The organism is Bacillus sp. JZ39, assembly GCF_053903145.1.
In genome coordinates this window covers 3,881,562-3,996,904 of record NZ_CP096389.1, presented here as the reverse complement: position 1 = coordinate 3,996,904, position 115,343 = coordinate 3,881,562, and the positions used below count along the sequence as shown (strand labels likewise).

The 115,343-nt window shown below is 42.7% G+C and carries 118 protein-coding genes, 4 tRNA genes and 5 pseudogenes (2 of these 127 cut by a window edge); 83 read left to right on the top strand and 44 right to left on the bottom strand.

From position 1 onward, the window contains the following. A protein-coding gene (gene spo0J, locus M1D65_RS20525; protein ID WP_003226832.1) for a stage 0 sporulation protein Spo0J crosses the window boundary here: on the top strand, positions 1–673 show its 3' portion. 176 nt of this gene lie to the left of the window's left edge; only the last 673 of its 849 coding nucleotides appear in the window; its start codon lies off the left edge, out of view; its stop codon occupies positions 671–673. Positions 674–711: 38 nt separating this feature from the next. Here spo0J and yyaC read toward each other — a convergent pair whose 3' ends face one another. Continuing rightward, on the bottom strand, positions 712–1,329 hold the full coding sequence (gene yyaC, locus M1D65_RS20520; protein ID WP_003226834.1) for a spore protease YyaC: 618 nt from the start codon (positions 1,327–1,329) through the stop codon (positions 712–714). Positions 1,330–1,791: 462 nt separating this feature from the next. Here yyaC and M1D65_RS20515 point away from each other — a divergent pair, with 462 nt between their 5' ends. From M1D65_RS20515 to M1D65_RS20465, 11 genes are all read left to right on the top strand, one after another. Next, complete coding sequence (locus M1D65_RS20515; protein ID WP_010886647.1) at positions 1,792–2,808, top strand: YkvI family membrane protein; 1,017 nt, start codon at positions 1,792–1,794, stop codon at positions 2,806–2,808. Positions 2,809–2,901: 93 nt separating this feature from the next. After that, positions 2,902–3,108, top strand: coding sequence for a DUF951 domain-containing protein (locus M1D65_RS20510; protein WP_003226838.1), 207 nt, complete (start codon positions 2,902–2,904; stop codon positions 3,106–3,108). 50 nt (positions 3,109–3,158) lie between these two features. Beyond that, a complete protein-coding gene (locus M1D65_RS20505) occupies positions 3,159–5,162 on the top strand; it encodes a molybdopterin-dependent oxidoreductase (protein WP_070548336.1) in 2,004 nt (667 codons plus the stop codon). A 126-nt stretch (positions 5,163–5,288) separates the two neighbouring features. After that, positions 5,289–6,389 carry a redox-regulated ATPase YchF gene (gene ychF, locus M1D65_RS20500; protein ID WP_003242727.1) on the top strand — a complete coding sequence of 367 codons (1,101 nt, stop codon included), beginning with the start codon at positions 5,289–5,291 and terminating at the stop codon, positions 6,387–6,389. 110 nt (positions 6,390–6,499) lie between these two features. Then, the gene (gene rpsF, locus M1D65_RS20495) at positions 6,500–6,787 is read left to right on the top strand and encodes a 30S ribosomal protein S6 (RefSeq protein WP_003244064.1); all 288 of its coding nucleotides are present in this window, start codon (positions 6,500–6,502) and stop codon (positions 6,785–6,787) included. Between the two features lie 40 nt (positions 6,788–6,827). Continuing rightward, positions 6,828–7,346 carry a single-stranded DNA-binding protein SsbA gene (gene ssbA, locus M1D65_RS20490; RefSeq protein WP_003219228.1) on the top strand — a complete coding sequence of 173 codons (519 nt, stop codon included), beginning with the start codon at positions 6,828–6,830 and terminating at the stop codon, positions 7,344–7,346. A 43-nt stretch (positions 7,347–7,389) separates the two neighbouring features. Continuing rightward, positions 7,390–7,629 carry a 30S ribosomal protein S18 gene (gene rpsR, locus M1D65_RS20485; protein WP_003219224.1) on the top strand — a complete coding sequence of 80 codons (240 nt, stop codon included), beginning with the start codon at positions 7,390–7,392 and terminating at the stop codon, positions 7,627–7,629. Between the two features lie 64 nt (positions 7,630–7,693). Further along, a complete protein-coding gene (xth, locus tag M1D65_RS20480) occupies positions 7,694–8,452 on the top strand; it encodes an exodeoxyribonuclease III (RefSeq protein WP_064671669.1) in 759 nt (252 codons plus the stop codon). Positions 8,453–8,510: 58 nt separating this feature from the next. Beyond that, positions 8,511–9,446 (top strand): transcriptional regulator CcpB, encoded by a 936-nt coding sequence (gene ccpB / locus M1D65_RS20475; RefSeq protein WP_064671670.1) that lies wholly within the window; start codon positions 8,511–8,513, stop codon positions 9,444–9,446. Positions 9,447–9,501: 55 nt separating this feature from the next. Continuing rightward, complete coding sequence (locus tag M1D65_RS20470; RefSeq protein ID WP_032724962.1) at positions 9,502–9,882, top strand: VOC family protein; 381 nt, start codon at positions 9,502–9,504, stop codon at positions 9,880–9,882. A 17-nt stretch (positions 9,883–9,899) separates the two neighbouring features. Then, positions 9,900–10,454 (top strand): sugar O-acetyltransferase, encoded by a 555-nt coding sequence (locus M1D65_RS20465; RefSeq protein WP_032722825.1) that lies wholly within the window; start codon positions 9,900–9,902, stop codon positions 10,452–10,454. A gap of 33 nt (positions 10,455–10,487) precedes the next feature. Here M1D65_RS20465 and M1D65_RS20460 read toward each other — a convergent pair whose 3' ends face one another. Next, on the bottom strand, positions 10,488–11,843 hold the full coding sequence (locus M1D65_RS20460; protein WP_021481103.1) for an MFS transporter: 1,356 nt from the start codon (positions 11,841–11,843) through the stop codon (positions 10,488–10,490). Positions 11,844–12,069: 226 nt separating this feature from the next. Here M1D65_RS20460 and M1D65_RS20455 point away from each other — a divergent pair, with 226 nt between their 5' ends. Continuing rightward, the gene (locus M1D65_RS20455) at positions 12,070–12,969 is read left to right on the top strand and encodes a CPBP family intramembrane glutamic endopeptidase (protein WP_032724963.1); all 900 of its coding nucleotides are present in this window, start codon (positions 12,070–12,072) and stop codon (positions 12,967–12,969) included. Here M1D65_RS20455 and M1D65_RS20450 read toward each other — a convergent pair. The 3 genes from M1D65_RS20450 to M1D65_RS20440 all read right to left on the bottom strand — a co-directional run bounded on the left by M1D65_RS20450 (position 12,966) and on the right by M1D65_RS20440 (position 16,437). Further along, complete coding sequence (locus M1D65_RS20450) at positions 12,966–15,035, bottom strand: thioredoxin domain-containing protein (RefSeq protein WP_456270713.1); 2,070 nt, start codon at positions 15,033–15,035, stop codon at positions 12,966–12,968. The genes M1D65_RS20455 and M1D65_RS20450 overlap by 4 nt on opposite strands. A gap of 71 nt (positions 15,036–15,106) precedes the next feature. After that, positions 15,107–16,024, bottom strand: coding sequence for a DMT family transporter (locus tag M1D65_RS20445; protein ID WP_064671672.1), 918 nt, complete (start codon positions 16,022–16,024; stop codon positions 15,107–15,109). Continuing rightward, complete coding sequence (locus M1D65_RS20440) at positions 16,021–16,437, bottom strand: MerR family transcriptional regulator (RefSeq protein ID WP_010886646.1); 417 nt, start codon at positions 16,435–16,437, stop codon at positions 16,021–16,023. The genes M1D65_RS20445 and M1D65_RS20440 overlap by 4 nt, the downstream gene beginning before the upstream one ends. Positions 16,438–16,776: 339 nt before the next feature. Between M1D65_RS20440 and M1D65_RS20435 the strand changes: the two genes are divergently transcribed. Further along, positions 16,777–16,977, top strand: coding sequence for a hypothetical protein (locus M1D65_RS20435; protein WP_021481098.1), 201 nt, complete (start codon positions 16,777–16,779; stop codon positions 16,975–16,977). 113 nt (positions 16,978–17,090) lie between these two features. Here M1D65_RS20435 and M1D65_RS20430 read toward each other — a convergent pair. From M1D65_RS20430 to M1D65_RS20420, 3 genes and pseudogenes are all read right to left on the bottom strand, one after another. Then, positions 17,091–17,271 (bottom strand): annotated as a pseudogene (locus M1D65_RS20430) (DUF255 domain-containing protein); the annotation flags it as partial. A gap of 241 nt (positions 17,272–17,512) precedes the next feature. Then, positions 17,513–18,079, bottom strand: coding sequence for a dihydrofolate reductase family protein (locus M1D65_RS20425; RefSeq protein WP_021481097.1), 567 nt, complete (start codon positions 18,077–18,079; stop codon positions 17,513–17,515). Between the two features lie 159 nt (positions 18,080–18,238). Then, the gene (locus M1D65_RS20420; protein ID WP_021481096.1) at positions 18,239–18,595 is read right to left on the bottom strand and encodes an MmcQ/YjbR family DNA-binding protein; all 357 of its coding nucleotides are present in this window, start codon (positions 18,593–18,595) and stop codon (positions 18,239–18,241) included. 379 nt (positions 18,596–18,974) lie between these two features. Here M1D65_RS20420 and satA point away from each other — a divergent pair, with 379 nt between their 5' ends. Continuing rightward, positions 18,975–19,496, top strand: a complete 522-nt coding sequence (gene satA / locus M1D65_RS20415) for a streptothricin N-acetyltransferase SatA (protein ID WP_064671674.1) — start codon at positions 18,975–18,977, stop codon at positions 19,494–19,496. 67 nt (positions 19,497–19,563) lie between these two features. On the opposite strand, the gene M1D65_RS20410 is transcribed toward satA, so the two are convergent. Both M1D65_RS20410 and M1D65_RS20405 read right to left on the bottom strand, forming a co-directional pair. After that, positions 19,564–20,166 carry a YczE/YyaS/YitT family protein gene (locus M1D65_RS20410; RefSeq protein WP_064671675.1) on the bottom strand — a complete coding sequence of 201 codons (603 nt, stop codon included), beginning with the start codon at positions 20,164–20,166 and terminating at the stop codon, positions 19,564–19,566. Further along, a complete protein-coding gene (locus tag M1D65_RS20405) occupies positions 20,163–20,609 on the bottom strand; it encodes a GNAT family N-acetyltransferase (protein WP_064671676.1) in 447 nt (148 codons plus the stop codon). The genes M1D65_RS20410 and M1D65_RS20405 overlap by 4 nt, the downstream gene beginning before the upstream one ends. Positions 20,610–20,728: 119 nt before the next feature. Here M1D65_RS20405 and M1D65_RS20400 point away from each other — a divergent pair, with 119 nt between their 5' ends. From M1D65_RS20400 to M1D65_RS20390, 3 genes and pseudogenes are all read left to right on the top strand, one after another. Then, a complete protein-coding gene (locus M1D65_RS20400) occupies positions 20,729–21,181 on the top strand; it encodes a MarR family transcriptional regulator (protein ID WP_003226875.1) in 453 nt (150 codons plus the stop codon). Positions 21,182–21,310: 129 nt separating this feature from the next. Then, positions 21,311–21,973: an MBL fold metallo-hydrolase gene (locus M1D65_RS20395; protein WP_064671677.1), complete on the top strand. Its 663-nt coding sequence runs from the start codon at positions 21,311–21,313 to the stop codon at positions 21,971–21,973. Positions 21,974–21,980: 7 nt separating this feature from the next. Further along, positions 21,981–22,130 (top strand): annotated as a pseudogene (locus M1D65_RS20390) (LysR family transcriptional regulator); the annotation flags it as partial. Between the two features lie 24 nt (positions 22,131–22,154). On the opposite strand, the gene M1D65_RS20385 reads toward M1D65_RS20390, so the two are convergent. The 3 genes from M1D65_RS20385 to M1D65_RS20375 all read right to left on the bottom strand — a co-directional run bounded on the left by M1D65_RS20385 (position 22,155) and on the right by M1D65_RS20375 (position 24,049). Next, positions 22,155–22,634, bottom strand: a complete 480-nt coding sequence (locus M1D65_RS20385; RefSeq protein ID WP_426842227.1) for a DUF2798 domain-containing protein — start codon at positions 22,632–22,634, stop codon at positions 22,155–22,157. 82 nt (positions 22,635–22,716) lie between these two features. After that, positions 22,717–23,160: a GNAT family N-acetyltransferase gene (locus M1D65_RS20380; protein WP_456270712.1), complete on the bottom strand. Its 444-nt coding sequence runs from the start codon at positions 23,158–23,160 to the stop codon at positions 22,717–22,719. Positions 23,161–23,170: 10 nt separating this feature from the next. Next, complete coding sequence (locus M1D65_RS20375; protein ID WP_456270711.1) at positions 23,171–24,049, bottom strand: LysR family transcriptional regulator; 879 nt, start codon at positions 24,047–24,049, stop codon at positions 23,171–23,173. Positions 24,050–24,236: 187 nt separating this feature from the next. Between M1D65_RS20375 and M1D65_RS20370 the strand changes: the two genes are divergently transcribed. Beyond that, the gene (locus tag M1D65_RS20370) at positions 24,237–25,451 is read left to right on the top strand and encodes an MFS transporter (protein ID WP_064671680.1); all 1,215 of its coding nucleotides are present in this window, start codon (positions 24,237–24,239) and stop codon (positions 25,449–25,451) included. A gap of 32 nt (positions 25,452–25,483) precedes the next feature. Here M1D65_RS20370 and M1D65_RS20365 read toward each other — a convergent pair whose 3' ends face one another. Then, a complete protein-coding gene (locus M1D65_RS20365) occupies positions 25,484–26,323 on the bottom strand; it encodes a pentapeptide repeat-containing protein (protein WP_064671681.1) in 840 nt (279 codons plus the stop codon). 145 nt (positions 26,324–26,468) lie between these two features. On the opposite strand from M1D65_RS20365, the gene M1D65_RS20360 reads away from it, so the two are divergent. Both M1D65_RS20360 and M1D65_RS20355 read left to right on the top strand, forming a co-directional pair. After that, complete coding sequence (locus tag M1D65_RS20360; RefSeq protein WP_064671682.1) at positions 26,469–26,858, top strand: YybH family protein; 390 nt, start codon at positions 26,469–26,471, stop codon at positions 26,856–26,858. A gap of 67 nt (positions 26,859–26,925) precedes the next feature. Next, positions 26,926–27,714: a hypothetical protein gene (locus M1D65_RS20355; protein WP_064671683.1), complete on the top strand. Its 789-nt coding sequence runs from the start codon at positions 26,926–26,928 to the stop codon at positions 27,712–27,714. Between the two features lie 37 nt (positions 27,715–27,751). Here the strand turns inward: M1D65_RS20355 and M1D65_RS20350 are convergent, their stop codons facing one another. Next, positions 27,752–28,489, bottom strand: coding sequence for a MerR family transcriptional regulator (locus M1D65_RS20350; RefSeq protein WP_411262870.1), 738 nt, complete (start codon positions 28,487–28,489; stop codon positions 27,752–27,754). 159 nt (positions 28,490–28,648) lie between these two features. After that, positions 28,649–29,959, bottom strand: a complete 1,311-nt coding sequence (locus M1D65_RS20345; protein ID WP_064671685.1) for an MFS transporter — start codon at positions 29,957–29,959, stop codon at positions 28,649–28,651. 100 nt (positions 29,960–30,059) lie between these two features. Between M1D65_RS20345 and M1D65_RS20340 the strand changes: the two genes are divergently transcribed. Next, the gene (locus tag M1D65_RS20340) at positions 30,060–30,380 is read left to right on the top strand and encodes a hypothetical protein (RefSeq protein ID WP_003226899.1); all 321 of its coding nucleotides are present in this window, start codon (positions 30,060–30,062) and stop codon (positions 30,378–30,380) included. 11 nt (positions 30,381–30,391) lie between these two features. Next, positions 30,392–30,838 (top strand): DUF6376 family protein, encoded by a 447-nt coding sequence (locus tag M1D65_RS20335; protein ID WP_003226901.1) that lies wholly within the window; start codon positions 30,392–30,394, stop codon positions 30,836–30,838. Positions 30,839–30,870: 32 nt separating this feature from the next. Here the strand turns inward: M1D65_RS20335 and M1D65_RS20330 are convergent, their stop codons facing one another. Further along, entirely contained in the window at positions 30,871–31,800 is a 930-nt protein-coding gene (locus M1D65_RS20330; RefSeq protein ID WP_003226902.1) for a manganese-dependent inorganic pyrophosphatase, read from the bottom strand. Positions 31,801–32,004: 204 nt separating this feature from the next. Between M1D65_RS20330 and hypR the strand changes: the two genes are divergently transcribed. Further along, positions 32,005–32,382, top strand: a complete 378-nt coding sequence (hypR, locus tag M1D65_RS20325; RefSeq protein ID WP_003242487.1) for a transcriptional regulator HypR — start codon at positions 32,005–32,007, stop codon at positions 32,380–32,382. 29 nt (positions 32,383–32,411) lie between these two features. Here hypR and cotF read toward each other — a convergent pair whose 3' ends face one another. Next, the gene (gene cotF, locus M1D65_RS20320; protein WP_003243364.1) at positions 32,412–32,894 is read right to left on the bottom strand and encodes a spore coat protein CotF; all 483 of its coding nucleotides are present in this window, start codon (positions 32,892–32,894) and stop codon (positions 32,412–32,414) included. 145 nt (positions 32,895–33,039) lie between these two features. Here cotF and M1D65_RS20315 point away from each other — a divergent pair, with 145 nt between their 5' ends. The 4 genes from M1D65_RS20315 to rplI all read left to right on the top strand — a co-directional run bounded on the left by M1D65_RS20315 (position 33,040) and on the right by rplI (position 36,807). After that, the gene (locus M1D65_RS20315; RefSeq protein ID WP_003226909.1) at positions 33,040–33,189 is read left to right on the top strand and encodes a hypothetical protein; all 150 of its coding nucleotides are present in this window, start codon (positions 33,040–33,042) and stop codon (positions 33,187–33,189) included. Positions 33,190–33,415: 226 nt separating this feature from the next. Continuing rightward, positions 33,416–34,345, top strand: a complete 930-nt coding sequence (locus tag M1D65_RS20310; RefSeq protein WP_003243969.1) for a YybS family protein — start codon at positions 33,416–33,418, stop codon at positions 34,343–34,345. A gap of 36 nt (positions 34,346–34,381) precedes the next feature. Continuing rightward, positions 34,382–36,361, top strand: coding sequence for a cyclic-di-AMP phosphodiesterase GdpP (gdpP, locus tag M1D65_RS20305; RefSeq protein WP_003242517.1), 1,980 nt, complete (start codon positions 34,382–34,384; stop codon positions 36,359–36,361). Beyond that, positions 36,358–36,807: a 50S ribosomal protein L9 gene (gene rplI / locus M1D65_RS20300; protein ID WP_003226915.1), complete on the top strand. Its 450-nt coding sequence runs from the start codon at positions 36,358–36,360 to the stop codon at positions 36,805–36,807. Before gdpP ends, rplI begins: the two co-directional genes overlap by 4 nt. A gap of 36 nt (positions 36,808–36,843) precedes the next feature. On the opposite strand, the gene M1D65_RS20295 is transcribed toward rplI, so the two are convergent. From M1D65_RS20295 to M1D65_RS20285, 3 genes are all read right to left on the bottom strand, one after another. Then, a complete protein-coding gene (locus M1D65_RS20295) occupies positions 36,844–38,901 on the bottom strand; it encodes a glycosyltransferase family 39 protein (RefSeq protein ID WP_456270710.1) in 2,058 nt (685 codons plus the stop codon). Positions 38,902–39,005: 104 nt separating this feature from the next. Then, positions 39,006–40,214, bottom strand: a complete 1,209-nt coding sequence (locus tag M1D65_RS20290) for a CynX/NimT family MFS transporter (RefSeq protein ID WP_003226917.1) — start codon at positions 40,212–40,214, stop codon at positions 39,006–39,008. A 72-nt stretch (positions 40,215–40,286) separates the two neighbouring features. Then, on the bottom strand, positions 40,287–40,427 hold the full coding sequence (locus tag M1D65_RS20285) for a YycC family protein (protein ID WP_003242786.1): 141 nt from the start codon (positions 40,425–40,427) through the stop codon (positions 40,287–40,289). Positions 40,428–40,547: 120 nt separating this feature from the next. On the opposite strand from M1D65_RS20285, the gene M1D65_RS20280 reads away from it, so the two are divergent. Further along, positions 40,548–40,751 (top strand): hypothetical protein, encoded by a 204-nt coding sequence (locus tag M1D65_RS20280; protein WP_003244312.1) that lies wholly within the window; start codon positions 40,548–40,550, stop codon positions 40,749–40,751. 47 nt (positions 40,752–40,798) lie between these two features. Here the strand turns inward: M1D65_RS20280 and M1D65_RS20275 are convergent, their stop codons facing one another. Further along, complete coding sequence (locus M1D65_RS20275) at positions 40,799–40,999, bottom strand: DUF2188 domain-containing protein (RefSeq protein WP_003226922.1); 201 nt, start codon at positions 40,997–40,999, stop codon at positions 40,799–40,801. A gap of 169 nt (positions 41,000–41,168) precedes the next feature. Between M1D65_RS20275 and dnaB the strand changes: the two genes are divergently transcribed. From dnaB to M1D65_RS20200, 15 genes and pseudogenes are all read left to right on the top strand, one after another. Next, entirely contained in the window at positions 41,169–42,533 is a 1,365-nt protein-coding gene (gene dnaB / locus M1D65_RS20270) for a replicative DNA helicase (RefSeq protein ID WP_003226923.1), read from the top strand. Between the two features lie 120 nt (positions 42,534–42,653). Beyond that, complete coding sequence (locus tag M1D65_RS20265; protein WP_032724983.1) at positions 42,654–43,073, top strand: VOC family protein; 420 nt, start codon at positions 42,654–42,656, stop codon at positions 43,071–43,073. Between the two features lie 205 nt (positions 43,074–43,278). Continuing rightward, the gene (gene purA, locus M1D65_RS20260; protein WP_003226929.1) at positions 43,279–44,571 is read left to right on the top strand and encodes an adenylosuccinate synthase; all 1,293 of its coding nucleotides are present in this window, start codon (positions 43,279–43,281) and stop codon (positions 44,569–44,571) included. Between the two features lie 224 nt (positions 44,572–44,795). Then, positions 44,796–44,871: transfer RNA gene (locus M1D65_RS20255), tRNA-Lys, on the top strand. Between the two features lie 9 nt (positions 44,872–44,880). After that, positions 44,881–44,952: transfer RNA gene (locus tag M1D65_RS20250), tRNA-Glu, on the top strand. Positions 44,953–45,033: 81 nt separating this feature from the next. After that, positions 45,034–45,110: transfer RNA gene (locus M1D65_RS20245), tRNA-Asp, on the top strand. Positions 45,111–45,145: 35 nt separating this feature from the next. Continuing rightward, positions 45,146–45,218 (top strand) — tRNA-Phe (locus M1D65_RS20240). Positions 45,219–45,601: 383 nt separating this feature from the next. Next, positions 45,602–46,309, top strand: a complete 708-nt coding sequence (walR, locus tag M1D65_RS20235) for a cell wall metabolism DNA-binding response regulator WalR (protein ID WP_003244363.1) — start codon at positions 45,602–45,604, stop codon at positions 46,307–46,309. Between the two features lie 7 nt (positions 46,310–46,316). Beyond that, positions 46,317–48,152: a cell wall metabolism sensor histidine kinase WalK gene (gene walK / locus M1D65_RS20230; protein WP_456270709.1), complete on the top strand. Its 1,836-nt coding sequence runs from the start codon at positions 46,317–46,319 to the stop codon at positions 48,150–48,152. Further along, positions 48,142–49,509 carry a WalRK two-component regulatory system regulator WalH gene (gene walH, locus M1D65_RS20225; protein ID WP_029318541.1) on the top strand — a complete coding sequence of 456 codons (1,368 nt, stop codon included), beginning with the start codon at positions 48,142–48,144 and terminating at the stop codon, positions 49,507–49,509. Before walK ends, walH begins: the two co-directional genes overlap by 11 nt. Beyond that, entirely contained in the window at positions 49,496–50,338 is an 843-nt protein-coding gene (walI, locus tag M1D65_RS20220; protein ID WP_064671690.1) for a WalRK two-component regulatory system regulator WalI, read from the top strand. The genes walH and walI overlap by 14 nt, the downstream gene beginning before the upstream one ends. Positions 50,339–50,359: 21 nt before the next feature. Next, positions 50,360–51,154: an MBL fold metallo-hydrolase gene (locus tag M1D65_RS20215; protein ID WP_003242676.1), complete on the top strand. Its 795-nt coding sequence runs from the start codon at positions 50,360–50,362 to the stop codon at positions 51,152–51,154. 81 nt (positions 51,155–51,235) lie between these two features. Continuing rightward, positions 51,236–52,438, top strand: coding sequence for a serine protease HtrC (htrC, locus tag M1D65_RS20210; protein WP_446014473.1), 1,203 nt, complete (start codon positions 51,236–51,238; stop codon positions 52,436–52,438). A gap of 19 nt (positions 52,439–52,457) precedes the next feature. Then, positions 52,458–52,586: a hypothetical protein gene (locus tag M1D65_RS20205; RefSeq protein WP_003242634.1), complete on the top strand. Its 129-nt coding sequence runs from the start codon at positions 52,458–52,460 to the stop codon at positions 52,584–52,586. Positions 52,587–52,702: 116 nt separating this feature from the next. Beyond that, positions 52,703–52,885: pseudogene (locus M1D65_RS20200) on the top strand (ATP-binding protein); the annotation flags it as partial. Here M1D65_RS20200 and rocR read toward each other — a convergent pair. Then, positions 52,867–54,252, bottom strand: coding sequence for an arginine utilization regulatory protein RocR (gene rocR, locus M1D65_RS20195; RefSeq protein ID WP_041850282.1), 1,386 nt, complete (start codon positions 54,250–54,252; stop codon positions 52,867–52,869). The pseudogene M1D65_RS20200 and the gene rocR overlap by 19 nt on opposite strands. Positions 54,253–54,492: 240 nt before the next feature. Here rocR and rocD point away from each other — a divergent pair, with 240 nt between their 5' ends. From rocD to rocF, 3 genes are all read left to right on the top strand, one after another. Continuing rightward, a complete protein-coding gene (gene rocD / locus M1D65_RS20190; RefSeq protein ID WP_456270708.1) occupies positions 54,493–55,698 on the top strand; it encodes an ornithine aminotransferase in 1,206 nt (401 codons plus the stop codon). 222 nt (positions 55,699–55,920) lie between these two features. Then, entirely contained in the window at positions 55,921–57,324 is a 1,404-nt protein-coding gene (locus M1D65_RS20185; RefSeq protein ID WP_014481465.1) for an amino acid permease, read from the top strand. A 72-nt stretch (positions 57,325–57,396) separates the two neighbouring features. Beyond that, positions 57,397–58,287, top strand: coding sequence for an arginase (rocF, locus tag M1D65_RS20180; protein ID WP_003226959.1), 891 nt, complete (start codon positions 57,397–57,399; stop codon positions 58,285–58,287). A 235-nt stretch (positions 58,288–58,522) separates the two neighbouring features. Here rocF and M1D65_RS20175 read toward each other — a convergent pair whose 3' ends face one another. Both M1D65_RS20175 and rapG read right to left on the bottom strand, forming a co-directional pair. Next, positions 58,523–58,639: a Phr family secreted Rap phosphatase inhibitor gene (locus M1D65_RS20175; RefSeq protein ID WP_003226961.1), complete on the bottom strand. Its 117-nt coding sequence runs from the start codon at positions 58,637–58,639 to the stop codon at positions 58,523–58,525. After that, a complete protein-coding gene (rapG, locus tag M1D65_RS20170) occupies positions 58,640–59,737 on the bottom strand; it encodes a response regulator aspartate phosphatase RapG (protein ID WP_017695778.1) in 1,098 nt (365 codons plus the stop codon). It abuts the gene before it with no gap. 110 nt (positions 59,738–59,847) lie between these two features. Here rapG and M1D65_RS20165 point away from each other — a divergent pair, with 110 nt between their 5' ends. From M1D65_RS20165 to fdhA, 6 genes are all read left to right on the top strand, one after another. Continuing rightward, a complete protein-coding gene (locus M1D65_RS20165) occupies positions 59,848–60,318 on the top strand; it encodes a GNAT family N-acetyltransferase (protein WP_032724991.1) in 471 nt (156 codons plus the stop codon). 140 nt (positions 60,319–60,458) lie between these two features. Further along, on the top strand, positions 60,459–61,196 hold the full coding sequence (locus M1D65_RS20160) for a YiiX/YebB-like N1pC/P60 family cysteine hydrolase (RefSeq protein WP_015250821.1): 738 nt from the start codon (positions 60,459–60,461) through the stop codon (positions 61,194–61,196). Between the two features lie 10 nt (positions 61,197–61,206). Further along, complete coding sequence (locus M1D65_RS20155; protein WP_032724993.1) at positions 61,207–62,370, top strand: hypothetical protein; 1,164 nt, start codon at positions 61,207–61,209, stop codon at positions 62,368–62,370. A 15-nt stretch (positions 62,371–62,385) separates the two neighbouring features. After that, complete coding sequence (locus M1D65_RS20150) at positions 62,386–62,634, top strand: DUF2651 family protein (RefSeq protein ID WP_015715044.1); 249 nt, start codon at positions 62,386–62,388, stop codon at positions 62,632–62,634. Positions 62,635–62,737: 103 nt separating this feature from the next. Beyond that, a complete protein-coding gene (locus tag M1D65_RS20145; RefSeq protein ID WP_017695773.1) occupies positions 62,738–62,908 on the top strand; it encodes a hypothetical protein in 171 nt (56 codons plus the stop codon). Between the two features lie 62 nt (positions 62,909–62,970). Continuing rightward, the gene (fdhA, locus tag M1D65_RS20140; RefSeq protein WP_080286157.1) at positions 62,971–64,197 is read left to right on the top strand and encodes a formaldehyde dehydrogenase, glutathione-independent; all 1,227 of its coding nucleotides are present in this window, start codon (positions 62,971–62,973) and stop codon (positions 64,195–64,197) included. Between the two features lie 33 nt (positions 64,198–64,230). On the opposite strand, the gene M1D65_RS20135 is transcribed toward fdhA, so the two are convergent. Further along, positions 64,231–64,644, bottom strand: coding sequence for a hypothetical protein (locus M1D65_RS20135; protein ID WP_124072562.1), 414 nt, complete (start codon positions 64,642–64,644; stop codon positions 64,231–64,233). Positions 64,645–64,828: 184 nt separating this feature from the next. Between M1D65_RS20135 and M1D65_RS20130 the strand changes: the two genes are divergently transcribed. The 16 genes and pseudogenes from M1D65_RS20130 (at position 64,829) to M1D65_RS20055 (ending at position 82,312) form a co-directional block, all read left to right on the top strand. Continuing rightward, positions 64,829–64,999, top strand: a complete 171-nt coding sequence (locus M1D65_RS20130; RefSeq protein ID WP_003219122.1) for a CxxH/CxxC protein — start codon at positions 64,829–64,831, stop codon at positions 64,997–64,999. An 80-nt stretch (positions 65,000–65,079) separates the two neighbouring features. Then, positions 65,080–65,559, top strand: coding sequence for a 23S rRNA (pseudouridine(1915)-N(3))-methyltransferase RlmH (rlmH, locus tag M1D65_RS20125; protein ID WP_003226975.1), 480 nt, complete (start codon positions 65,080–65,082; stop codon positions 65,557–65,559). 950 nt (positions 65,560–66,509) lie between these two features. Continuing rightward, complete coding sequence (locus tag M1D65_RS20120) at positions 66,510–66,743, top strand: helix-turn-helix transcriptional regulator (protein ID WP_064671699.1); 234 nt, start codon at positions 66,510–66,512, stop codon at positions 66,741–66,743. Beyond that, positions 66,740–67,096, top strand: coding sequence for a DUF2178 domain-containing protein (locus tag M1D65_RS20115; RefSeq protein WP_124072563.1), 357 nt, complete (start codon positions 66,740–66,742; stop codon positions 67,094–67,096). The genes M1D65_RS20120 and M1D65_RS20115 overlap by 4 nt, the downstream gene beginning before the upstream one ends. Positions 67,097–67,119: 23 nt before the next feature. After that, positions 67,120–68,001, top strand: coding sequence for an ABC transporter ATP-binding protein (locus tag M1D65_RS20110; protein WP_064671701.1), 882 nt, complete (start codon positions 67,120–67,122; stop codon positions 67,999–68,001). Next, a complete protein-coding gene (locus M1D65_RS20105; RefSeq protein WP_064671702.1) occupies positions 67,973–68,698 on the top strand; it encodes a hypothetical protein in 726 nt (241 codons plus the stop codon). Before M1D65_RS20110 ends, M1D65_RS20105 begins: the two co-directional genes overlap by 29 nt. A gap of 896 nt (positions 68,699–69,594) precedes the next feature. Then, positions 69,595–69,756, top strand: a pseudogene (locus M1D65_RS20100) (abhydrolase domain-containing 18); the annotation flags it as partial. A 144-nt stretch (positions 69,757–69,900) separates the two neighbouring features. Beyond that, complete coding sequence (locus M1D65_RS20095) at positions 69,901–70,566, top strand: alpha/beta hydrolase (RefSeq protein ID WP_124072819.1); 666 nt, start codon at positions 69,901–69,903, stop codon at positions 70,564–70,566. Between the two features lie 7 nt (positions 70,567–70,573). Continuing rightward, entirely contained in the window at positions 70,574–71,941 is a 1,368-nt protein-coding gene (locus M1D65_RS20090) for a sensor histidine kinase (protein ID WP_064671704.1), read from the top strand. After that, positions 71,934–72,509 carry a response regulator transcription factor gene (locus tag M1D65_RS20085; protein WP_064671705.1) on the top strand — a complete coding sequence of 192 codons (576 nt, stop codon included), beginning with the start codon at positions 71,934–71,936 and terminating at the stop codon, positions 72,507–72,509. The genes M1D65_RS20090 and M1D65_RS20085 overlap by 8 nt, the downstream gene beginning before the upstream one ends. A 366-nt stretch (positions 72,510–72,875) precedes the next feature. Next, entirely contained in the window at positions 72,876–73,070 is a 195-nt protein-coding gene (locus M1D65_RS20080; RefSeq protein ID WP_064671706.1) for a plantaricin C family lantibiotic, read from the top strand. Between the two features lie 61 nt (positions 73,071–73,131). Continuing rightward, positions 73,132–73,323 carry a class II lanthipeptide, LchA2/BrtA2 family gene (locus tag M1D65_RS20075; RefSeq protein ID WP_064671707.1) on the top strand — a complete coding sequence of 64 codons (192 nt, stop codon included), beginning with the start codon at positions 73,132–73,134 and terminating at the stop codon, positions 73,321–73,323. Positions 73,324–73,340: 17 nt separating this feature from the next. Beyond that, positions 73,341–76,268 carry a type 2 lanthipeptide synthetase LanM gene (gene lanM / locus M1D65_RS20070; RefSeq protein ID WP_064671708.1) on the top strand — a complete coding sequence of 976 codons (2,928 nt, stop codon included), beginning with the start codon at positions 73,341–73,343 and terminating at the stop codon, positions 76,266–76,268. 32 nt (positions 76,269–76,300) lie between these two features. Continuing rightward, a complete protein-coding gene (locus M1D65_RS20065) occupies positions 76,301–78,445 on the top strand; it encodes a peptidase domain-containing ABC transporter (RefSeq protein WP_250541113.1) in 2,145 nt (714 codons plus the stop codon). Next, positions 78,426–81,218 (top strand): type 2 lanthipeptide synthetase LanM, encoded by a 2,793-nt coding sequence (gene lanM, locus M1D65_RS20060; RefSeq protein WP_185198681.1) that lies wholly within the window; start codon positions 78,426–78,428, stop codon positions 81,216–81,218. The genes M1D65_RS20065 and lanM (M1D65_RS20060) overlap by 20 nt, the downstream gene beginning before the upstream one ends. Then, positions 81,206–82,312, top strand: a complete 1,107-nt coding sequence (locus tag M1D65_RS20055) for an MDR/zinc-dependent alcohol dehydrogenase-like family protein (RefSeq protein WP_064671711.1) — start codon at positions 81,206–81,208, stop codon at positions 82,310–82,312. The genes lanM (M1D65_RS20060) and M1D65_RS20055 overlap by 13 nt, the downstream gene beginning before the upstream one ends. 757 nt (positions 82,313–83,069) lie before the next feature. On the opposite strand, the gene fbp is transcribed toward M1D65_RS20055, so the two are convergent. The 3 genes from fbp to M1D65_RS20040 all read right to left on the bottom strand — a co-directional run bounded on the left by fbp (position 83,070) and on the right by M1D65_RS20040 (position 86,099). Then, on the bottom strand, positions 83,070–84,995 hold the full coding sequence (gene fbp, locus M1D65_RS20050) for a fructose-1,6-bisphosphatase (RefSeq protein ID WP_064671712.1): 1,926 nt from the start codon (positions 84,993–84,995) through the stop codon (positions 83,070–83,072). A gap of 203 nt (positions 84,996–85,198) precedes the next feature. Beyond that, positions 85,199–85,360, bottom strand: coding sequence for a hypothetical protein (locus M1D65_RS20045; RefSeq protein ID WP_041850297.1), 162 nt, complete (start codon positions 85,358–85,360; stop codon positions 85,199–85,201). 28 nt (positions 85,361–85,388) lie between these two features. Beyond that, positions 85,389–86,099: a GntR family transcriptional regulator gene (locus tag M1D65_RS20040; RefSeq protein ID WP_033882776.1), complete on the bottom strand. Its 711-nt coding sequence runs from the start codon at positions 86,097–86,099 to the stop codon at positions 85,389–85,391. 156 nt (positions 86,100–86,255) lie between these two features. On the opposite strand from M1D65_RS20040, the gene M1D65_RS20035 reads away from it, so the two are divergent. The 3 genes from M1D65_RS20035 to bglA all read left to right on the top strand — a co-directional run bounded on the left by M1D65_RS20035 (position 86,256) and on the right by bglA (position 88,130). Then, on the top strand, positions 86,256–86,411 hold the full coding sequence (locus M1D65_RS20035) for a PTS transporter subunit EIIB (protein ID WP_077670844.1): 156 nt from the start codon (positions 86,256–86,258) through the stop codon (positions 86,409–86,411). Positions 86,412–86,501: 90 nt separating this feature from the next. Further along, positions 86,502–86,672, top strand: coding sequence for a PTS glucose transporter subunit IIA (locus M1D65_RS20030; protein WP_284675459.1), 171 nt, complete (start codon positions 86,502–86,504; stop codon positions 86,670–86,672). Positions 86,673–86,690: 18 nt separating this feature from the next. Further along, positions 86,691–88,130: a 6-phospho-beta-glucosidase BglA gene (gene bglA / locus M1D65_RS20025; RefSeq protein WP_064671713.1), complete on the top strand. Its 1,440-nt coding sequence runs from the start codon at positions 86,691–86,693 to the stop codon at positions 88,128–88,130. Positions 88,131–88,241: 111 nt separating this feature from the next. Here bglA and ahpF read toward each other — a convergent pair whose 3' ends face one another. From ahpF to gntR, 6 genes are all read right to left on the bottom strand, one after another. Beyond that, a complete protein-coding gene (gene ahpF / locus M1D65_RS20020) occupies positions 88,242–89,771 on the bottom strand; it encodes an alkyl hydroperoxide reductase subunit F (RefSeq protein WP_003243077.1) in 1,530 nt (509 codons plus the stop codon). Between the two features lie 13 nt (positions 89,772–89,784). After that, complete coding sequence (ahpC, locus tag M1D65_RS20015) at positions 89,785–90,348, bottom strand: alkyl hydroperoxide reductase subunit C (RefSeq protein WP_003243686.1); 564 nt, start codon at positions 90,346–90,348, stop codon at positions 89,785–89,787. A 465-nt stretch (positions 90,349–90,813) separates the two neighbouring features. After that, the gene (gene gnd, locus M1D65_RS20010; protein WP_064671714.1) at positions 90,814–92,220 is read right to left on the bottom strand and encodes a decarboxylating NADP(+)-dependent phosphogluconate dehydrogenase; all 1,407 of its coding nucleotides are present in this window, start codon (positions 92,218–92,220) and stop codon (positions 90,814–90,816) included. A 22-nt stretch (positions 92,221–92,242) separates the two neighbouring features. Beyond that, positions 92,243–93,589 (bottom strand): gluconate permease GntP, encoded by a 1,347-nt coding sequence (gene gntP / locus M1D65_RS20005; RefSeq protein WP_003243139.1) that lies wholly within the window; start codon positions 93,587–93,589, stop codon positions 92,243–92,245. 28 nt (positions 93,590–93,617) lie between these two features. Beyond that, positions 93,618–95,159, bottom strand: a complete 1,542-nt coding sequence (gene gntK, locus M1D65_RS20000) for a gluconokinase (protein ID WP_283857076.1) — start codon at positions 95,157–95,159, stop codon at positions 93,618–93,620. Continuing rightward, complete coding sequence (gntR, locus tag M1D65_RS19995) at positions 95,152–95,883, bottom strand: gluconate operon transcriptional repressor GntR (protein ID WP_003243132.1); 732 nt, start codon at positions 95,881–95,883, stop codon at positions 95,152–95,154. Before gntR ends, gntK begins: the two co-directional genes overlap by 8 nt. Before the next feature lie 195 nt (positions 95,884–96,078). Between gntR and M1D65_RS19990 the strand changes: the two genes are divergently transcribed. Together M1D65_RS19990 and M1D65_RS19985 are read left to right on the top strand one after the other, a co-directional pair. Continuing rightward, positions 96,079–97,227, top strand: coding sequence for a glycerate kinase (locus M1D65_RS19990; protein ID WP_120027662.1), 1,149 nt, complete (start codon positions 96,079–96,081; stop codon positions 97,225–97,227). A 92-nt stretch (positions 97,228–97,319) separates the two neighbouring features. Next, positions 97,320–98,351, top strand: coding sequence for a polysaccharide pyruvyl transferase family protein (locus M1D65_RS19985; RefSeq protein WP_014481442.1), 1,032 nt, complete (start codon positions 97,320–97,322; stop codon positions 98,349–98,351). 39 nt (positions 98,352–98,390) lie between these two features. On the opposite strand, the gene M1D65_RS19980 is transcribed toward M1D65_RS19985, so the two are convergent. Together M1D65_RS19980 and M1D65_RS19975 are read right to left on the bottom strand one after the other, a co-directional pair. Next, positions 98,391–99,083, bottom strand: coding sequence for an LrgB family protein (locus M1D65_RS19980; protein WP_003227015.1), 693 nt, complete (start codon positions 99,081–99,083; stop codon positions 98,391–98,393). Continuing rightward, complete coding sequence (locus M1D65_RS19975; RefSeq protein ID WP_108029240.1) at positions 99,053–99,457, bottom strand: CidA/LrgA family holin-like protein; 405 nt, start codon at positions 99,455–99,457, stop codon at positions 99,053–99,055. Before M1D65_RS19975 ends, M1D65_RS19980 begins: the two co-directional genes overlap by 31 nt. Positions 99,458–99,683: 226 nt before the next feature. Here M1D65_RS19975 and M1D65_RS19970 point away from each other — a divergent pair, with 226 nt between their 5' ends. Further along, a complete protein-coding gene (locus tag M1D65_RS19970; RefSeq protein WP_003243994.1) occupies positions 99,684–100,115 on the top strand; it encodes a MarR family winged helix-turn-helix transcriptional regulator in 432 nt (143 codons plus the stop codon). Between the two features lie 56 nt (positions 100,116–100,171). Here M1D65_RS19970 and M1D65_RS19965 read toward each other — a convergent pair whose 3' ends face one another. Beyond that, on the bottom strand, positions 100,172–101,242 hold the full coding sequence (locus M1D65_RS19965; protein ID WP_077670852.1) for an SDR family oxidoreductase: 1,071 nt from the start codon (positions 101,240–101,242) through the stop codon (positions 100,172–100,174). A gap of 130 nt (positions 101,243–101,372) precedes the next feature. Between M1D65_RS19965 and yxaF the strand changes: the two genes are divergently transcribed. From yxaF to M1D65_RS19950, 3 genes are all read left to right on the top strand, one after another. Then, on the top strand, positions 101,373–101,948 hold the full coding sequence (gene yxaF / locus M1D65_RS19960; protein WP_029726137.1) for a transcriptional regulator YxaF: 576 nt from the start codon (positions 101,373–101,375) through the stop codon (positions 101,946–101,948). 93 nt (positions 101,949–102,041) lie between these two features. Further along, complete coding sequence (gene qdoI / locus M1D65_RS19955) at positions 102,042–103,055, top strand: quercetin 2,3-dioxygenase (RefSeq protein WP_116315664.1); 1,014 nt, start codon at positions 102,042–102,044, stop codon at positions 103,053–103,055. A gap of 107 nt (positions 103,056–103,162) precedes the next feature. Beyond that, a complete protein-coding gene (locus M1D65_RS19950; RefSeq protein WP_187001987.1) occupies positions 103,163–104,371 on the top strand; it encodes a DUF418 domain-containing protein in 1,209 nt (402 codons plus the stop codon). A gap of 29 nt (positions 104,372–104,400) precedes the next feature. Here the strand turns inward: M1D65_RS19950 and M1D65_RS19945 are convergent, their stop codons facing one another. Further along, positions 104,401–104,856 carry an RDD family protein gene (locus tag M1D65_RS19945; RefSeq protein WP_015250840.1) on the bottom strand — a complete coding sequence of 152 codons (456 nt, stop codon included), beginning with the start codon at positions 104,854–104,856 and terminating at the stop codon, positions 104,401–104,403. 254 nt (positions 104,857–105,110) lie between these two features. Here M1D65_RS19945 and M1D65_RS19940 point away from each other — a divergent pair, with 254 nt between their 5' ends. Together M1D65_RS19940 and M1D65_RS19935 are read left to right on the top strand one after the other, a co-directional pair. After that, positions 105,111–105,536 (top strand): DUF5391 family protein, encoded by a 426-nt coding sequence (locus tag M1D65_RS19940; RefSeq protein WP_021481044.1) that lies wholly within the window; start codon positions 105,111–105,113, stop codon positions 105,534–105,536. 100 nt (positions 105,537–105,636) lie between these two features. After that, positions 105,637–106,869: an outer membrane protein assembly factor BamB family protein gene (locus M1D65_RS19935; protein WP_042976896.1), complete on the top strand. Its 1,233-nt coding sequence runs from the start codon at positions 105,637–105,639 to the stop codon at positions 106,867–106,869. A gap of 43 nt (positions 106,870–106,912) precedes the next feature. Here M1D65_RS19935 and M1D65_RS19930 read toward each other — a convergent pair. Both M1D65_RS19930 and M1D65_RS19925 read right to left on the bottom strand, forming a co-directional pair. Then, positions 106,913–107,379 (bottom strand): annotated as a pseudogene (locus M1D65_RS19930) (RDD family protein). A 187-nt stretch (positions 107,380–107,566) separates the two neighbouring features. Continuing rightward, positions 107,567–108,898 (bottom strand): aldehyde dehydrogenase family protein, encoded by a 1,332-nt coding sequence (locus M1D65_RS19925; protein WP_456270707.1) that lies wholly within the window; start codon positions 108,896–108,898, stop codon positions 107,567–107,569. Between the two features lie 142 nt (positions 108,899–109,040). Between M1D65_RS19925 and M1D65_RS19920 the strand changes: the two genes are divergently transcribed. After that, on the top strand, positions 109,041–110,183 hold the full coding sequence (locus tag M1D65_RS19920) for a TetR/AcrR family transcriptional regulator (protein WP_021481041.1): 1,143 nt from the start codon (positions 109,041–109,043) through the stop codon (positions 110,181–110,183). A 29-nt stretch (positions 110,184–110,212) separates the two neighbouring features. On the opposite strand, the gene M1D65_RS19915 is transcribed toward M1D65_RS19920, so the two are convergent. Then, entirely contained in the window at positions 110,213–111,034 is an 822-nt protein-coding gene (locus M1D65_RS19915) for an SDR family oxidoreductase (protein WP_015385126.1), read from the bottom strand. 115 nt (positions 111,035–111,149) lie between these two features. On the opposite strand from M1D65_RS19915, the gene M1D65_RS19910 reads away from it, so the two are divergent. Then, entirely contained in the window at positions 111,150–111,401 is a 252-nt protein-coding gene (locus tag M1D65_RS19910) for a hypothetical protein (RefSeq protein ID WP_003244458.1), read from the top strand. Between the two features lie 167 nt (positions 111,402–111,568). After that, positions 111,569–113,449: a molecular chaperone HtpG gene (gene htpG / locus M1D65_RS19905; protein ID WP_021481039.1), complete on the top strand. Its 1,881-nt coding sequence runs from the start codon at positions 111,569–111,571 to the stop codon at positions 113,447–113,449. Between the two features lie 42 nt (positions 113,450–113,491). Here htpG and M1D65_RS19900 read toward each other — a convergent pair whose 3' ends face one another. Together M1D65_RS19900 and M1D65_RS19895 are read right to left on the bottom strand one after the other, a co-directional pair. Further along, the gene (locus M1D65_RS19900; protein WP_064671725.1) at positions 113,492–114,877 is read right to left on the bottom strand and encodes a sugar porter family MFS transporter; all 1,386 of its coding nucleotides are present in this window, start codon (positions 114,875–114,877) and stop codon (positions 113,492–113,494) included. A 236-nt stretch (positions 114,878–115,113) separates the two neighbouring features. After that, positions 115,114–115,343, bottom strand: partial view of a YxcD family protein gene (locus M1D65_RS19895; protein ID WP_003227046.1) — the 3' portion only. Its footprint extends 79 nt past the window's final position; the window shows 230 of its 309 coding nt (coding positions 80–309); its start codon lies off the right edge, out of view; it ends in the stop codon at positions 115,114–115,116.

The window sequence follows — 115,343 nt, the reverse complement described above, 5'->3', positions numbered from 1 at the left end:
TCTTCAGCCGCTTATCGTCAGAAAATCTTTAAAAGGCTATGATATTGTTGCGGGTGAACGGCGTTTTCGAGCGGCAAAGCTGGCAGGTTTAGATACAGTTCCGGCCATTGTCCGTGAATTATCAGAGGCGTTAATGAGGGAAATTGCTTTATTAGAAAACCTTCAGCGTGAAGATCTATCTCCGCTTGAAGAGGCTCAGGCATATGACTCCTTGCTGAAACACTTAGATCTCACGCAAGAGCAGCTTGCCAAACGTCTTGGAAAAAGCAGACCGCATATTGCGAATCATTTAAGACTGCTGACACTGCCAGAAAATATTCAGCAGCTTATTGCCGAAGGTACGCTTTCTATGGGACATGGACGCACGCTTCTTGGCTTAAAAAACAAAAATAAGCTTGAACCGCTGGTACAAAAAGTGATTGCGGAGCAGCTCAATGTTCGCCAGCTTGAGCAGCTGATTCAGCAGTTGAATCAGAATGTTCCACGTGAAACAAAGAAAAAAGAACCTGTGAAAGATGCGGTTCTAAAAGAACGGGAATCCTATCTCCAAAATTATTTTGGAACAACAGTTAATATTAAAAGACAGAAGAAAAAAGGCAAAATCGAAATTGAATTTTTCTCTAATGAAGACCTTGACCGGATTTTAGAGCTTTTGTCTGAACGAGAATCATAAATGAAAAAACCATCTTTCAAACGAAGATGGTTTTTGTTTTATATGCGCCCAGTGAGCCTTTGCAGCGGGTTAATGCGTTCTTGCCTCCACTCTGTCCGATCTGTTAAACTCAAACCTTCCGCTAGAACATTTGCCATATTCATGACCAAGTTGAGTCTAGTATTTTGCAATACAAAATATTCCATAAAACCGCTAACATTCACGATTCCGTTAATATGAAGATCTCCCACTTCAGGAAGGTCTTTTTGTACACCGGCTCCGGGCTTTAATGGCCCGTCCCCGATTTGAAATGAACCCACACTCTTAACGCGGCCTAAGCATGCATCCACTGCTATAACAAATGGGTTTTTATGTAATTTATGAATATCATTGATTTTATCCTTCATGTTCACAGCATGGACGGGGTCAGATAAGGTTCCGTAGACATGGAATCTGGTGAGCTGCATCTGTTTGAGTTTCATTCCTACGAGCGGGCCCAATGAATCACCGGTTGAACGGTCTGTTCCGATACAAACCACAACAATTGGTTTGCCGGCAGCTTTACGTAAGGATGAAGAAAGAATGGTTTGGATTTGTTTTGCTGCAGCTGCATCTGTATGTGAAACATATTGTTTTACTCGTTCCTGAGAGGAAAAAAGCCCGCCTTTTCGATTCATGGGTTTCACTTCCTTGTTATAGTAGGTAACAGAATTGCTATGGTGTGTGTTTCGTTATGTAAGGTTGTTTACAGTATATCCAGCAGTACGGTTTTTTATGCTTTGTGTATGACACCGGAGATTTTAAAAAAGTAGAGGGCATGATATGAATGGTTAGTGGGCGATTACAAGTATTGTCCCCCATTGCCTCGATCATGATCAAGCAATGGTCTGCTTATGAAACACTTGAATAGGTAGGAATGGTTAGAAAAAAGTGAAGAGTGAAGTTCACTTCTTCATTCCGCGGACAAACAAATAAATATCTCTTTTTAGACTGCCGTATTAGCAGTCTTTTTTTATATGTATTTCGTATGATAATTTCATCTTGTGTTCAAATGTCTATGAAAATATGGCATTTTTGCTTTCCTTTATTTATATAGTAAAAATAACGGGAACAAGCTGAACTTTGTCTATGAGGTGATAGTGTTGTGGAGAGCCGGAATGAAGTGGATGCTGCTCATATTAGGGAGCCTGATCGGGGCCGGATATGCGAGCGGTCAGGAGATATGGCAGTTTTTTGGGGCGGAAAGCGGACTTGCTATTGTGCTGTTTACAATCATGTTCATTTTCTCGTCTTATATTGTGATGAAAATCAGTTTTAAGGTTCAATCCACTCATTTTCTGCCGGTTCTGGAGCATTTAATGGGGCCATGGCTGGCGAAAATTTATGATGTCCTCATCATTTTTTATTTGTTTTCGACGACTATGGTGATGATTGCCGGAGGCGGTGTGACCCTGCAAATGTACAAGCTTCCTTTCTGGTGGGGAATCACGCTGATTTGCATCGTGACAGTGTGTTTGTTTTTGTGGGATGTGAAAGGAATATTATCTATAAATAGTATTTTGATTCCTGTGTTAGTAGCGGGGCTTTTATATGCGCTGATCTCCTTTCAGAGCACACATCACCATACGTGGACGATTGATTTGTCCCAGCAGTATAACTGGCCTGCGAGCATTACGTTTACCTCTTTAAACATCCTTTCAGTTGTTGCGATTTTATCCTCTGTTGGGAAAGAGATGAAAGGGCTCGGAGAAGCAAAAATCGCAAGTGTGGCAAGCGGTCTTATTTTTGGCGTGATCTCATTTGTTTATAATGAAACGTTGGTGGAGCTGGCGGGCTCCCTTTCTCAGTTTGAAATACCGCTGTTTGCCGTTCTGGAGGGTGCGCCTTATTTCCTTTTTTTATGTATGACGGCGGTGCTGTGCCTGGCGATTTACACGACGACGGTAGCTGGTTTGCTGGGTTTGTCCAGCCGGCTGATGGCGTTTATTCATATGCCGAGATGGATGATTGTGTTGATTTTGTTAGTGTTAATGGTACCTTTTACTTCTTTCGGATTTTCTGATTTGATCGCGTTCTTGTATCCGATATATGGGATGCTCAATTTGTATTTGTTAGTTTGTCTGCTCTTATATCCTATTTTGAGTAAATGGAAATAAGAGGATGTATTTCTTTTCGGGTATCTTGATTGCTCTTATGATCAGTTTTTTTGTACAATAGATACAGCAGTTTAGGAAAAGAGGTGAAGGGTCTTGGCGGATAAAGACTTTGGCCTGAATGATATCGTAGAAATGAAAAAACCGCATCCATGCGGAGCGAACAGCTGGAAAATTATACGCATGGGAATGGATATTCGAATTAAGTGTGAGGGATGCTCTCACAGTGTTATGATTCCGAGAAGAGAATTTGAAAGAAAACTAAAAAAAGTACTAGTCAAGCATGAGGAGCCTACTTCATAAATAGGCCGACACTCATGCTTTTTCATATAGAAGGTAAGGAGAAGACGGCGATGAGCAAAGTGCATCAGTCGGCATGTCCGCTGAATTGTTGGGACAGCTGCGGCTTTTTGGTGACTGTTGATGATGGAAAGGTAACAAAAGTGGACGGAGATCCAAACCATCCGATTACGGAAGGTAAAATCTGCGGCCGCGGCAGAATGCTTGAGACAAAAACAAATTCGCCTGATCGGCTTCGCTATCCAATGAAAAAACAAAATGGCGAGTTTGTGCGGATTTCTTGGGAGCAGGCACTTGATGAAATTGCCGATAAACTTCGGGAAATCAAGGAAACGTCGGAGACGACTGCTGTTTTGCACAGCCATGATTATGCGAATAACGGTCTGTTAAAAGCGCTTGATCAGCGTTTTTTTAATGGATATGGCGGCGTGACCGAAATCGTCGGAAGCATATGCTGGGGCTCCGGTATCGAGGCGCAAAGCTGGGATTTTGGCCGTTCGTACGGTCACGGACCGCTTGATATTTACAACAGCAAGCATGTTGTTGTGTGGGGAAGAAATGTATCAAGAACAAATATGCACTTATACCATCACTTGCAGCAGGTGAAAAAGAAGGGCGCCACGATTACGGTGATTGATCCGATCTTCAACCCGACTGCTAAGCTTGCCGACCGCTATATCTCTGTAAAGCCTGGAATGGACGGCTGGCTTGCGGCAGCCGTTTTGAAGGTTCTGATTGAGATGGGAAGAACGGATGAAACGTTTATTTCTGAGCATTCTGTCGGTTTTGATGATGTGAAAGAGCTTTTGAAGACCGTTTCTCTGGAAGAGTTTATTGTGAAAACAGAAACTTCTATGGAGGAGCTGGAGTATTTGGCAGGTTTGTATGCTGATGGTCCGGTGTCTACTTTTATGGGGCTTGGCATGCAGCGATATAAAAACGGCGGGGGAACGATTCGTTGGATTGATGCACTTGTGGCGGCAAGCGGAAATGTCGGAATTAAGGGCGGCGGCGCGAATTTCGGAAATGTCCAGATTGGTGAGAGCTTTGCAAAAACAAAGCTGACGCTGCCGGAATTAAAAACAACATCCCGTTCTTTTTCAATGATGACACAGGCTGAAGAAGTGTTGACCGCTGCTGATCCTGCGATTGAGATGATTATTGTGACGTGCGGAAATCCGCTGACTCAGGTGCCGAATACAAATAAGGTGAGACAAGCATTTGAAAAGGTTCCAATGACGGTCGCGATTGATTCCATTATGACGGATACCGCAGAGCTGTGTGATTATGTTTTGCCGACTGCCACTGTTTTTGAAGAAGAAGATATCTACTATTCCAGTATGTATCATCATTATGTTCAGTACGGGAAGAAGCTTGTGGAGCCGCAGGGTGAAGCGAAATCGGACAGCTGGATCTGGTCAGAGCTTGCAAAACGTCTTGGGTTTGGCGAGCTGTTTGAATACAGCACTCAAGAATTTTTAGAGATGGGGCTTTCTTCATTGGAAGCAGAGGATGTGACACTTGAGCGTTTAAAAGAAAAAGGCCACCTCCCTCTTCCAGTAAAACAGGTGCCGTGGGATGATTATCAGTTTTTGACGCCGAGTGGAAAATTTGAATTTACTTCGTCGCTTGCTGAGCAAAAAGGATTTAGCGGCTCGCTTCAATTAAATGTGCCCGAAGAATCTGTTTTCCATAATGAGGAGTTAGCTGGAAAGTACCCTTATACGCTCTTATCCATTCATCCGCAGCGTTCCAATCATTCACAGCATGTGCCGTTTATTGAAAAGCTTCAGCACGTTCAGGTCGATATTTCTCCAGATATAGCGGCTGAGCAGGATCTTCAGGATGGAGACGAGGTTGTCATCTTTAATGACCGCGGACGCTTGAAGGGCAAGGTGAAAGTGATGAAACAGGCTCATGCGAAGACGATTAATATAGATGAAGGCATGTGGGCGGCTTTTGGAGGGTCAGTCAATGCACTGACAAATGATACAAATTCTGATAATGGAATGGGAAGTACGCTTTTTGACTGTTTAGTAGGCTTGAAAAAAGCATAATCAAAGGGATTGGCAGGCTGAAAATGCTTTTTTGTCAGCTTGTCTTTTCCAGTGAACCTCCTTATAATTGCTCTAGGTTCAAAATACGCTCATACAATGACGGTTTTATATAGAGGAGATGAAAGAATGGCTTTAACAGCTGGAATTGTTGGTTTGCCGAACGTCGGAAAATCAACACTATTTAACGCAATTACACAGGCCGGTGCCGAATCAGCCAACTACCCGTTCTGTACAATTGATCCGAACGTGGGAATTGTAGAGGTGCCGGATGATCGTCTGCAAAAGCTGACTGAGCTGGTCAACCCGAAGAAGACTGTGCCGACTGCTTTTGAATTCACTGATATTGCAGGGATTGTAAAGGGCGCATCTAAAGGAGAAGGACTCGGCAACAAGTTCCTATCTCATATTCGCCAAGTTGACGCGATTTGCCACGTTGTCCGTGCTTTTTCCGATGACAACATTACACACGTTTCCGGAAAGGTTGATCCGATTGATGACATTGAAACGATCAACCTTGAGCTGATCCTCGCTGATATGGAAACGGTTGAAAAGCGGATTACACGCGTCAGCAAGCTTGCGAAGCAAAAAGATAAAGACGCTGTATTTGAGTTTGAGATTTTATCTAAACTGAAAGAAGCGTTTGAGAGTGAAAAGCCTGCTCGATCTGTAGAATTCACTGAGGAGCAGCAAAAGCTTGTGAAGCAGCTCCATTTACTGACTTCGAAGCCTATTTTGTACGTGGCCAACGTAAGTGAAGATGAAGTTGCTGATCCATCTGGCAATGAAAATGTAGCGAAGATTCGCGAGTACGCTGCCGGCGAAAATGCAGAAGTTATCGTTGTATGTGCAAAAATCGAATCTGAAATCGCTGAGCTTGAAGGCGAAGAAAAGCAAATGTTCTTGGAAGAGCTGGGCATTCAAGAATCAGGTCTTGATCAGCTGATCAAAGCGTCTTACTCTCTTCTCGGCCTCGCAACATATTTCACAGCCGGAGAACAGGAAGTCAGAGCTTGGACATTCAAAAAAGGCATGAAAGCCCCTGAGTGTGCAGGAATTATTCATAGTGACTTTGAGCGGGGCTTCATTCGTGCTGAGACAGTTGCTTATGAGGATCTTCTTGCGGGCGGCGGTATGGCAGGAGCTAAAGAGGCAGGAAAAGTCCGCCTTGAAGGGAAAGAATATGTGGTCCAAGACGGAGATGTTATTCATTTCCGATTTAATGTATAGGATGCAGTTGTAAAGGGACAAGAGCTTTGGTATAATATAAAATTGTGAGTAATAGAATTATTGCTCCTTGCCCATTATGGGCCGCTTAGTCCAAAAGGAGGTGCAAACAGATGAGAAAGTACGAAGTTATGTACATTATCCGCCCAAACATTGACGAAGAGTCTAAAAAAGCAGTTATCGAGCGTTTCAACAACGTTCTGACTTCTAACGGTGCGGAGATCACTGGAACAAAGGATTGGGGTAAACGTCGTCTTGCTTACGAAATCAACGATTTCCGCGACGGTTTCTACCAAATCGTAAACGTTCAATCTGACGCTGCGGCAGTTCAAGAATTTGACCGTCTAGCTAAGATCAGTGACGATATCATTCGCCACATTGTTGTTAAAGAAGAAGAATAAGCAATTTTGAAATATATAATGGTAAAAGGTGGTCTTTCTTATGCTTAACCGAGTTGTATTAGTCGGAAGACTGACAAAAGACCCAGAGCTTCGTTATACGCCAAACGGTGCGGCTGTTGCTACGTTTACTCTTGCTGTGAATCGTACATTTACGAACCAGTCCGGAGAACGTGAGGCCGATTTCATTAATTGTGTCACTTGGAGAAGACAAGCCGAAAACGTTGCAAACTTCTTGAAAAAAGGAAGCCTTGCAGGCGTAGATGGCCGTTTACAAACAAGAAACTATGAAAACCAGCAAGGACAGCGTGTCTTCGTGACAGAGGTCCAAGCTGAAAGTGTTCAATTTCTTGAGCCGAAAAACGGCGGCGGTTCTGGTTCAGGTGGATACAACGAAGGAAACAGCGGCGGAGGCCAGTACTTTGGCGGAGGCCAAAATGATAATCCATTTGGGGGAAATCAAAACAACCAGAGACGCAATCAGGGGAACAGCTTTAATGATGACCCATTTGCCAACGACGGCAAACCGATTGACATCTCGGATGATGATCTTCCATTCTAATGTGATTATCGCCTAAAATGAAAAAGAAAGGAGGGAAATGACAATGGCAGGAGGACGCAGAGGCGGTCGTGCGAAACGCCGTAAAGTGTGTTATTTCACTTCTAACGGTATCACGCACATCGACTACAAAGATGTAGATCTTCTTAAAAAGTTTGTTTCTGAGCGCGGTAAAATTTTACCACGTCGTGTAACTGGAACAAACGCTAAATACCAACGTAAATTGACTGCAGCGATCAAACGCGCACGTCAAATGGCTTTACTTCCATACGTAAGCGGTGAGTAAGCTGATATGTAAAGAGCAAGGACCTTCGGGTTCTTGCTCTTTTTTATAGGGGGGAGGATGAAACATGAAGTTGATTTCATGGAATGTAAACGGCCTGCGGGCTGTGATGAGAAAAATGGATTTCCTCTCTTATTTGAAAGAAGAGGATGCAGATATTATATGTCTTCAGGAAACGAAGATACAGGACGGCCAGGTTGATCTCCAGCCTGAAGGCTATCATGTGTACTGGAATTATGCAGTGAAAAAAGGATATTCCGGCACAGCTGTTTTTTCTAAGCAAGAACCGCTGCAGGTCATCTACGGTATCGGAGTAGAAGAGCATGACCAAGAAGGCAGAGTGATTACGCTGGAATTTGAAAACGTGTTTGTGATGACTGTTTACACGCCCAATTCCAGAAGGGGATTAGAGCGGATTGATTACCGCATGCAATGGGAAGAGGCTTTATTGTCTTATATTCTTGAATTGGATCAGAAAAAACCAGTGATTTTATGCGGTGATTTGAATGTAGCCCATCAGGAGATTGATTTGAAAAATCCAAAGGCGAACCGGAATAACGCTGGATTTTCAGATCAAGAAAGAGGGGCATTCACTCGTTTCTTAGAAGCTGGCTTTGTTGATTCTTTTCGTCATGTTTATCCTGATCTTGAAGGCGCTTATTCCTGGTGGTCGTATCGTGCCGGCGCCCGGGACAGAAATATTGGATGGCGGATTGATTATTTTGTTGTTTCTGAAAGCCTTAAGGAACAGATTGAAGATGCCAGCATATCAGCGGACGTCATGGGTTCCGACCATTGTCCTGTTGAACTTATCATCAATATATGATGAGATAGCAGTAAGGATTTTACACTTACTGCTTTTTTTATATGAAAAGGAGAAAGAGATGGCAAATATAAAAGAGATCGCAAGACTGGCAAATGTATCTGTTTCGACTGTCTCGCGTGTATTGAATCATCATCCGTATGTATCTGAAGAAAAGAGAAAGCTTGTTCATCAAGTCATGAAGGAATTGGATTATACACCAAATCGAACCGCAATCGATCTCATTCGCGGGAAAACCCATACGGTCGGTGTGATTCTGCCTTATAGCGATCATCCCTGCTTTGATAAAATCGTTAACGGAATCACCAAGGCGGCTTTTCAGCATGAGTATGCAACGACCCTTCTCCCCACCAATTATAACCCCGATATTGAAATCAAATATTTAGAGCTGTTAAGAACGAAGAAAATAGACGGTCTCATCATTACTTCCCGCGCCAATCATTGGGACAGCATTTTAGCTTATCAGGAATATGGGCCAGTCATCGCTTGTGAGGATACCGGAGACATTGATGTCCCTTGTGCTTCTAATGACAGAAAAGCTGCTTATGCAGAGAGCTTTCGCTATTTAAAGAGCCGCGGGCATGAGAATATTGCTTTTACGTGTGTCAGAGAAGCTGATAGGAGCCCGAGCACGGCTGATAAAGCTGCGGCCTATAAAGCTGTCTGCGGAAGGTTGGAAGACCACCATATGCTGTCCGGATGCAACGATATGAATGATGGTGAGCTGGCAGCTGAACATTTTTATATGAGCGGGCGAGTTCCGACTGCTATTTATGCAAATAGTGATGAAGTGGCAGCTGGAATTCATCTATTTGCCAAAAAGAATAATTGGGATGTTGAAATCATAGGCGAGGGAAATACTTCTATCAGCCGTGTTCTTGGTTTTCCGTCGCTTGATTTGAATCTTGAGCAGCTCGGCATCGCAGCATTTTCTCTATTTTTGCAGGATGAACCCGCTGATATCAAAATTCAGCATAAATTTAAGAAAAAAGCTTGAACTGAAATGCATTTCATACCTTATAACTTCATTGAAGGCGAAGGAGGAGGAAGAAATGCAGATTGAACATACAGCGGTCTGGGTCAATGATTTAGAGCGAATGAAGTCTTTTTATGAATCGTATTTTAATGGCGAAGCGAATGATTTGTATCATAATGAGAAAAAAGATTTTAAGTCTTATTTTATTACGTTTGATTCCGGAGCAAGGCTGGAGATTATGAAAAAAGGGAATGTGATCGATCCGCCCTCACAAACAATGACAGGCTGGGCACATATTGCCTTTTCCGTTGGGAGCCGGGAGAAAGTTGACGAACTGACTGATCGATTGAAGGCGGATGGTTTCGCAGTAGTAAACGGCCCGAGGACAACAGGAGACGGCTACTATGAAAGTGTGATTGAGGATGATGAAGGAAATTTGATCGAGATTACAATCTGACATCTGGAGTGACTTACATGCTGAGGACAGAAAAAGAAAAAATGGCAGCCGGAGAATTATACAATTCGGAAGATCAACAACTATTACTAGAACGCAAGCATGCGAGACAGCTGATTAGACAATATAACGAAACACCGGAAGATGATGCAGTGCGGACGGAGCTTTTGAAGGAGCTGCTCGGTTCGGTTGGGGATCAAGTCACGATTTTGCCGACATTCCGCTGTGATTATGGCTATCACATTCATATCGGAGATCATACATTTGTTAATTTTGACTGTGTCATTTTAGATGTGTGTGAGGTGCGTATCGGCCGTCATTGTTTGATTGCGCCAGGTGTACATATCTACACGGCCGGTCATCCTCTTGATCCGATCGAAAGGAAATCCGGGAAGGAGTTCGGTAAGCCTGTGACAATTGGAGATCAAGTTTGGATTGGAGGCCGGGCGGTGATTAACCCGGGAGTGACAATCGGTGATAACGCAGTGATTGCTTCTGGATCTGTTGTCACTAAGGATGTACCCGCTAATACTGTTGTAGGCGGAAACCCCGCAAGGATTTTGAAGCAATTGTAATGAGATCAGTGCGGCAGATCCGCACTGACTTTTTTAAATCTGTTTTGCATTCGTATTAGGGCCGAAGAAGATTAACAGCAAGGAGCATGCGAGCCAGCAGCCCCCAATAAATAAGAAGACGCTGATATAGCCGAGCTGAACGGCAATAAATCCGACAAGCAATGAGCCAAAAATGTTTGAAAAACGGCCAAGACCATAGGCTAAACCGCTGCCAGACGAGCGGTATTCAGTCGGATAAGGTTCAGATGTATAGGCGTATAAGTTCGAGGTAAAGACCCGTTCTGTGATATTCACGATAAAACCAAATACAATGATCATGATGGGAATAAAAGTCATACCATATAAGAGCCCGGCGATGGCCGTCAGAAACGCACTCGCAGCTAAAATCCATTTTCTTTGAAATCTTTCGGAAATCATGGAGCCGAGCAGTGCGCCAAGTGGAGCGCCGACGGAATGCAATACGTTATACCATAATGTATTTTCCATGGTTACGCCATTGCTTTTTAGCAGGCTTGGAACCCATGAAGCAAATCCGTAAAACCCAAACGTTTCAAAAATCCATACAGCAGATAATACGATGGTGATTTTGAGGTTTCTGCCTTTCAATAAGCCGGCGTAACCTGCATTCTGCTTAACAGTTTCGCTTACTTTAGGCTGGGATGCTGCCGGAAGCGGGCCTTTCTCCTTTTCAACCTGTTCCTCAATTCGGTTGAGGATCGCATCGGCTTTCGCATATTCCCCGCGATTTTCGTGCCAGCGAGGTGACTCTTCCAGACGGCGGATGAAGAAAAAATAAATAAGGCCGACGGCACCCCATACAAATACTAGCCTCCATCCCCATGAACCAAGAGGAATGACAAAGGCAGACACAATGTTGGTGATCGGAACCCCAATCAATCCAATCATGGCACAAAAAGAAATATATTTTCCACGTACACTTGAAGGGAAAAATTCCGCCAAATAGCTATTCGTAATGACCATGGCGGCTGCAACGCCAAATCCGGTGAGGAAACGGAATGTCATTAAAGATGGAATGTCCCATGCCGCAGCATTGCATAGCGATGCGATTGAGAAAACAAAGACAAATAGATTTAAGGCTTTTTTGCGGCCGATTCGATCGGACAGCCGTCCGCCCAGTGAAGCGCCTAAAAACATGCCTAAAAACGAAGCAGCCGTTACGTTAGCAATAGTTGAAAGCGGGATGCCCCAATGTTCAATCAGTGCCGGCGCTACATTGCTGAGGGTAAATAAATCTGCGAGATCAAAGAAATAAACAATGCCGAGAGCGGTTAACACTTGGAAATGAACGCGTGAAATCGGAAGGCGGTCTAAACGATTCGCTGCGTTTGAGAAAGGATGTGTATTCTTTTGTTTGAAGATCGTATTCATAAAAAACCCCCTTTTAAGTAGTAAGAAAAGACTGAAAATTCCCCTCTTGGGACTATTATAAGTATCTTGGTTCATTGGCAACAGAGTTCAAATCACTAGATGGAAGAACTAAATTCACACTTTATATTTTAATTTTGCTTAAAAGATTTCCAAAACAGTAGATTCATAGACCAATTTATGCAAATATATAGTAATATTCTCATTGAAAGGAAGAGACATAGAAGGAATGAATTCATTTATCCGTCCTATAGAAGGAAACAATACATTGTGGAGATATTTTTTCGCTTTTTTGGTGATGGTAGGGTTATATGTATTCGGGAATATAGCTTACCTTTTCGCTATACTGTTCACGGTTATTGTGAATCCCAATATCACGTTTGATTTGGATGAAGCTGTGTTGAGTGATCCTCTCGTAGATCTTTATTTGTCCCATGTGATTTATTTATTCGCCATTCCGGGAGTTTGGCTGGCTGTGCGCTTTATTTTGAAGCGGCCTTTCCGAACGGTGATAACACCAAATTCAAAGATGAATTGGCGGAGAATTTCCTTTGGTTTTATTGCTTATTTCTTGCTAATGATCGCCGTACAATTGATTGATTTTGTGATTCATCCTGATAGCTATTCAATGCAAGAGTTTAATGCATCACGATTTATCTGGCTGCTAGCGGCTGCCCTCATTTTGGTTCCGATTCAGACATCAGCTGAGGAACTATTTTTCAGGGGATTTTTGCTTCAAGCTTTCGGGAGATTGACGAAAAATCCTCTATTTTTGACACTGATTGTCGGAGGATTGTTTGGCGTATTGCATTTTGCGAATCCAGAAATGAACAATGGCGCTGTCTGGGCAGGAATTGAGTACTTAACATTTGGGTTTGTGTGGACGTATTACACGATTAAAACTGGGAGCATCGAAATATCACTTGGCGCCCATGCCGCGAATAATATGTTTTTGTGTATGTTTATTACAGAAAAAAACAGTGTGTATGGAGGAATTCCTTCTCTGTTTACCGTTACGCGGGGGAACCCGATGTGGGAGGCTTTCTTTACGATAGCGGTCAACCTTGTGTTTGCGGGGATCGCTTTATGGTACCATAAGAAATCAAAAAGTAAGCAGCAAGGGTCTTAATCCCTGCTGCTTATTAATGTGTGGATCGCTTCTTCAATATTTGTTGTCGGCTGCTGGCAGGCGAAGTTTTCACAAATATAAACGGTTGTTTTGCCGTCTATGATGCGGTAGTCTGCTGCAAATGGCGCAATGTCTTTGCATTGCTCGGGCTGCTCTGCCGCCAGAATGGAGTCGTTAGGCTTAAAGGCTTTTTGAAGCTCTGTTATGATTTGTTTTCTGGCTGGATCATCTGCGCTGCCAAAAATAACGATTTCTTTCTTAGGCATCAGATGCCTTAACACACTTTGCATAAAGAAAGCATGGCCGCTCGGATACGCGTCGATGTCTGGCTTGAACACGGAAAACATCGTTTCCGCTTTTTCGATCAGTGATAAGTCGCCTGTGACTTGCCCGAGACGCAGCAGCTGAACAGCTGCCACACTGTTTCCGGAAGGCACGGCGCCGTCGTACACTTCTTTTTCCCGTACGATTAAGGCTTCTGCATCGTGTCCGGTGAAGTAGAATCCGCCATGCTCCTCATCCCAAAATAAGCTGATCATATCGTCTGTCAGTTTCTTCGCTTTTTGTAAATAAGAAAGATCAAACGAAGCTTCATAGAGATCCAGATAAGCCCATAGGAGAAAAGCGTAATCGTCGATAAAGCCTTTGTTTTTCACTTCGCCATCACGATATCGGACCATCACACGGCCGTCGATGATTAATTTGTTTTCAATAAATGTGATGGCGTCTTTCGCTAGGCTGAGATATTTCGGCTCCTGGTATACCTTTGCCGCTTTCGCAAGACCCGCAATCATCAGCGCGTTCCATGAGGTCAGCACTTTATCGTCGACATGCGGATAGGTTCTTTCCTCGCGTGCCTTCAAGAGCTGCTGTCTTGCGTCTTCGAGTTTGAGACTGAGCTCTTTTTCGGTTAACCCGGCATCGGCTATGATTTGTTCCCACTTTGTGTGAATGAGGTTAGGAATATTTTTGCCTTCAAAGTTTCCTTCTTCAGTGATGTCATACACTTGGCAATACAGCGTTCCGAGATCGTCCCCGAGCGTTTTCAGAATTTCTTCCTTTGACCACACGTAGTACTTTCCTTCTTCTCCTTCTGTATCTGCGTCTAAAGCAGAGAAAAAGCTTCCGTCTTCATGAGTCATTTCCCTCTGAATGAACGTAATGATCTGCTCACAAATCTCTTTATAACGGCTGTTTTGCGTGACCTGATAGGCTTCTGTATAAGCAGTCAGCAGCAGCGCATTGTCGTACAGCATTTTTTCAAAGTGGGGAACGAGCCACTCGTCATCGGTCGAATAGCGGGCGAACCCATAGCCGATATGATCGTAAATGCCGCCATTCGCCATGCTGTCCAGCGTTTTCGTCACGTTGTATAAAGCGTTATCCTGCCCCGTATTGTGATGATAACGAAGCAAATACATCAGCATATGGGGCATCGGAAATTTCGGTGCCTGCCCGAAACCGCCGTAGATCGTATCAAACCCGCTGGCAAGCTGCTGGAATGTCCGGGAAATCGCTGACTCGCTAAGGCCTTCGCCTGATTTGGCGGCTGTTTTGGTCTGCAAATGTTTAGCGGCGTTCTCCGCAATATCCTCGACATGCTCACGGTCGTTCGCAAACGTCTCAGACAGATGCTCAAGCACATCAACAAAACCGGGACGATTGAATTTGCTCGTCTTTGGAAAATATGTACCCGCGTAAAACGGCTTCTGATCAGGCGTGATAAACACATTCAGCGGCCAGCCGCCCTGCCCGGTCATCAGCTGGCAGATTCTCATATAAACAGAATCCACATCCGGCCGCTCTTCCCGGTCGACTTTAATCGCCACAAACCGTTCATTGAGAAGACGCGCGATTTCTTCGTCTTCAAAGCTTTCGTGGGCCATCACGTGGCACCAATGACAAGTCGAATAACCGATGCTGACCAGAACCGGCTTGTTTTCGCGTGTTGCTTTTTCAAATGCTTCTTCTCCCCAAGGGTACCAGTCCACAGGGTTGTGGGCGTGTTGGAGTAAGTATGGTGATTTCTCATTGATTAATCTATTGGGTTTACTTTTGTTTGGCATGGGATCACCTTCTTCCTATAATTAGTGTATATTTAACTTAACACATTTTCTCAAAAATACTCCCTATTTCTTTATATAGCTGACTGTTCTTTAGTATTGTACTTAGGAATATGTATTACCCCCGAAGCGGTTAAAACGCCTAATATAACTAACACAGCCCCAATAACTTGAAATACCTTTATTGGTGTTCCAAAGGCAAATGAAATAATCATCGTTACAACGGGAACAAGGTTGAAAAATAAAGATGTTTTACTAGCCCCAATCTCTTTAATCCCCTGATTCCACCATAGGTAACCCAAAACACTTGTAAAGAAAGCCATAAAAGCAATTGCCCCCCAAACTCCAATCGGGATGTTCGATAAAGAAACAGGTTTGGATGTAAATAAGGAAACTACTATTAAACTAACAGCACCGATAACCATCGTATAAGTGGTTGTAGATAGCGGTGTACCATCCTTTACAAACCGACGTCCAAGTACGCCATAAAGTGCCCAACAAACGTTACCTGTAAAGATTATTAAGTCTCCTCCTGAAATTGATAAGGTTTTAATGGTTTCGATAGAACCTTGTGTAATGACTAACAATACACCGATGAATGCAAAGAATATGCCGAGTACTTGTTTTTTTGTCATTTTGTCCTTTAAGATAATTCGAGCGAGAATTGCTGTTAATAAAGGATTCAGCCCCATTATTAATGCTCCGTTAACGGGAGATGTATATTTTAAACCAACGAAAAACAAGGCATTAAATCCAAAGATTCCTATAATTCCAAGAACAATGTATGAAACGGCGTTTTTCCGTAATTGACTCTTCTTTATACCTTCAGTAAAAATCAAAATGATGAGCATCACCGCAGCAGCTAAACCGAAACGCCATGCCGCAGAAGACGATGGAGAAAAATATCCAACCGTATATTTTGCAAGATTAAAAGTAGCTCCTGTAAAAATAGAGAAGCCAAGTAACATCAGGTATATATTTAAATGTTTCATTTGTTTTCCACTTCCTCTTTCAAAATTGAATAATATGTATCCAGTTTTCCTTTTGTCGTAGAAATCACTTCTTCTAGCTCCCTTTTTTTAATTTCCATTTTCTCTAAGTGCTTGGTTAAAATCTCAATACGTTTATTTATAGATGGGGAGAGTTGTGCCGATTTAACATCCGAATTGATTTTTTCCAAAATGCATCCGTCTTTGACAAACTCATTAATATCCTCCAAAGACATACCTGTTTCCTTTAAACTTTTCAGGAATAACATGAACTGAATATCAGTCTCCGTATAAAAACGCCTTCCACTGTTTTTTCGTTTTGGTGGTGGAAGTAACCCAATCTTTTCGTAATATCTTAATGTATACGAACTAATACTAGTCTTCTCAGCAGCTTTACTAATGGAATACAACAACATCATCCCTCTCATTTAATTAAAGTTAGTTTACAATTTAGAGTTAACTCTAAGTCAAGCAAATAAAAAAACCTGCTACCGCATGGTTACGGATTGCAGTTTTTAGAAAATGAATGACATAAAAGGTAAACTGTATTGTTTGAACAAATAGTATTATCGTTTAAAATGGCTTTTGTTATCTTTTAATGGAGTTCCACACGATTTGATTATCCGGGCCACCAAACGCAAGTCATGATTTACTTCCTTTTTTGAGGATTGCTTATTTCGAAACCTTTTGTCGGTCGATAATGTAGACTTTTAATAACATAAGGTTTTGTTATTGATTCTGGAAGGAGAGTTAAAATGGATTACATCTATAAGGAAAAGAAAAATGGCAATCGTATAATATCAATCAGAGATAAATGGGAGAATGCATTTATTGAGTTTGAGCAAAAAGGTAATCAAATTGATATAGTGATCAATTATCGTAACGAGAAAACAACTAAGTTTTCGCTACCAATCGAGACTTTTGAGAAAGTGTATCAGGATATTAAAAATAAGTAGGAGAGATAGATAATAAAAATTCGGTTTGAAAATAATACTTAGGAAAGATCAAATTGTTTATAAAACTATAGATAATATAGAGTCATAAAAGATCTATTATGGTTATTCTAATAGACATGGCACCAATGACATGTCGAACTACCGATGCTGACCAGAACAGGCTTGTTTTCGCGTTTCGCTTTTTCATATGCTTCTTCTCCCCAAGGGAACCAGTCCACAGGGTTATGAGCATGTTGAAGTAAAATAAGTAGATTTCTCAGCGATTAATCTATTGGGTTTATTGTTAGTAGGCATTGGATCACCTTCTTTCGTTTTTTTATAAATACAAAACTTAGCCGATTACTTAAAAGAGGGAGAAGAAAATATACTATAATGCTTAATGATGTTAATTGAGGAGACATCGTCCTTTTCAATCCTCTTTTATTACAGAAAATTTGATATTGATAATTCCATAGTATATTAAGGGGAACCCATTATTTATGGATTCCCCTTTAGTTCAATAAGAAGGATTACTGTCGAGTGTTACTTTACAATGTTAGCCATTCCAATGATAAACGATTTGCACAACGCCAGAGGAAAATGTTCTTGTATTCACCATTTTTAAATTTATCCTCTGTTTTACATCAATAAACAACGGTTTTCCTTCTCCCAAAACAACAGGGTGAATAGATAATCTAAATTCATCAACAAGCCCCAAATTTATAAAAGTTGTAATGAGACTCGCTCCACCATATAGCCAGATGTCTTTACCAGGATTTTTCTTCAATTTATTTACTTCTTCAAGAATATTATCATTTATAAATATGGCTTGATTATCAATCTCATTTTGTGTTCTGGAAAAAACATATTTCTTTTTACTATGAACCAATTTCCAAAGTTCCTTTTCTGTATCAGGGTCTTCATTTTTTGGAATGTATTGTCCCCATAAATCGTAGCTTTTTCTACCATATAAAATAGTATCAATTTGATTTAAAAAATCAGTAAACCCCATATCAGGGTCCATAATACACCAATCAACTTCTCCATTTTTCCCTTCAATAAAACCATCTAAAGTAACTGCTAAATCTAAAATGATTCTTCTCTGTTTTAAGTTATTTGTCATAACTATTCATCCTTTTACATAAGAAGTTGGTTGAAATTCTTCTCCCACTCTCGCACCAGATGAACTAAGTTGCGTTTGTGGACAGAGTGAAGAACAGTATCCTAAAATGAAAGTGCCCACTACTCTCCGCAGCTCGATTAGCAGGAACACTCTTTATCTTCACTTGGTTAAATGAAAGCTCTGCTCGATTAAGTTATAGATTTCGCCTTCTGGATCTGTCCGTTCTAAAACAATTGAAATCCAATGTTCCTTATCCATATGATATCCGGGTAAGATATTTTCCCCGTTTCTTAAGCTATCACTTATTTCAGGGGGACATTTTAGATTTAGAATATCTATTTCGCCATGACCATCCAAGCCTAATTTTTCTGGGAGAACATTCATGATAAGACCGTACCATTTTTTGTTTGATGTATGTCTCAAAGAAGCATAGTTTGGGTATTTCTCCCACGGGTAATCAGGCGATGTACCGTATTTTTCTTTGACGTGTTTAAAGATATCTTCTCTTGTTAACATACTCAATCACTCCTTTATTCGCTCTACTTTCTTCTTGAAAAAGTCAAAGAGCGATCCTTGGTTGTCCTTTGGATACTTCAATAGAGATGTCACCATTGGCAGAAGCTGTGTCAAAGCTTCCTCTCTCCACGGATACTAGTCAACAGGGTTGTGGGCGAGTTGAAGGAAGTATGATATTTCTCATTGAGTTTATTGTTAGTGGGCATTTTTACTGTACCACAAGCCTCTGTTGAAATACCTCAATAAGATAGTGAAATATATATAAGGTAATGGATGTCTTACCTAGTGTTGTTCTCCTAAAAAGTGCACTTTTGGAAGCTGTTATTGAATAGTATCGAAACGAGTTTACTAAATATTATTTCGATTGGCGGAGATTGATATGATCATTAAAATGACTAAATTGAATTTGAAAGATTTCAATAAACCAAATGAACCTTTCGTTGTTTTTGGGAGAATGATACCTGCTTTTGAAAACGGTGTTTGGACATATACTGAGGAACGATTTTCTAAACCTTATTTTAAACAATATGAAGATGATGAAATGGATGTTAGTTATGTTGAAGAAGAGGGAAAAGCGGTTTTTTTATATTATGTTGAAAACAACTGCATCGGCCGGATTAAGATTCGTTCTAACTGGAATGGGTATGCACTAATAGAGGACATTGCCGTTGCAAAAGACTATAGAAAAAAAGGCGTTGGAACAGCATTATTACATAAAGCGATTGAGTGGGCAAAGGAGAATAAATTTTGTGGCCTTATGCTTGAAACACAAGATATTAATGTTTCAGCTTGTCGTTTTTATGCCAAACATCACTTTATAATAGGTGCAGTTGATTCGATGCTTTATTCCAATCTTCCAACAGCAAATGAAATTGCGATTTTTTGGTACTATAAATTTTAATTTATCATAAAATTATTGAACGAAACGTAGCTTGTTTTGCGTTTCGTTTTTTCAAAGAAGAGGTTTTTTAACCCCTTCTATTCTTTGATAAGAATTGTCTTTCCACAATAGGTATAAAAACGTGAAGGAGCATTCCTCCCAAACAGACGGTTAATAGGGTTCCGATGCCGATAGGGCCTTTAAAGACGATGGCTAATACTAAGAAAAGAGCGTATACCAATGTTCTTGAAAACAAGATTGTTCTTTTGGAGAGATCTCGGATAATAAGTGTTAAATGATCGATGGGTGTTGATGCGAATTTTGTCTGAAGATAGATGGCTGTTCCAAGACCGATGAGCACCAAACCAATTCCGAAACAAATCAGTTTGCTTAACAACGCATTTAGATAGAGGGTGTTTTTTACAACAAACAACCATAGGTCAATGCCTATTCCAGTAATGAATGCTGTAATCAAGCCCAGCAAAATAGGTTTTTTTCTCGTTAATATAGCGTTGCAGATTAAGAGGATCACAGAAATAAGGACCTCCCAGCTTCCTACGGTAAGTCCGACTTCTTTTGACAGACCAACCAAAAGGGCATCGAAGGGGGATGTGCCCAGCCCTGATTGTATGGTTAAGGAAATGCCCAAACTTAATATGAGTATGCCTAATCCGTAAAAAATATATTTCATGTTATATTCCGCGATATGTCTTTTGTCATCAAGACATGAGAGATGCCGTCTTCCATAAATGCCTGTGAAGAAATCTGGTAGCCCAGTTTTTGATAAAAACCTGCTGCTTGTGTTTGACCATGCAACTTACATGCAGTCAGTCCTTTTTCTTTTATGATTTCTTCTAACCCGCTTACGATGACTTTCCCCAATCCATACTTACGGTAAGGTTTTAGGATGCAGATTCTTTCCAGCTTTGCTGTATGGTCAACGATGCGCACACGGCCCGTGCCGACAGGCTGATTCTCATGATATACCAAGACATGCTGGCATTGTTCCTGGAGCGTATCAAATTCATCAAACTCTTCGGATTCAGATACATGTTGCTCCTCAATGAAAACCGTCTTTCTAATATTCAAAGCTGCATGTAAATCAGCTTCAGTTGTTATTCTTTTTAAATTCATTATGAATCAATCCTTTTCTGATATTAGTCTGGACTGTACAGCATGCATGTGGTCTTATAATAGTAAGGTTAAAACATTTTTGTTGTAAATGCAACAAAAATACGTGAGGGGTTTTAGGAATGAATGATATTTTGCGTGAGATCGGCATGATAGCAAGAGCGTTGGATTCCATAAGCAACATCGAATTTAAAGATTTGGACTTAACAAGAGGGCAGTATCTCTATCTCGTACGTATATACGAAAATCCGGGAATTATTCAAGAAAAATTGGCGGAAATGATAAAAGTGGACCGGACAACGGCCGCGCGGGCCATTAAGAAGCTGGAAATGCAGGGATTTATTCAAAAACTGCCGGATGAGCAAAATAAAAAAATAAAAAAACTGTTCCCGACTGAGAAAGGGAAAAAGGTATATCCATTGTTAAGAAGAGAAGGAGAACATTCCACGGAAGTGGCCTTGTCCGGTTTTACTTCAGAGGAAAAGGAAACCATTTCTGCACTCCTTCATAGAGTGAGGAAGAATATAGAACGTGATTGGGAATATGTGAAGAAGGGGAACAAAAGGGATTATTAATGGACAATGTTAACAAGTCGAGCTGATGCTGGCGAAAATCGGCGTCTCCTCCTCAAGAATTCCAGTCCGCTGGCCGTTCACTTCTGTTTTCTTTTGAACTATCAAAAATCTCCAAAGGGAGTGGTTTGCGTGAACTTGAGACAACTATCAGAACATGTCTATCAATGTGAATTTGAGCTTGATGTGCCTCTTCGTATTCCGGTTCATACCTGGTTTATCAAAGATGGTGATGATGTTTATATTGTTGATACGGGAATAGAACGTTTTGCTGATGCTCAAATTAGGGCAGCGTTAGCGATCGGCAATCCAAAAGCCATTTTGCTTACCCATGGCCACAGTGATCATATCGGAGGTGCATCAAAATGGTTAGAGAGATTTGATATTCCGATTTTTGCGCACCAGAAAGAACTAAAGTACATCAATGGGGAAGAGCCATATCCGAACAAAAATGAAGTGGAGAACACAGGGGTAGCCCATATTGTCCAGCCGCTGACGGAGCAAACGCTTTCTCACCTGCCTCTGAAATACTATTTAACACCTGGCCATTCGCCGGGGCATGTCGTGTATTATCATAAAATCGATCGTACGCTATTAACGGGCGACCTTTTTATCACAAGTAAGGAGGATTTACACCCACCTATAAGAAGATTCAGTGTTGATATAAATGAGAACATCGATAGCGGCTCAATCATAGATCAAATCAAACCAACGCTCATTTGCTCTTCACATGGCGAAGAAATACTTTATAACGAAGAATTGTATAAAAACTATGTGGTAAGGTATAGGGATTAATGGAAGTGAAAAACATAAGCTGAAAATTCTTCAGCATGGTGCAGCTCTCGATCCGATTTACTCACACCTATTACTCAAAAAGAAAAAATGGGAGCTGCCTGCCGCAGAGGCTTTTGCGGAGCTTGTTTTACATCCGATTCATGAGCAAAAGGAGTGAGTGTCAGGCTCACTCCTTTTCTATTTAAATTGCGACTGTGAGCTTTGGTTTTACAAATTTCATGAAAATCCCTCTGACTAATGGGCCCATAATCAGTAATTGCAATGGATAGGCCAGGATGAAATTTTTCAACACAATCATAAGATAAGCACTGAAGAGGCTGTCCTCGTTCAGCCCATTTGCTAGAACCGCTGTCACTAAACCGAACACAGACATACAAAGTACCATGCCAATCACCATACAAGTTGACATGGCAAGGATGACATAAATTTTTTTAGTCTTGTCGAACGGCATGCGGAATGCAATCTTCTTGGCGAGGGGGCCCACTAACAGTAAATCTAACAGGAGGGCGAGCATAAAACCGATGACCATTTCAAAAACGGTCATCAGTGAAAAATCCTGAATGGCTCCGTTGATGATGGCATTGTAAATCGACATGACGCAGACCATTCCAAAACACATCATCACGCCAAATATAAGACTCTCTTTTTTATTTGCTGGCATACAATCATTCCTTCTCTTCATAATCGGTGATTAGTATACCAATGAACTGTTCATGCTCATAAGTGACAAATTTGTGAACAATCTATAGCACAGAATCGTCTTGTTTTGTCATCAGCACATGCGGAATGCCGTCCAGCATAAATTCTTCTGATGCAGTCTGATAACCGAGCTTTTCATAAAAGCCTGCCGCCTGTGTCTGGCCGTGCAGTTTGAAGGCAGAAATGCCTTGTTCTTTCACAATACGTTCTAATGCACCGACGATCACTTTTCCCAAACCGAATTTGCGGTAAGGCTTCAGAATGCAGATTCGTTCCAGTTTCCCCGTGTGGCCAACGATACGGACACGTGCAGTGCCAACAGGTACATTCTGATGATAAGCCAGGATGTGCTGGCAATCACCGTGGAGTGTATCAAACTCATCGAATTCATCCGAAATGGGACAGCCTTGTTCCTCTACAAATACTGCCTTTCTGATTTCAAACGCTGTATGTAAATCCTGTTCTGACGTGATTTTTTTGATATTCATGCTATCCTCCCTACTCAGAAAAATGGCTGATCACATATTGTTTAAAGGTCTCAGCAACCGGTGATAAAAACCTGCCTTTTATCCAGGCAATTCCTATGACACGCTGACATTCCGGCCAGCTGACGCGGATTTTGGTGATTTTGCTTTGGTCTAAGCCTTTCAGGTCTGGAAGAATAGATATGCCCAGACCGGCTGCCACAAAACCTGCGGCAGTAGCTGCTTCTTCTCCTTCAAACATAATGTTCGGCTGTATATTGGCCTTCTCAAACAGCTCATCGACCGTCATCCGAAGCGCGTAGCCTTTTTTCAATAAAATAAAACGCTCCCCGGCAATCTCATTCAGGGTAATGCTTTCGCGACTGGCTAATGGGTGATCATTTGGCACAAATACAAAGAGTTCTTCACTCCACAGCTTGATCCATTGGATCGGATCTTCAGGCTTAATCGAAGCGAGGAGACAGAGGTCCAGATCCCCGGATTTTAATCGTTCAAGCAGCCAATAAGAGTGGTTTTGCTTCAGCTGGAAGGCAATGTTGGGGTATTCCTGCTGAAAGGAGCCGATGAGATCGGGCACGAGCGTGGTGCCTAATGTATGTAAAAAACCGAGAGAGACTATGCCTTGGTCTGGCTTTAATAAAGCTTGGATTTCTTCTTTTCCTTTGGTGTACTCCTTCATCATCGCCTGAACCCGCCGCAAAAAAATGTGTCCGTATTGATTTAAGCTGATGGATCGTCCTTGCCTGTCAAATAGCGGCACACCCAAATGATTTTCCAGCCTGGCGATAGAGCGTGAAAGCGCAGGCTGTGTGATGGAGAGGCTTTTTGCGGCTTTCGTGACGTGCTGCATTCGGGCCAGTGTTTGAAAATATTCAAGTTGTTCCCATTCCAATTATCATCCCTCCTTTATTACATATAAGCATGAAAATGATATTTTATATGCATTATACAACATATATCAACGGTGCTAAGATAGTAATATAAACAGACTCGAGGATGTTTGAATTCGGAAGAAATAAAGGATGATTGTTTATGAATGGCAGTGCTCCACAACTTGATGAGGGACCGATAAAGTCTCGATGACATACATTCAAAAAGGCACACCGGTTTTTCGAAAAATTACGTTTGCTTTCTTCGCTGCGGGTTTCAATACATTTGCGATTCTATATTGCGTACAGCCGCTCATGGAGGAATTCACGCGGGAATTTCATGTAACGCCTACTGCGGCGAGTCTTTCTTTATCTGTTACCACAATGCTGTTAGCTGTGAGCATGCTTGTCTTTGGTTCATTATCCGAGGTGTGGGGGCGCAAGCCGATTATGGGTATTTCCATGCTGGCCGCATCGGTTCTCTGTCTGGCATCGGCCTTCAGTCCGAACTTTCATACACTGCTCGTATTGAGAACCGTTCAAGGCGTTGCGCTCGCAGGCCTTCCGTCGATTGCGATGGCTTATCTTGGGGAAGAAATTGAACCCGGAAGTCTTGGATCAGCGATGGGGCTATATATCAGTGGAAATGCAATCGGCGCCGTTTTCGGAAGGATCGTTTCCGGGCTCCTGAGCGAGTACTTGAATTGGCATATGGCGATGGGGGCAATTGGTGTCATTAGTTTGATTGCTAGTATTATATTTTTTATGAATTTGCCGCCATCCAGGCATTTTACGCCAAGAAAATTGAAGCTCGGGAAATTGGGAATGTCTCTGATCGGCCACTTGAGGGACCGTAAACTATTCAGCTTGTTTCTCATTGGTTTTTTGCTGCTCGGAAGCAATGTTGCATTGTTTAATTACATTGTGTATGTGCTGTTGGGCCCGCCGTATTCGCTTAATAAAGCATTTGCCAGCTGGATATTTATTGTGATGATTGTAGGCATTTTCAGCTCGTCTTTCATTGGAAGAATGGTTGATCAATATGGCTATCCAAAAATACTGGTGATGAATATTTTCATCGTCATTGCAGGTGCTTTATTCACCATAAACAGTATGCTGGCAGTGAAAATTCTGGGGATTGCCCTCTTTACATTCGGTTTTTTCGGAGGACATTCAGTTGCCAGCAGCTGGGTGGGCAGGAGAGCCCTTCATAACAAAGCACAGGCTTCATCGCTGTATTTGTTCTTTTATTACGCCGGTTCAAGTGTTTTCGGAACAATCGGAGGGCTATTCTGGTCTGCTTTTCACTGGCTGGGCGTTGTCGGTATGATCACCTTCATGCTGCTGGTTGCGTTATGGCTGTCGGGATACTTGGCAAGAAGTGCGAAAGTGCCGGATAAAAGGAACGAAAAAGGATTGAATTGATCAGTAAAAAAGGACCGTTAACGGGTCCTTTTTTATTCCCAATGGGCAGGGATTCGTAAAGACAGCGGCAGCTTTGTGTTCGAATCGCCGTTGGCGGCGTTCACCTGTGCCTGTGTCAGAAAGATGCTCCCGGTCAGGTCGGCGCCGCTGAGATCAGCGTCTCTCATATCTGCACCGATAAAGTCTGTCATTCTCAAATCGGCATTTCTCAGATCGGCGGCTATGAGCAGCGCCCCTCTTAGGTTTGCTCCTCGCAGATCAAGCCCTTTCAGTTTCGCGCCGATCAGGACACTTCCTCGGCTGACCTTTTTCGGGAGTTTTGGATGGCGGGCTTGGGCACGCACCAGCTCACTTGTTTTTAACAGCCATTCATTGACCTCAGCTCGATGCTCGTCCACCTGCAGTGTCAGCAGGCGTTCTTTGCTGAGTCTGGTGAGCTTTTCTATTTTTTCGAAACTGGTTCTCAGTTCGGGATGAATCGGCTTGGCTATATCTATAGAAAGAGCTTCATGTAAATACCAGAGCATTTCGTGCAGCTGCTGCATGATAGGAAAAACGTCAAACATCTGGTTGGCCGTTTCGGGGCTGCTTCGCCAATCCTTTCCCTCATAAGTGATTTGGGATACTTTTTGGCCGGCGCCAAAGCATTCATATGCAGAGCAGCCTCGAAATCCTTTTTCTCTGAGATCTTTATGTATAGAACATTGATAGTTTGATTGTAAGTTGCGGCAAGGCGTGCCCCCGTCTTTATCAAAAGCAAAATCTGCCGACTTCGCATAAGGCAAGGCGACACAGCACAGGCCAAAACAGTGCTGGCAATCCGCACTTAAATCATGATGTATATTGTCATGTAACGTTACTTCCGCAGACAATAATGTTCACCCCTTCACTTGGGTACTTTGTTAAATATATCTATTTGATTATATAGGAAAAAAGGATACTTTTCATTTTGTTTTCACGGTTTCAGTGGTCTAGCAATGTATAATATATCCAATCATGATGATTGGGGGAATTCATTTGGAACAGCAATTGAAAGACATCATCTCTGCGTGTGATTTGGCAATCCAAAATGAAGATTTTGATACACTGATGAATTATTATTCGGAAGATGCCGTGTTAGTTGTGAAGCCGGGCATGATCGCGCGAGGCAAAGAAGAAATCAAAAAAGCGTTTATCACGATTGCGAACTATTTCAATCATCATATTGTGCCGAGACAAGGGGAAATGATCCTCCTGGAAGCAGGTGACACGGTACTCGTCCTTTCTCAGACACTGCTTGATTCGGATAAAAAGGACTCCGAGTATGCGATGGAAAGAAGGGCGACCTTTGTATTTAAGAAGAATGCGCTAGGCGAGTGGCTTTGTGTAATCGATAACTCATATGGTACGGATTTAATTGGTGTGTAAGATATGTCTTTGATGTGCCATTCCTGCATATAATGATTCATTCAGCTGATTAGGGAAGGTGACACAATTGAATGTGTATGACATCAGAATGGCTCCTTATTGGTTTTATGAAAGCAGAGGACTTGTTCAACATCCATACGTATTTCGGCAGCCTGTCTCCTCACGTGCAATCATTGCATCTACTCGCGGCGATGTAACGGGAGACGGCGTTATTGACGAGGTCTTTCTAACTGGAAATCAAATGCCCGGCAGCCCGTTATGGAGAAATATCACATTGGTGATCCGTGATGGCAGAACCCATCAGGAGCAGCGGATTCAGCTTCAAAACAATATGGGATACAATCCGTCACTTTTTCTGGGGGATATGACAGGCGACAAGATTGAGGATGTGGCAGTGGTAATGGATACAGGGGGAAGTGGCGGTGCTATTTATGCATATGTGTTTGCCTATCTAAACAGGCAGTTCCGGCGAATTTTCAATTCAGATGTATTGAATGATGAATTAAAGTACAGTGTGAGGTATCAAAATCAATATAAAGCGAGCGTCATCAGTCATCAGCAAAACGAAACGTATATCCTCGACCTTACTTACAAGGGCAGGGAATATTTGAATGAGATTTATAACAGCCAAGGTGTGTTAAAAATGCCGATAGAAGGATGGGTGAATCCTTTATCGGGCTTGTATCCGGTTGATTTTGACAGAGACGGCGTATACGAATTATTGGCGTACCAGCGGATAGCGGGAAGGTATAACGCCGACTCATTGGGATATGTTCAAACCGTATTAAAATGGAACGGACGGCGTTTTGTCGTTGACCGGCAGAATGTTTCGATTGTTGGCGGTGCTGTCTCGTAATCCTGATGGCTGTCACCCTATAAAGGGTGACAAAACACTACAGGTGTTCTGCAACGACAACCAAATAATAAGATAAACCGGCTTGCTGCTCTTCTAACATTCCTCTATGGAAATCATCTTGCATAAAAAAACGTGTTTGTTTTACGTAATCTTCTTTACTTGTCGGATGCCCGTTCTGATTTAGGAACTTAAGATGATTCATGACATGCCCTTGCACGGAAGGATCATGATACGTTACACCGTTTCTTAAAAAATCAGCCATCCTATCAAGAAAATGTTTAGCCTCTATTGCCATTTTGTTCATTTCATTGACATTGATTGTATGTGTATCCAATTCAAAATCGTAACGCTCTTTTAAATACCCATTTTGTTCTGCTAAAGATTGTTTCCATTCTTCAGCGCTTTCAAATCCTTTAAACATTACCTTATGATCCATGTTTTCGCCTTTTCTCGTGTATTCTAAAGATGTGTTGACTGTTTGAATGAGACGCTGATACTTTTCAATTTTCTTTTCAAACAGCTTTTTTTGTTTTTCTAATGTACTTGTTCTTTCAGCATCCTCTTTTAGTAATGTTTTGATTTCTGACAAAGGAATATCTAATTCTTTGTAAAAAAGGATTTCCTGCAGTCTTTTTAGTTCGTCAGCACCATAGTACCGATATCCGGCTTCGCTTATTTCCTTTGGGGCCAGCAAGCCGATTTTGTGGTAATGATAAAGCGTTTTGATTGTGACATTCGCAATATTGGATAGTTCTTTTACTGTTAATTTCACCATCCGACTCCTCCTTTCTTCTTTCACTATGAGGCCTTACCTTTGGTTGGAGTCAAGGATAAAATCGTGGTGTTTTCATCCGAGAACAGCCTAGTGAATGTGGGAGAAAGAAAATAACACCTGGCGGATTCAAAGAAAAGAGTGCTTTTCAGCAAGCACTCTTTATTCCAGTTTAATTCGTTTTACATCCCCTAATACAAACACATAAAAAACCAATCCCAGCAACAGCACAAAACCAGCTACCAGAAAGCTGAGGGTAAAGGAGCCTGTCACATCAAACAAATATCCTGTCAGTGACGCAGCAATAATGCCTCCGAACAGGTTGTTTGCGAGATTCACCATGGAGCTCAGCATGGATACGGAACCGATCGGCGCGAGTTCTGCGGAGATGGACCAGCCGACCGGAGCGGTTGCGGAAATTCCGGCGAGTCCGATGGAAATGCAAATAATGGCTACGGTAATATTGTTCGTCAGAATGGATCCTAAAAAGAAAAAGCCAAAGCTCATTCCGACTATGATTACGGTTCGGTACACCTTGGTGTTAGGATAGCCTTTCTTAATAAAATAATCGACGAGCCAGCCGCCGACGGCAATTCCGGAAATGGTTGAGATCAGCCACGGCACTGCTGTAAATAAACCGGACGACATGAGATCCATACCGTATGTATGTTTAAAGAAAATCGGAAGCCAGGTGAGCAGCAGGTTGAATGTATACCCGTACCCTGTAAATCCGATCATTAAGCCCCATACTTTTCGATTGGTGAAAAGCTTTTTTAAAAGCGGGCCCGTTTTGTAAGGAATTTGCTCTGTTGTAATGGCATTGTGTTTTTGAATATAGTTTAGTTCACTTTTAGAAATACGTTTATGCCGTTCAGGCTGTTCATAATACTGCCAGAAAAAAATCGTAAACAGCACATTGATGCATCCAATCGTCAAAAAAGCGACACGCCAGTCAAATGTTGTGACAAGAAAGGCGACCAATGGCGCGCCGATTACATTTGAAAACTTGGCGGCCGAATCGAACAATGAGTTTGCCAATCCCCGCTCACTTGGAGGAAACCAGAGAGCGGTTGCTTTAGAGGCAGCGGGGAACGCAGAGGCGCTCGTCAGCCCAATGAGAAACCGGAACAGATACAACAGCAATTTTCCTTGCAAAAAAGCAAGAAGGATCGTTAAAAAGCTCCATATTGTCATTCCAACCCTCGTGACCCATGCGACCCCAAAACGGTCCAGCAAACTTCCGACAGGCAGCTGCATCAGTGTATAGGAATAGGTGTAAATGGAAAACACGATGCCGAGTTCAGTTGCAGTAAGGTGAAACGAATCTTGTATCGCAGGGGCCGCTACCGAGATGGCCACTCGGTCAAAATAATTAAGAATAATAATGCCGCTAAGTAACGAAGATATGTACCATCTGGTATGCCCAGGCCGTTTCACGCGCTCTTGACTCATGATGAAAACCTCCTCTGTCATAGCATGATCTCCTGATAGAAAAACCATTCAAATTTTAAATACCACAGCGCGCTTTTATATAAACGGCAGGAATTTGACTGGAACAGATCGGTGCTTTAGAATGAAAGTAATAAAAATGAACACTCCAAAGGGGAGTAGCTTTCACAGTAAAGTCGTCATTACGGGACAAGGTGTCCTCGGCTTTGCTGGCAATCTCATTGTTAGCGAGACCTTTGCCAAATCTGATTTGGTGAAGGTCTTTTTGTTTCAGGAACTTCACCAAATTGGTGGAGTTTTTTCATTTTTATCAAAAAGGGAGAGGAGCATCAGAATGTCTAAGCTGAAAAAGTGGCTGAAGCGTGAATTGGTGAGGAAAGGGCTGCCGTTAGCGAAAGAGAAATTGATTCCGATCTTAAAAGAAAAAATGAAAAAGAAACGATGAGGGGGCTGAAGATGAAGATCATTTTGACAGTACTTGCCGGAGTGGGACTTTTGAGTGCAGGCGGATGCGGCATGCTTGATCAGGTGAACGACGGATTGAACTATACGAGTGAAGCAGCTGGTTATGTGGAGAAGGTGAAGACATTTGCAGAGGAAGCGCCTGAATTGGCTGAGAAAGCTGTAAATGACACCGAGGCGAAAGAAAAACTTGAAGCGCAGCTTGAGTCGATTCAGAAGGCTGCCGCTGATTTTAATGAATTAACGCCGCCTGATGCCGCAGCGGAGATTCATCAAACCATTCAGGAACATAACAAAACCTTGCAGAAAAGCGCTGAAGATGTGTTGAAACAAGCCGAGGAAGGCAAGGTATCGCTTAAAGAATTGGAGCAGTCAGACCTGGTCCAAAACGCAAAGCAAATTACTGATGTGATGGGACAAATTGAGAAGCTGGGTGAATAAGAAAAAGCATCCCGACGCGGGATGCTTTTTGCTTATTCAGCCATTGCGTCTGTTAAGACAGGAACGACTTGTTTTTTACGGGAAACAACGCCTTTTAAGAGGGCTGTGTTGTTTTCTAATGTAACGTTGAACGCTTTTTCCACTTTCGCTGCTTCGTTACCGATTGCAAGAGCAAGTGAATCATTTTCTAAGATATCTGTGATAACGAGAAGGAACAGATCAAGATTCTTCTCTGCCACAACTTTTGAGATCACAGCTTCTAATTCAGCTTGGCGTTTTTTCACATCTTCAATGTCCACTGTGTTTACTTGTGCGATTTCGACTTTCTTGCTGCCGAGCGTAAATTCTTTCGCATCAAGAGAAATGAGCTCTTCCACTGTTTTTTTGCTTAGATCAGCGCCTGCTTTCAACATGTTCAAGCCGTATTCTTCAGCATCTACGCCAGCGATCTCCGCAAGCTCTTTTGCTGCTGCTACGTCTTGGTCCGTGCAAGTTGGAGATTTAAATAACAGGGAATCAGAAATGATCGCAGACAGCATAAGGCCGGCAATTTCTTTCTCGATTTTCACGTTATTCTCTTTGTACATTTTGTTTAAGATGGTAGCCGTACAGCCTACAGGCTCAGCACGATAGTAAAGCGGCTCAGCTGTTTCAAAGTTAGCGATGCGGTGATGGTCGATAACCTCTAAAACCTGAACCTCTTCAATGTCTTTGATGCTTTGCTGGCGTTCGTTATGGTCAACCAGGATAACGCCGTTTACTTCGTTTGCAGCTGTTTCAACAAGACGCGGGCTTTCTTGTTTGAAATAGTCAAGCGCGTATTGTGTTTCGCCGTTGACTTGTCCGAGGCGGACAGGCTCAGCATTGAAGCCGAGTTTGTTTTTCAAATCAGCATAAGCAATCGCAGAACAAATCGTATCTGTATCTGGGTTTTGGTGTCCGAAAATAAGTATCTTTTCCATGATAGCTCCTATCCTTTTTTAAGTAGTGTAATCTTTATATAGTTTAACACGTCTTGCTGCAGGTGTAATCATGCAAACCCTTAAAAATTGATGTGAATAAGAAGCATTTTCTTTGAGCTGAGAAGAAAAGGTGTGTAAAATACTGGGTAGCTTAGTTGCAAAATGTAATGTAGTATCAAAAAAGGTACTATTGGAGGGTCAAGAATGAGTGAAAAAAAGAATATATACCCGAACAAAGAAGGCTGTCCAGTTGAATTCACTCTAGATGTCATTGGCGGAAAGTGGAAAGGAATTCTTTTTTATCACATGATAGATGGCAAGAAACGATTTAATGAGTTTCGGCGAATCTGCCCGAGTATTACTCAAAGAATGCTTACTCTCCAGCTGAGGGAGCTGGAAGCGGATGGCATCGTGCACCGTGAGGTTTATCACCAGGTGCCGCCCAAGGTAGAGTACTCTCTGACGGAATTTGGGCGCACGCTTGAACCGATTGTTTTGCAAATGAAAGAATGGGGAGAATCCAACAGAGACGTGCTGGAATCTTATCGTTCGAACGGCTTAGTGAAGGATCAGCAGAAATAGCAGCAAAGGGAACTCCTTTGCTGCTTGTTTTATTTCATTGAAATGGCTCTGTTGGCGTTTCTGACATCGTTTTTCAACAGTTCAGAAAGGTTGTAAGACGGATAATATCCATGCTGATACATGTATCGATAAACTTGGGCGTGCAGCTGGATGGCAGCATTCAGCTGTTTGACCAGTACGTTTCTTAATTGAGGTGTTGCTGTTTCTGTAATTGCGATGGCATAGCTGCGGACAGATGTTTTGGCAAAACCGAGCAGGTCACCGCTGTAAAATGGGTTATCTGCGCGTTCTTCTTCCTCATCCTCTCTGTGCGGAGCCTGTGGAAAGAACGGAAGAAGCTCTCTCAAATTTTGCTCAACACCCTGAATAGACACGTTATAAAGCTGTCTGAGCTGAGGGTCTTTTACTTCTCTTATCATTTTCTTCAGTTTAATGAGTCCGTTTGATTGAAAAGCAACCAGCTCGTGCATTTCTAATGTTTCATGCCAAGCCAATGTTCTGCGTTCATCCATGTGAAAATTCTCCTTTATCGATCAGATTCCATATCAGCATATGCCCAACGCTCAATGTTGTTCATGATGTTTTGAAGTTTTTAAAAAGGGAAATTCACCTTATATAGGATACGGGTTGAGAACATGCACAAAGAGGTGAAACACAATGTGGGACATGATAAAGAACTTTTTCTTGTTTAGCAGCGGCGTTCTGCAAGCAACAACCCTTTTACTGGTGATTTTAATTTTTATGTATGTCAGAAAAACGAAAAAGAAAAACAAGGAATCTTCTGGCTTTATGGATGATAAACATTAATTGTGATGGGCATTCTTTTCAAAGAATGTCTTTTCCTTTTTCATGTTTCACATGAAACATTAGCGTCATTTTACTTGCGATTTGGACTTATGTTAAAATATAAAAGTAAAATTTAGAGATGATATAAAAACATTCGGTGCAAAGCATGTTGCAGCGATGAAAAAAAGAGCAGTCGTTTATGCTGCTCTTTTCTATTCGTATGTTCAGGATGATACGAGGTGACTAAGTGAAACAAACGAGAGCTTTAATGGAAGGTGCTATTTTAATCAGTCTGTTTGCGATCATTACGCTTCTGGTCGTTTATGTTCCTGTGATTGGAACAATTCTGTTATTTGCACTGCCGCTGCCAATGATCTTGTATACGATCAGACATGGATTGAAGCTAGGGATATGGATGGGCGCTGTCAGTCTTCCGGTTGTTTTTATTGTCGGGTCCTTTAACGGGCTTATTGTAGCTTTTATGTCAGCTTGCGCCGGCATTGCCATGGGACATTTTTTCAAAAGGAAAGAGCCCGGGCACGCCATTATTTCGGGCGCTCTTATTTATATGCTTAGTATTGTCTTCTATTTTGTGATAAGCATTCAGTTTTTGGGTATCAATATCATTGATGAGGCAATGACACAATACCGGCAATCTCTTGATATTGTAGAAACTGTAGCGAAGCAGTCGGGCAATGCTGGGCAGTTTGAGAAGCAATTAAAACTGATGGAAGAACAATTGGGTATCGTTCAATATCTTTTTCCAACAGCTATTGTGATGGTAGGAGTTATTTTTTCTTTCCTCAGTTACCTTATCGCTAAGCCGCTCTTAAGGCGATTCTCCCCCGATATTCCTAATCTAAAGCCTTTTAGAGAGTTGAAGTTTCCGCAAAGTGTTGTAGTACTGTATTTGATTATTGTCATGCTTTCATTTTTGCCTTTAGAAAAAGGCCAAATGCTGTACTCTATCGCTTTAAATGGGGAGTTTATACTCGGGTTTCTGATTTTCATCCAAGGTTTATCATTTATCTTTTTCTATTGCCATAAGAAACAATATCCAAAGGCTGCGGCTGTGATTGCTGTCATACTTGGGTTTGTGCATCCGGTCTTCATGGCAGCCATTCGCATTTTAGGCGTTTTAGATATGGGCTTTCATATAAGGAATAAGGTGAAGTGAACATGAGTTTTACTCACATGGTGGGGAGTGATAGAAATGCCAAGCTTTTATGAAAAACCGCTGTTTCGGTATCCCATCTATGCATTGATTGCTCTGTCAATTATTACAATCCTCATCAGCTTTTATTTTAACTGGATATTAGGAACCGTCGAAGTGCTGCTGCTGGCAGTTATTTTGTTTTTTATTAAGCGTGCTGATTCTCTTATTCGACAAGAGATTGATGCTTATATTTCTACGTTGTCCTACAGGTTGAAAAAAGTCGGTGAAGAGGCATTGATGGAAATGCCGATTGGAATCATGCTTTTTAATGACCAATATTATATAGAATGGGCAAATCCGTTTCTTTCCTCTTGCTTTAATGAAAGCACTTTAGTGGGGAGATCACTTTACGATACTTGTGAATCGGTAGTGCCGCTTATCAAACAAGAGGTGGAATCGGAAACGGTTACATTGAATGACCGCAAGTTTAGGGTTGTCATCAAACGGGATGAGCGTCTCTTATATTTCTTTGATGTAACAGAACAAATTCAGATTGAAAAGCTATATGAAAACGAAAGAACCGTCCTGGCATATATTTTCCTTGATAACTATGATGATGTGACACAAGGATTGGATGACCAGACGAGAAGCACGATGAACAGCCAGGTGACATCTTTGCTGAACGCTTGGGCGCAGGAGTACGGGATCTTCTTGAAAAGGACGTCTTCAGAACGCTTTATCGCTGTACTTAATGAACACATCTTAACTGAACTCGAAAATTCGAAGTTTTCGATTCTTGATGAAGTGCGGGAAAAAACCTCATTTGACGGTGTAGCGCTGACGTTAAGCGTTGGTGTCGGGGCTTCAGTCTCTTCCCTGAAAGAACTTGGCGATTTGGCGCAATCCAGCTTGGACTTAGCACTGGGACGCGGCGGAGACCAGGTAGCCATTAAGCTGCCAAACGGCAAGGTGAAGTTTTACGGCGGTAAAACAAACCCAATGGAGAAACGAACAAGGGTGCGGGCCCGCGTGATTTCTCACGCCTTAAAGGAAATCGTCACCGAAAGCAGCAATGTGATTATCATGGGGCATAAATTCCCCGACATGGATTCCATCGGCGCAGCGATCGGGATTTTAAAGGTGGCTCAGGCAAATAACAAAGATGGTTTTATCGTGATTGACCCAAATCAAATCGGATCAAGTGTGCAGCGTTTGATTGGGGAAATCAAAAAATATGAAGAACTGTGGTCAAGATTTATTACGCCTGAAGAAGCAATGGAAATTTCCAATGATGACACACTGCTTGTGATCGTTGATACACATAAGCCGTCACTCGTCATGGAGGAACGGCTGGTCAATAAAATTGAACATATCGTGGTCATCGACCATCACCGCAGAGGTGAGGAGTTTATCAGAGATCCGCTGCTCGTTTATATGGAACCATACGCTTCTTCCACAGCGGAATTGGTGACAGAGCTGCTTGAATATCAGCCGAAGCGCTTAAAAATCAATATGATTGAAGCAACAGCCCTATTAGCTGGTATAATAGTGGATACAAAGAGCTTTTCTCTCCGCACGGGCTCGCGGACTTTTGATGCGGCTTCTTATTTAAGGGCAAAAGGCGCCGACACGGTGCTGGTGCAGAAGTTCCTGAAAGAAACCGTTGATTCCTATATTAAACGGGCAAAGCTGATCCAGCATACGGTCCTCTATAAAGATAACATTGCGATTGCTTCTCTTCCTGAAAATGAAGAGGAATACTTCGATCAAGTGCTGATTGCGCAGGCTGCCGATTCGCTGCTATCGATGAGTGAGGTTGAGGCTTCATTTGCGGTGGCGAGACGGGATGAACAAACGGTTTGTATCAGTGCTCGGTCGCTTGGCGAGGTAAATGTTCAGATCATCATGGAGGCCCTGGAAGGCGGAGGGCATTTAACAAATGCGGCGACTCAGTTGTCCGGCATTTCAGTTTCTGAAGCGCTGGAACGGCTGAAGCACGCCATAGATGAGTATTTTGAGGGAGGCGTACAGAGATGAAGGTTATTTTCTTACAAGATGTAAAAGGAAAAGGAAAAAAAGGCGAAGTCAAAAACGTAGCAGACGGTTATGCGCATAACTTTCTAATTAAAAAAGGCCTCGCGGTTGAAGCGAACGCGTCAAACATCAGCGCGTTAAACGGACAAAAGCAGAAAGAGAAAAAAGAAGCCATTGCTGAGCTTGAGCAGGCTAAGAGCTTGAAAGAGACATTAGAAAAACTGACTGTTGAGCTTAGCGCAAAATCAGGTGAGGGCGGCCGTTTATTTGGTTCAGTGACAAGCAAGCAAATCACTGAACAGCTCCAAAAAGACCATAACATTAAAGTAGATAAGCGGAAGCTTGAACTGCCGGACGGCATTCGTGCATTAGGATATACAAACGTGCCTGTGAAGCTGCATCCTGAAGTGCAGGCTGTGTTAAAGGTACATGTAAAAGAAGAAGCTTAATAGAAAAGAGGCTTGGATTCATCCAAGCCTCTTTTTTTATTCCACGAGATAAAGAGTTTGCTGGCTTTCTCCGCCAGGTCCTCTTCGCATTCCCTGCACGCTGTTTGTGCTGCTGGAGGAACCGCTGTACCCGTCAGATGTTATTTCTTTTCCGTTTTTCTTAATCCAGGAAACAAGTTCGCTGTTGCCTGAGTTGTTTTCTGACAGAAGGAAGTATTTCACTTTGCCTTCTTTGATCAGTTTTTTCAGTTCCGACACAGTCAGAATGGGATCCGTGCCGTTAAACCCGCCCATTGCCATAACAGATTCATTTTCGTAAATGATGTATGGCGCAGCTGTTACGGTTGTCAAAGTAGCAAATAAATACTCTTCGCCGGTATTGTGTTTTCTCAGATAGGACAGGAGCCCGCTGTCGACCTCTGAAGAGAACATGTTCCCGCCGTTTGCTGAGCCTTTGAGCTGCGGGCCGGATTCAGGAAGGACGCTGTTGCCACCGTATAGAAGCGGCGTTGCTGACCAGTAAACTGGTGTGAGAAGCAGAACGCACAAGCTGATGATGGTCAGCAGCTTACTGAACGGATGGCTGCGTTTAAGCATCAGAAGTGCAAGGGTGATGCCCAGTCCTAAGAGCCCCAGGACATACATCCATACACTGCCGATTTGGCTTGTATAAGCGCTCAGAATATACATCTGAAACACGGCTGTGATCAAGACGGCTGCCGGCAGAAGATAGCTGGACCAGTCTTTATTATTTTTGTATAAGCGGTGCATCGTATACCATCCGATACCAGAAAGGGCGGCAATCGGCGGTGCCAGCATAATCAAATAATACTGGTGGAAGAATCCTGCGATGCTGAAGAAACCAGCCACGGGAACAAGCCAAGCCGCCCAGAATAGCGTTTCTTTCATTTTAGCAGCATGTCCGCGGCGATCACGGTACCAGCTGACGATTGCGCCCAGTAATCCGATCAATGAGAATGGAAGCATCCAGCTGATTTGGCCGGAAAGTGCTGATTGGAAAAGACGAAGCGGTCCAGGATCACCGGTGCCGAACATATTCACGCTTTTTCCGCCTCCACCGCCAGGCCCTCCATTTCCAGGTCCGTTGCCACCTGTGGGAGGTGTGCCTCCGCCTCCATTGAGAGCGCCGATTTGTCCGTTAGGCGGCTGAGGCGCCTGTGAATGGTTTCCGAATGATTGATTTCCGTTCTGAGAAAAAGATGAACCGTTGCCATTTGGCGCTTGCATGTTGTCTTGATTCTGCATGTTCCCTCCGCCAGCAGCATTCATATCACCCTTTGCAAGGCCCGTAGTTTGCCCAAACAGACGCTCTGTGCCGTTGTAGCCAAAGGCCAGTTCTAGCACTGAGTTAGTCTGGCTGCTTCCTACATAAGGCCGGCTTGAGGAAGAGGCTGAATCCACTGCAATCGCCCATGAGAGTGAAAGGCCTGTCAGAAGGACAAGAGACAGAAGCAGGGACCCGATTTTTTTCTTCAGAGAAACCCGAGATGCAATCAGGTAGAATAACACAAATGCAGGCAATACCATAAACGCTTGCATCATCTTCATATTAAAGGCGAGCCCAATCAGGGCAAATGCCGTCAGCAGCCAAACCAGCTTGCCTTGTTTTACTGCCCTAAGCAGACAAGTTGAACCGAGCAATAAGGTAAAAACAAGCATGCTGTCGATATTGTTTGTCCGGCTGACAGCTACTGCGATAGGGGTCAGTGCCATGACAAGTGCGGCAATGCGGGCCGCTCCAACTCCAAAAGTCGGCTTAACCATTCTGTAGAGAAGGAAGACAGATCCAACTCCGGCAAGAGCCTGGGGAATGATGACACTCCACGTGTGAACACCGAAAATCAGTGCGAAAATCGTTTGAATCCATAACACGACAGGAGGCTTATCTACTGTCACAAATCCAGAAGGGTCAAATGACGCATAAAAAAAGTTATGGAAGCTTTGCGTCATGCTTTTTACAGCCGCCAAATAGTACTGGTTTGCTGTATCATCCTGCCAAATGTGATACGTATTCAAAAAAGCTGCTGCTAGCAAAATAAGAATAAGGGATGCGTCGAATCGTTTGGTTTTCATCGTTTTTCACCTCTTTATGGTGTCTCATTGTAAAAAACAAATATGAAAAACTTATGAATAAACCATAAATATTCAAAGAAAAAAGCGGAGATATCTTCCCCGCTTTATGCTGAATTTCTTTGTTTTTCTGACTGGAAAATGTATCGATCTCGTCCGGCTCCCTGTCCGGCTGCTCCCATTACGATCAGGGCAGCAATGAGAAGCACAATCGGCATCGTCCAAGAATGCGTCTGGTCAAAGAGATAGCCGACAAAGATTGGCCCGACTGCTGCCAGCAGGTAGCCGAATGACTGAGACATGCCTGACAGCGCAGCGGCCTGTTGGGCATTTTCACTGCGGAGACCAATCAAAGTAAGGGCCAGACTAATGCTGGAGCCTTGTCCGATACCGATAATGATCATCCAGATGGCAAGCAATGTATGGCTTCCGCCCGCTAATAATCCGCAAAGGCCGATCAGATAAACTGAGGCCAGCGCCGCAACGATACCGCGCTGCTGTTTCACACGGTCAGCTAAAACTGGCGTCAGAAAAGTGGAAGGCAGACTCGCAAATTGCATGAGTGATACCATCCATCCGGCTGTTGCCGTATCAATCCCGTGTGAACGGAGAATTTCAGGAAACCAAGCGATGCTGCTGTAAAATAAAAACGATTGCAGGCCCATAAAGATGGTGACATACCATGCCATTTTGGAAGCCCAAATGGAACTGGATTGCAGCTTCATTGTCTGGTTTGCCGTATCTCGATGGCGCAGCTGAGGTATCCAGATTAGCAATGCAAGTAAAGCCAGCCCGCCCCATAAGAGAAAGGCTTGTTTCCATCCGCCATTCATCTGGGTCGCTAAAGGAACGCTGACACCCGATGCTAAAGCTGCGAATATATTCATTGATGTCGTATACAGGCTGATCATGATCCCTGGCTTTTCAGGGTATTTATGTTTGATTAAGCTTGGCAAAAGTACGTTACCAATCGCAATCCCGACGCCGATAAGTGCTGTTCCGAAAAACAAAGCGGCAGTATAGCCGGTAGAACGAGTCAGAACACCGATCAGCAGTATCACGAGACCTAGCCATAAAGTTCGCTCATTACCGAGGCGCTGTCCAAGCTTAGGTGCAAGCGGAGAAAGAACTGCAAACGAAAGCAGCGGCAGTGCGGTCAAAAAACCGGCTGCCCCATTGGACATGTGCAGCTCTGCCCGGATAGAGCTGATGACCGGACCGACTGAAGTGATCGCGGGCCGTAAGTTAAAGGCGATAAAGATAATGCCGGTGATCAGCCAAAATGATTGGATTTTTTTATTATGTGGATGTGGCAAAGCAGTTACTCCTCTTTTCTAACATATACATGATATTATCCCGAAACAGGTAAGCAAGTATGTGAATGAAGGCTATGATTTGTCCTCTTTTTGCAGTTCAGCCATTTTGGCAAGCAGAATATGCTGAGGCATATGCATGATCTGTTCAAGCGGCAGATTCAAGGACTCTGCAAGCTTTTGTGCAGTTTCGGCAGAAATTTGCAAAGGTCTCACAAAAGATCCCTCCTCTCTTCTGTCCATTGTACAAGAATCAGATGTGAAATGTAAGAAGATGTCACAAAGGAATAGAGCAATCGGAAAATGACCGTTATAAAAGAGGTAAGGAGGGTTCTTATGCACGCACCGTTATCCTTATTAAAACAAATGCTGAAGGAACACCAAATAGACACTGAAAAAGCTGTCACTTTCGAAGAATATATAGCAATGAGGTTAAAGCTTCAGGAGCTGATGGGGAAATTTGCTTCGATCGGGGAGTGGGATCTGTATCAAAAAGCGGCAGATTTGATGATGCACATAGGCATCCAATGGATGAAATAAACCGATAACCGCTAAAAAACCCTCGCTGCAGCGAAGGCTTTCATTCATTAAAATGAGTGTTCTTCTTCCACATTTTTAAACTGGTCATAAATTACAAGCTTAGACGGACTGTTTTCCTTAGCCACCTGTTTGGCCTTTTCAATAGCGGCGTCTTTAGACGTATACAAAGCTGTCGGCGCTACATTCTCCACCTCAATAAACCAGCCGTCCGCATCAACATTAGGCGTAATCGCATATTTCTTTATCATCTTTCATTCCTCCCTCATGTTTTATTGCATTTTTCCCGCCTTGTTACTGTCCGAAACGATCCAATCTGCTAACTGAAAAAAACAGGAAACAGTCAATTTTTCTATTTTTTTTCTGTAGAAATGGTAGAATGGAGGTTGGAGATTTTTTAATGAGAGGACGGTGCTTAGCATGACAGACCTTCTGAATGACCGGCTTCCTCCGCAAAATATAGAAGCCGAACAAGCCGTGTTAGGCGCTATTTTTTTACAGCCGTCTGCTTTAACACTGGCTTCAGAAGTATTAATTCCAGATGATTTCTATAGAATGTCCCACCAAAAAATCTATAATGCGATGCTGGTGCTCGGTGACCGAGGTGAACCGGTTGATCTGGTGACAGTAACATCAGAGCTTGCGAACACAGACCTGCTGGAAGAAGTAGGCGGCATTTCATATTTGACAGATATCGCAAACTCGGTGCCGACAGCGGCTAACATAGAATATTACGCGAAAATCGTTGAGGAAAAATCGATTCTTCGCCGATTAATCAGAACTGCGACAACGATTGCTCAAGACGGGTATACCCGTGAGGATGAGGTCGAGGATTTACTCAGTGAAGCGGAAAAAACGATTATGGAAGTGGCACAGCGCAAAAACACGAGTGCCTTCCAAAATATTAAGGACGTCCTTGTCCAGACCTATGATAATATCGAACAGCTTCACAATCGAAAAGGTGATATCACGGGAATTCCAACAGGGTTTACGGAGCTTGACCGGATGACTGCGGGTTTCCAGCGAAACGACTTGATCATTGTGGCTGCCCGTCCTTCAGTAGGGAAAACAGCCTTTGCCCTGAACATCGCACAAAACGTGGCGACGAAGACCGATGAGAGCGTAGCGATTTTCAGTCTTGAGATGGGTGCCGAGCAGCTCGTTATGCGTATGCTCTGTGCCGAGGGAAATATCAATGCCCAGAATCTCCGTACAGGTAACCTGACCGAAGAGGATTGGGGCAAGCTGACGATGGCAATGGGAAGCCTGTCGAACAGCGGGATTTACATCGACGATACACCGGGTATTCGGGTGAGTGAAATCCGTGCCAAGTGCCGCCGCTTGAAGCAGGAAAGCGGGCTGGGCATGATTTTGATCGATTACCTGCAATTGATTCAGGGAAGCGGCCGTTCAAAGGACAACCGTCAGCAGGAAGTATCTGAAATTTCCCGTGAACTGAAGTCGATTGCGAGGGAGCTGCAAGTCCCTGTTATCGCGCTTTCTCAGCTTTCCAGGGGTGTTGAGCAGCGTCAGGATAAACGTCCGATGATGTCTGATATCCGGGAATCAGGAAGTATCGAGCAGGACGCGGATATTGTCGCGTTCCTTTATCGTGATGACTACTATGACAAAGAAACCGAGAATAAAAATATTATCGAAATCATTATCGCCAAACAGCGTAACGGCCCGGTAGGAACCGTGTCTCTTGCGTTCGTAAAAGAATACAACAAATTCGTCAACCTGGAACGGCGTTTTGATGACGCAGGCGTTCCGCCCGGCGCATAAGCCCCAAGAGCTGCTCTTGGGGTTTTTTTCATTCGAAAGATGGAAGAAATACCGTTCGCTCAGCGGATGAAAATTTGAAAGCGTTTTAATAAAATGGTGCAAAAAGGAGATGGTAACAATATGGGAAAACGTATTTCGTCTTTTCAAGCAGCACAAATCCGAATTGCGCGTCCTACGGGCCAGCTTGATGAGATTATTCGTTTTTACGAAGAGGGACTGTGTTTGAAACGAATAGGAGAATTTTCAAAGCATAACGGGTATGACGGTGTCATGTTCGGCCTTCCTCATGCCGATTATCATTTGGAATTCACCCAGTATGAAGGGGGAAGCGCTGCCCCCGTTCCCCATCCCGACAGCCTTCTTGTTTTTTATGTGCCGAATGCAGATGAACTGGCAGCGATCACTTCAAAGCTAAAGCACATGGGCTATCAAGAGGTCGAATCAGAGAACCCGTACTGGAGCAATGGGGGCGTGACGATAGAGGACCCGGACGGCTGGCGGGTCGTTTTTATGAATTCAAAAGGGATATCAGGCAAGTGATTCTTTCTTATGCTAAAGGATGAAAGTTTCGCAAGCTTTTTATGACAAAACCGAGAGAAAACGCTTATAAAACGAATGGAAGCGAACGAATATAGATTTACATTAATTTAATGTTCGGATTTACAATTGACTTTCTGTTTCTTCACTGATAAACTTGATTTGTTTGAATAGAATCGTTTTGAAAGGTTAACGGAGGTGCACGGACATGTCTTCAGTAGTTGTAGTAGGTACGCAATGGGGCGATGAAGGAAAAGGTAAAATTACAGATTTCCTATCAGAAAATGCAGAAGTGATCGCCCGTTATCAAGGCGGAAATAACGCAGGGCATACAATCAAGTTTGACGGAATCACATATAAGCTTCACTTAATCCCGTCTGGAATTTTCTATAAGGATAAAACGTGTGTAATCGGAAACGGAATGGTTGTAGATCCGAAAGCATTAGTCACAGAGCTTGCGTATCTTCATGAGCGCAACGTGAGTACAGATAACCTGAGAATCAGCAACAGAGCTCACGTTATTCTGCCGTATCATTTGAAATTGGATGAAGTGGAAGAAGAGCGTAAAGGGGCTAACAAGATCGGCACAACGAAAAAAGGAATCGGTCCTGCTTACATGGATAAAGCAGCCCGCATCGGAATTCGCATCGCGGATCTGTTAGACCGTGACGCGTTTGCGGAAAAGCTTGAGCGCAATCTTGAAGAAAAAAACCGTCTTCTCGAGAAAATGTACGAGACAGAAGGGTTTAAACTTGAGGATATCTTAGACGAATATTATGAGTACGGACAGCAGATTAAAAAGTATGTTTGCGATACATCTGTTGTCTTAAACGATGCTCTTGATGAAGGGCGCCGTGTATTATTTGAAGGCGCACAAGGGGTTATGCTCGATATCGACCAAGGAACATACCCGTTTGTTACGTCATCTAACCCGGTTGCCGGCGGTGTCACGATCGGTTCTGGTGTCGGCCCGACCAAAATCAAGCACGTTGTCGGTGTATCAAAAGCATATACGACTCGTGTCGGCGACGGTCCTTTCCCGACTGAGCTGAAAGATGAAATCGGCGATCAAATCCGTGAAGTCGGACGCGAATATGGAACAACAACAGGCCGCCCGCGCCGTGTCGGCTGGTTTGACAGCGTTGTTGTCCGCCACGCCCGCCGTGTGAGCGGAATTACAGATCTTTCTCTGAACTCAATTGACGTCCTAACAGGAATTGAAACGTTGAAAATCTGTGTGGCATACCGCTACAAAGGCGAAATCATTGAAGAATTCCCAGCAAGTCTTAAGGCACTTGCTGAATGTGAGCCGGTATATGAAGAAATGCCGGGCTGGACTGAGGATATTACAGGTGCGAAGAGCTTGAGCGAGCTTCCGGAAAATGCGCGCCATTATCTTGAGCGTGTGTCTCAGCTGACAGGCATTCCGCTTTCTATTTTCTCTGTCGGTCCAGACCGCTCACAAACAAATGTCCTTCGCAGTGTGTACCGTGCGAACTAAATAGAATATGCCAACAAGCCCCTATATCAGGGGCTTGTTTTTTGTTTGAAAGCCGCATATAAGTTGGTCTGAGAAAAAAATATGAAAAAAAACCAAAAAAGTTATTGCCACTTCTATTTGTTCGTGATATTATAAATCTCGTTGTTACGGAAACTGCTTCAATAGAGTACAAGATGAGAACTAGATCTAAGTCGTTTGCTCTATAGAAATTCCGACATCTTTAAGAGCCATTAGCTCAGTTGGTAGAGCATCTGACTTTTAATCAGAGGGTCGAAGGTTCGAGTCCTTCATGGCTCACCATTTCGTGAAGGCCCGTTGGTCAAGCGGTTAAGACACCGCCCTTTCACGGCGGTAACACGGGTTCGAATCCCGTACGGGTCATTGATTTACTTTAGCGTTATTGCTAAATTCCTTATTTGTCTGTGAGAGCTGACACGACAGCTCTCCGGGCAATTACTGTAAGGTCCGGTAGTTCAGTTGGTTAGAATGCCTGCCTGTCACGCAGGAGGTCGCGGGTTCGAGTCCCGTCCGGACCGCCATTTTACTTTACTTAGTAGAGAAAAATAAAACATTTGGCTCGGTAGCTCAGTTGGTAGAGCAACGGACTGAAAATCCGTGTGTCGGCGGTTCGATTCCGTCCCGAGCCACTTACCAAACGCATCTGCAATCGTAGGTGCGTTTTTTCTTTTAGGAAAAAGGCAAACATGAGGAGTGTTATAATAGAAGAAAAAGGGAGAACCGGCCCTGCGGCCGGTTCAAAGAAGAAGACGTCATTGATAAAGACGCACTCCGGTGAGGGGAGGTTTCAATAAAGTTATCTTTTTTAAAAAAAGTTGACCAGCATGACAATAGATAAACAACTGGCGATAAAGGTGAAACATGTGTTTTTTTTCTAAACCTTTATTTTTTTTATCTTTTGACCTTAAACCGTTATAATAGACAAGGACCCATTCTTTACATGGGCCATAAGTGATGAAACGAATGTTATATAGATGAAATGAAGTCATTCGGCAGGAGGAAAATCAAAATGATGGATAAAAAGATCCTTGTAGTAGATGATGAAAAACCGATTGCAGATATATTGGAATTTAACTTAAGAAAAGAAGGCTATGAAGTGCACTGTGCCCACGACGGAAACGAAGCCGTTGAAATGGTAGAAGAGCTTCAGCCTGATTTAATTCTTTTAGATATTATGCTTCCGAATAAAGACGGCGTTGAAGTATGCCGTGAAGTCAGAAAGAAATACGATATGCCAATCATTATGCTGACGGCTAAGGATTCAGAAATTGACAAGGTTATCGGGCTTGAAATCGGTGCTGATGACTATGTCACAAAACCATTCAGCACACGCGAGCTCTTGGCACGTGTAAAAGCGAACCTGCGCCGCCAGCTGACAACAGCGCCTGCGGAGGAAGAGCCTTCCTCTAACGAGATTCATATCGGCTCTCTCGTCATCTTCCCTGACGCGTACGTTGTATCAAAACGAGACGAAACAATCGAATTGACTCATCGTGAGTTCGAATTGCTTCATTATTTAGCAAAACATATCGGACAAGTGATGACCCGTGAACATTTGCTTCAAACCGTTTGGGGCTATGATTACTTCGGCGATGTCAGAACGGTTGACGTAACAGTCCGCCGGCTTCGTGAAAAAATCGAGGACAACCCGAGCCATCCAAATTGGATCGTCACACGCCGTGGTGTAGGTTATTACTTGAGAAACCCAGAACAGGACTAATGCCCATATGAATAAGGTTGGTTTTTTTCGGTCGATCCAATTTAAGATTACCTTGATTTATGTGCTTTTGATTATCATTGCCATGCAAATCATTGGTGTGTATTTTGTCAATCAGGTAGAGAAGTCGCTGATCAGCTCTTATGAACAATCGCTGAATCAGCGAATCGACAACCTTTCTTATTATATCGAACAAGAATATAAGAGCGATAACGACAGTACCGTCATAAAGGATGACGTCAGCCGTATTTTGAATGACTTCACGAAAAGTGATGAGGTTCGGGAAATTAGCTTTGTAGATAAAAGCTATGAAGTGGTCGGTTCTTCAAAGCCGTACGGTGAGGAAGTGGCTGGGAAACAAACGACCGATCTGATTTTCAAAAGAATTTTTTCTACCAAACAGTCGTATTTAAGAAAATATTATGACCCGAAAAGCAAAATCAGAGTTCTTATTTCCGCGAAGCCTGTCATGACTGAAAACCAAGAGGTTGTCGGTGCGATCTATGTTGTCGCGAGTATGGAAGATGTCTTTAATCAAATGAAGACGATCAACACGATATTGGCGTCCGGCACAGGTTTGGCACTTGTTTTGACGGCTCTTCTCGGTATTTTTCTGGCAAGAACCATTACCCACCCGCTTTCAGATATGCGAAAGCAGGCGATGGAGCTTGCGAAAGGGAATTTCTCGAGGAAGGTTAAAAAGTACGGGCATGATGAAATTGGGCAGCTGGCCACAACGTTTAACCACTTAACGAGAGAGCTTGAAGATGCCCAGGCGATGACTGAAGGAGAACGCAGAAAGCTAGCCTCTGTCATTGCTTATATGACAGACGGCGTTATCGCCACAAACCGAAACGGAGCGATTATTCTCTTAAACAGCCCGGCGCTGGAACTGTTGAACGTTTCACGTGAAACAGCCTTAGAAATGCCGATTACGAGTTTGCTGGGGCTTCAAGAGAATTATACTTTTGAAGATTTAGTGGAACAGCAGGATTCTATGCTGCTTGAAATTGAGCGCGATGATGAATTAACGGTGCTTCGCGTGAATTTCTCTGTGATTCAAAGGGAACACGGCAAAATTGATGGTTTAATCGCTGTCATTTACGATGTAACCGAACAAGAGAAAATGGATCAGGAACGCAGAGAATTCGTTGCGAATGTATCACATGAGCTGCGGACGCCGCTTACGACAATGCGCAGCTATTTAGAAGCGTTAGCTGAAGGCGCGTGGGAAAATAAAGACATTGCTCCGCGCTTCTTAATGGTGACGCAAAATGAAACAGAGCGTATGATCCGGCTTGTCAATGATCTGCTTCAGCTGTCGAAATTTGACAGTAAAGATTATCAATTTAACCGGGAATGGATTCAGATTGTCCGGTTTATGTCACTTATTATTGACCGTTTTGAAATGACAAAAGAGCAGCATGTGGAGTTTATCCGCAATCTGCCGGACAGAGATCTGTATGTCGAGATTGACCAGGATAAAATAACGCAGGTGCTCGATAATATTATTTCTAACGCTTTAAAATATTCACCGGAAGGCGGACATGTCACGTTCTCGATTAATGTCAATGAAGAGGAAGAACTTCTCTATATCAGCGTGAAGGATGAAGGGATCGGCATTCCGAAAAAAGATGTCGAAAAAGTCTTTGACCGCTTCTACAGGGTGGATAAAGCGAGAACGAGAAAGCTTGGCGGCACCGGTCTGGGATTGGCGATTGCCAAGGAAATGGTACAGGCGCACGGTGGAGATATTTGGGCGGACAGCATAGAAGGAAAAGGCACGACGATTACATTTACTCTTCCATATAAAGAGGAACAAGAGGATGATTGGGATGAAGCGTGAAAATATAAAAACGATATTACTTACGGTACTCGTCGTCATCAGTCTTGTTTTTACATGGGGGATATGGACGTTCCAGCCAAACTTTTCTGAAGGCTCATCCTCAACAGAGTCTACTGTTCGTGTGAAACATAAAATCGAAAAAACCACCCAAAAGCTGTCTGAAACGGTAAGGCCAAGGGACATGTTTATCCATGATGACGGCGCTCATTACAAAGTGGATGACAATGCCCTCTATGAAGAAATCTGGTCTGATTTGCCACATTGGGATGTAAAAGGAATTAAAGATATTTCGGATCAGTATGACAAGTCTGGATTCAAGAGCTGGTTTTATGGAATAGGCGGTTCTGAAGCCAAGCTTGACTTGCAATTCAGCGATACGATTCCGATTGATATTTTCCAAACGCTGTTTAAATGGTCTAATCAGTCGTTTGAATACAGTTCGTTTGACCATATTCTGATCCCGTTCAATGAAACAAAAGCAAACAAGAAAATCTATTTGGTGTCTTACAGCAAACAGCTCATTCTTGAAGTGACGGTTGAATCGGCAAACTACCGGAACATTATGAACGACTTGAAAAACAGGCAATCAAATATGCCGGCGTTCAGTTTGTTCTCCATTGGCTCAAAGAAAGAGTTCTTGCTGCCGAACAAACCGCTTACGATGGACAAAAAAGAATTTGTCACAGAATCGATTAAAACAAATACCTTTAAGCAGGCTTTGTTTAGTGATCCGAGCATTGTAAGAGAAGATTCGAATTACAACAACAGAAATGTGCTGACAGATGGGATCAGCCGTTTAGATGTGAATCTAAGCCAGCGACAGGTGCAATTCCAGCAGCGCAATTTGGTGCAGAGCACATCCTATCAAACAGGTGAGTTAATCAAAAAGAGCCAAAAATACCTTGAGGATACCGGAAGCTGGACGGATCACTATCAATTTTTCAGTATCAATGACAGCCAGCAGCTGAGCTTCTATATCTTTATGGATCAGATCCCGGTCATTAACAGCACCGCCAAACCTTTCGGAGCGACATCGGCGATTACGGTGCAATGGGCGAATGATGATATTCTCAGCTATAAGCGGCCGAATTACAGTCTCGGAACGAATCCGATTAAAACAAGTGAAACAGAGCTCATGAGCGGCAGCGAAGTGAAGATGCTGCTTTCGAAACAAACCGCTTATGATACGGACAAAATTGATCAGATCTTCCTTGCTTATCAATTGGTATCAACATCAACCAACGATGATCCTCTCGTTGAACTGGAACCGGTTTGGGCGATGAAAGTAAATGGAAAAATTGTGCCGATTACAAAGGACTTATTGAGGAAGGAGGGGGCTAACAGTGGAGTGGAATAAGACAAAATCAATCTTCATCGTTGCCTTCCTCATTTTAGATATTTTCTTAGGCTATCAGTTTTTTCAAAAATGGCAGGCTACCGGCAAAGAATATGAAGTCATTAAAAATGATGTCGAGCATGACATGAAGGCCGATCATATCACGTATGAAGGTTTGAATAAGGAAGCGACAGAAGGTTATCGGATCACGGCAAATCAAAAGTCTTTCTCCAAGGAGGAAATTGAGGCGCTGAAGGATCAAAAGCCTTTGATGGACATGCCTAGTGATGATCATAAAGTAACGAGCCTGAAAATGAAGTTTGCAAATCCCATCGCCCTATCTAAGAAGGATATCGAGGACGATGCCCAGGCACTTGTTTCTTCAAAGATTCAAGATGGCGAAAAATATAAGCTTTGGAAGGTTAATAAATCGAAGAAAGAAATTATTTTCTTCCAAACGTACGAAGGCCATTATATTTACCAAAAGACTGATAATCCCGCTAATATGATCGGGCAAGTGGTATTGCACTTAAACGGTAAAAACGAGGTTGTGTCATACGACCAGACTACGCTTGAGACCTTCAAGCAAATCCAGAAAGAAAGCTTAATTACTGAAATGGATGCGGTTGAGCTATTGTACTATCAAAATCAATTAAAAGAATACAGCACTGTGAAGAGCTGTAAATTCGGCTATGTAGCACAATATCCGCTGACAAGTACGCAGGTGCTGGCGCCGGTATGGAGAATTACGGTCGAGTACGAGAAAAAAGTGAACGGTGAGAAAAAGACAGTACAAGAGTATTTTACTGTGAATGCTTTGGAGAGTACGATTTTAGATACAGATCAATGAAAATAATGGAGTGAGACAAACATGAGCTTGCAATTTAGCGTACTTGCGAGCGGGAGTACGGGAAATGCGTTTTACCTCGAAACAGAGGATCACGCATTTTTAGTGGACGCCGGTTTGAGCGGAAAAGCCATGGATGGGCTGATGGCGCAGATCGGGCGTAAGCTGGATGATGTAGACGGCATTTTTGTGACGCATGAGCATAGTGACCATATTAAGGGCCTTGGTGTCGTCGCCAGAAAGTACAAGCTTCCGATCTATGCGAATGAGAAGACTTGGAAAGCGATGGAGAATCAAATCGGCAAAATTGACACCGATCAAAAGTTTGTATTTCCAATGGAGACGGTGAAGTCGTTCGGCGGACTTGATGTTGAATCGTTTGGCGTTTCCCACGATGCGGCGGAACCGATGTTTTATGTATTCCATTATAGCGGCCGAAAGCTCGCGTTAATGACAGATACGGGATATGTCAGCGACCGGATGAAAGGCATTATCCGTTCAGCGAATGTATTTGTGTTTGAAAGCAATCACGATGTCGGTATGCTGCAAATGGGGAGATACCCATGGAGCATTAAGCGGCGGATTTTAAGTGACGTCGGGCACGTGTCAAATGAAGATGCTGCCTTGGCGATGACGGATGTCATTGGCGATGAGACGTCTCGTATTTACCTGGCGCATTTGAGCCAGGACAACAACATGAAGGAGCTGGCAAGAATGTCTGTACAGCAGACATTGGCTTCTAAAGGATTTGTGACGGGTGAGACATTTGACTTATACGACACCGATCCGAAGAAGGCCACTCCGCTTTGCGCTGTATAATTTTTCTATGTAAATCATGACTATTCTAGGAGCTTCTAACCCACAATATAACCATATTAACGTTCTTGGAAAGGATGGAATATGGTGGATTACGAACGTGAGGAAGAACATACTACTCCTGAACAGCCAAAGAGAAGCAAAAAAGGATATTTTCTTTCGAGTCTGATTGGCGTGATTGTCGGTGCCGTATTAATGGCGTTTATCATGCCGTACCTTTCAAATGAAGGGCTGGATACAGGCGTCTTAGATCAGCAGCAAAACAACAATGGCCGGGAATCAATCAGGACGGTAAATGTCAGTGTCAACAATGCCGTCACCAAGATTGTCAGCAATGTGTCGCCCGCCGTTGTCGGTGTTGTGAACATCCAAAAATCAGATATTTGGGGAGAGAGCGGCGAGGCTGGGAGCGGCTCTGGCGTCATCTATAAGAAAAATGACCATTCCGCTTATGTCGTGACCAACCATCATGTCATCGAAGGCGCTTCCCAAATTGAAATCAGCTTGAAAGACGGCTCACGTGTATCAGCTGATCTTGTCGGCAGCGACCAGCTGATGGACCTTGCCGTTTTACGGGTGAAAAGCGATAAGATTAAAGCAGTCGCTGATTTCGGAAATTCAGATAAAGTGAAGTCTGGGGAGCCGGTTATTGCGATCGGGAACCCGTTAGGCCTTGAGTTTGCAGGCTCTGTCACACAAGGCGTCATCTCGGGTACGGAGAGGGCGATCCCAGTAGATTCAAACGGTGATGGACAGCCTGACTGGAACGCTGAAGTCCTGCAAACAGATGCGGCCATTAACCCTGGGAACAGCGGCGGCGCTTTGTTAAATATGGATGGGAAGGTCATTGGCATCAATTCAATGAAAATTGCCGAGTCGGCGGTTGAAGGGATTGGCCTGTCGATTCCCTCTAAGCTCGTGATCCCTGTGATAGAGGATTTAGAGAGATACGGAAAGGTCAAACGCCCGTTCCTTGGCATTGAGATGAAATCGCTAAGTGACATCGCAAGCTATCATTGGGATGAAACATTAAAGCTTCCTAAGAACGTCACCAATGGAGCGGTTGTGATGGGTGTAGACGCCTTTTCACCTGCCGGGAAAGCGGGGCTGAAGGAACTGGATGTCATCACGGAATTTGACGGATACAAAGTAAATGATATTGTTGACCTGCGAAAACGGCTTTATCAGAAAAAAGTCGGTGACCGGGTGAAGGTGAAGTTTTACCGCGGCGGAAAAGAAAAATCTGTAGACATCAAGCTGTCCTCCGCAGACCAATTAGGCAGTTAATCATAGCAGTCTGGCATCGTTGCCAGGCTGTTTTGATATGCAAAAAAAACTGAACAGGGGTCACGCCCGTTCAGTTGAAAAAGGATATATCGAATATGAAGAAAAATACAAGATGGATGTTACACGTGAAACAGCAAATGGCAGTTAGCTGCAAATACTTCCGTTATTTGCATGGACTTTAATGGTTTGTACCGTGTGGTTGCTGGCTGTGATACACATAGGTGCCATTTTCTTTCTTCAATGCATAAGAAGTGACGTTTTTTAGTGTTTGACCGGTTTTACAAGGCAGACCCATCCCGCTCCCGGAAATATGGAGGTTCGGGATTAGGCCTTGCCAAATCGATTATCGTTAGCCACAATGGGACGATTGAAGTGAAAAGTGAAATCGGCAGAGGCACTGTTTTTCTGATCAGGCTTCCTGCTCCGGATTATTCGTTAGAAGAGTGAGAAAATTTCTTCAGCCGATATTGGAGGCTTTGTCTGCTGATGCCAAGCTCCTGAGCAGCTTTCGAGATGTTATGGCCGTGTTTTCTTAACACGTTCTCTATCACATATTTTTCGAAGCTTTCCATTTTTTCTTTTAAGTCCGCGGCCGGCTGGTGTCTTGGTGTTTCAGGCTCTGGGATGTCAGCCGGCTTGATTTTCATGCGATATTGATAGGGCAGATGGGAAGCCGTAATCGTTTTCTCGTCCGTCATGAAATTCATGGCGCCTTCAATCATATGCTCAAGCTCGCGAATATTTCCCGGCCAGTCATAAGAAAGGAAAAATTGCTTCACGTCTTCGCTAATGTGTTCAACATTCATTTGGAACAGATGGTTGTTTTTCTGGATGAATTCCGATGCGAGAAGCAAAATGTCTTCTTTTCGTTCCCGAAGCGGCGGGATGATCAGCGTCACGACACTCAGCCTGTAATACAAGTCCTTCCGCATTCGTTCGCCGGCAATCGCGTCAATTGGATCTTCATTCATCGTGGCAATAATACGTACGTCAATCGGTGTATCCTTTGTTGACCCGATGCGCCTGATTTTCCGTTCTTGAAGGGCGCGTAGCAGCTTTGCCTGAAGGCTGAGATTCAGCGAGTTGATTTCATCTAACAGCAGCGTCCCGCCGTGGGCTTGTTCAAACAGGCCGGGCTGGTCGACAGCGCCGGTAAACGCGCCTTTTTTCGTCCCAAACAAAATGCTTTCCACAAGGCTGTCTGGCAGTGCCGCACAGTTTTGCGAAATAAACGGGCCGCCAGAACGATCGCTTCCATTATGGATACTTTGCGCGAACAGTTCTTTTCCTGTGCCGGTTTCGCCTGCGAGAAGGACAGATGATGACGTACGGGTTGCCCGCTTGGCGTTTTCGATGACGTCTTGAATGGCCGGACTGGTGCCGAGAATACTGTCAAACGTATAGGTTGTGCTGCCTTTTTTGTTCATATTCTCCCTGATCAGCCGTTCCAGCTTTGTCACATCCTTGGCAATTTCAACGGCGCCCCTGATTTTGCCGTCTTGGACAATGGGATATGTATGATTGATCGTCGTAATTTCCTGGCCTTTATTATTGAAATAGCTCTGTTTGACGTTTTTAATCGTCTTGCCTTCCTGAAGAGCCTGTACCAGTGTGCTGTCCTGCTGCTTTGAAAACATAAACACATCCATCAGGTTTTTATTCAGGACGTCATGCTTCTCCATATCTTCAATCTGCATCATTTTATTGTTATAAACGATTGTGTTTCCATGCTCGTCTACCACGTGCAGGCCAACATCGATTTCATCTAAAATGCTCTGAAAAACCAATGTGAGGAATTCGCTGTCTTTGACCACTGTATGAACCTCCCTCAATTATTTTCTTAATATTGCTTCTATTTTATAAAAAAATGGAGAGGATATGCAAAAGAATTTTGCACTTGCTGAAATTTTTGCCTGAAATATCAGAATGTTTTTGCACCTTGTCCTCGAAAATTGTAGAAAACACACGAATTCTTGATTTGGCACAGAACTTGCATTTATATAAAGGGAAAGCAGGATAACATGTTGAAACAGAAAACAAGGGGGAATTTAAATATGCCAGCTTTATCTAAATCCAAAGAAATTATTGATCAGACGTCTCATTATGGAGCCAACAATTATCATCCGCTCCCGATTGTTATTTCTGAAGCGCTGGGTTCTTGGGTAAAGGACCCGGAAGGCAATGAATATATGGATATGCTGAGTGCTTATTCTGCGGTAAACCAGGGGCACAGACACCCGAAAATCATTCAGGCATTAAAGGATCAGGCTGATAAAATCACCCTCACGTCACGCGCGTTTCATAACGATCAGCTTGGGCCGTTTTACGAAAAAACAGCTAAACTGACAGGCAAAGAGATGATTCTGCCGATGAATACAGGAGCCGAAGCGGTTGAATCCGCGGTGAAAGCGGCGAGACGCTGGGCGTATGAAGTGAAGGGCATAGCTGACAATCAAGCGGAAATTATCGCATGTGTCGGGAACTTCCACGGCCGCACGATGCTGGCGGTATCTCTTTCTTCTGAAGAAGAATATAAACGAGGATTCGGCCCGATGCTTCCGGGAATCAAACTCATTCCTTACGGCGATGTGGAAGCGCTTCGACAGGCCATTACGCCGAATACAGCGGCATTCTTGTTTGAACCGATTCAAGGCGAAGCGGGCATTGTGATTCCGCCTGAAGGATTTTTACAGGAAGCGGCGGCGATTTGTAAGGAAGAGAATGTCTTGTTTATTGCGGATGAAATTCAAACGGGTCTCGGACGTACAGGCAAGACGTTTGCCTGTGACTGGGACGGCATTGTCCCTGATATGTATATTTTGGGCAAAGCGCTTGGCGGCGGTGTGTTCCCGATCTCATGCATTGCGGCGGACCGCGAGATCCTAGGCGTGTTTAACCCTGGCTCACACGGCTCAACATTTGGCGGAAACCCGCTTGCATGTGCAGTGTCTATCGCTTCATTAGAAGTGCTGGAGGATGAAAAGCTGGCGGATCGTTCTCTTGAGCTTGGCGAATACTTTAAAAGCGAGCTTGAGAGCATTGACAACCCGGTTATTAAAGAAGTCCGCGGCAGAGGGCTGTTTATCGGTGTGGAATTGACGGAAGCGGCACGTCCGTATTGTGAGCGTTTGAAGGAAGAGGGACTTTTATGCAAGGAAACGCATGATACAGTCATTCGTTTTGCACCGCCATTAATCATTTCGAAAGAGGATTTGGATTGGGCGATAGAGAAAATTAAGCACGTGCTGCAAAACGCATAAATCCGCACCATGGCGGGATATTCACTTCGTTTGTATAAATTTACAACAGAAAAATCAGCACTCCCTATTTGCTCAGCTACAGTATTTTAGTATAATGTATCTTTATGAGAAGAAGTGAATTTTATATTAAATAGATAGAGACTCTTTGGACAGCAAACTGGGATAGCACCATGCAGATGTTCCAGCTTAGATCCAATACAAGTTGCTGAAGGGGTGCAGAATGTGAATACAAACCAAGATAACGGAAATCAGCTCCAGCGGACAATGAAATCACGCCATTTGTTCATGATTTCATTGGGCGGAGTGATCGGAACCGGTTTCTTCCTTGGAACCGGGTTTACCATTAACCAAGCGGGACCGCTCGGCGCGGTTCTGTCCTATTTAGTGGGCGGCTTTATCATGTTTTTGACCATGCTCTGCTTAGGAGAGCTGGCAGTCGCCTTTCCTGTGTCAGGGTCCTTCCAGACCTATGCCACGAAATTTATCAGCCCGGCCTTCGGGTTTGCGTTCGGCTGGCTGTACTGGCTCGGCTGGGCGGTTACATGCGCCATTGAATTCTTATCAGCGGGGCAGCTGATGCAACGCTGGTTTCCGCATATAGACGTGTGGATCTGGTGTCTGGTCTTTGCGGCTCTGATGTTTATTCTAAATGCGATCACCACAAAAGCCTTTGCGGAATCTGAATTCTGGTTCTCAGGCATTAAAATTTTGATTATCCTTTTATTTATTATTCTCGGCGGAGCTGCCATGTTTGGCCTGATTGATCTGAAGGGCGGAGAGCAGGCGCCGTTTTTGACACATTTTTATGAAGACGGGTTATTTCCGAACGGCATAAAGGCAATGCTGATTACGATGATTACCGTGAACTTTGCGTTTCAGGGGACTGAGCTGATCGGGGTTGCAGCCGGAGAAAGTGAAGACCCTGAAAAAACGATTCCACGGTCAATCAAACAGACAGTATGGAGAACGCTTGTCTTCTTTGTGCTTTCCATCATTGTCATTGCCGGCATGATTCCGTGGAAACAGGCGGGTGTCGTGGAAAGTCCATTTGTTGCCGTATTTGAGCAAATCGGAATCCCATATGCAGCTGATATCATGAACTTTGTTATTTTAATCGCGCTGTTATCTGTTGCGAATTCAGGTTTATACGCATCGACACGTATTCTGTACGCGATGGCGAATGAAGGACAGGCCTTCAAAGCGCTCGGAAAAACAAATCAGCGCGGTGTGCCGATGTACTCGTTAATCGTAACGATGGCTGTGGCTTGCCTATCACTTCTGACAAAGTTTGCGCAGGCTGAAACTGTATATATGGTACTGTTATCTTTGGCGGGCATGAGCGCGCAGGTCGGCTGGATTACGATCTCGCTTTCCCAAATCATGTTCAGACGCAAATATATCCGTGAGGGCGGGAAGATAGAAGATCTGAAATTTAAAACACCGCTGTACCCGGTGCTTCCGCTGATCGGCCTAACATTAAATACGGTCGTGCTCATCAGTCTTGCATTTGATCCGGAGCAGCGTATCGCGCTGTATTGCGGCGTACCATTTATGGTCATTTGCTACATCATTTATCATGTTGTCATTAAAAAACGCCAGCAGGCGAATCGTCAGCTAGAGCTTTAAAACGTTGTCCGCAAGTCATCTTTGTTAGAACCCGCATAGGACATTATCTTAAATGTTGAGGTGGAATCACAGATGGATAAAACGATTTCGGTTATTGGAATGCCAATGGATTTAGGACAAGCACGACGCGGGGTAGATATGGGCCCGAGCGCCATCCGGTACGCTCATCTGATCGAGAGGCTGTCAGACATGGGGTATACGGTTGAAGATCTCGGTGACATTCCGATCAACCGCGAAAAAATCAAAAATGACGAGGAACTGAAAAACCTGAATTCCGTTTTGGCGGGAAATGAAAAACTCGCGCAAAAGGTCAACAAAGTCATTGAAGAGAAAAAATTCCCGCTTGTCCTTGGCGGTGACCACAGTATTGCGATCGGCACGCTTGCAGGCACAGCGAAGCATTACGATAATCTCGGCGTCATCTGGTATGACGCGCACGGCGATTTGAATACACTTGAAACTTCACCATCGGGCAATATTCACGGCATGCCGCTCGCGGTCAGCCTCGGCATTGGCCACGAGTCACTGGTTAACCTTGAAGGCTACGCGCCTAAAATCAAACCGGAAAACGTCGTCATCATTGGCGCCCGGTCACTTGATGAAGGGGAGCGCAAGTACATTAAGGAAAGCGGCATGAAGGTGTACACAATGCATGAAATCGACCGTCTTGGCATGACAAAGGTCATTGAAGAAACCCTTGATTATTTATCAGCATGTGATGGTGTCCATCTGAGCCTTGATTTGGACGGACTTGATCCGAACGACGCACCGGGTGTCGGAACCCCTGTCGTCGGCGGCATCAGCTACCGGGAGAGCCATCTGGCTATGGAAATGCTGTATGACGCAGGCATCATTACCTCAGCCGAATTCGTTGAGGTTAACCCGATCCTTGATCACAAAAACAAAACAGGCAAAACAGCAGTAGAGCTCGTAGAATCCCTGTTAGGGAAGAAGCTGCTGTAATAAGAAAACCCCCGCACCCGCGGGGGTTTCAGCGTGTCGACAAACCCTCGCATTCGTTGTCAGGCCTGCGCTTCGGTGCTCACGAATTCCAAACATTCGCTGCGCTCCAATGCTCGTTCTTCCTAGACTTCAAGGGTTTTCAATCACGCTGAAAAGATGAAAGAATCCTAAAACTACAAACCGTTTTAGGATTCTTTCGTTAAATTGAACCCCCGCACCCGCGGGGGTTTTTCATTTATCCAATCATTTTCTCAGCGACTTTCATTTCCTGTGAGTGGGTTTGATGGTCTGCAATAAACCAACCTGATAAAATTACCGCTGCGACGCCTGCGCCAATCAGAAATCTTTTCATTTATATAACCTCCGTTCGTTTAATCAGTTCTTCAATCTGTAATGCTTCATAAAAAAAGTGGGCAGCTTCTTTGTAAAGCTCAAGTTCCCTATACCGTTCGCCAGCCAAAATGGAAAGTTCTCTTACACTGTCATACTCTTTCTCGGACAACAAGTCATCCATATGTTGTTTGCATAAGTGAAACGTTTCCGCATGACCCCCTTCTGCATAAATGGCATATAAAATGTCTATTTTTGCCTCACATATTCTATTCGGCTCAGCAGTCAATTTTTCCTTCACGTCTTGGTAATAAGATAAGGCCTGTTCTTTCTTTTTGATCTTAAACAGTTCTCGTATCAGCAAGTAGGCAGAATGATAATAATAGGCGGAGCGGGCATACTCATCGTTCCGTAGAGCCTCCTCTAATTTCGAAACCGCTTCTTCTGATTTGCCGCTTTGCGCATGAAGAAGGCCGAAGTTATGCAAAAGCTGGGCTTCAAAAAAATGATCCTCTAATTCACTCGTGATCCGAATTGCTTCGTCCAAATAAGCCTCAGCTTCTTCAAACTGGCTCATCTCTGTAAAATTGCCTGACATGGTAATCAGCGCTGAAGCCAGCTTCTTTTTATAATCTGTCTCTTCTCTGAATGTTTTGACTGCTTGCCGTGTATGATTGAGGGATACAATATTTTGTCCAAGCTTATAATAGAGCTTTCCGACCTTCAGGTGAAATTCGGCTTTTTCAATCGGATCGGGAATGTTGTCGAGATACTGCTCTGCATCTTTATACAGCCCAATGGCAATGTCATAATTATTTTTATAGGCCTCATACATGCCTTCAAACAGAAAAAAGTAATATTTCAGCATGTCAGACGTAGCATTCATATGAGAAGGCTCCTCATGCTGAAAGCCCTGTCCTCTCGCCTCGTGAAGCAAAACCTTGTGGCGCAGTTCCAATAAGGAGAAGTAGGCCAGCACCTCCTGATCCTCTTCCATGTCATCCAATAAAGGCTTCACTTCTTCAAATAAACGGGAGGACTCTTCCACTTCATGTTTCTTGATAGCAAGGTACCAATCGTTGAGCATGCTAGCGATTTCTGCGGGTGCGATCTTATTCATGTGAAACTCCTTTCTCTAGTGACTTATCAATCTCAGTTGCTTATTCTGATAGTAACACCTCTTTCTATTTTATGTAAAATCCTCTAGTCAATATATGAAGGAGAGATGATATGACAATCATGCTGACCCCAATGCAGACAGAAGAATTTCGGTCTTATCTCACGTACACAACAAAGCATTACGCGAAAGAAAAGGTAAAAGCGGGAACATGGCTGCCTGAAGATGCACAGCTTTTGTCTAAGCAGGCGTTTTCTAATCTGCTTCCGAGAGGGCTGGAAACACCCCATCACCATTTGTGGAGCCTCAAGCTGAATGAAAAGGATATCGTTGGCTGGCTCTGGATACATGCTGAACCGGAACATCCGCAGCAAGAAGCGTTTATTTATGATTTCGGGTTATATGATCCGTATCGGGGAAAGGGCTACGCAAAGCAAGCATTGGCGGCATTAGATCAAACGGCACGCAGTATGGGAATCCGCAAGCTGTCCCTTCATGTCTTTGCTCATAATCAGACGGCGCGAAAGCTATATGAGCAAACCGGATTTCAAGAAACAGACGTAGTGATGAGCAAGAAGCTTTAACGAAAAGGGCCGATAAAGGCCTTTTTCTGTAAATGATATCTAAAAATTCTGTAAATAACCTAGTTACTTTCCTTATTTTCCTAATATAATGTGGGTGAGGAAATTACCTTTCCTACACTCACAAGAAAAGAGGAGATGTAATGAAGTTGAAGAAACGAGTGTCGATGTTTTTGGTAGCGCTTACAATGTGCGGCGGCCTGTTTGTTTCTCCCGCCAAAGCCGTAAAGACCACAAATTATGCTGAAGAAATCGCCGCACTGCAGCCAGGCACGACACCGGAAGAAATCATGAAATCTGCCAGCCAGATTGCGAAACAGCAGCACGTAAAGCAGGACGTTATCCTAAAACAGTTCTATAAGGAAATCACGGCTGATAAAGCAGAGGGAGACCGGCTCGCCAAGGAAAGCGGCATGTCTATCATGGGCGGGTCGTCCGGCACGAAAAAACTCCCGACAAGCGCGAAAGGCAATATCTATTACACGAACTCCTACACAGCCTACTACAATCACGGCCACGTCGGCATGTACTCCGCTGCTGACAAAATTGTTGAATCTGTCCCGAGCGACGGCGTCAGGCAGATCGCTTATAATGCCAGAGACGTGGAAGACAACTCCATTGTGCAAACCGTCAGCGTATCCTCATCTCAAAAAACAGCTGCTGCCGACTGGGCGGTATCAAAAGTCGGCGACCCATACTCATTTAACTTCGTCAATAACAGAAATACCGGCCATGACGGCGCCAAAAACTGTTCAAAGCTCCTATGGTCTGCCTTTTTGCTGAAAGCAGGCATTGATATAGACAGCAACGGAGGCTTAGGCGTGTATCCGCGCGACATCACTAGTTCTTCTTATACGACAACCATTATGACCATTTACTAAGGAGAAGGATATGAAAAAGTGGATGATTACCATCGCCATGCTGATTCTCGCAGGAATCGCACTATTTGTCTTCATTTCTCCTCTCAAAAACCATAAAACCGTGAGTCAGCAGGATCTCAGAAATCCCGATTTCCTGGATGACAAAGAAGTCCTGCTGTATTTCTCATCCTCTGCGGATCAAGATGCATTTGGCGGCGGGAAAAGCTACGCCCTGTTTATCAGCCATGACGGGACGCTGTCTTCCTTTCAGATGAAGGGCCTTGAGCTGGGCTCAGCAAAGGTTCACGGTGACAGCGTGATGCTGGAGGACAAAAACACGATTTATACGATCAAAAACGGCCTGCGCTCCCATAAAAGAACCTATCAGCACACAGGCGACAGCGCGGGCTTTCTGCAAAACACGGACGGCTTTTACACCTTATACAACTCCGGCTACGACAAAAAGGGAGACGGATACCGCTCAGAGCTGTACCGCCAAATGGACGGAGAGTGGAAAAAAGACGTCATCCCCTACTACATCCGAGCCTCCGGTTTCCATGATGGCGCCATTTACGCACTCGTCCCGACAGATGACGGAAAAGGCTATCAGCTCCTTCAGATTCAAGCAGATCAGAAGAAGCTTACCTATCTCAGCATAACGGAATGGCAGTACCGGGAAGGAGCCTCAGTCGAATCCCAACTTGCCGTGGACGACGAAGCTGTGTATGTTATGGTTCGCGGCCAAAAAGCCCACAATCTCTATCAAATGGTCAAGATCAACAAAAAAAGCGGCGAAGTAGAGCTGCACGATATCGCCGAATACAAAAACGACGAACAAACGATATACAGCTCCATGCCCTTCAGCTTTAAAAACAGCTTTTTCCCTTATGACGGGAACCTGTATTTCATTGACGGCTTCGGAAAGGTACACAAAATCGATGCCAAGACAGGAAAAACAAGCATCGTCTTCACCCTTTCCCCGGACAAAATGAAAGCCGAATTCAAAGAAATCACCCAAAAAGGCAGCAGCCTCTATTTCTTCACATACACGTACAACAAGCCTGCCTACATTGAACAGTACAATCTGAAAACCGGAAAGAAAATGAAAGAAAAAGTGATTGGGAAGGTAAAGGACGTCGTGACGCCGAAGAGTCATTTGAAGCTGTATGATGTTGAGGTGATGAAGAGGTTTTAAGGCAAGGAGGTTAGTATGGGAGCCATCGCCGTTTTATTTATCGTTTTTGGTTTTCCGATCATCGCAGGTGTATTTGGTATAGCGGGTCATTTTTTATTTAAGAGGTTTTGGGTGGCACCGCTCATCGTCCTTATCGCGAGCTTGATATTGTTATTTACGTTAGCTTCGGGCAATAGCTCATTCATGTTTTGGGTTGTTATGTATACGGGGATTGCGTTAGTAACCAGTATTGTCACATTATTTCTCAGGAAATTTTTTGAGTGATCTCAAATTATGAAGAGACTGGTATGAAGTCTCTTTTTTTGTTGAACCGAAGTTTGCAGAGATTTTGGGTATGTTTTAGAAACGAATCCAAAGGAGGAATTACATGCGCACCAAACGGGTTATTCTTCTGGCAGTTATGATCTGCCTGGTTTCGGCCATTACTGTGTTCCTGTTAAATGGATGTAAAGTCGACTTCTTAGACATCGGCGGAACCATTATTGGCTGCTTTCTTGGCATATTTGTTGTTGTAAGAATACAGAAAAAACAGTCGTGAAAAAGGGAAAGAGTCATGCCGAACCGAAGTCATGTTCTAGGACCAAGAGTCCAAACACATGCATGGGAGGAATGGCGTTGACTGGAAACAAAGCGGTTGTGTACAAAGACAAAGGGACTGTAGCGGTGGAGGATATCGGTTATCCGGAGTTAATCCTAAGGGACGGGCCCGGCGTTCCAAAGGCGAATGTGAATCGAAAATGTGAGCATGGGGTTATTCTCAAAGTTATTACAACCAACATTTGCGGAAGCGACCAGCATATGGTCAGAGGCCGCACAACGGCGCCTGAAGGCTTGGTGCTCGGGCATGAAATTACGGGAGAAGTCATTGAAACGGGGCGTGATGTTGAATTTATCAAAAAAGGCGACATCGTATCCGTTCCTTTCAATATTGCCTGCGGACGCTGTGTGATGTGCAAAACGCAGAAAACGCATGTGTGCCTGAATGTCAATCCGGACCGGCCGGGATCGGCTTACGGCTACGTCGATATGGGCGGCTGGGTCGGCGGCCAGTCTGAATACGTCATGGTGCCATACGCTGATTTTCAGCTTTTGGTATTCCCTGATAAAGAACAGGCGCTAGAAAAGATTCTCGATTTGACCATGCTGTCGGACATATTCCCGACCGGCTTCCATGGAGCTTACACAGCAGGCGTACAAACAGGTTCAACCGTTTACATCGCGGGAGCGGGGCCTGTTGGCTTGGCAGCTGCACACTCCGCTCAGCTCCTAGGTGCCTCCACCGTGATTGTCGGCGATCTGAACGAAGACAGACTGGCACAGGCGAGAAGCTTCGGCTGTGAAACGGTCAACGTACAAAAACACGACCGCCTCGGCGAGCAAATTGAACAAATACTAGGTGAACCAACCGTTGATGCCGCAGTGGACTGTGTCGGCTTTGAAGCATCCGGACACGGCAATCAAGGAGAAGCGCCTGCCGCCGTGCTGAACTCGATCATGGACGTCACCCAGGTCGGGGGCAGCCTTGGCATTCCAGGCTTATACGTGACCGAAGATCCCGGCGCAAAGGATGCGGACGCCAAAACAGGCTCATTAAAAATCCGCTTCGGACTCGGCTGGGCCAAAGCCCACACCTTCGTCACCGGACAAACGCCCGCCATGACATACAACCGCAATTTGATGAAAGCGATCCTGAGCGGCAGAGCGCAGATCGCAAAAGCAGTCAACGCCACCGTCATTTCTCTGGACGACGCGCCAAAAGGCTACAGCGACTTCGACAAAGGCGCAGCCAAAAAATTCGTCATCGACCCGCATGGAACACTGAAGTAAAAGAAAAAGCCGGACGTTCTCAGAACGCCGGCTTTATTGCTGATAATCCGTTTCTTCAAAGCGGTTTCCCGTTTCATCCTGTACGATGAATTCCCCTTCGATTTTGTCCAGTCCAATCAAAATATAAGGGTTTTTCTCATTTGCCGTAGGAGCAGGTTTTCGTTTCACTGTTACAATCGTTTCTTTAGGTGAGAATTTGACGTCTGACACTTCAAGCTTCTTATCTTTCTCGCTGCTTCCGAGAGACACAATAACCATTTTTCTCCCTTCTAAAATGGTGAAGACTTGATATCCTTTTACATCATCATGCATTTGAAGGTAATTAGCGTATATTTCTAAGTCTGGACTGCCTTCACCGATTCGATCCTTCTCCAACACCCAATAAGACGGCTTACACCCAACAAGCAGCAATATGATCACAAAAAGCCAAACCCATCTAAAGCGCAAATGCAAACCTCCCCACACATCGGTTACATCCAAACTAACACACGAGCGAAATAGAGTCATCAACAGCTTGTTTGTCGAATTGTGGATAAAACTCAGCCCGAAGCACTACTAACATGTGAATAAATAGGTTATATTGAGAAGAGAACATTTGTAAAAATGGAAGAAAACATCGGAGGATTTGAACATGAAACAAGCGTATTATTCTTGTGAAGAACACATCGAAACGGTGCTGGATATGTACATAGACGACCACGAGCTGCCGCCCGAAATCAGAAAAATCGAACATACTAACAGTTTATCCACAGCCTGTGAATTATGTGGAGACCCCGCAGTATATATAGTGGGGAACGAATGATCTTACACAAAATACAGAAAAGATATCCACAATTGTGGACAACATATATGAATAACTTGTTTTTAAAGTGGGGATGACTTGTGAATATCAATATTGTGACAATCGGAAAACTAAAAGAAAAATACCTCAAGCAAGGCATTGAAGAATACACCAAACGTCTTTCGGCCTACGCAAAAATCGACATCATCGAACTCCCGGACGAAAAAGCGCCGGAAAACCTAAGCGACCAGGACATGAAAATCATAAAAGACAAAGAAGGCGACCGCATCCTATCAAAAATCAGCCCCGACGCCCACGTCATCGCCCTCGCCATCGAAGGAAAAATGAAAACATCCGAAGAACTAGCCGATACAATAGATAAGCTGGCTACATATGGAAAAAGCAAAGTCACCTTCGTCATCGGCGGATCACTCGGATTGAGTGACGCGGTAATGAAGCGAGCGGATGAGAAGCTGTCATTCTCAAAAATGACGTTTCCTCATCAGTTGATGCGGTTGATTCTGGTGGAGCAGATTTATCGGGCTTTTCGGATTAATCGTGGGGAGCCTTATCATAAATAAGTAGAGGTTTTCTTTAAAATATAAATCCCGAAGGATTGATTGGGGAGTTGTTAGTAACCATATTATAGGCAGGAGCCGCTAGAACTCCTGCTTTCTAGGATATGGGCATTAAATAGACGCTACAAGTAATTGCCTGAATTACATAGTATCTAAACGTTCTTTTAGGTCTAAAAATTCTTGAAGTTGAGTACGTATAAAGTCAGTACTGACTTCAGTATGATTTTTACTGTTGATCTGTGAAAACTCTTTCCTGTTCTTTGTTCGTTACCAAGCTTATTGAGTGGTTGGCAATTTTCAATCCCCATCAACATATGTAGAAAAGATCATTTTAACTATTTCTGCTTCTACGGAAAATTTAATAGCTCCTTATTTTCACTCCATTATCAAAGAACCGTACATCATTGTATTCCCCTTCTTTTGCCTTTCGATCATCTCCATATTTACCAGTGAGGAAAAATTATAGTATTGAAGCATTAAAAGGCCAAATATCACTTTCTTTTAACAAGTAATTAGCCTTTATTCTTTCACCATCGGGCTCGATTGTTCACAAATGCATTCGCCTAAGGCTAAGAAATTGTAACCAAAACAACCTCTCTTGCGCATAAAAGTATCATAAATAGGATTCATATTAAAGAGAGTATTTTTGTACTATACGAGAATGACGACAGTACATCAAGAACTGGTGAAGCTGGTTCAGGAACTTAAAACATAATTTGAAAAATCCCTCAGAATAAACTTACTGGTACATTGGCTTACTAATTTGACGTTGACCCGATAACAGATCCTCATTAATCAGTGTAAATGCCTCAACTATTTGCGTATTTCCAATTACCGAAAAAAATGATTTTAAAGATCTGTCTAATCACAACATAAAGAACATCATACTTTTGTATAAGTTAACTTTACTTTTATAAAAAAACAGTTTATAATTCGATCAAGAGGTGAAAGTCATGAGGAAAAATTTAGGTGATTCAATCTCAAATAAGGTTTATGAATATCGTGTACTTGCCAGATTGTCTCAGCAAGAATTAGCAAAGAAAGTCGGGGTTTCCAAACAAACCATCTTCGTAATGGAAAAAGGAAATTATGTTCCGACTCTGCTGTTAGCTTTTCGAATTGCCGAATTTTTTAATGTGGATGTAAACGAGATTTTTACTTATGAGAAAGGAAATGATCAACAATGAAAATGAATTCGATCTCAGATACTATCACTAACGCAATTTTTCTCCCTTTAAAGTCCTGGGCTGAACATTCTCAAGGAAACTGGAGTATTCTCATTGGTAGCGGGTTTGTATTGCTTTTAGTCGGATTGATTCTGACAATCGTAATTCATAAAAAAATGGGTAAGACTGACGAGAGAACAGACCAAATCGCTTTAAAAAGTTGCCTCTGTATGTTATATGCACTAATTTTGTGCGACTTGATTTTCCCAAAAGAATATATGTGGCAAGTTTTCTTCTTATTTAAGTATTCTATTGCATTCTTCGCTTCAGCAATCTATCTAGCCGTTCGATATAAAAAAGATTTTTTAAATTAAAGAACTAAATAGGAGGATTAGAAATGCATATAAATTCAATTGCCAAGAAATATAGTAGCTCTGTAGTTTTAAAAGGAATATCTTTTGATTTTAAACAAGGAGAAATCGTTGGTTTAATTGGAAGTAACGGTGCTGGAAAAAGTACTCTTATGAAGATCATTGCTCAAACAATTCAGACATTCGATGGATCTGTTGAAGACAATAATCATGTTGGATACTTAATTGAGGAACCCAAACTATACAGTAATAAGACAGGATTAGCGCATCTGTCCTACTTTTCAGAAATATACGGAAATAAATTCAAACTTAGCGAATACGAGGAACTTCTAAAGGGTCTACAATTATTTGATGTATTGAATAAAAAGGTGAAAGAATATTCTTTGGGAATGCGGCAGAAATTAGGCATTGTCATAAGTTTATTGAATAAGCCAAGTTACGTTATATTAGATGAACCAACAAACAGTATGGACATAGAAACATCCCTTGAAGTATTACAGCAATTAAGAAAAATGGCTACTGTGTGGAATATCGGTATCTTGATTTCCAGCCATAAGCTAGAAGATATTGAAACAATCTGTGATCGAGTTTTGTTTATAGAAAAAGGCACTATTTCCGACGAACAACAATTTAGTAAGGAGAGCCAATCTATTCTAAAATTAGTTTTTGATAATCCTACTGACTTAGCAACATTTATCGAGAGCCAGGAGTTCGGAAGTATTATTCACACAAGCGAGAGAACAATTCAAATTGAAACGACAGCAGAAAATACTGAGATATTTAAATTCTTAAATCAGTTGAAGATAAGGTTAATTGATTTTACTGCTGAGAAAAAAACGCTTCGTAATGTCTATATGAACAAATTAAGGGGTGAAGATCATGATACTAAATATCAAAAATTACGTTAATTACAATTTTAAAGAACTAATTAAAAAGGGCCATTTGGCTGTTGGAGTGTTGGGAGCTTTTGGACCAGCACTACTCGTGAGTTACTTTATATTAACAGCAAATACGCCGTTTAACATTAAACATGTCTCCAATTTTTATTGTATGTTGGGGATGTTGGCGGCGGTATTACACCCGCTTTATTTTGTCAATAGGGATTACTCTTCTAAGACAATTTCGTTAATTAACAACTCAAAACAAAACAGAAAAAACTATGTATTGGCCAATGTCGTAATTGCACTACTTGTGAGTTTACTTTATGTAGCATTGGGAATAGGTTTACTTCTAGTTACACAACAACTTGGAGTGCCTGGAGAATTGAAGGTTACCTTCCTTCTGGGATTCTTTGTTAATGTCTTTCTTCTAGTGCTGACTTATTTCTTGTTAGGGTATATTTTATTATTATATGGTGTTCGAAGTGGTGCAGTTTATGGTATTTTAACAGCAATGTTACTTTTTTTTCCTAATATTTTAGCGAATATTTTGGAAAGTACTCATAACAAATTTCTTTCAGGCTTAATTGAAAATTTTCCTGGTTATTTCTATCCAGTTATGGTTGGCTCAAATCCACTTTCGCTTCTACAGTACTTCATTGGTTGTTTTATTTTAATCGTACTTTTTGTACTCGTGCTCAAAAAGAGCAAAAAAATTGAAATATAAGAGTATGTTCAAATTTTAAAAAAAGTAATAGACTGCCCTTGTTCTTAGCTAAAATATAGGATAAATTAAACGAATATTCAACTTACTCCATGGTGACGAGTCGAAGAGAGAAATTTTTCTCTTCGACTTTCTTTGTACAGCGCTGAAACAACTTCAATTACCTGCAGAAGTGTAAGTGAATGGATGACGTTTCCACAAGAGATTTAGGCTTATTTGAAGGTTACCCTACTCTGTTTCCCAGATCTTATGCCATTTTGAGGAAAACCATGTTGAAAAATGGGTACCGTTTTACTTTAATTTCATTACCAATCTACCTCACTAATTGCTACCTCAAGGTCTTTCAACAAACAAACCACAAATCCTTTCGACCTTACAATGAAAAAATTTTTTCCTAAAGTCTTTTCTAAGCATCAAAACCATATTGACATAATTCATGAATATCAAATACTGTATGGTAACCACCATTCTTGATAAGAGGGTCACATTAATTTGGATTGTAAAATCCTATAAGCCTTTTCAAAAATTTAAAACGTGGAAAGGCTTTTCGTCATGCCCTCATAAGTAAAATGTTACATTTTTTGTGAATTTAAATATTAATAAAAACGTTGCATCCCTTGTTATATATGGTGTACAACGTTTTTTATGCGTTCCTTAAATTTTTTTTATTCTACATGTATTCTTTATTATTAATTGTTGTTCATCATTTATGTCTTTTATATGAAAATGAAATTTCAATAAGATTTCCTAATGATTGTTAATGTATACTTATAGTGGTAAAATCTAATCAGTTCGTGGCATTAAAAATTTCCACAGATGGTTTAAAATACCTAAGTAGCTTTGAGGGATAAAATGCAGAGAGAAAACACAATATTTTAAATAATCAAGGAGGACAGAAAGTGCACTTTTCAGAAATGATAGATCGTTTGGCTTTATATGATTTACACAGAAAAAGAAGCAAGGATAAACACTTTTCTGCTGCTTTTACAGCCAATATAGATGATAGAGAGGAAGTTTACAGTGCAAATATAGCTGATGTTTCAATTGATTTGAATAAATCTAAAAAAAGTTATAGGGTTGGTACATTTAGTTATGAATCCTTAATTCAAACTGGGAATCTTGTTAATGATACTTTAAAAGGGGAGGTTTTTTTAAATAAAAATGATATAGATCAACCCAATGTCATCTTTGTACACGGTTGGCGCATGGATTCGTACAATAGGATCAAAAAAATATTTCATAATCGTATAATGAACGATTTAGGCTGGAACATGTATTATTATTCTCTTCCATACCATTTTGAAAGAGAACCGGAAAATTCACTGTATAGTGGCGAGTTGATGATTAGTGCAAATATTGATCGTACAATTGAGTCGACAAGACAGGCCATTGTCGATTTACGGGCGTTAATTCACTGGATAAAAGCAAATAAAAAAGGACCTGTTATCATAGTGGGAGTAAGCTTAGGGGGATGGGTTACTAATCTAATTGCAACCCTAGAATCCCAAATTGATGTAGTGGTATCAATCTTTTATGCCAATCGCCTTTCTTATTCAATATGGAACACGATCCCAGGTAAATTCATAAGAGAAGAATTAGAACAAAATGGTGTGACTTATGAAGATTTAGTGACGTATTGGAATATCACAGATGCTAGTCAAGCTTTACCGAAAGTTAATAAAGATAACATTCTGCTGATTTCTGCTAAACATGATCAGTATATTGACTTAAAAGATGCAGATTATTTATGGGAAAGTTGGGGGAAACCCACAAGATATGTCTACAATTGTGGTCATTCAGGCATTGTTCTTTGTCGCAAAAAGCTGGCAAATGATACGCTTTCATTCATTCAAAATAAAATAAAAAGGTAAGATTACGATGCTTATACTTACTGCGTTACTTTGGTTGATGAGTTCTATTCTATTGCTCACATACCCAGAAAATGAAAAAACCAGATGGGGAAGTTTCATTGGCATCGGTGGGGGTTTTGGTGGATTAAGTGTCTTATTATCATATGTTTTTGATCATGCTTCTAAATGGATTCAATTTTTGCATTATCTGTCTTCGTCAATAGGACATTATGGAACTGCATATGCAATTTTAATTTTCGGCTTAATATTTTCAGATACAATAAAACCAAGGCAAAAACTTCTTTGGAAGCTGTTATTATTCATTCCCGTTATCATCATGCAGGTTTTTTTCACAGATTATCCTATATGGGGGACGCAGCATGTAATATTATCCCTTTGGGTTGTTCCTTATGTTTTTATATCATTGGCTTTGATGGTTTACTCTGCATATTCGGAAACGAATAAGATGGCTAAAAAACAAAAAATACTCACTTGCTTAGTAGTCGTGCCAACACTTATTTTTGCAGTGTTCACAAATATTATTTTAGAGGCTTTTGGGGTATTCGGAATTTGGATGCTCAATCCGTGGGTTATAACAGCAGCATTTTTGCTATTTATCTACTTCATCACTAAATATGGCTTTCTAGGCGTTCAAATAAAGTTTGAAAAACAAAGACGTGACCTAACAATGAAAGCTGTAACATCAGGTACAGCTTTGTTAAACCACTCAATAAAAAATGAAGTGGCTAAAATTGATTTGTTGGCGAATCAATTGAAAGATACTCATAATCAAGAAAATAATGATGAAACCATTGATTTGATTTTAAAGTCTGCAAATCATTTGTTTGAGCTTTCAAGTCGTATTCAAAAAAAATTAGATATTATGGAGCTGAAGGAATCCGAGTTTCGTATGAGTGATTTAATCAAGTCAAGCATCGGCTTACTTCAACCACAGATTTCAGAAGTTGACATATTAAAAAAATATGAAGTGGATGCACAGGTATATGGAGATTTCGTTCATTTACAAGAAACAGCTATAAATATAATGAAAAACGCTATAGAGGCTATGGGAGACAGCAAAACACTGACAATTAGAATCTATGAAACTCGCAAAAACATTCATATAGATTTTATAGATAACGGAAAAGGTATTGAGAAAGATAAGCTTTCAAAAATATTAGATCCCTTCTTTTCAACAAAAAAAAAGGTGGGGAATTTTGGTCTTGGATTAACATACTGTTATAACGTTATGACAAAACATAAAGGTGATATAACTGTAAAAAGCCAATTAGGCCATGGAACAACAATAACATTATCATTGCCAAAAAACAGAGTTCTTAATATTACACCAATCCAAGAATATAAGAATAATTTGTCAGGGGAATGTTATGGATAAAATTAGATTAATGATTGTTGAGGATGATGCGGTCTGGATGAAATGTATATCTGAATTGGTTCAAAAAGAGACCGATATCATAGTTGTTAGTCAAGCATTTACTAAAGATGAAGCTCTTCAAATTGATTCTTCAGACGTTGATGTTGTATTAATGGATTTAACTTTATCTGAAGGTGAAGAGTTAGGCGGGCTTCATTTGTCTAGGGAATTAAATGAGAAAGGTTTTGAAAAGATTATCATGTTAACATCTTGGGACGAGCCAGAAGTCATCTTAGAATCGTTCGATATAGGAGCAACAAATTATATAAACAAAACCTCTTATAAAGATATTCCAAAGGCGATTAGAGAAGCATATTCAGATAAAGTAAGCTTTAATGCAGACGTTTCGAGTTTGCTTATCAATGAGCTTAGATTAGAAAGAAAGGCAAGTGTATTAACACCTGCGGAACGCGAAGTTTTCAAGTTAAAGGAAAAAGGACTAAGTAGAGCCCAAATAGCTGAAAAATTGTTCAAATCGGTTGAAACGATTAAAAAGCAGCTAAAAACAATAAAAGAAAAAATCAAATGAAATCACGATTTTAAAGGGAGGGGTATAAAATTACCCCTCCCTTTTATTTGGAAAATATTGTAGAGTATTATTCGTCAACGAATTAAAAAATTTCCATAATAGCTCACGGTCTTCATCATTTAATTGAGCCAGAGCTTCTGCAAAGGGGGTGATGTTTTTAATAGAGGAAGGATATTTACTGTAAGAAAAGATTGGACTGGCTCTATTTCCCATTCAGACATTGGATTTAAAAACGTTGAGTAGTTGCTATTTATAAGGTGTGTTTGCTTTATCTGAAACAATGGTAATACATTATAATCGGGAACTTCTAGTGTTTCATAATTTAGTCAATTTTATCTGAAATAGATAAAGAAAAGGAGAAATAATATGAAGACTGAATTCAGTAAATTACAAAAAGAGGTTAAACAAGAACAAGTTACTTGGTTTGAAGAAGTTGTAGATCAAGAATTTGATGATGATGTATTTGGAGCATGTACTACAAATACATTCTCTCTAAGTGATTACTGGGGAAATAAGGGTGGCTGGTGTACTGTCAGTAAAGAATGTATGGCTTGGTGTTAATAATTAGAAATGCTTTTATGTGATAATGTCAAAAAATATTATGTGAATAGGGGATATGACAATGAATGATAAAAAGTCTATTGCAAATAATAGTTTAAAAAACGAGCTAGAACTTGGAAAATACCTTGAATCAGATATGATTGCATTAACTGAAGATGATGTTGTTGGTGGTTGGACACCGGCTTTATCTGTTATTACAGGATATATTTCAAGTAACACTTGTCCGACTACTGCTTGTACTCGCGCTTGTTAAAGGAGAGATAAAATATAATGGTTATATATAGGAAACAGTTTTACCCGGAACTTGAAAAGGCGGATTTCGATGAACACATTGCACCACTTCTCCATTATATTGATGATTTGCCTCCGCATTCTCCAGATAATCTGAAGAATGTGGAGAGTTTTAAGGACCGGGAACTTTATCCCTATCATAACCCTTGTAGGATGATTGCGCGAAACATCTGGGAGAAAGTCTGGGACTCAAAGATGGACAAGCATCTCGTTGAGCCTGAATCATTCAAAAAAGCTATCTGTGAGTTGTTCTCACAGATAGCTTTCTCCTACCTAATAAGATGTTTTGCTGAACAGATTAAAACATTACCCAAGGGGTCTATGAATTCAAAAATGATTTATGAGTACTATACCCAAACATTAATGGATACGGAATTTAAAGAATTTGCGGGTACTTACTCAATTGCATGGGGAAGATGCAATAATGTATTAGAAAATAAGGCAATTGCAATCAAAGATACTATTCAATTGACTCAAAAACATCGTCTGAAGATAGAGGAAAAATTCAGCATTCCATGCACTAGCCGTATTGTTTCTGTAGAGTCAGGTGGAGACACACATAATAATGGGTCTTCAGTAGCGATTATTACCTTTGAACAAGGAGAAAAGCTTGTTTTTAAACCACGTTCAGTCTCCGGAGAACTTGGATACACGAATTTTATTCGTGAGATTAACAAATTTATTTCTCCAAAGATGCCTTCTCTGACTGTTGTTGATTTTGGAAAATATGGTTTTACATCTTTTGAAGAAACCAATGAAGACAAGAAGGATATGTTTCAGGCAGGTAGATTAGCATGTCTAATGTTTTTATTAAATGCTTCAGATATGCACTTTAGTAATATATTATGGACAAATGAGGGGCCACTTCCAATAGATTTGGAAACTTTGTTTCATCCATCTCGGGTTAGAACTGGAATTCCGGAGGCTAAAAGAAGCGCATATTATGCAATGGAGAAGTCAGTATATGGTACAGGTGTACTTCCAATATCATTAGGTAAAAAATCAAGTAATGGTTCAGTTGATGTCGGGTTCACTGGTATTCGTGATCAGAATAGTGTAAGTCCTTTTAAAACCTTCGATATAAAAGATGGTTTTTCTTCAGATATAAAAGTTGTCTGGAAACGTCAAAGTATTGATAATGCTCTATCGACTGATCCCGATTTAGAAGCGTTGATACATGAAAGATGTGACCAAATTATCGATGGTTTCTCTGATTTTTTCATGCAAATATTTGATCAAAAGGATTTGTTTATTGACGCAGTTATAAAGTCATTTAGAAACGCTAACCTTCGCTATATACATAATATGACGTATAGATATGAACAACTTTTACGTATCTTAACAGATGCAGAGCCATCCAGGAATATAGACACGGCACATGCTTTATTGTCGCGCATTGGAATACTGAGTATGACAAGTGATATTAATTTGGTTAAATCTGAATCTAAACAACTTTGGAATGGGGATATACCATACTTTTCTGTCAATTTTAAAGGAACAGAAGTTTTTTGTGGAAATGAAGTTGTTTCTTCTATTTCAACAAGTCCCGAATCAGCATTTATTTTGAAGATGAAAAGTCTCACAAAATCAGACTTGACTAAACAAATCAATCTAATACGGCTAGCTTTTGTTGCTAAGTTAGCAGATCCCCATACTGATGGAACGTTAAAATTAGAAGAATCAGAATCCACTGAAGAAGAAAGACCTACATTAGAAAGACTGAACACATTAAAAGATGCCAATGTTTTAAAGCATAGGGAAATAATTTCTTGGTTTTCAAAATCATTAACTGAATCACTTTTAGACGATCGCTATGAACATTTACCTAAAACTTGGATTGGTCCTGTTGCACGATTTGGGCAAGGCTGGACGCCAGGAGTTTTAGGATACGATTTATATAGCGGAAGAGTTGGCCCGGCACTTGCATTGGCAGTGGCTGGTAAACTTTTATCGGACGATATTGCTTTAAAAGCTTCTTACGATATTTTTGAAAAATCAGCGAAAATTCTTGAGGATAGAAGTTACGAACTTAGAAATGTCCTTCTTTCTGGAATTGGTGCATTTTCTGGAGTTTCAGGGCTACTGTGGACATTATTTTCAGCAGGGGATATCGTCGGAAACGAAAGATGGAAAGACATAGCTGTTAAGTCTTGGCCAATATTGCATCGTTCTTTGGAATCAGAAGATAATAATTTTTTCGATATGATTACGGGAAAAAGCGGTTCGATTGTTATGAGATACCGAATGCAGGAAGATTTCAAATTAAGTGATGATATGATCAATAAAACTCTCTCATTGGCATACTCAAGAATTAATGATAGTGATGCTAAAACAACTTCAGGATTGGCCCATGGATATAGTCAATTACTTTGGTTTTTTGCTTTGGTCAATCAAAAACAAGAAAAAAGCGAGATAAAAAGAGTGATTGAAGAGATTGATTCGATTATCTGTAACAAGTACACAAATAATAATGGAATCATAGAGACATATAAAGATGCCGGTAATGAGCATGTATCATCATCTTGGTGTAATGGTTTAGCAGGCCTATTAATAGCCTATTACGAAGCATACAAATCAAAAGTTCTGTCTCGAGAATCAGTGCTCAATATAATCGGTCAGCTAAAAAGGATCCCTATCTCACGTATTCCGGTACTTTGTCACGGAAGCCTGGGAATAGTAGAGGCGCTTGAGTATGTAAGTGAATCATTTCCAGAAGAAACATCAGAAATTCTTTTAGAAATAAAAACAACTTTCGGCTCTCCAGAATACATTTTTAGTTACTATAAAAACGGGAAAGGTCGTTATCCGTTAAGCCCAGGATTGATGGCGGGTCAAGCTGGTGCACTATTGCACCTTTGTAAATCACTTGATCCTAAAATTAAAATTTCCCCTTTAACGCTAACATGAAAATATTTTCTGAAATTAAAAAAAGAAGACTCATGCCAACTTTACAATTAGCACAATCAGAATGCGGGCTATGTTGTGTTAAGACAATTCTGGAGGCTTATGATTATCAAATTTCACTTTCAGAGCTCAGACAAGTTAAAGAGCCGGGCAGAGACGGTCTAGGATTCCAACAACTAAAAAAATTGCTCTCTCATTTTGGGATGAATGCCAAAACTTATCGAATAAAAGACACGAGGGCACTTAAGGTAATAAACTATCCAATCATAGCTTTTTGGAAAGGGTATCATTTTGTTTGTGTCGAGTCATATAATGAACATGAAGTAATAATCATGGACCCATCGATAGGTCGGATAAAAATTACCCAATCGGAGTTTCTCGAAAATTTCCAAGAGTATGTGCTAGCTACTGAACCTGGAATAGATTTCAAGAAACGCAGCGTTAGTAATCTTTCTAGGTGGAAAAAAAAGTATATTTGGCCATCTAATTTGATAGGTCTATATTTAAAAATAGCTATAATGAGTATTGTTTTAGTTGGAATAACATTAATGATTCCCTTATTTACACAGCTATTAATTGACAATGGGTTTGGTGACGCTACTTCTTTTGCTACAATACTCGGATCTCTCATCATAGCATTAATTATTATGGTAATTCTAAATTTTCTCAGAACCTACTTCTCAATAAAGATAATTTATCGTTTTAGTTGGCATCTTCTGAGTGGTGCTTTTACACGTGTTTTATCACTCCCAGCAAAGTATTTTACAGTAAGAGCGCCTGGTGAAATTATTTATCGGCTCAACTCTCTTACACGAATACAGGATGTTTTGGGAACCACATTAGTACAAGCATGTCTTGATTTGGTAAGCGGTGTAGCAATATTAGTCTATGTTTTTTGGATATCACCATGGCTCGGAATTATGATACTGTTGTTTACTTTATCAACTTTTGCCTTTTTGATTATTGCTCAGTCTTACGTAAATTCTGCAACAGATAAAGAACTACACGAGGGGACTAACGCACAAAGCATACAGTTAGATGCTATAGTTTCTATAAATAGCGTGAAACTAGGAGGCTACGTTCAGTCCTATATCGATGACTGGAAACAGCGCTTCAGAAAATTCTTAAATGCAACAAGCCACAGAATGCGTATCCAGCAAGGAATAATAGGATCGATATTATCCGGAATACAAGTATTTGCTCCTTTGATTATTCTTGTTACAGGTATATATATGGCAGAACTAGGTCTCATGACACTCGGGCAAGCAATTGCGGTTCAGTCTATTGTGGCATTATTGTTCGTCTATGTGAATTCAGTATTTACAATTGCATCTGAAGCTCTGGTTGCGGTGCGGTATATTGTATTAGCAGAGGATATATTTGAATATCCTGTAGAAAATTCTCGTAAAGATTCAAAGGGAATGCCTTCAGGATCAGTTTCAATTAAAAATCTTAGTTTTAGTTATACTTCTGATAGTATCCCGGTCATTAAAAATATTAATTTGGATATTTCTGATGGAGAAACGATTGCTCTTGTTGGATTATCTGGATCCGGCAAGACTACGCTTGGGAAGGTAATTGCTAGTTTATTTGAACCTACTAGTGGTTCTATATATTTTGGAGGAATTGAGTATGATGAATATAATCTTGATACATTAAGAGACTCAATTAGCTATATTCCTCAGGAAGTCAATTTGCACAATCGAACTATCATGGAAAATCTCAAGCTCGGCAGTCAGCTTACAGAAGCAGAAATACGGGAGCTTTGTGATTCGTTGGAGTTTATGAAATTTATTAATGAATTTCCTATGGGTTACAATACAGTTATATCAGAAACGGGAGCAAACCTATCTGGAGGACAAAGACAACGAATTCATATAGCGAGAGTGTTACTTCAAACACCCAAATTGCTGATAATGGATGAAGCGACGTCATCACTTGATAATATTTCACAATCATATGTTTATGATGCATTATCAAAACTTAAGTGTACAAAAATTGTTATAGCACATCGGTTAGAGACTATTCTAAATGCTGATCGTATTGTAGTTCTTGAAAATGGATGCATTGTACAAAGTGGATCTCATGAAGAATTAGTTAATATAGGTGGCTTGTATGCAAAATTGTTTGGGGCAGAGCTTGAAAAGGGGAGAGTTGAAAATGCAATTGGCAGCACATAAAATAGTCCTTGCTGTGGAGAGTTACTTTTCGGATGAATTAGAACTTACTAACTATAAGATAAAAGAACTTCTTTCCCGGCAAGACGTTGTATCACATGCTGAGATAGCAGCTACGAACTGTTTACATGCATTATTGGAATATCATGTGTGGAGACTGTGTCAAAAAACTTTTGTATATGAATTTCACAAATATCGAGAAAGTTTATCTTATCCTGCTGATCCTTCATCATCAAAAGCGTTTGATCGATATGTCAGTTCAATTGATAAGGAACTTATAAGCAATTGGTTTACAAAATATGATTGTTTACGAAAAATGGTCACACAATCAGTGAATAATACTTGTTCTTTTATCGAAGATGTGTGCGCTAATTTTAGCAGAGATGCTACTTTACTCTTATCAGAAGGTTTAATTAGTAGAGGATCAAGATTACAAACTATTATGCCTCTTGAATCCGATCCTCACAATGGTTCAAAAGTAGTTCTATGCTTGGAATTTAAACCGTCGAAAAAGGTTCTATATAAGCCTCGGTCTTTAGAGATTGATGTTTTAATCGATAAACTTTTTTCTGATACTCTGAAATTCGATTCTTTACAGAACCATTCACCAGTTGCCCAAACAGTTAATCGGGGTGAGTACGGTTGGCAGAAGTTTGTGCAGCATACACCCATAAGCCAATCAGAGGTCGGCAGCGCTTATTATAATCTCGGTTTATGTGCGGCGGTGTTTAGCTGTCTTGGAGCAACAGATTTACATGATGAAAATATTATTTTTAACGGGAGATATCCTTATTTTGTAGATTTAGAAACTAGTTTACAACCAGCATATAATCGTACATGTGGTTTACTTGACCAATTAATGGAAGAAATGCTTTCCTATTCAATTGCTGCTACGTCAATCATTCCAGCTAAACTCACGATTCCTCGAAAGGTATTGGTTGGTGCTATTAATACACCCTATCCACAAAAAACTAATGAAATGGTTTTTACACTGAAAAACCCAGGAACAGATGCTGTAGATATAGCCAAGGAAAAGATTGATGTAAACCGAACAACTGTACCAATCACGTTAACTAGTAATCAAGCGCCCGATCCACTTCCATTTCAAGAGGATTTTCTTAAGGGCTACTCAGATGGATATGAAAAGATGATGGACAAACGAGAGCAAATTTATTCAATATTTACTGATATTCAATGTTTAATTAGAGTAGTTAATAGACCTACAGTTCAGTATTACTTGATGCTTGATGCGTGCCTATTTCCGGAAAATTTAGTTGACGATACCGCAATAAATCAAGTGCTAAAATATCTTAAGCCACCTAAGTTAATTAGAGATTCTGAAATAGCCAAGAGTATATTAGAAGAAGAAATTCGTTCTTTAAAAATTGGGGATATTCCATATTTTTCTATGAACGCGAATGATAAACGTTTATATTCAGGGGACTTTATTTCAGATGACATATTTGATGTGTCGCCGGAAAATAATGTAATAAGACGGTTAGAGAGCCTTTCACAAAAAAGATTGTTACTTGATAAGCGCTTAATTGCAGAAGGATATTCTGATATTAGAATACATGAGGCTGAGCATAAAAAAGTAGATGATTTGGGTTATCAATCTCCTTTATTTTCAAATGCCTTGCGAAAGGTGACAAAAGATGATCCTAATCCTTTGATTGATTTAATAAGTTCTTTATCAATTACTACCAAAACAGACAATCCTGAAACTGGATGGATTGGAGGAGTGTATGGAAATATCCCTATATCCTATGAATCTAGTCCTCTTATTTCGCTTCATGATAGTGGGGGTATTCTATTTCTCTTGGAGCACCTTACAGAGTATGAAAAAATAGCCAATCGTTCTAAGTACACTAATCTTTATAATCAGGCCAAACGAGGTTTAAAATCCCTTCGTAGTGTATTTTCTTCACAATTAGAATCTGCACCAACATCAATAATTTCAGGATCAAGTTCTTTAGATTTTATATTTAACCATAATAGGAATAGAGTAGAAGAAACAGAACAAGTTGTGTCTCAAATTCAATCAGAGAACATTCCGAATGGTGATGTATTTATTGGCCCGGTAGGTATAAGTCTCATGTTAGCTTCATTTGCGGATACGCCGAATCAGGTTCTGGAAAAACTAGAAGATAAAATTCTCCATGAAAGCCCATCGAGTATGTTATCTAGTGATGGACTAGCGCATGGAAATTTAGGAGTTATATGGGCAAAATTTAGATTATCTTATGCTTTAAATAATACTGAAGGATGTAAGCAACTTTTTAAAAAGGCTGTACAAATATCTTTTCCGAATACTGTTAATACTGCAGGTTGGTGTAACGGAAATTCTGGTTTGCTAATGGTTCTAGCTGAAATGGCAAGAGCATTAAACGAACATTTCAATCTCTATGATATAGCGAGGAAATCAACAATATTACCAGAAAATGGACCTGTAGATTTATCTATATGTCATGGGGCTGCGGGGGTACTTCAATCTCTACTATTTGCATATAAAGCTTCCGGTGATTCGTGGTATCTATCACTTGCAAATCAGTATTGGGAAACTGTATTGGATTTAGCTAATCATAATGGATTTTATACTGGGGAAAAGAATAGAGACTACCTCTTGGGATACTTTCTCGGTTGGAGTGGAGTAGCTGATTCTGCACTTCTGTTAAAGATGTATAATAACGGTGAATCTGCTTGGTTTCCACTTAATCTAAGCTCTGTTTCATATCAACGAAATATATATAAGGAGGATATGGAGTGCGTTCATTAGTGGCAATTAATCCGAGTAGAAAGAATTCAATGGATTATACAGAGCTAGGAATTGTTAAGTTTGGTGAAGTGGATATACTGTTTGGAACAGTTGAATTAGAACAACCTTACTTCGATGCTGAAAATCCGAAGAATCATGAACATGTATTAGTAAGAGTGACAGCTTTTTCATGCAATTACCGTGATAAAGCCATACTACTTGAAAACTACAACTCAATCAAGGATTCTGATCGATTGTTTGTTCCTTTTGGCTCGGAATTTAGCGCAAATATTGTTGCTGTCGGTAGGGACGTACATGAATTTAAGGTCGGAGATCGTGTTATGTCTGATTGTTCATATCCTGATAGCGGAAAACAAGGAATTTTACCGGGTGTAGCTACAAATTTTGCATCGTTGGGTTGGTTGCGTCTTCATAAGAAAAAGATTATAAAAGTACCAAAAAGCTTAAGTGATATTGAAGCCGCCTGTTTTTCTTTGGGTTCCCAAACCGCGTCAGCGATGATAAGACGCTCTGGAATACTTGTGAATGGTGGGAATCCGTTAGTATTTAGTGCACGGTCACACACTTCATTGTTTATTATTCAACAGTTACTCTCTCATGGCATCACTCCTATTTGTTTGTCAACGTCAGAGTGGAGTGATAAAGAAAAACAAAAAATATATCCTAGTCGCGTAGAATTAGTAAGTACAGCTATTAATAGTACATCAAATGATATCGTCAAGCAGAAGATTACTCACGTTTTTGATCCGTTTTTCGATATGAACATCGGCTATGCATTATATTACTTACAAACTGGCGGGACTTATGTTACTTGTGGATTACGAGATCAGCATCCTCTATTGTCTAGTGACACACCAAGTGATGCTGAGCCTGTGGTCAGAGGAGCATTAGAAATGAGTATTGTTAAGAATGTTTCTATTTTAGGAAATTGCCTAGGTTCAAAAGAAGATTTAGAAAGAGCAATTCAGCTACAAAATAGAACGGGGACAAGAATAATCATCGATCAGGAATATCAACTAGAAGATGGTGTGGATTTTGTACAACGATCTTTTTTTGATTCCTCCAGATTTGGAAAGTGTGTTCTGATTCTTTAAAAAACAACTTGTTAAAGGATAGATTTGTCAAGTTAACAACCTAATTTAATTAATGTTGCTGTTACACGAGCAAAAAAAAGCAATATTATAAATCGATGGCAGAGAATGTTAAAGAAATTATAAGTTAAAAGCCAATATGAATACTTTTCTTAATTGGTTATGAGGCCTCTCAATAATTTATTTTGAGAGGTTTATTTTGATAGATAATAGATTGTATAAAAGATAATTTTTGGTTGATTGTTCTTTAAAAAAGAGGGAATCATATAGACTCTATTAAAAATAGACTTAGTGCCTGAAGAGATTTCAACGGGAGGGGTACCTAAACACCTTAAAAACAAAACTATTCAATATGAAATAAGATAGCTAAAAACCTAACTTATACATACAACGGTCCACCCGTACCATAAATAACGATAAGCAGAAAATACATTGCAAAGAACTGGACTTAAACGCCGGGAATGAAAAATTCATTATTCCTATCTGGTCGGTCGAAGTGAAGGTAACGCATCTGCGGCTCCAACGTCGGCGAGTGGGTAAATATGCTCGAAAAATATTACGCAGAAACTGCCCAAAAATGAGTTCTGGCTTTCAAAACACAGCAGTTAATTATTTTTTTTGAAATTATATTCGTATTGGTATTCTTTAAGTACTCGGGGAACGAGAAGAATAACATAACAGACCTTGCTAGCAATTTGCTGTGATAAATGAGCGACCTTAAAAAAGAGCCCAGAGAATGTATCTCTGAACCCCACATCCCTCACTTCATATACCGATACTCCCGCAAACTCTCCAAAATAGCCACTTCCTGTAACAGCTCCTCACCCACATTCGTTTCCTTCACTTTCTTCCGCTCTAGCTCTTTGTCCACTAATCGTTTCACCGTTAAGACGTCGGTTCCGGTGCTTAGGACTTCTGCCTTGGAGTTGAAGTGTTTATGGGCGACGAGCTGCATGCCGTAGGAGTTGTATAGCAGCGTGTAGCCGGCGATGCCTGTTGTGGATTGGTAGGCTTTGGAGAAGCCGCCGTCGATGACGATCATTTTTCCGTTTGCTTTGATTGGGTCTTCTCCTTCGATTTCTTTTACGGGTGTATGGCCGTTAATGATATGGCCATGATCTGGATTGAGGCCGAATTCTGCCAGGATGTTTCGGCAGGTTGCCTCGTCTTCGCGTAAATAATAATACGGGTTTTTCTTTTCTTTATGCGTTTCCTTCTCTTTAATGAAATAGCGCTCAAATGTTGTCATGGCGCGTTTTCCGAAGAGAGAGGAATATTCGCCTGTCCATAAATACCAGGCCATATCTGTCGCCAGGTCATCGGTTTCTTCCGGGTGGGCAAAGGCTTCCCGTAAGAATCGTTCAAATACATCGAGCAGCTCACGGCCCGCATACGGTTTATCCTCAATCATCATCGTTTCCATATTGCCGTTTTCATCGACAGGAATACAGCCATGAATTAACAGGTTGCCGTTATATTTTAAATAAAGGCTGCCTTTTTTCATCATAAAATTCATATGGCGGCCCAGCTTTTCGGAATGCTGGACAGAGAACAGCAGCTTGTCTATGACTTCTGCTTCTTCTTCTAATAGCTGGTCTGGCTGATCCGGATTAATCGTCGCAAAGCAGGTGTTTTCCAGCTGATATGTTTTTCCGTTTAGTGTGATTTCGTTTTTGTCATAATCTATTTTCTCTAATAACAGCCGCTCTTCCATATTAAAGTTCGGCCGTCTCTTGATAATCGGGCTCTCAAGCTTGAATTGGATCATCGCAATCGCCTGATGGATTTTTGTGATTTGCTTAATCTCATCCTCTGGCCTGTTGTCGTCTGCTTTTGGACGGAATGCTGGATTATCATCGTAATATTTTTCGGCCAGGTTCAGCAGCGGTCTCAGGTTGATGCCGTACACGTCTTCAATAATATCCAAGTTATCGTAGCGGGCACAGATGCGGATAATATTGGCCAAGCACACTTTGGACCCGGCATAGGCTCCGATCCAAAGGACATCGTGATTTCCCCACTGAATATCGACAGAATGATAGTTGATCAGTTCTTCCATAATCCTATCCGGCTGCGGTCCGCGGTCATAAATATCGCCGACCACATGCAAATGGTCGACCACCAGCCGCTGAACGCTGTAAGCAAGGCCGGTGATCAGCTTATCGGCTTGGCCAAGTTCAATGATCTGATCAATGATTTCGGAGTAATATTGCTCCTTGTTGCCAGCTTGTTCTGTTTTGTATAGCAGCTCCTCCGTAATATAAGCAAATTGGGCAGGCAGTGCTTTGCGCAATTTGGAGCGGGTATACTTGGAGGAACAATATGAAACGAGCTTAATCATTCGATGAATCGTTTCTTTATACCACTCGTTTAACGCTTCTTTCGCATCAAAGTCATGTTTGATTAACTTCAGTTTGTCTTCCGGATAGTAGACCAATGCTGCTAATTCATCGATTTCTCTATCGTAAATGACACCGCTGAAGATGTCGCGTATCTTCTCTTTGACTCGTCCTGAACCATTACGCAGCACGTGTTGGAATGCCTGATACTCCCCGTGCAAATCACTGACAAAATGCTCGGTGCCTTTTGGCAGGTTCAATATCGCTTTCAAATTAATGATTTCTGTTACCACTTTTTCTTCACAATCGTATTTTTGCGCGAGTAGATCTAGGTACTTGCTTTCCAAAATCGTCCATCCCCTTTTTAGAATAAACCCCTATATATGATCATGTGCATGATAAGGTGAATGTAAAAGTATGACATTGTTTTTCATCATTGGACCTTTATATGATAGTACCGCATAACTGCTTTTATAGACAATTGAAACGAGTGAATAAAGTGAAACACAAAAAAACCAGATGTCAAATCTGGTTTCCTGTTCAAAGCAAACTACTGTTGTTTTTCTTTCACCATCTTTACAAAGAGGAAAAAGATAATGAATACGATAAAGTAGTTCATTGGATTCTTAACGATGCTCATCTCTAGTGAAATCTGTAAGAGTATCCAGAGTGCAAAGATAGCTAGTATGGCAGGAATGATAATTTTGTACATGTCGACCACCTTCCATAGTGCAGCAGCTCTACAGCAAAAAACTATTAGCCTGCACCACAAACTGCGACTGCTTATAATTATACGAAATCTTCGAGTAATCAAACGGCTGCCCATTTGTCAGGTGAAAAATACTTTCTATATACAGCTTCGGCAGTCCAGCCTCTAATCCCAAATATTCCGCTTCCTCCTCATTAAGCTGGTCCACGTGCAGAAACAAATCAGAAAAACCAATCTTCAACCCCAGTCCTTCCCGGATGTAATGGAAGATGGAGTGGGAGACGATTTCGTTGTTTAAATACGTCACGATCGATTTGTTGTAGTAAGACTCTTCGTAGCAAAGGGTCTGCCCGTTGATGTAGCGGACCCTTTTGACATAGTAGATGTCCTCGTCCATTCCAATGTTCAGGTTTTCCGCCGCTTCAGGTGTTGGCTTTCTCACGTCTAGTTCGATGACTTTTGAGGTAACGTTGAAATCCTCGAGGTCTTTTTTAAATCCCTGATTCGACAGAAGGCTGATATAGCCTTTTCGTTTATGTTTTCTGACGAAAATGCCGCTTCCTCTGACCTGAAAGATCGCGCCTTTTTGCTCTAGTAGCTCTAGGGACTTTGTGATTGTGCTTTTGCTGACTTCAAACTGGGCCATGAGGGTTTCCAGGACTGGCAGTTTGTCTCCCTGCTGAAGCTGGTGTTCTTCTATATATGTTTCAATTTCCGCTGCGATTTGCTGGTATTTTAACATACGCATTCCTCATTTATTCGTTTAGTTTCACTGCCAAAATTATAGCATAAACCGCTTACAATGATAGTTAGTGCGTAAATATTTTGTTTCGGTATTGATGAATTATACCGATACAATTATAATGAAAGCGTAACCAAAACGAAGGGGTGGGTGAAAATGTCGGGGAAAGTGAGAGATTATACGAGACTAGCAAAAGACATTTTAGAGGCCGTAGGCGGGGAAGAGAATGTGATTGGGACTTCTCGCTGCGCTACCAGACTTCGATTGGTGCTGAAGCGGTCTACCCCTAAAGCGAAGGGAAGGATATCGTAAAATCGATGCCACCATCCCGGCGTTATTACGGTTGTCATGGTTGCGCCTACAAAGCATGCGATTGGCCTGCGTTGAGCGTCTGGCGTCGAATTGCTTGCGCACATCGGGCTGGATACGGTGACATTAGACGGCACGCCTTTTTCCTTGAAGGTAAAAGAAGGCGATACCGTCAAAAAAGGCGAAGTGCTTGTTGAGTTTGATAAGCTTTCATTGAAGAGATTGAGGAAAGTGCATTACATCAAAAAATATTTACAGTCGTAAGCTGAGGAGGAATTAAACATGGGAAACATGCCAAAGGATTTTTTATGGGGCGGTGCTTTAGCTGCCCACCAATTTGAAGGCGGATGGAATCAAGGAGGTAAAGGGCCGAGTGTCGTCGATGTGATGACAGCAGGTGCACACGGCGTGCCGAGAAAAATCACTGACACGATTGAAGAAAACGAATTTTATCCAAACCATGAAGCCATTGATTTCTATCACAGATACAAGGAAGATATCGCTTTGTTTGCGGAAATGGGATTAAAATGTCTGCGGACGTCCATCGGCTGGAGCCGGATTTTTCCGAAAGGCGATGAGGCTGAACCGAACGAAGCGGGTTTGCAGTTTTATGATGATGTGTTTGATGAATTGCTGAAGCATGGGATCGAGCCGGTCATTACGCTGTCTCACTTTGAAATGCCGCTGCACCTGGCAAGAGAATATGGCGGCTTCAGAAACCGGAAAGTTGTGGACTTCTTCGTCAACTTTGCAGAGGCTTGCTTTACCCGTTACAAAGAGAAAGTGAAGTACTGGATGACATTTAACGAGATCAACAACCAAATGGATGTGAACAATCCGTTGTTCCTATGGACGAATTCAGGTGTTGTGGTTGGCGAAAACGAAAACGCCAAGGAAGTCATGTATCAAACGGCGCACCACGAATTAGTGGCGAGCGCATTAGCAGTGGCAAAAGGAAAAGACATCAATCCAGAGTTCCAGATCGGGGCCATGGTATCACACGTGCCGATTTATCCTTTCTCCTCCAATCCTAAAGATGTGATGCTGGCTGAAGAAGAAATGAGGCAGCGCTATTTCTTCCCTGATGTGCAGGTTCGCGGTTATTATCCAAGCTACGCGTTGAAGGAATTTGAACGCGAAGGCTACAACATCACATTCGAAGACGGCGATGATGAGATTTTAAGAAACGGAACCGTCGATTACTTAGGCTTCAGCTATTACATGTCAACAACTGTGAAAAGCGATGTGAAAAATGATAACACTGGCGATATTGTAAATGGCGGCTTGCCGAATGGTGTCGAAAATCCGTACATCACTTCGAGTGACTGGGGATGGGCGATTGATCCAACCGGGCTGAGATATACGTTAAATCGTTTTTATGACCGATACCAAATCCCGTTATTCATCGTTGAAAATGGCTTTGGCGCAGTGGATACGCTGGAGGAGGACGGCAAGGTTCATGATCCGGAACGCATTCAATATTTAAAATCGCATATTGAAGCATTGAAAAAAGCGGTCACGTACGATGGTGTTGATTTAATTGGCTACACGCCGTGGGGCATTATTGATATTGTCTCCTTCACAACTGGCGAAATGAAAAAACGCTACGGCATGATCTATGTTGATCGTGACAATGAAGGAAACGGATCCATGAAGCGGTATAAGAAAGATTCCTTTGAGTGGTACAAAAATGTCATTCAAACGAATGGCGAGGACCTATAAGAAGCTGGCCCGAATCGAGCACGTTTACCGGAGTGCCTGGTTCGGGTTTTTTCTGTAGAAAAAGAAAAATCCGCTATCCTGCCAATCTGGCAATATAGCGGATTTCTTATATTAGTTACGGATTAGGTAATCAAACGCGCCGAGGGCGGCAGTTGCACCTGATCCCATAGAAATAATAATTTGGTTGTACGCACTGTCTGTGCAGTCGCCGGCAGCAAATAAGCCTGGTACGCTTGTTGCGCCGTGTTTGTCGACGATGATTTCGCCCATGCGGTTGCGTTCAACTGTTCCTTCTAACCATTCTGTGTTTGGCACGAGACCGATTTGGACGAATACACCTTGAAGTTCAACGTGTTTTTCTTCGCCTGTTTCGCGGTCTACATATGTGATGCCGTTAACACTCTGATCACCTGTGATTTCTTTTGTTTGTGCGTTTTTTACAACAGTAACGTTAGGCAGGCTGTAGAGACGTTTTTGCAGGACTTCGTCTGCTTTCAGTTCCGGCGCGAACTCTAGCACAGTAACATGATTCACAATACCTGCTAGATCAATCGCTGCTTCGATACCAGAGTTTCCGCCGCCGATTACCGCAACGTCTTTGCCTTCAAACAATGGCCCATCACAGTGCGGGCAGTATGCGACACCTTTGTTTTTGAACTCTTGTTCACCAGGTACGTTGACATTTCGCCAGCGTGCACCTGTTGAAAGGATCACTGTTTTACTTTTCAGGACAGCGCCGTTTTCGAGTTCAAGTTCGAACAGATCTTTCTTCTCAAGGCGTTTCGCACGCTGAAGGTTCATGACATCAATATCATATTCCTTCACATGCTCTTCAAGACTTGCCGCAAGCTTCGGTCCTTCCGTCGCTTTGACGCTGATGAAGTTTTCGATGCTCATGGTGTCGAGAACCTGTCCGCCGAAGCGTTCAGCGACAACCCCAGTGCGGATGCCTTTACGTGCAGTGTAGATCGCTGCACTTGCACCAGCAGGTCCGCCTCCGACCACAAGAACGTCAAACGGCTCTTTGTCAGCAAACTCAGATGCATCTGTGCCGCTGCCCATTTTCGCAAGAATTTCTTCAAGCGTCATACGGCCGCTTCCGAAGGATTCGCCATTCAGGTAAACGGTCGGCACTGCCATGATGTTTTTGCTTTCAACTTCTGCTTTGTATGCTGCACCGTCAATCATCGTGTGCGTAATGTTCGGGTTCAGCACGCTCATCATGTTTAAAGCTTGTACAACATCAGGACAGTTGTGGCATGTCAGGCTGATATAAGATTCGAAGTGGTATTCACCGCTGATCTTCTTCACCTGATCAATGACTTTTTGGTCCACCTTAGGCGGTCTGCCGCTCACTTGGAGCAGCGCCAACACTAATGATGTGAACTCGTGGCCCAGAGGGATACCAGCGAAAGTTACGCCAGTGTCTTCTCCGACACGATTGACACTGAAGCTTGGCGTTCTGTTTAATTCAGCTTTTTCAACTGAAATTTTCGATGACATGGAAGCCAGCTCATCAACGAGAGCCAGCATGTCCTTAGAAGTGTCATCTTCGCCTGCGCTAACTTTGAGAACAATGTCATTCTCAATTAGCTGCATATATTGATTTAATTGTGCTTTGATGTTTGCATCAAGTACCAATTGAATGCACTCCTTAGATTTTACCTACTAGATCAAGGCTAGGTGTAAGAGTTTCGCCGCCTTCTTCCCATTTAGCCGGGCAAACTTCACCTGGGTTTTGACGAACGTATTGAGCTGCTTTTACTTTGTTTACAAGGTTGCTTGCGTCACGGCCGATACCGCCTGCATTGATTTCAACAGTTTGGATAACGCCGTCTGGATCGATGATGAATGTTCCGCGGTCAGCAAGGCCAGTTTCTTCGTCAAGAACATCGAAGTTGCGAGAGATCGTTTGAGATGGGTCACCGATCATTGCGTAAGTGATTTTGCTGATTTTTTCAGAGCTGTCATGCCAGCCTTTGTGTACGAAGTGAGTATCTGTAGAAACAGAGTATACTTCAACACCTAATTCTTTAAGAGCAGCATATTGTTCTTGAAGATCTTCAAGCTCAGTTGGGCATACGAAAGAGAAATCTGCTGGGTAGAAGCAGAATACGCTCCATTGGCCTTTCAAATCTTCGTTTGTTACATCGATGAATTCACCGTTTTTGAATGCTTTTGCTTCGAATGGAAGTACTTCTTTACCGATTAAAGACATAATGTATATTCCTCCTAAAAATGTATTAGAAAGCATATTCGCTTTCAATAATAATTCTAATTATATATGAATTATTAATTAATATATATTTTTTGTCAAGCCATAACCTACTTTTTTTCATCTTACTAAAGGTGTGACAGGTAGGATTTATGCATTTCTTTTATAACAAATGAGAGGCTGATTCTCAATTAGACAAGGTTTTCAGGGACTTTTGTAAATCAGAATGACAGGCCGTTTTGGCATTTGAACATTTTATGACACCATGGTCAAGGGCAAAGGACAATGGCCAAAAGCAGAATAGAACGGAACAGCAAGCTGCTGTCACATGATGATCTTGGGGATTGTTTCTAGCTATTATTGTATCACTGTTTATGATATTTAAAACATAACTTATGTCTTCTGTTGTTTGGGATAGAAGAAAAAAACACGGTTCAGTTGAAAACTGACCGTGTTTTTGATGACAGGTTATTCAAACCAATTCGTATGGAAAACGCCGTCCATATCAGTCCGTTCGTACGTGTGAGCGCCAAAGTAATCGCGCTGTGCCTGTAAGAGGTTCGCATTGGAACGCCCTGTGCGGTAGCCGTCGTAATAAGAGAGCGCGGTAGTTAAGCATGGGAAAGAGATTCCAGTGCTGATACCCTCGCAAACGACTTTTCGCAGGCCTGTTTGATAGGCATGGAGCTTATCTGTGAAATAAGGCGCGATCAGCAGGTTAGCCAGATTTGGCTGCTCACTGAATGCTTCGCTGATCACGTTTAGGAAATCAGCGCGGATGATGCAGCCGCCTCGGAAAATCAAGGCAATGTCTTTGAGCGGCAGATTCCAGCCGTAAAGCTCAGATGACATCTTATATTGGGCAAAGCCTTGTGCATAGGCGCATACTTTCCCCATGTAAAGAGCCTGTCTGACGTATTCAATCCAGGTGTCTTTATCCAAGTGTTTTTCTTCGGCTTCCGGGCCTGCTAATACGTCTTGAGCTGCCATCCGTTCTTCTTTTAAGGATGACAAGTAGCGGGCGAACAAGGACTCTGTGATGATCGTGGACGGGATACCGTTATCAATCGCCTGCATGCTCGTCCATTTTCCGGTCCCTTTTTGGCCGGTTTTATCAAGAATGACATCGATCAGAGGCTGCCCTGTTTTTTCGTCTTTTTTGCGTAAAATCTCAGCTGTAATCTCTATTAAATAGCTTTTAAGCTCACCTTGATTCCATGTTTCAAAAATAGATGCAATTTCATCGAGCGGCAGACGAAGCGTTTCTCTTAGAAACGTATACGCTTCTGCAATCAGCTGCATGTCGGCATATTCAATGCCGTTGTGCACCATTTTTGTAAAGTGCCCTGCCCCTTTTGGTCCGATATAGACACAGCAAGGGTCATCTCCGACTTGGGCTGCGATTTTTGTCAGGATAGGAGCGGCTTTCTCATAGACGTCGCGATCTCCGCCCGGCATGATAGAAGGTCCTGTTAATGCGCCGACTTCACCGCCGGAAATGCCGACTCCCAGGTAGCCGATCCCTTTTTCCTTCAGCTCCTCAAATCTTCTTTCTGTGTCTTCATAGTGGGAGTTTCCTCCGTCCATGATGACGTCGCCTTCTTCAAGCAAAGGCTTTAATGATTGGATGACGGAATCTACGGGTTTTCCCGCTGTGACCATCAAAAAGATTTTTCTTGGTTTTTCTAACGATTGAACAAAGTCCTCAAGCTCGTAATACGGGCTGAGAGATTGTCCATCCAGCTTTTGGACAAGCTGGTCCGTTAAATCTCTGGTGTAATTATAGACAGCGACGTTTTCACCTTTATTTGCCATGTTTAAGGCGATGTTGCTTCCCATTACGCCTAAGCCTATGACACCAATCGAATTGAACATGTGTTACAGCTCCTTCTTAATTTCATACAACTAAACTTAACAATAAAATGAATCCCAGTCCAGCAACGGAAATAATGGTTTCCAGCAATGTCCATGTGGCGAATGTTTCTTTCATGCTTAATCCGAAGTATTCCTTGAACATCCAGAAGCCGGCATCATTGACGTGTGAAGCGATGACACTTCCGGCGCCTGTTGCGAGCACGACTAACGCCAGGTTAACATCAGAATGGCCCAATAACGGGATGACCAGACCTGTTGTGCTTAGTGCGGCAACAGTCGCTGATCCTAGAGAAATGCGCAGGATCGCCGCGATGAGCCATGCCAGAATGATTGGCGATAATGCCGTTCCTTTGAATAAGTCTGCTACGTAATCGCCGACACCGCCGTTGATCAGCACTTGTTTGAAGGCGCCGCCTCCTCCGATGATCAAAAGCATCATGCCGATTTGTGAAATGGCAGTTGAACAAGAATCCATCACGGTTTTGACTGGAATGTTGCGCTTGATGCCCATTGTATAGACTGCGACCAATAACGAAATAATCATAGCAGTCGATGCGTTTCCAATCAATCTGATAAAAGCTAAAACTCCGTTATCTGCAAACCCGATTGTTTCTTGAAGCAGGTCGATAATGGTCGCGACCGACATGATGATAATCGGGAGCATTGCAGTAAAGACACTGATTCCAAAGCCGGGTGTTTCTTCAAGGTTAAACGTTTTTTGTGTGCCGAGTGATGCAATATTGCCGTTTTTCGCAAATGATGCAGGAACGATTTTTTTCGCGAACTTTGTAAATAACGGCCCTGCGATGAGCACTGTCGGAACAGCAACAATAAAGCCGTACAGCAGCACTTCTCCAATGTTTGCGCCATACTCACCGGCGATCGCCGTAGGTCCCGGGTGCGGCGGCAGGAAACCGTGTGTGACGGATAGTGCCGCGACCATCGGGATTCCGAGAAATAAAATAGAAATCTTCAATTCTCTTGAAATCGCAAAGACAATCGGAATTAATAGAACCAGTCCTACTTCAAAAAATAACGCAATCCCAATAATAAATGAGGCAATGACAACGGCCCATTGAATATTTTTCTCGCCGAATTTGTTGACGAGCGTCATCGCAATGCGCTGTGCGCCTCCTGAATCCGCGATCAGCTTGCCCAGCATCGCACCGAGTCCGAAGATGAGCGCGATGTGGCCAAGAGTCCCCCCTATCCCTGCTTCGATGGAGCTGACAACCTTATCGAACGGCATCCCGAGTGCCAGTGCCACGCCGAACGATACGACCAGCAGGGAAATAAATGTGTTTAATTTTAAGCCCATAATCAGAAATAGTAATGCTAAGATCCCAAGTGCAACGATGATTAACGGCATGGTAATGCCCTCCCCTTCATGTCATGTACTATTTGTGTGTGATTAAGCCCCTCTGATAATCTGCAATTTGTGTATATTGATTTTCTAATAATCTTGATAGATTGATGAAAATCGGCATTAATGTTCTGTATTCCTTGGCTGAGTCTTCGATCGGCGTATGTCTGTATGTGCTGCCGATCATGTCGGACACGGCGTCGAAAGAGTCAATTTTTCCTGTTGCATACAGGCCTAAAATACAGGCGCCGAGACATGAGCTTTCGTAGCTTTCCGGAACGACAACCTCTGATTCGAAGATATCCGACATCATTTGGCGCCAAACCTCCGACCTTGCAAAACCCCCTGTCGCTTGGATGCGGGTTACCGGGCCATCCATGCATTCAGTTAACGCCAAGAACACCGTGTACAGGTTGTAAATGACGCCTTCCAATGCCGCGCGTATCATATGCTCTTTCTTATGCGACATGGTCAGGCCAAAAAATGAGCCGCGTACATCCGGATTCCACAACGGAGCGCGTTCTCCGGCGAGATATGGGTGGAACAGCAGACCGTCAGAACCGGGTCTGACGCGTTGGGCAATTTTCGTCAGCACGTCATATGGATCAATGCCCAGCCGTGTCGCTGTTTCGATTTCGGAGGAGGCAAACTCGTCTCTGATCCAGCGAAGGACGATGCCCCCATTGTTCACAGGTCCCCCAATAACCCAATGCTTGTCCGTCAAGGCATAGCAGAAAATTCTCCCTTTTTCATCGGTTTGCGGCTTGTCAATAATCGTCCGGATGGCACCACTTGTTCCGATGGTGACGGCGATTTCGCCCTTTTTAATGGCGTTGACGCCGAGGTTGGACAGCACGCCGTCGCTGGCCCCGATGACAAAAGGCGTTTCCGGATCGATTCCCATTTGGATCGCTATTTCCGGGCTGCAGTGCTGAAAGATCTGGGTTGTTGGCACGAGTTTGGATAAGTGATCCGGCGTGATGCCTGCGATGCGCAGTGCCTCTTCGTCCCAATCCAAGCCTTTCAGGTTCATCATGCCTGTCGCTGATGCCAAGGAGTAATCGATGACATACTCATTAAACAGCTGTTTAAAAATGTACTCTTTAATTCCGATATATTTTTTTGCCTTGGAAGCGATTTCTTTTCTTTCATTCGTGATCCAGGCAATTTTACTTAACGGTGCCATCGGATGAATCGGTGTTCCCGTCCGTTTGTACACCTCATGTCCGTTCAATTCCTCTTTGATCCTATGCGCCCAGCCTTCACTTCGGTTGTCGGCCCATGTGATGCATGGCGTCAGCGGCTTGTCATTTTCGTCGATTGCAATGACGCTGTGCATGGCGCTGCTGAACGAAATGAAAGAGATCCGTTTTTCGGGATGCTGTTTTGTAATTCTCGCTGTTGTATGGATGACTGCCTGAAAAATCTCTTCCGGATTTTGTTCAGCTGTTGAGATGTCCGGTGTATAGAGCGGGTAGCCGATGCTTTCTTTCTGTACCACATCTCCGTTTTCACTGAACAGCACAGATTTTGTGCTTGTCGTGCCGATATCGATTCCTAACATATAACTAGTCATTGTTGTATTCAGCTCCTTTTGCCAGCATTTGTTGTGAGAGCCATAGGTCTTCTACCTTATCCTGCACATCATCAAAGTTTTGGTGAAGAGACTGAATCATCAGCGCCCTATCCTTTGTTTTGATGGCTTGAATATAAAGCTCGTGGTTATCTAAAATCCTTGTGAAGTCTTCATACTTTTCCTTTAACCGTACCCGCATCGATAAAAGAATAAAGCTTTCCATGACGGGTTTTAGATTGTTCCAGATCATCTGAATGTATGAATGATCAATCGCTCGGATAATCGTTTCATGGAACAGCACATCTTGAAATGAAAATTCGTCAGCATCCTCATATTTGATTGAGACTTTCATCATTTCAAGAATTTTGCTGAGATCCTTAACTAAAGGCTCAATGTCTATTTTGACAAGCCGTTCAAAGACAAATGTTTCTAATAGTAACCGCACATCATAAATTTCCGCGATTTTCTTCTCAGTTAAACCAATTACGACCGCTCCCATTCGTTCTAAGCGGATGATTTTTTCGGATGCGAGTATTTTTAGCGCTTCGCGAACCGGCGAACGGCTTACTGAAAACTCGGCGGCGATTGTATTTTCTGATAAAATGGTACCGCTTTCAATCAGGCCTGAAACGATCCGCATTCTCAGCTCGTATGCGACACGAACCCCGGTTGACGCTTTTGAGAGCCATTTTGCGGGATACAACAGGTCTTTGGAGTCTAGCATACACTCACCTTCCTCACTCAAGGAGTATACTTGTATACAAGTATGATAACGTGAATATTTCTTTTATGCAAACACTTTCATTTCTAATTTTTAATTAAATTTTTACCATATTGAATGGTATGTATTTCCAGATCAATTATGGTACATTGGAGATCAATAGGTTAAGTGAATCATGTTTTGAAAGAGGCGATTTGGATGAAAATCATCATTGCACCTGATTCTTTTAAGGAAAGCTTATCAGCTCTGGAGGCAGCCGAAGCGATAGAAAGAGGTTTCAAATCGGTCTTTCCGGGTGCTGATTACAGAAAATTGCCGGTGGCGGATGGCGGCGAGGGAACCGTTCAATCTCTAGTCGATGCGACCAACGGAAGGATCATAGAGCAAGTTGTCACAGGGCCGCTGGGGGAACCGGTGAGAGCTTTCTTTGGCATGATGGGAGATGGGAGAACAGCTGTGATTGAAATGGCTGCTGCTTCAGGGCTGCATCTGGTGCCTGTAGATAAGCGAAATCCGCTCATCACTACAACAAGGGGAACGGGAGAATTAATCGGGGCAGCTCTTGATGCAGGAGCGGAGCGTTTGATCATCGGAATCGGCGGAAGCGCCACGAACGACGGGGGAGCCGGGATGATTCAGGCATTGGGCGGAAGGCTTCTTGATAACTCAGGCCGCGAGATTGGCCCGGGGGGCGGCGCGTTATCTCAGCTTGCATCAATAGATGTGAGCGGGCTTGATTCCAGACTGCGGAATGTCAAACTGGAAGTTGCCTGTGACGTGGACAATCCGTTAACAGGACCAAAGGGTGCTACGGCTGTTTTCGGGCCGCAAAAAGGCGCGACGGCCGAAATGATAGATGTACTAGACCAGAACGTAAGCCATTTCGCTGATATGGCAGAAAAAGCGCTCGGATCAACCTTCCGAGATACAGAGGGCGCCGGTGCAGCGGGCGGTCTTGGATGGAGCCTGCTAACTTATCTTCAGGCTGACCTGAAAAGAGGCATTGATATTGTCCTTGAAGCGGTTGATTTTGAAAGTATCGTTCAGGATGCAGACCTTGTGATTACCGGCGAGGGACGAATCGACAGCCAAACGGTTCATGGAAAAACACCGATCGGGGTGGCCAAGGCCGCTAAATCATACGATGTGCCCGTTATCGGCATTGCGGGATCAATTTCCCGAGACAGTAATGCCGTCTATCAACACGGAATCGATGCGCTTTTCAGCATCGTCCCCGGAGCCGTGCCGCTAGAAGACGCGTTTGAACATGCCGCGGAATATATGGAAAGAACGGCGCGGGACATTGCAGCGTCTATCAAATTGGCGAAAACGATGTTTCTGATATAGCCGATGCACATGCCAATGCATAGCCATCCTTCTTTTTGGGTAGAGACAGTTAACACACAATGAGGAATTCATCCCAGAAGGAGGACGCAGATATGACTGTACAAGAAATCAAAGGCAAAAAACTAGTAAAAGGCATTGCGCCAAATGTGGAGCCGGAAGCTCTGTTAAATGATAAACGAAAAGTATTTTTGTTTGGTTCCCCTAGCTACACAAACATTGGCGACCAAGCGATTGCGTATGCGGAAGAGAAATTTATCAAAAATCATTTTCCGTATTATGAATACATTGAGATTATGGATTATGCGACGGATGAGGGCATTGAACTGGTGAAGGAGATCATTCGTGAAGACGATATTGTCTGCTTTACAGGCGGAGGGAATTTAGGAAACCTTTATCTCGATATTGAGGAAGACAGAAGAAAGGTCTTTTCGGCGTTTAAAGACTACAAATCAATTTCTCTGCCACAATCCGTTTATTTTGAGGATACAGAGGAAGGACAGAAGGAAAAGAAAAAAACACAGGATGCGTACCATCAAAATACAAACTTAACGATTGCTGCGCGTGAGACGCAAACACTGGATGTTGTGAAAGAGACCTTCAACTCCAATGTGATCTTTACACCGGACATGGTGCTTTCCTTGGATATTGTGCCGCGAGAGCTCGAGCGGGACGGCGTTCTCTTTATTTTAAGAGCGGATAAGGAGAAAGTGACTGACGAAGATTTTATTTCACAGATGAAGAAATGGGCAGAAAAAACAACTTACACAGAGCGTACCGATACGGTGCTGGATACGGTCGACACCATCGACTACGCCGATCGTGAAAAGCATTTTATGGAGATGCTGGACCGCATCGGCTCCAGTAAATTGGTGATTACCGACCGCCTTCACGCGATGATTTTCTCGATTATCACCAAAACACCTTGCCTTGTCTTTGGAAACAGCTATGGCAAAGCCAAACATTCATACCGGGATTGGCTTGAAAGCTTAAACTTCATTGAATATACAGATAAGAATGATGTTGAGGAGCTGGAGCGCATGATTGACCGCCTGCTTCAAGCAGAGCCGAATGACGTTGATTTATCTAAGGACTTTCAGCCGCTGATTGATTTTTTTGCTTCTTAAACGAAAAAGACTGCCCTCCCCCGGGGCAGTCTTTCTTTGTTAAATATGAAACAGCCAGACGACGAGCGGGCCGAAGAATGAGCCGAGCACCGCACAAAGCGTCATGGAGACGGAACTCATGGATACGGCCAATTCCCCATATTCCAACGCTTTGGAGGTACCCAGTGCATGGGAGGCGCTGCCTAATGCAATGCCTTGTCCAAGGGAACTGCGTATGCGAAGCCATTTTAGGAAAAGAGGCCCGAGGATGACGCCTGAAAAGCCCGCAATCATGACAAATACGACTGTCATGGAAGGGACGCCGCCAAGACCGGCGGCGATCTGAATAGCGACAGGGGTTGTGATCGACTTTGGCAGAATGGATAATAAGAGATCATGATCAATCCCGAATGCTTCTGCGAAGATCAGCCCGCTGATCATTCCCATGCATAATCCGACCAGGACGCCGCCTAGAATGGGAACACAATGTTTGACAATGATATGCCATTGTTTATAAAGCGGATAGGCCAGTGCCACGACAGCCGGCCCAAGCAAAGAATTGATCCATTTCCCCCCGATCATATAGCCTTCATAGGAAACATGAAACATCATCAAAGCCGCTACAATCAAAATTGTCGTTGTCAGAACAGGGATAAGAAATGGAAGCGGGAATCGCTTATAGAGTTTGACCATCGCTAAATAAGCGGCAACTGTTAAAAGAATTATAATGATCGCGATACATGCTTGCTGCATTTCTCTTTCTCCTTTCGTTTTTTTGCTTTTTTCTCTAATAGCTGGCTGGCGAATCCAGCCGCAATGATCGTGACGATGGTGCTCAGAACGACTGTAATCAGCAGCATCAGACCATTGAATGAAATGAGAGACGGATAGTTTATCACTCCTGTCATTGCCGGGATGAACAACAATGGAAGGAAGGATAATAAAAACCCTGCTCCGTCTTCAATGATGGAGACGGGAACAATACGGAGGCCCAAGCAGATCAGAAGCAATACCAATCCAACGATGCTTCCTGATACAGGTAAATGAAACAGATGCTGAATGGCTTCCCCGATCATAAAAAATACATATAATATCAACACTTGCAAGATAATTCGTATGAGTTTCACATCAAGTGCTGCTCTCCAATCAGAACAGCTTCCTCCTTTCTGGTGCTTGCTTCTAGGATGGTTCTGAGGAATCGCTTTACTTTCTTTTTATATGATTGTACTATACAAGTATAATAATTGATTTAGTCATATAACGACTTGTATTTATTCAGTTAATGTACATTTGTATTATACAAGTATATATGATGTTGTCAATGCCGGAGATTGGAATAGGGAGCGAGAGCGATTGCAAAATCAAAATCCAGTTGAATTAATTGAATATGAGCTGACGACTTTTATCAGGAGAGCTGTTTATCTGGATCAATCAGAGAAAAGAACAGGGAATTTGGAGAGATCTTCGTACTTATTACTGAGACAATTGGATGAGTTTGGGCCTGCTCGTGTTAAGGAATTGGCTGAATCGTTTAAGCTTGATATTTCTACTCTTTCAAGACAAGCAGCTGCATTAGAGGCAAAGGAGCTCATCTATCGTTTCTCAGACCCGTCTGATGGGAGAGTCAGCCTGTTTACCATTACAAAACTCGGCAAACAACTATTAAAAGCCGATCAGCAAAAGCGCCTTGAACGTTATGAACAGATGCTGAAAGAATGGTCAACACAGGAAAAAGAGATGTTTGGCGAGCTGCTGCAGCGTATGAACAAGGCTTTTATCGATTAACTGCTGAAAAACCCATGGTTCGCTGGAACAGCATGGGTTTTTCTTATGGTCAGAGATTATCTGCATCGTTTGGCGGCAGCCCAAGCCACTAGTCCTGCAACAACAGCCGCCGATACAATGGGGCGCTTCGTCGCTTTTGTGTAGTAGCTTCTTGACCTCATCCATCCTTTATTTGTGCCTCTGTCATGCATACCGCAGCCCGCATCATAAAGAGCGCTTTCTTCTCGCGGTTTGGACGGTCTTTCGGCATGCTGGCTGTGATACATGATTTTTTCCATCAGTCTGTCGGTCAGACGAGGAAAAAGCGCGCCCAGCATGGCGATGGCTTTGGCCTGTGAGCCGATGTACATGTCGCGCTTAGGGTGTTCGGCGGCAAACAGGATAGCTTCGGCGACCGCTTCCGGCGGATAGATCATGGAGCGGTAATGAGCCGGCTGTTTGTCGAGGTAGCTGTGCGCATGCTCGTTATATGGTGTGTCAATTCTGCCCGGGTGGATGAGCGTTACCGAGACGGGCGCCTGTTCCTTTTCAAGCTCCATTCGGATGCTTTCCGTCCAGCCGTGAAGCGCAAATTTGGCAGACGCATATGTGGATTGAATGACTGTTCCCCTGTCTCCGAACAGGCTTCCTACATTAATGAGTGCGCCCGGCACACCTCTGCCGGTGTAGTGTTTGACAGCCGCTCTTGTTCCGTAAACAGGTCCCCAGAAATTTGTGTCGAACATGCGCTTCATGTCTTCGACGGTGACGTCCATGGCATGTCCGAAAGTCGAGACGGCCGCATTGTTGACCCATGTGTCAAAGCGGCCGAATGTGCTGATCGCGGTTTCTGCGATGCGGTTGACGTCCTCTTCTTTTCCGACATCCGCCTTTACCCATATGGCGTCGTGCCCTTTTTCCTTAAGTTCATCAGTGAGCTCCTTCAGCGCGTCTTCATTTCGCGCTGCTGCCACGACCTTTGCGCCTTTTTCAGCTGCCATTCGTGCCGTGACAAGTCCGATTCCGCTTGAAGCGCCGGTAATGACGATCACCTGATCCTTAAGCTTTTTCAGTTTGAGCTTTGTTTTTATGGCGGGGTTTTGTCGTTCAAGCTGTTCTGTATTCGTGACTGAATGATCGATTGTCATTGAGAGATCCCTCCTAGACGCTGTTTTTGTACATTACCCCATCCGGAAGGGTCTTACCCCTTTTGACAATCACAGGGTTCTTTTTTATATTATATAAGTCGCTCTACCATACCTAGGAGGGAATGTTTTAATGACTAGCAGAGGAGATTCACGTGAAAAAATCCTTCACACGGCGTCACGTCTGTTCCAGCTGCAAGGATATCACGCGACAGGTTTGAACCAGATTGTAAAAGAAAGCGGTGCTCCTAAGGGATCGCTTTATCACTTTTTTCCGAATGGCAAAGAAGAATTAGCAATTGAAGCGGTTACATATACAGGTAAGATCGTTGAACATCTGATACAGAAAAGCATGGATGAATCCTCTGATCCTGTTGAAGCGATTCAGCTTTTTATCAAAAAAACAGCCAGCCAATTTGATAACACAGAAAGCATTAAAGGTATTCCAGTCGGTTTGCTGGCGAGTGAGACAGCGTTAATCAGTGAACCGCTGCGGACGGTTTGCATGAAGGTGTTTAAAAGCTGGGAAGCGGTTTTTGCCAGAAAATTAATGGAGAACGGATTTGCAGAAGAAGAAGCAAATCAGCTTGGAACGCTGATTAATTCGATGATTGAGGGCGGCATCATGCTTTCGTTAACGAATAAAGACAAAACGCCTCTTCTTCTCATTGCCGAACAAATACCAGTGCTGGTGAGAAAAAAAGGGTAGCATTTTGTTATCCTTTCTCCTACAATTATATAGAACGGTCTAGACAAATAAATGATAATATATAGACTGGTCTAAATTGGAGGAAGCGATAATATGAAAACATTATGTACACATTCATTGCCTAAAGATAAAATGCCTTATTTGCTCCGGAGCGGAGAAGGCGAGCGCTATCTGTTCGGCAGACAGGTTGCCACGGTGATGGCGAATGGGAGGAGCACAGGTGATTTGTTTGAGATCGTGCTTCTTTCCGGAGGAAAAGGAGATGCCTTTCCGCTTCACGTCCACAAGGACACACATGAAGGAATTCTCGTTTTGGACGGGAAACTGGAACTGACACTTGATGGTGAACGCTATTTATTAATATCAGGTGATTATGCGAACATTCCGGCGGGAACACCGCACAGCTACCGGATGCAGAGCCACAGAACAAGACTGGTATCTTACACGATGAAAGGAAACGTAGCGCACTTGTATTCCGTTATTGGGAATCCGTATGATCACGCTGAACATCCGCCGTACGCAAGCGAAGAAGTCTCAAACGAGCGATTTGCAGAAGCAGCCGCTGTAGCGGACATTGTATTTCTAGATGAAGGAAAGCCTGCATGTTCGGCCAAATTAGCGGAACTTACAGAGCTGCCAGATGGAGCGGTTCCATACGTTCTTGAATCTGGAGAAGGAGATCGCCTGTTGACTGGAGATCAGCTTCACCGCATTGTGGCTGCACAAAAAAATACAGATGGCCAGTTTATCGTCGTATCCTCTGAAGGCCCTAAAGGTGACCGAATCGTTGATCACTACCATGAACATCATACAGAAACATTTTATTGCCTTGAAGGTCAGATGACGATGTGGGCAGATGGCCAGGAAATTCAGCTGAATCCGGGAGATTTCCTGCATGTCCCTGCAAATACCGTTCACTCCTATCGCCTTGATTCTTACTATACAAAGATGGTGGGCGTATTGGTTCCTGGTTTATTTGAACCGTTTTTCCGGACGTTAGGCGACCCGTATGAAGGCCACATCTTCCCATGTGAGCCTCAGGCTTTGCGCTTTGATCGCGTTTTGCAGAATATCGAAGCATTAGATTTAAAGGTGATGAAACCATAAAGATGACAAGATTGTAAGGTTTTCATGCCGGCCTGACACCTAAATCGATGTTTCCGCGCTTCATTTTTTCATACCCTTAAGGTACAGAAAAAAGGAGCGTGATGGCTATGTCTTCATTACAGCCGACTTTAACAAATGAGCGGATCGGTGTGCTTGATGTGCTGAGAGGAATGGCGATTTTCGGCATCTTATTTGTCAATCTGGCACATTTCAGTTATCCGGATATGTATTTGTCTATGCTTGGAAAAGAGAATTTTTTCATGGATAAGTGGTCTGAAGCTGATTTTGCCGCCGCAGACATACTGAAATTCTTCATTCAAACAAAATGTATTTTATTGTTTTCCTTTTTATTTGGATTTGGCATGGTTGTCATGATGGAGAGAGCAGAAAACAAAGGGAAACGGTTTGTTCCGTTATATGTGAGAAGGTTAATGGCGCTTCTCTTGTTTGGAACGATTCATGCCTTTTTGATATGGGACGGGGATATTTTAACAGAATATGCCCTGCTCGGTTTTGTCCTGCTCTTGTTTCGAAAAGCAAAGCCGAAAACACTGCTGATATGGGCGGTCTCTTTGTATCTTCTGTTTTCCATTCCGTTCATGTTGACAAGTTTTGATCAATCAAACGGACAGGAATGGGTACAAGCGGTAACACAGCAGGCAAAACAAGCGATTCATGTTTATGGAAGCGGCAGCCTGAGGGACATTGCAGAACAACGGATCCATGATCGTCTTGTTTACATGTCTTCGAATGGCATGCTTACGTATAATCCGCTCAACTTTTTCTTTGCATCCATTCCATATTTCAGCATGTTTTTGCTGGGAGCTGCGGCAGCAAAATCACGGTATTTGCATGAACCGGAAAAGCATCGCAAAGGATTAAAACGATTATGGATGGCTGGGCTTGTCATCGGCATCGGCGCCCATGTGCTGTACAGTGTAACGGAAAAGGAACTATTTCTGCTGATTGGCGCGCCTTTCCTCATGTTTTTCTATGTTACAACGGTTGTCTATCTTTATCATAAAACAATAGTGAGAACAGTGTTGCAATCATTCTCCGCTGTTGGGAGGATGGCATTTACCAATTATTTGATGCAGTCTATTGTGTGTACTTGGATTTTTTATCATTACGGCTTGGGCCTGTATGGAAAAGTGTACCCTGCTGCGGGCGTGCTCATTACAATTGCTGTTTGTGCCGTTCAAATGGTCTTCAGCCACCTTTGGCTTCGTGTCTTTCGGATGGGGCCGTTTGAGTGGCTGTGGAGAAGCGCTACGTATCTGTCGTGGCAGCCTATTGTAAAGAAAACAAAAGTCTAGATGCCTATTGGCGTCTAGACTTTTTTCTATTATTTATACACGACACGTGTTTTGCAAATGATGTCATGCAGGCCTTTTTTCTCTCCAAAGGCGATCATGATAAACCCGATATAAAAGATGATTCCAGATAAGATATAGGCAAAGTAACGGCCAATTCCCTGTCCGACAGAAACCCGTTCGCCTTGTTCATTGACCACTTTCAGGCCAAGAATTTTTTTGCCAAGTGTGCCTTGCATTTTAGAAGCTGTGAGCAGCCCGTAATATAATACGCTGATGACGATCATGATCAGCATAGTAGGCAAAAATGCAAGCGTCATGTATTTCACTAAATACTCTTCTTCCGTCATGTAAGGGTTTGTTGCCACAGCCCCAGCTACAAAAACAGAATTGATCACAAATAGAATAATATAACTAGGAACAGATACAATAATGCCATCAATAAAATAAGCTAAAAAACGAATCCAAAATCCTGCTGGTTTTTCCATGTATTTTTCTCTCTCCTCTGAATTAATCTGGAATAGTATACTTTGAAAAACAAGTACATGCAATATGGTATGGTGATAAAATCCTGATATTACAGAAAAATGAGTCTTTTATCCTTTGTTTTTTACTATATAAATATACTAGAAAGAAGCATAGCATTTGTGTATGCATTCTGGAATTTTTTAATAAATAATGAATTTTCTACACAGCTCTCTTATAATGAAAAGGTTAATATTTCTATCTAAGGAGGAGTTTGATGTCTAGAAAAAACAGCGTGGCGATCATGACAGCCATTTCTGCGTTTCTTTTTTGCGCTGTGATCGTGGCGGCTTCACTTTCGCCGCTGGCCGGAACGGGAGCGGCGGCCAATCAGTTTAATTCAGTTGGCATGTGGTCAGCTGTCGGTATGATCCTTGTATTGTATTTCATTCCATTTCTCGTTTATATGCTCGGAGTCGATGCAATGAGGTATGTCATGGCGGTGCTTTGCGGCTTCGGGCTTTTGATTCATTTGTCTTCGGCCGGTTTTATCTTGATGTTTAGTTTCTTTAGTGACCATCTGCTTTCTGAGGTGATCTTTGTTTTCGGAATTAGTCTCGCTGCGGCTGCTGTTAACGTCATTTGGTTTGTGTCTGCATTTCGGCCGGGTGCTGAAAAAACGTCTGCGCATACACTTACATAGTTTTCTAGTTTGTGATGGTTTTGTGAAATAGATTTATAAAATGGATGAATATGTTATGATGGTCACAAATTAGAAGTTACATATAATGGGGGTCTCAATGATGGTCAAGTCATTTCGTATGAAAGCTTTGATTGCGGGAGCTGCGGTGGCGGCGGCTGTTTCGGCCGGCGCTGTTTCTGATGTGCCCACTGCCAAAGTGCTTCAGCCGACAGCTGCTTATGCGGCGGAAACGGTGTTTTCTCAAAATAATGGAGCATCTGGCTTTTTGCCAGGAAGATATGATGTACAAGCGATGGCGCCTGCCATGTTTAACTGGTCACGCGAAAGCCGGTTCGCCGGAAATACAGACGGGACGCTGAAATGGCAAAACGACATCAGAACGACTCCGCAAAATGGAGCGGGGGCTGTGATTGACGGAGACGGCACAGTATATCTTCATTCCAGAGACGGGGAAATGAAAGCCTTTAATCCAGACGGCTCAGTCAAATGGGTGACTGGCAATCTTGGAAAAACATATACGCAATCTCCTGTACTTGGGACCAACGGCGTTATCTATTTGGCATCCTATGACAAAAAGATTTATTTTATTGACAAAGAAACGGGAGAAATTTTAACAACGGTTCCGTTAAGCGGCGGGCCAAGCTCTGAAACGGTGATCGGTTCAGACGGGACGTTGTATTTCTCAACACTTGATAATTATGTTCACGCGATCAAACCGACGTCAAAATCAACCTGGACAGAGCGCTGGAAGTTGAAAACAAATGGTGTCGTCAGCTCTGTGCCGGTGCTTGCCAAAAACGGCACCGTGTATGTCGGCACATATAATTACGTGTTTTATGCGATCAACTCCGGAACCGGACAGGTGAAATGGTCCAGAACGACGTCAAATGCGTTTAAAGGATATCCGGTGATTGATAAGGACGGAAACATTTATGCCGGCAACCAAGATGGACAGCTGTATGCCTATACATCAACAGGCAGTTTGAAATGGACATTCCCGTTAAACGGGTTCTCCAGCTCATCTCCTGCGATTGATCATAATGGCAATATCTACATCGGCTCAGGAAGCGGCGAGCTGTTTTCCATAAGCAAAAACGGGGATATGAACTGGTCATTCTATACAGACGGTCCTGTCAGAACGGCGCCGCTGATTGACGCGAAGGGAACGGTGTATTTCGGGTCGGATGATATGAAGGTTTATGCGGCAGACGCAAACGGCAATGAATTATGGAGCTATCAAACCGACAGCAACGTCGTGTCTTCTCCTCAGCTCGCTGAGGACGGAACGCTTTATATTGGAAGTTATACGAAGCTGATGGCTTTTGGGAAATAGTAAAACAGGCTGGCGAGGTTAACTCGGCAGCCTGTTTTTTTGATCAATCAAGATATTTATTTTTATAGACAACCTTTGTCCCGCAAATATAATCATGTAATGCCAGTTTAGAGGGAAAGGCCGCCATGATAAAACCGATATATAAGATCTTAGATAATGTGTAAGCGAAGAAACGGCCGAAGCTGTGCCAAAAAGAAATACGCTCGCTATACTGATTGACAACGATGATGCCCATGAGTTTTTTTCCCAATGTTGCTTGCATGTTTGAGGAAGTCAGCAAGCTATAGTAAAGAATAGCGAAAATAAATATGATGACCAAAACAGGGGTTGTGCCAATGATCAACATGAAAAACTCATATCGGGCTTCTGACATGTGTGTACCTGCTGCATCAATGAGTGGCAACACAATGAAGGTGTTAATAAAATCATAATGAAAGAGAATATAGCTATAATAAATACATCAATAATAGAGGCGGCTGCCCGAATCCAAAATCCAGCTGGTTTTTCCATGTATAATATTCTTTCCTTTGAAGTTTTCTGGGATATTATACGTTAGGGGCTGCAGGGTTTCAATGAGATAGACTAGAGGAATTTGGTCTCGTAGTAAAATGGTATTTTATCACTTTTAATCTCTTTATTTAGGTGATATAAAGATAAAAAAGAACCTGCAAGATGATGCAGATTCTCTTCATTACGATTAGGCCTGAAAAAAGACACCCTTCTCATGAGAAAACTCTTTGAATCCGTATACCCCATGATAGGAGCCGATTCCGCTTGTGTTGACACCGCCGAATGGCAGGTTGACGTCACTGAAATGGACGACGACATCATTGATGGCGGCATTTCCTGATGTCGTGTGCTGAAGGACGTTGTCAATCAGGTCTTGGTTTTTGCTGAACACATAAAGTGCAAGCGGTTTATCGCGGTCATTTACGTAATCGATGACCTCGTCGATGTCTTCATAGTTCATCATTGGCAGGATCGGTGCGAAGATTTCCTCCTGCATGATTTTCATGTCAGGCGTGACGTTTTTCAAAACGGTTGGCGAGATCGTGCGGTCGCTGGCATCGAATACGCCGCCGAACACCACTTCCGCCCCTTTTTCGATGGCATCGTCGAACAGATCTTTGACGCGGTTGAAGTTGCGGTCATTTACGATCTGCGTAAATTTGCTGCGGTCTGGGTTATGATCATCCTCCATAAATCCAGCGTTGACGACTGTTTGTAAAATCCCCGCGAACCGGTCCTGAACGTCTTTTTTAATGAACAGGTAATCAGGTGCGATGCAGGTTTGGCCGGCGTTTACGAATTTCCCGACGGCGATCTTTTTCGCTGCGTCCATCAGATCGTATTCACTGTCGATAATCGTCGGGCTCTTGCCGCCAAGCTCAAGTGTGACAGATGCCAAGTGTTTGGCAGCCGCTGTCATGACGATTTTCCCGACATTTGTGCTTCCAGTGAAGAAAATGTGGTCGAACGGCTGATCAAGTAGTTCGGTTGCCACCTCAACCTCTCCTTCAAAAATCGCGACTTCTTTTTCATCAAAAGCGTCTCTTATCACTTTAGCGGCAATGTTGCTCGTGTTCATCGTGAAATCGGACAGCTTCACAATCGCGCTGTTTCCGGCTGCGAGAGAAGCGGCAAGCGGCGCCATCGTCAGCATAAACGGATAGTTCCACGGGCCGAGGATGAGTGTGACGCCTTTAGGCTCGTACATAAGAATTCCGTTTGCGTCAGGGCTTAACGATGAACCGACTTCTTTAGGCGCCATCCATTGTTCCAGGTTATTCATATTATCTCTAATCGCTTTTTTTGTTCCTTCGATTTCCGCTTTTTTGACTTCGTGATATGGTTTGCGGACGTCTTTGCGGATCGCTTCGATGATTTCTTCTTCATGGGCGATGACGGAATCTAAAAAGCGTTGAAGCTTTTCTCTCCGCTGTTCCGCTGTTGAAGCGCGCAAGGCTTTTTGCTGTTTTTTCTGAAGCTGAAAGACACGCTGGATGTCGTCCTTTACTTGCTGTTCCATTGTAAAATCCCCCTCATTTGCTTTCTTCTTTTCTCGGACCTATTATAAGGTGGTACCTTTTCTGTAAGAAAGACAACGGTGAACCATCTATACGTTACCGTACATATATCGAAGATCTGTCTAATGATTGGGGGTGTCTTTTGTGCCGGAATCTGCCGAAGCTCAAGTGAAAGAGGCGTTGCTGGCCTTATTGAAAGATAGAGATATTCAACACATCACAATGAAAGAAATCGCTGAGAAGGCCAAAGTGAGCCGCGGATCGCTCTACCTTTATTATGAGGATAAGTTTTCAATCATTGAGGATTTAATCGAAGACATGAAGGAAGGGCTGGGCAAAGCGCTTTTTGACGCCTTCAGTCATATGGATACCCTTCATTTGAACAAAAAACGGCAAACGGTGCATCCGACGCTGTCCTTTGTTCATGAGCATCGATCCTTTTTTTCTGTGATGATGAACAGAGGGCATTTCCATCGTTTTTTTAGGGATGTGTTTCAGCAGGATGTTCTGCTGACTCCGGTCCATGTGAATTTGACGCCGATCGAACGGGAAATTTACGGACATTACCGGGCCTTGTACACGTACGCGATTATCCTGTATTGGCTGAATGAGGATGCGGCCGCGACTCCGGAAGCTATCAGCCAAAAGGTATGGGAGCTTGTTTCTCAAAAGAGATTTTATTGGCTGTTTGGACAAGCTGTGCCAGGAGAGCGAGAGAAGGACAAGCAAATCGACAGGCGTGTGGTTCGAACGAGAGAGGCGCTCCAGAAGGCATTTCTGGACGTGCTGGCGGAGAAAAAAGACTACGCAGCCATCACAATTTCGGATATTACCCGGAAAAGCAATATCCGCCGTGCAACCTTTTATGATCACTATGCCAATAAGGAGGAATTGCTCCAAACCATGATACAGCGATCATGTGCGGAGATCATTGATCACCTGACGATTGCCTCCAGCCCGAATGAATTTTCCTTAAAGGAAGCGGAGAAGGCGCTCGCCAGTCTGCTTTCTGCTTTGTCAAAGATGCCCATTGTCCATTTTCTCAATCGGGAATGGGGTGTTCCTCATGTGATACCTGATATGTTCAAAGCGCTGGAATCGTTTTATCTGCATCAGCAAACTGATATTCACGCAGAGAAAAAGCTTTATGCCCATTATGTATCCGCAATGATTATTGGGTTGCTTTTGTATCGGCTGGATGAAGGAAAGGCGCATCCGCCTGAAGTGCTGGCGAGGGAATTTTTGCAGTTTTTGGATGTGAAAAAGTATAAGGTTGTATTGCTTTGAAAGACAAAAAGAGAGGGACATCCCCTCTCTTATTTCGTTTCTTTCTTCCATTTCTCATCAATCAGCATTTTCCCTGGCCATGTGTATGCCATGATGCCGCCGTCTGCGGTGATGTCCTCTCCTGTGACGTATGAGCTGTCGTCTGACGCGAGGAACAGGGCCACTGTCGCCATTTCCTTCGGCTGGCCGAGGCGGCCGAGCGGCGTGACCCATTTGTTGGCTTCGCGGAATTTTTCACCCATTTCCTGTTCTTTGGTGCCTGCTAATTTGTCAATCAGCGGGGTTTCGATCGTACCCGGTGAAATGGAATTGACGCGGATGCCGTTCCGTGCGTAGTCGATCGCCATCGCTTTTGTCAGGTTGGTGATGCCGCCTTTTGCTGCGTTGTAGCCCGAGCGGTCAAGGTCCGCGGCACGGCCTGACATGGAGGAGGTGTTGATGATGGAGCCTCCATTTTCGAGCATGAGCGGAATCAGATATTTGCTGCAAAGGAATGTGCCGCGCAGGTCGACAGCGATAATGCGGTCAAACAGGTCAACCGGATATTCGTGCACCTTTCCGCCTTCCTGATCAACGCCGGCATTATTAAACAGAATATCAATCGTTCCGCATGCATCCTTGATTTGATCAGCAAATGCTTTCACACTGTTTTCATCTGACACATCGAGGTGAAAGGATTCGGCCTGTCCTCCGTTTTTTCTGATTGCGTCAACTGTTTCTTCCATTTGATCTTTATTGATATCTCCGATGATCACACGCGCGCCTTCATTGGCAAAAACCTCTGCCGTCGCTTGCCCAATGCCTGTCGCGGCGCCTGTGATCACTGCTGTTTTGTTTTCGAGTCTTCCCATGATACGAGACCTCCTTTTTCTATTTTCTTCCCGCTATATGCAGTGATAAACATGCGAGAAAAGAAAGGCCAGCATATGTTAAGATGAATTAGAAATTGTTGGGAGGTTTGTATGTTTGAAGGTACAGCATAAGAAGGAGCTCAAGTTTTATTGCATCGTGACCATTCCATCTGCATTTGTTGTGCTGACTGTCATCTCTTTTTTATTGCAAGAGATTACGTTTCCGGTGACTGCAAGCGCATTTCTGAATGCTTCATGGCATAATCTTTTGTTTTTGATACCGTTCGGTTTGTTTTTCTACCCGGTGCATATATGGATGAAGCGGGAGTTTGGCCGCTGGAATGACACAGAAAAAAAGAGAGGATGATGAAGCCTCTCTTTTTTATGAGAATGAGTGAGAAAAAGAGTGAAAACAAATCCAACTAATGTTAAATTTACATATATATGCATCTATCAATCTAATTGACAATTGTCATCTTATGTGATAAATAGATGCTGAAAAGGGTTTACATAATGGTAAAGGAGCGATCAAGAGTGGCGAAAAAAGAGTTTAAAGCAGAGTCTAAACGCTTGCTGGATATGATGATTAACTCCATTTATACCCAAAAAGAAATTTTCCTGCGCGAGTTAATCTCCAATTCGAGTGATGCGATTGACAAAATCTATTACAAAGCGCTTACGGACGATGCGCTTACGTTTGATAAAGACAGTTACTACATAAAGGTCGCAGCTGACAAAGATGCGAGAACATTAACCATCTCTGATACGGGGATCGGAATGACAAAGGATGAGCTTGAACAGCATCTTGGAACAATTGCAAAAAGCGGTTCCCTCGCGTTTAAAAAGGAAAACGAGCTGAAAGACGGACATGACATTATCGGGCAGTTCGGTGTCGGTTTTTACGCGGCATTTATGGTTGCCGATGTCGTGACAGTCATCAGTAAAGCGCTTGGCAGCGAAGAGGCTTATAAATGGGAGTCTGCGGGTGCAGACGGCTATACGATTGAGCCGTGTGAAAAGGATTCTGTCGGTACAGACATTATCCTGAAAATCAAAGAGAACACAGAAGATGATAGCTATGACGAGTTTTTAGAGGAATATCGTTTAAAAGCGATCATCAAGAAGTACTCCGACTTCATTCGCTACCCGATCAAAATGGATACAACCATTAATAAGCCGAAGGAAGGCAGCGAAAATGAATTTGAAGAGGTGCAGGAAGAGCAGACGGTCAACAGCATGGTGCCGATCTGGAGAAAAAACAAAAGCGAGCTGACAGATGAGGATTATGAAAAATTCTATGCTGAAAAGCATTACGGGTTTGATAAACCGCTGACACACGTTCATATTAGTGTGGATGGAGCCGTTCGCTACAACGCGATTCTATTCGTCCCTGAAAACATGCCGTTTGACTACTATTCCAAGGAATATGAGAAAGGCTTGGAGCTGTATTCCAATGGCGTGCTGATCATGAATAAGTGCGCAGACCTGCTACCGGACCACTTCAGCTTTGTGAAGGGCATGGTCGATTCTGAGGATCTGTCGCTGAATATTTCCAGAGAAATGCTGCAGCATGACCGCCAGCTGAAGCTGATCGCGAAAAACATCAGCAAGAAAATCAAAAGCGAGCTGCAAAGCCTGTTGAAAAAAGACCGCGAGAAATACGAGACGTTCTACAAGTCGTTCGGCAGACAGCTGAAATTCGGCGTGTACAATGATTTTGGCGCGAATAAGGATCAATTGAAGGATCTCCTATTATTCTACTCTTCAAAAGAGAAAAAACTGGTCAGCTTAGACGAGTATGTTTCCAGAATGCCAGAGGAGCAGAAATACATTTATTACGCGACCGGTGATTCTTACGACCGCATTGAGAAACTGCCGCAAACGGAAATGGTGGCGGACAAAGGCTATGAAATCCTCTACTTTACTGAGGACATCGATGAGTTTGCAATTAAAATGCTGGCTTCTTATCAGGAAAAAGAATTCAAGTCCGTATCAAGCGGAGACCTTGGCATAGACACGGATGAGGATCAAAAGCAGTCCGAGGAAGAGGAAAGCAAGTATAAGGATCTGTTTGAGGAAATGAAAAACATTCTGTCAGACAAAGTGAAAAACGTCAGAATCTCAAAACGGCTTAAATCACATCCAGTCTGCCTTGCTGCTGACGGCGAAGTGACAATTGAGATGGAAAAAATCTTAAACGCGATGCCTGACAGCCAAAATGTGAAGGCGGAAAAAGTGCTGGAAATCAACCCAAATCACGAGGTATTCCAAACGCTGCAGGACGCGTTTGAACAAGATAAAGAGAAGCTGAGCCTGTACACAAACCTTCTGTACAATCAGGCGCTTCTCATCGAAGGCCTGCCGATTCAGGACCCCGTGGAATTTACGAACAATATTTGCAAGGTCATGGTGTAAACAGAAAAAGGAATCGTCCCATAAGGAGACGATTCCTTTTTTTTATAATGTACGCTCATTCAGCATTTGGTTTTGGGTGCTTTTCTTCTTTTTAAACCGGTTTTTCAGGCTTGCTTCAATTTCCTCCAAGCTTCGCCCTTTGGTTTCCGGCACCATGTAGAAAGCGAAGAAAAATGAGAGAAGACAAATGACTGAGAAAACCATAAAGACCCATGCGATTCCCATTGCGCTTAGCATCAGCGGGAAGACGAGCGACACGATCAGGTTGGCTGCCGATAACACCAAAGTCGTGAACCCTGTCGCGGCACCGCGCGCTTTGGACGGGAAGAGCTCAGGCATGAGCACCCACACTACCGGACCCCATGTCGCCTGGTAAAAGACGATATAGACGCCGAGAAAGACTACTGTCATCCACGCTGTTGATGCGGAAAGCCCCAGTGTCAGGAGCACGCCTGATAAAGCAGCAAGGCTCAGTGTGATGCCGACACTTCCCCAGATCAGAAGTTTTTTGCGTCCGACACGGTCAATTAAGATCATGGCAGTGATACACATGATGACGTTAAGGACGCCGATTCCCATTGTGCCGAGCGCCGAAGCTGATGTGCCAAGACCGGCCTTCGTAAAAATGGTTGGCGCGTAGTAGATGACCGTGTTAATGCCGACCGCCTGCTGGAAAATGGCAAGGCCGACGCCAATCAGAAGCATGGGGCGAATCCATTTGGCTTTTAGGACGCTGAGTGTCGTTTCTTTTTTCTCTGCTTCTCCTTGCTTCATCTCTGCCAATTCCATTTCGATGTCTTTTGGATCATGAGTGATGTTCATGATTCGTCTCGCTTCTTCTTCACGGCCGCGCTTCACGAGCCATCTTGGCGATTCTGGCATGAACGCGATGCCGATTAATAAAAGCACGGCAGGCACTGCGGCCAGACCGACCATCCAGCGCCACGCTTCAAACGGTGTGAACAGATAGTTAACGATATAGGCGAGCAAAATCCCGGTGACAATCATTAAGTTGTTCATTGTGCCGAGTGTCCCGCGAATTTTCGTCGGTGCCATTTCGGAAAGATACACGGGCACAAGCGCCGTTGAACCGCCGACGGCCAATCCGAGAATCACCCTAGATGCAATCAGCATGCCGATTGTTTGAGAAAACGCGCAAGCGAGCGCACCGATAATAAAAATGATGGAAAGGACAAATACAACCTTTCTCCTGCCCCAGCGGTCTGAGCATGTGCCGCTCAAGGCAGAACCGAAAATCGCGCCAAGGAGCAGCATGCTGACAACCAATCCTTCTGTCAATGTCGTTAAAGGAATATCGTTATTGATAAACAGGAGTGCTCCTGAGATAACGCCTGTATCGTAACCATATAGCAGTCCCCCTAAAGCGCCGAAAAAGTAGATCATATATTTCCTTGTGTCTTTCTTCACAAATGTCTCCTCCTCAGTTGTTGAGCCAATGAGTATCTAAAATGTGTAACAAAGTTAATAGATTAGTACCCATTTCCTATCTCATTTGAAACATTTGTTTTGAAAAAACGGAAACGTTAAAGCCAAAAGAGATGATCACAGATCCGCTGAGTTTAGGAAAAACGAAATAACTTTATGCTCAGAGAAACCATTAAAAAAACCTTACCCGCGCGGAGTAAGGTTTGATTAAGACATTTTTATTCTTCTGCTTCGTTGACGAAAACCAAGGCGGAGAAGCCTTTTTTCTTATCAAATTGCAATTCAACGACGGTAACGTCCGGATTGAAGTTGTGGTATTCCTCTAAGAACTGAATAATGCCTTCTGAAATGTCATCTGACATAAGCTGCTTGTGGTGCAGGCCAAATGTGGCTTCAGCGAAGAACCCTGTACGCTTGTTATAAGATAGCTCCTTTACTTCAACGTCTT

What these genes read in the sequence shown, in the direction of transcription:
- yyaC (WP_003226834.1), bottom strand. Translation starts at nt 1,329, where the DNA reads ATGAATCGAAAAGGCGGGCTTTTTTCCTCTCAGGAACGAGTAAAACAA.
- M1D65_RS20505 (WP_070548336.1), top strand. Translation starts at nt 3,159, where the DNA reads ATGAGCAAAGTGCATCAGTCGGCATGTCCGCTGAATTGTTGGGACAGC.
- ychF (WP_003242727.1), top strand. Translation starts at nt 5,289, where the DNA reads ATGGCTTTAACAGCTGGAATTGTTGGTTTGCCGAACGTCGGAAAATCA.
- rpsF (WP_003244064.1), top strand. Translation starts at nt 6,500, where the DNA reads ATGAGAAAGTACGAAGTTATGTACATTATCCGCCCAAACATTGACGAA.
- ssbA (WP_003219228.1), top strand. Translation starts at nt 6,828, where the DNA reads ATGCTTAACCGAGTTGTATTAGTCGGAAGACTGACAAAAGACCCAGAG.
- rpsR (WP_003219224.1), top strand. Translation starts at nt 7,390, where the DNA reads ATGGCAGGAGGACGCAGAGGCGGTCGTGCGAAACGCCGTAAAGTGTGT.
- xth (WP_064671669.1), top strand. Translation starts at nt 7,694, where the DNA reads ATGAAGTTGATTTCATGGAATGTAAACGGCCTGCGGGCTGTGATGAGA.
- ccpB (WP_064671670.1), top strand. Translation starts at nt 8,511, where the DNA reads ATGGCAAATATAAAAGAGATCGCAAGACTGGCAAATGTATCTGTTTCG.
- M1D65_RS20470 (WP_032724962.1), top strand. Translation starts at nt 9,502, where the DNA reads ATGCAGATTGAACATACAGCGGTCTGGGTCAATGATTTAGAGCGAATG.
- M1D65_RS20465 (WP_032722825.1), top strand. Translation starts at nt 9,900, where the DNA reads ATGCTGAGGACAGAAAAAGAAAAAATGGCAGCCGGAGAATTATACAAT.
- M1D65_RS20460 (WP_021481103.1), bottom strand. Translation starts at nt 11,843, where the DNA reads ATGAATACGATCTTCAAACAAAAGAATACACATCCTTTCTCAAACGCA.
- M1D65_RS20455 (WP_032724963.1), top strand. Translation starts at nt 12,070, where the DNA reads ATGAATTCATTTATCCGTCCTATAGAAGGAAACAATACATTGTGGAGA.
- M1D65_RS20450 (WP_456270713.1), bottom strand. Translation starts at nt 15,035, where the DNA reads ATGCCAAACAAAAGTAAACCCAATAGATTAATCAATGAGAAATCACCA.
- M1D65_RS20445 (WP_064671672.1), bottom strand. Translation starts at nt 16,024, where the DNA reads ATGAAACATTTAAATATATACCTGATGTTACTTGGCTTCTCTATTTTT.
- M1D65_RS20440 (WP_010886646.1), bottom strand. Translation starts at nt 16,437, where the DNA reads ATGTTGTTGTATTCCATTAGTAAAGCTGCTGAGAAGACTAGTATTAGT.
- M1D65_RS20435 (WP_021481098.1), top strand. Translation starts at nt 16,777, where the DNA reads ATGGATTACATCTATAAGGAAAAGAAAAATGGCAATCGTATAATATCA.
- M1D65_RS20425 (WP_021481097.1), bottom strand. Translation starts at nt 18,079, where the DNA reads ATGACAAATAACTTAAAACAGAGAAGAATCATTTTAGATTTAGCAGTT.
- M1D65_RS20420 (WP_021481096.1), bottom strand. Translation starts at nt 18,595, where the DNA reads ATGTTAACAAGAGAAGATATCTTTAAACACGTCAAAGAAAAATACGGT.
- satA (WP_064671674.1), top strand. Translation starts at nt 18,975, where the DNA reads ATGATCATTAAAATGACTAAATTGAATTTGAAAGATTTCAATAAACCA.
- M1D65_RS20410 (WP_064671675.1), bottom strand. Translation starts at nt 20,166, where the DNA reads ATGAAATATATTTTTTACGGATTAGGCATACTCATATTAAGTTTGGGC.
- M1D65_RS20405 (WP_064671676.1), bottom strand. Translation starts at nt 20,609, where the DNA reads ATGAATTTAAAAAGAATAACAACTGAAGCTGATTTACATGCAGCTTTG.
- M1D65_RS20400 (WP_003226875.1), top strand. Translation starts at nt 20,729, where the DNA reads ATGAATGATATTTTGCGTGAGATCGGCATGATAGCAAGAGCGTTGGAT.
- M1D65_RS20385 (WP_426842227.1), bottom strand. Translation starts at nt 22,634, where the DNA reads ATGCCAGCAAATAAAAAAGAGAGTCTTATATTTGGCGTGATGATGTGT.
- M1D65_RS20380 (WP_456270712.1), bottom strand. Translation starts at nt 23,160, where the DNA reads ATGAATATCAAAAAAATCACGTCAGAACAGGATTTACATACAGCGTTT.
- M1D65_RS20370 (WP_064671680.1), top strand. Translation starts at nt 24,237, where the DNA reads ATGACATACATTCAAAAAGGCACACCGGTTTTTCGAAAAATTACGTTT.
- M1D65_RS20350 (WP_411262870.1), bottom strand. Translation starts at nt 28,489, where the DNA reads ATGGTGAAATTAACAGTAAAAGAACTATCCAATATTGCGAATGTCACA.
- M1D65_RS20345 (WP_064671685.1), bottom strand. Translation starts at nt 29,959, where the DNA reads ATGACAGAGGAGGTTTTCATCATGAGTCAAGAGCGCGTGAAACGGCCT.
- M1D65_RS20340 (WP_003226899.1), top strand. Translation starts at nt 30,060, where the DNA reads ATGAAAGTAATAAAAATGAACACTCCAAAGGGGAGTAGCTTTCACAGT.
- M1D65_RS20335 (WP_003226901.1), top strand. Translation starts at nt 30,392, where the DNA reads ATGAAGATCATTTTGACAGTACTTGCCGGAGTGGGACTTTTGAGTGCA.
- M1D65_RS20330 (WP_003226902.1), bottom strand. Translation starts at nt 31,800, where the DNA reads ATGGAAAAGATACTTATTTTCGGACACCAAAACCCAGATACAGATACG.
- hypR (WP_003242487.1), top strand. Translation starts at nt 32,005, where the DNA reads ATGAGTGAAAAAAAGAATATATACCCGAACAAAGAAGGCTGTCCAGTT.
- cotF (WP_003243364.1), bottom strand. Translation starts at nt 32,894, where the DNA reads ATGGATGAACGCAGAACATTGGCTTGGCATGAAACATTAGAAATGCAC.
- M1D65_RS20315 (WP_003226909.1), top strand. Translation starts at nt 33,040, where the DNA reads ATGTGGGACATGATAAAGAACTTTTTCTTGTTTAGCAGCGGCGTTCTG.
- gdpP (WP_003242517.1), top strand. Translation starts at nt 34,382, where the DNA reads ATGCCAAGCTTTTATGAAAAACCGCTGTTTCGGTATCCCATCTATGCA.
- rplI (WP_003226915.1), top strand. Translation starts at nt 36,358, where the DNA reads ATGAAGGTTATTTTCTTACAAGATGTAAAAGGAAAAGGAAAAAAAGGC.
- M1D65_RS20295 (WP_456270710.1), bottom strand. Translation starts at nt 38,901, where the DNA reads ATGAAAACCAAACGATTCGACGCATCCCTTATTCTTATTTTGCTAGCA.
- M1D65_RS20280 (WP_003244312.1), top strand. Translation starts at nt 40,548, where the DNA reads ATGCACGCACCGTTATCCTTATTAAAACAAATGCTGAAGGAACACCAA.
- M1D65_RS20275 (WP_003226922.1), bottom strand. Translation starts at nt 40,999, where the DNA reads ATGATAAAGAAATATGCGATTACGCCTAATGTTGATGCGGACGGCTGG.
- dnaB (WP_003226923.1), top strand. Translation starts at nt 41,169, where the DNA reads ATGACAGACCTTCTGAATGACCGGCTTCCTCCGCAAAATATAGAAGCC.
- M1D65_RS20265 (WP_032724983.1), top strand. Translation starts at nt 42,654, where the DNA reads ATGGGAAAACGTATTTCGTCTTTTCAAGCAGCACAAATCCGAATTGCG.
- purA (WP_003226929.1), top strand. Translation starts at nt 43,279, where the DNA reads ATGTCTTCAGTAGTTGTAGTAGGTACGCAATGGGGCGATGAAGGAAAA.
- walR (WP_003244363.1), top strand. Translation starts at nt 45,602, where the DNA reads ATGGATAAAAAGATCCTTGTAGTAGATGATGAAAAACCGATTGCAGAT.
- walK (WP_456270709.1), top strand. Translation starts at nt 46,317, where the DNA reads ATGAATAAGGTTGGTTTTTTTCGGTCGATCCAATTTAAGATTACCTTG.
- walH (WP_029318541.1), top strand. Translation starts at nt 48,142, where the DNA reads ATGAAGCGTGAAAATATAAAAACGATATTACTTACGGTACTCGTCGTC.
- M1D65_RS20215 (WP_003242676.1), top strand. Translation starts at nt 50,360, where the DNA reads ATGAGCTTGCAATTTAGCGTACTTGCGAGCGGGAGTACGGGAAATGCG.
- htrC (WP_446014473.1), top strand. Translation starts at nt 51,236, where the DNA reads ATGGTGGATTACGAACGTGAGGAAGAACATACTACTCCTGAACAGCCA.
- rocD (WP_456270708.1), top strand. Translation starts at nt 54,493, where the DNA reads ATGCCAGCTTTATCTAAATCCAAAGAAATTATTGATCAGACGTCTCAT.
- rocF (WP_003226959.1), top strand. Translation starts at nt 57,397, where the DNA reads ATGGATAAAACGATTTCGGTTATTGGAATGCCAATGGATTTAGGACAA.
- M1D65_RS20175 (WP_003226961.1), bottom strand. Translation starts at nt 58,639, where the DNA reads ATGAAAAGATTTCTGATTGGCGCAGGCGTCGCAGCGGTAATTTTATCA.
- rapG (WP_017695778.1), bottom strand. Translation starts at nt 59,737, where the DNA reads ATGAATAAGATCGCACCCGCAGAAATCGCTAGCATGCTCAACGATTGG.
- M1D65_RS20165 (WP_032724991.1), top strand. Translation starts at nt 59,848, where the DNA reads ATGACAATCATGCTGACCCCAATGCAGACAGAAGAATTTCGGTCTTAT.
- M1D65_RS20160 (WP_015250821.1), top strand. Translation starts at nt 60,459, where the DNA reads ATGAAGTTGAAGAAACGAGTGTCGATGTTTTTGGTAGCGCTTACAATG.
- M1D65_RS20155 (WP_032724993.1), top strand. Translation starts at nt 61,207, where the DNA reads ATGAAAAAGTGGATGATTACCATCGCCATGCTGATTCTCGCAGGAATC.
- M1D65_RS20150 (WP_015715044.1), top strand. Translation starts at nt 62,386, where the DNA reads ATGGGAGCCATCGCCGTTTTATTTATCGTTTTTGGTTTTCCGATCATC.
- M1D65_RS20145 (WP_017695773.1), top strand. Translation starts at nt 62,738, where the DNA reads ATGCGCACCAAACGGGTTATTCTTCTGGCAGTTATGATCTGCCTGGTT.
- fdhA (WP_080286157.1), top strand. Translation starts at nt 62,971, where the DNA reads ATGGGAGGAATGGCGTTGACTGGAAACAAAGCGGTTGTGTACAAAGAC.
- M1D65_RS20130 (WP_003219122.1), top strand. Translation starts at nt 64,829, where the DNA reads ATGAAACAAGCGTATTATTCTTGTGAAGAACACATCGAAACGGTGCTG.
- M1D65_RS20120 (WP_064671699.1), top strand. Translation starts at nt 66,510, where the DNA reads ATGAGGAAAAATTTAGGTGATTCAATCTCAAATAAGGTTTATGAATAT.
- M1D65_RS20115 (WP_124072563.1), top strand. Translation starts at nt 66,740, where the DNA reads ATGAAAATGAATTCGATCTCAGATACTATCACTAACGCAATTTTTCTC.
- M1D65_RS20110 (WP_064671701.1), top strand. Translation starts at nt 67,120, where the DNA reads ATGCATATAAATTCAATTGCCAAGAAATATAGTAGCTCTGTAGTTTTA.
- M1D65_RS20105 (WP_064671702.1), top strand. Translation starts at nt 67,973, where the DNA reads ATGATACTAAATATCAAAAATTACGTTAATTACAATTTTAAAGAACTA.
- M1D65_RS20095 (WP_124072819.1), top strand. Translation starts at nt 69,901, where the DNA reads ATGGATTCGTACAATAGGATCAAAAAAATATTTCATAATCGTATAATG.
- M1D65_RS20090 (WP_064671704.1), top strand. Translation starts at nt 70,574, where the DNA reads ATGCTTATACTTACTGCGTTACTTTGGTTGATGAGTTCTATTCTATTG.
- M1D65_RS20085 (WP_064671705.1), top strand. Translation starts at nt 71,934, where the DNA reads ATGGATAAAATTAGATTAATGATTGTTGAGGATGATGCGGTCTGGATG.
- M1D65_RS20080 (WP_064671706.1), top strand. Translation starts at nt 72,876, where the DNA reads ATGAAGACTGAATTCAGTAAATTACAAAAAGAGGTTAAACAAGAACAA.
- M1D65_RS20075 (WP_064671707.1), top strand. Translation starts at nt 73,132, where the DNA reads ATGAATGATAAAAAGTCTATTGCAAATAATAGTTTAAAAAACGAGCTA.
- lanM (WP_064671708.1), top strand. Translation starts at nt 73,341, where the DNA reads ATGGTTATATATAGGAAACAGTTTTACCCGGAACTTGAAAAGGCGGAT.
- M1D65_RS20065 (WP_250541113.1), top strand. Translation starts at nt 76,301, where the DNA reads ATGCCAACTTTACAATTAGCACAATCAGAATGCGGGCTATGTTGTGTT.
- lanM (WP_185198681.1), top strand. Translation starts at nt 78,426, where the DNA reads ATGCAATTGGCAGCACATAAAATAGTCCTTGCTGTGGAGAGTTACTTT.
- M1D65_RS20045 (WP_041850297.1), bottom strand. Translation starts at nt 85,360, where the DNA reads ATGTACAAAATTATCATTCCTGCCATACTAGCTATCTTTGCACTCTGG.
- M1D65_RS20040 (WP_033882776.1), bottom strand. Translation starts at nt 86,099, where the DNA reads ATGTTAAAATACCAGCAAATCGCAGCGGAAATTGAAACATATATAGAA.
- M1D65_RS20035 (WP_077670844.1), top strand. Translation starts at nt 86,256, where the DNA reads ATGTCGGGGAAAGTGAGAGATTATACGAGACTAGCAAAAGACATTTTA.
- bglA (WP_064671713.1), top strand. Translation starts at nt 86,691, where the DNA reads ATGGGAAACATGCCAAAGGATTTTTTATGGGGCGGTGCTTTAGCTGCC.
- ahpC (WP_003243686.1), bottom strand. Translation starts at nt 90,348, where the DNA reads ATGTCTTTAATCGGTAAAGAAGTACTTCCATTCGAAGCAAAAGCATTC.
- gnd (WP_064671714.1), bottom strand. Translation starts at nt 92,220, where the DNA reads ATGTTCAATTCGATTGGTGTCATAGGCTTAGGCGTAATGGGAAGCAAC.
- gntP (WP_003243139.1), bottom strand. Translation starts at nt 93,589, where the DNA reads ATGCCGTTAATCATCGTTGCACTTGGGATCTTAGCATTACTATTTCTG.
- gntK (WP_283857076.1), bottom strand. Translation starts at nt 95,159, where the DNA reads ATGACTAGTTATATGTTAGGAATCGATATCGGCACGACAAGCACAAAA.
- gntR (WP_003243132.1), bottom strand. Translation starts at nt 95,883, where the DNA reads ATGCTAGACTCCAAAGACCTGTTGTATCCCGCAAAATGGCTCTCAAAA.
- M1D65_RS19990 (WP_120027662.1), top strand. Translation starts at nt 96,079, where the DNA reads ATGAAAATCATCATTGCACCTGATTCTTTTAAGGAAAGCTTATCAGCT.
- M1D65_RS19985 (WP_014481442.1), top strand. Translation starts at nt 97,320, where the DNA reads ATGACTGTACAAGAAATCAAAGGCAAAAAACTAGTAAAAGGCATTGCG.
- M1D65_RS19980 (WP_003227015.1), bottom strand. Translation starts at nt 99,083, where the DNA reads ATGCAGCAAGCATGTATCGCGATCATTATAATTCTTTTAACAGTTGCC.
- M1D65_RS19965 (WP_077670852.1), bottom strand. Translation starts at nt 101,242, where the DNA reads ATGACAATCGATCATTCAGTCACGAATACAGAACAGCTTGAACGACAA.
- yxaF (WP_029726137.1), top strand. Translation starts at nt 101,373, where the DNA reads ATGACTAGCAGAGGAGATTCACGTGAAAAAATCCTTCACACGGCGTCA.
- qdoI (WP_116315664.1), top strand. Translation starts at nt 102,042, where the DNA reads ATGAAAACATTATGTACACATTCATTGCCTAAAGATAAAATGCCTTAT.
- M1D65_RS19950 (WP_187001987.1), top strand. Translation starts at nt 103,163, where the DNA reads ATGTCTTCATTACAGCCGACTTTAACAAATGAGCGGATCGGTGTGCTT.
- M1D65_RS19945 (WP_015250840.1), bottom strand. Translation starts at nt 104,856, where the DNA reads ATGGAAAAACCAGCAGGATTTTGGATTCGTTTTTTAGCTTATTTTATT.
- M1D65_RS19940 (WP_021481044.1), top strand. Translation starts at nt 105,111, where the DNA reads ATGTCTAGAAAAAACAGCGTGGCGATCATGACAGCCATTTCTGCGTTT.
- M1D65_RS19935 (WP_042976896.1), top strand. Translation starts at nt 105,637, where the DNA reads ATGGTCAAGTCATTTCGTATGAAAGCTTTGATTGCGGGAGCTGCGGTG.
- M1D65_RS19925 (WP_456270707.1), bottom strand. Translation starts at nt 108,898, where the DNA reads ATGGAACAGCAAGTAAAGGACGACATCCAGCGTGTCTTTCAGCTTCAG.
- M1D65_RS19915 (WP_015385126.1), bottom strand. Translation starts at nt 111,034, where the DNA reads ATGGGAAGACTCGAAAACAAAACAGCAGTGATCACAGGCGCCGCGACA.